Genomic DNA, 115,343 nt, shown 5'->3' on the forward strand with positions numbered 1-115,343 from the left:
GCCCTGAGGCGGGTAGTTGCCGTGGGGCGGGTAGTTGCCGGGCGGGGGAGGGTAGCTGCCCTGAGGCGGGTAGTTGCCGGGCGGTGGGTACTCGCTTCCCGGTGTCTGCGGCGTGTTCGGGTCCGGCTTGTCCGGGTTGGGTCCGCGACCGTATTGCGGTCCGTCGGGCGGGTTTTCACTCACGATTCACCCTTCATGTCTGGCGTGGTACGTCGACGATTCGTCCGCATTTTCGAAGCTGAGCGAACCGTAGACCGCTGAGTTGTGTCAAGGCGTTCGACACGTGGACGGTCGTGCGGGCCCGAATACCGTCGGGCATCGTCGATGGTTCGAATTCTTGCCGAGCGCACCGGGCCGGGGCCCACTAGGGTTGTTGTTTCTACCCATACCGGGACTATCACGAGGGGCTCGCCGTGGGCATCAAGGTTGCACTCGAACATCGCACCAGTTACCGATTCGACCGCACGGTCAAGATCTTTCCGCACGAGATCAGGCTGCGACCGGCACCGCATTCGCGCACTCCCATCGAGGCGTATTCGCTGAAGATCGAGCCGGCCGAGCATTTCGTCAACTGGCAGCAGGACGTCTTCGGCAACTTTCTCGCCCGCGTGGTGTTCCCCGAGCGAACCGACCATCTGTCCATCACGGTCGGACTCGTTGCGGACATGGCGTCGATCAATCCGTTGGATTTTTTCGTCGAGGAATGGGCGGAGCACTTCGGCTTCGCATACGAGGAACACGATCTGCCCGATCTCGAGCCCTATCTTCGCCCGGTGGACGAGGACAAGGCCGGTTCCGGGCCCGGACCGGTCGTGTCCGCGTGGGTGGAAAAGCTGCAGGCCGCCGTCGTCGAGCGGGGAGAATCGTTGCGCACCATCGACTTTCTCGTCATGGCCAATCAGGCCGTGATGGCGGACGTCGGCTACTCCGTGCGGATGGAGCCCGGAGTGCAGACCCCGGACCTGACGTTGACGTCCGCCGTGGGATCGTGCCGCGACTCCGCGTGGTTGCTGGTGTCGGTCCTTCGTCAGATGGGCCTGGCCGCGCGTTTCGTCTCGGGTTACCTCGTCCAATTGTCCTCGGACGTGAAATCGCTGGACGGTCCGTCCGGGCCGGTCGAGGACTTCACCGACCTGCACGCCTGGACCGAGGTGTACCTCCCCGGTGCCGGTTGGGTCGGAATGGACCCCACCTCGGGCCTGTTCGCCGGCGAGGGTCACATTCCACTGTCGGCCACGCCGCATCCGTCGACCGCGGCCGCGATTTCCGGCGCGACGAGCAAATGCACAGCCGAACTGGACTTCTCGAACACGGTGGTGCGTGTTCACGAGGATCCGCGCACAACGTTGCCCTACACGGCCGAGCAGTGGGACGCGATCGAGGCCACGGCCGAGAAGATCGACCGGCGCATGCTCGATCAGGACATTCGATTGACCGTCGGTGGTGAGCCGACGTTCGTCGCCATCGAGAACCAGGAAGCGCCCGAGTGGAACACCACCGCAGACGGTCCGCACAAGCGCAAGCTGGCCAGCGTTCTCGCAGAACGACTTCGAACCATCTACGCGCCCGACGGCATGGTCCAGCGCAGCCAGGGCAAATGGTATCCCGGTGAGCCTCTCCCACGATGGCAGGTGGGTTTGTTCTGGCGCACCGACGGCCAAGCACTGTGGCACGACTCGGACCTCATAGCCGATCCGTGGTCGGCGCACGATCTGCGTCCTGATCCAGTCGACAATTCCGTATCGCAGAAGCTGATCGACCGACTGGTCGACGGATTGGGTCTGCCCGCCTCGCAAGCGCGTCCGGCCTACGAGGATCCGCTCGTCAAGCTGTTGGATCTGGTGCGTCAGCCCTACGGGGATCCTCCGGCCGACGCCGACGATCTCGAACCGGGGACAGATTCCGCAGCTGCGAGAAGGCTTCTCCTCGAACGGCTCGACGCCAGTACCGACGAACCGGCGGCATTCGTGCTGCCGATCTCGCGGACCGAGGACGGCACTGGCTGGCAGAGCGCAGACTGGAAGCTGCGACGTGGGCGAATCGTGTTGTTGGAGGGGGATTCTCCCGCCGGGCTCCGTCTGCCGCTACGAGCGATCTCGTGGGACGGGGGGCCGGTCGAGAACCCGGCCGATCCCACCGCACCGAAACCCGATCTGCCGACCCCGCAGCTGACGCAGCAACCACCCCGGGCCGTCGACCCGGCCGAGTCGCGCTACGCGCAGGCGGTGCGGGAGACGTCCGGAGTGGGTGGAACTGCGGTGACCGCACTGGTCGCCGAGGTACGCGACGGCGTACTGCACGTGTTCATGCCGCCGATGGATCGATTGGACGACTTCGTCGATCTGGTCTCTCGGGTGGAGCGCGCCGCATCCGCGATCGAGACACCGGTCGTCCTCGAGGGTTACGGCCCGCCTTCGGATCCCCGTATCCAAACCCTCACGGTCACTCCGGATCCCGGGGTCATCGAGGTGAACGTTCAGCCGACGTCGTCGTGGGCGGAGCAGAACGAGCTGATGGAGCGCTTGTATCTCGAGGCGCGTAAATCACGGTTGAGTACCGAGGGTTTCGACAACGACGGCACCACTCGCGGCACCGGCGGTGGCAACCACATCACTCTGGGTGGCGTCACACCGTCCGATTCGCCGGTGCTGCGCCGACCGGACCTGCTGGTGTCTCTGTTGACACACTGGCAACGTCACCCGTCGCTGTCGTACCTGTTCTCGGGTCGATTCATCGGTACCACCTCGCAGGCCCCCCGAGCCGACGAAGGTCGTGAGGAGTCGCTCTACGAGCTCGAGGTTGCGTTCAGCGAGATCAAGCGTCTGACCGGTGCTGACCGTTCGGCATCGCCGTGGGTCGTCGATCGGGCGCTGCGGCACCTGCTCACCGACATCACCGGGAACACGCACCGTGCCGAGTTCTGCATCGACAAGCTGTACAGCCCCGACTCCACCCGCGGCAGGCTCGGTCTGCTCGAACTTCGCGGATTCGAGATGCCGCCGCATCATCAGATGGCGATGGTGCAGTCCTTACTCGTGCGCTCGATGGTCTCGCGATTCTGGGATACCCCGCTCGAAGCACCACTGATTCGGCACGGTGCCAACCTGCACGGTCGATACATGTTGCCGCACTTCGTGATCGGTGATATCGGCCGGGTCGCCGAGGACCTCCGCGAGCACGGCATCGAATTCGATACCAGCTGGCTGGACCCGTTCACCGAGTTTCGTTTCCCGCGCATCGGTACCACCGTCGTCGGCGATGCCGAGATCGAACTGCGCGGTGCAATCGAGCCGTGGAACACGCTCGGGGAGGAGTCGACGTCGTCGGGCACGGCGCGCTACGTGGACTCCTCGGTCGAGCGCATCCAGGTTCGCGTTGCCGGTGCCGATGTGGGCCGCTACCTGTTGACCTGCAACGGGGTGCCGGTACCGATGTTGCGCACCGAGCGACAGGACGTCCAGGTCGCCGGAGTTCGCTATCGCGCCTGGCAACCGCCGAGCGCGCTGCACCCCACGATCGAGGTGCAGAGTCCCTTGCGATTCGATCTGGTGGAGATGCAAACCGGACGCGCAGTCGGCGGGTGCTCGTATCACGTGGTGCACCCCGGCGGACGGTCGTACGACGGTCCACCGGTCAACTCGGTGGAGGCGGAAGCGCGACGCAACGGTCGTTTCGAGGAGGGCGGGTTCACGTCCGGCAAGGTGGACATAGCAAGATTGCTCGAGATGCACGCTCGCCAAGCGATCGACGTGACTGCGCCCGGCATGCTGGACCTGCGCCGGACCGGGGTTCACACGTCCTGAGGCGGGCAAGAAAAGAACGAGTCGACCGGTAGCGATTTCGGTCCGACGCGGAACGGGTGGATTCGGCAACGACCACGCCTAATCCGGCGACGGAGTGTGATCGACCGACGGAAGGAACAACGGCTCGATGGTGCCCGTGGATACCGCTCACAGTGAGGCGGGCCGCAGCGAGACGGCGGCCGGTGCGCCCGACCCCGTGTCACCCGACCTCGTGTCACCGTGGCTCGAATATCACGGTCGACGTGAGGCCGTGACGGGTCGCAGAGATCTGTTCGACGAGATGCTCGCTGCCGACGACAAGGTGCGTCCGCACTGGGCGGAGTTGGTCGACGGTATGCGCGACGCCGGCCCGGGTGCCATGCAGACGTTGCAGTCCCGGGTCAGCCGGCTGGTCGACGATCACGGAATCACGTACAACCCGATTCCGACGGGCGGCAACGAGCCCGGGCCCAGTTCCGTGCGGTGGGGATTGGACAGCGTCCCGTACGTCGTTGCAGCGGACGAATGGGATCGGCTCGAAGCGGGGCTGGTTCAACGTTCGCAACTGCTCGACGCCATCCTGACCGACATCTACGGTGCGCAGGAGACAGTCCGGCGCGGTCTGATTCCGCCCGAGCTGATCTTCGGCAACCCCGGCTATCTTCGACCGGCGCACGCCATCACCGTCCCGGGTCCGCATCAGTTGTTCATGCACGCAGCCGACATCGCGCGCGGGTCCGACGGCCGGTTCTCGGTCGTTGCGGATCGCACTCAGGCACCGTCCGGGGTGGGGTATGCGCTGGCCGATCGGCGAGTGATGTCGCGGGCGATGCCGGAGCTGTTCCAGGCGAGCAATCCGAGGCCGCTGTCGACGTTCGCTCGGGCGATGCGCTTGGCGCTGCGTGACGCTGCACCCGCGTCCGCCGAGGATCCTGTCGTGGTGGTGTTGACGCCGGGGTCGCATTCCGAGACGGCGTTCGATCAGGCTTATCTGGCAACGGTTCTGGGCTTCCCGCTCGTCGAGAACGCCGATCTGGTGGTGCGGGACGGCTGTTTGTGGATGCGTTCGCTCGGCACACTGCGACGGGTGGACGTAGTGTTACGACGCGTCGACGCCGAGTTCGTCGACCCGCTCGATCTGCGTCCGGATTCGCATCTGGGTGTGGTCGGTCTGGTCGAGGTCCTGCGGCGCGGCGCGGTGAGCGTGGTCAACACTCTCGGTAGCGGAGTCCTCGAGAATCCCGCACTGACACCGTTGCTGCCGGCTCTGAGCCGGGCTCTGCTGGATGAGGATCTGACTCTCGATTCGGTCCCCACCTATTGGGGTGGTGATCCGATCGCACTCTCGCACATGCGAACTCGCTTCCGATCGCTGGTATTGAGATCCACCGTGTCCCGACGCGCGGTCGTGGGTCACGATCTCACCGAGCAGGCGGCCCGGGCGCTGTGGGACGAGGTCGAGGCAGCTCCGTGGAAATGGACCGGTCAGGAAGTGCCGGAGTTCTCGCTGGCTCCGGTGGGTTCGTCGTGGGGCAGCGGGTCGGGGGAGCAGTTGGCGGTTGCTCCGGCCCAGGTCGGTATGCGCTTGTTCACCGTCGCGCAGCGGGTCGGCTACACCCCGATGCGAGGCGGTCTGGGTCAGGTCATGATCACGGCGCCGGTCACCGAACCACTGATCACCGTCGCCTCCAAGGACGTGTGGGTCAAGTCGGTGGAGAGGGTAACTCCGGCCGATTCTGCTCCGCACACCCCGCCTGCCACGGTGGAGGAGTTGCCGCAGTACGCCGCGTCCAACGTCGAGGTGGTCAGTTCCCCGCGTGTGCTGGGCGATCTCTTCTGGTTCGGTCGGTACAGCGAACGCGCGGAGGACATGACACGTCTGCTCATCGCCGCCCGGGAGCGGGATCAGGACTATCGCTCGATGCCGTGGCTCGACGGCAGCGACAGCCTGCCGCTTCTGCTGGAAGCGGTCACGAAGGTATCGCGCACGGGACCGGGATTCCTGAACGAGACGATCCGCGCCGATGCGATGGCCGAAATGCGTTCGCTGATGCTCTCGGTGGAGCGCCTCGGTTCACTGGCGCAGTCGGTCGATCGGATGCAACAGGCAGCTCGTGCGGTGCGCGATCAACTCTCGAACGACACCTGGGCAGTGCTCGCTCGCATCGACACCGCGCTCGATGAGTTGGGCGAGTCGGCCGTCAACAACGGTGCCCAGCTGGCTGCATCGCAATCGAGCGTGCTGCGCGGTCTGCTCGCGCTGTCCGGACTGGCGTCGGAGTCGATGGTTCGCGACGCCGGTTGGTACCTGATGGACGCGGGCAAGCGAATAGAGCGGGGATTGCAACTGACAGCGTTGCTGTCAGCGACTCTGAGTCACGCCCTGACGCCGTCCACCGAACAGGCGGTCATCGATTCGGTGCTGTCTGCGGCAGAGTCCTCGGTGATCTATCGCCGACGCAACAGTGGTCGTGCACGGCCGGCTGCAGTTGCGCAGCTGCTGCTGTTCGACGCCGGCAACCCTCGCGCACTCGTGTACCAACTCGACCGATTACGTGACGATCTCGGGGCACTACCGGATGCGTCCGGTAGCTCGCGGCCCGAACAACTCGTCGAGCAGATGCGGGTTCGGTTGCGTCGCGTCGACCCGGGTGACTTGGAGTCGGTCGACGCCACCGGGCGGCGGGTGGAACTGATCGAGCTCGTGGACGGTATTCACGATTCGCTCGAAGAACTGTCCCGAGTTGTTCTCGCGACGCACATGTCGCTGCCGGGCGGTACCCAGCCGCTGTGGGGCAGCGTCGGTGCGCGGATCGGAAGCGGGGCACGATGACGAGTCGTCGGTACCGAATCAAGCACATCACCACGTACACCTACTCCGATCGCGTCACGTCGTCCTACGGGCGAGGATTTCTCGCGCCGCGGGACATGGACGGGCAGCACTGCGTCGAGAAGTCGGTCACGGTGGAGCCGCCACCCACCGATCAGTCGTTCGGCGTCGATGTCTACGGCAACGAAGACGTGTACTTCCACGTGACCAACGATCACGAGAAGCTGGTCGTCACGGCGGATTCGCTCGTCGAGGTGTACCCGCGGCCGGTGGACGAGACCACGTCGTGGCCTGCGACTGCCCCGTGGGAATCGGCCCGGATGGCCATGTTCGACCCCACCAGGACCGATGCAGCGGACTCGGCACGTTCATCGGCGGTGGAGTTCGCCCTCGATCTGCCGACGCCGGAGATCACGGACGAGGTGCGAGCGTACGCCGCGCCCAGTTTCACGCCGGGGCGTCCACTCGCGGACGTCATCGTCGATCTGACGCACCGCATCTTCACCGACTTTCGGTATCTGTCCGGGTCCACGACGGTATCGACCACCGTGGTCGACGTCCTCGCCGCACGTTCCGGGGTCTGTCAGGACTTCGCTCGGTTGGCCATCGCCTGTCTGCGGTCGCAGGGGTTGGCGGCACGGTACGTGTCGGGCTATCTCGCCACGGAACCGCCACCGGGCAAGGAACGCATGATCGGTGTCGATGCGACCCACGCGTGGGCCGCGGTGTGGATGCCCGACGACCGCTGGCTGGCCTTCGATCCGACCAATGATCAGCTGGTCGACGAGCGGTACGCGACGGTCGCCTGGGGCCGCGACTATGCCGACGTTCCGCCGTTGCGCGGGGTCATCTACACCGAGGCCGAGAAGAGCACGATCGCGGTGTCGGTCGACGTTGCACCGATGTAATTCGCGCTGCATACTTTGGTGGCTTCGGGGTAACCGGCCAGCTGGTCGGGTCTACGAAAAGGATCTCGAAAGCCGCAAAACGGACAATCGTGTCTCTTTCGTAGCCGGCGACACGGCACAGTACGATGTAGCGAACAGGTAGCTTGGACAACGATGACCGCAACACTTGCAGACCCTGTATCCGAGGTAGTGGCAGCAGCCCAGCGACTACTGACAAAGCGCACCGGGGCACCGGTGACGCTGATCGATCCCGTCGACCTCGGGGGTAGTGGCCAAGCCATCGTGTTGCGAGTGAAGGTGTCCGAGAATCCTTTTCAGCTTCCGCGAACCCTTGTCGTCAAGCAGGTGCGCGATCTTCCCGGAGAATCGGAGCTGCATTCCGAGCTCACCGATGCCGCCGGGTCGAGTGCATTTCTGCGCGAGGCCGCGTCGTACCAGTTCGCGAACGCCCTGGCCACCGACAGCAGGCCGGGGCCGGAGCTGCACGCCTACGATCTCGATGCTCGGCTGTTGATTCTGAGCGACCTCGGTGACGCCAGTGCGATCCCCACGCTGCTGCGCAGTTCCGATGCATCGATGGTCACCAACTCCTTGATGGCCATGGCTCAGGCGCTCGGGCGCATGCATGCGGCAACCGTCGGCCGCGAGGACGATTTCGCAGCATTGCTTCGGCGGGTCGGCCAGCCCGACTCGGCAGACGGGATTTCCGCGCAGATACCCGATGCCCTCGCCGCGGTACCCGGCATGTTGACCGGATTGCTCGGAGTAGGGGCACCACCGGACGTCCTTCTCGAACGGGTCTCGCGCAGCGGACGGCTGTTCGCACACGGAGCGTTCCGTGCCTTCAGCCCGTCGGATCTTTGTCCCGACAACATCATCGTCAACGACGAAGGCGTTCGATTCCTCGACTACGAGTGGGGCGGTTTTCGAGACGCCACTCTCGACATCACGTACGCGTTGGCGTCGTTCCCGGGGTGTCTGTGCAGTTTCGAGCTCTCGCACGATCGCGAGCAGGCCATGATCGACGCGTGGCGTTCGGAGGTCGTCGGCATCTGGCCTGCACTGGCGGACGACCACGTGCTGGCTACCAAGCTGCTCGACGCGAGGTTGATCTGGGTGTGGCTGACCACGTACTGGTTCCTACCCGACGATCACACTCGAATTGCCGCGGCGCGCGCACATCAGCTGTCGGTACCGCGGTCGCAGGCGCTGATTTCGCGTTGGTCGGTGCTCCAGGACAGCGCAGTGCGTTCGGGAGAGCCCGATATCGCCGACTACGCCGAGTCGGTCGTGTCCGCTCTGCGCGCGAAGCGGGACCGCTGAGCGCGAACGCGTTCGCCTTTCGTACCGTCGAATCGGTAGCGTTCGACCGGTGAGCGGCGGTTTCGGAAGTGACATCTCGGACGACGAGTCGGACGGCGACGGATTGTTCGATCCGCCCGCGGCACCGGATCCGATGATCGACGAGCCGCGTCCGACTTCCACGTACACGCGCCCCGACGCACCGCTCGCTGTGCGCATGCGACCGACGACGCTCGACGAGGTCGTCGGACAGTCTCATCTGCTGGCACCCGGCGCACCGTTGCGTCGTCTCGTCGAGGGATCCGGAGCGTCCTCGGTGATGCTGTACGGCCCGCCCGGAACAGGAAAAACCACGCTGGCGTCGTTGATCTCGGGGGCGACCGGTCGCAAGTTCGAGGCGTTGTCCGCCCTCTCGGCCGGGGTCAAGGAAGTGCGCAACGTCATCGAACTCGCGCGCCGCCGGCTGTTGTCCGGTGAGCAGACCGTGTTGTTCATCGACGAGGTTCACCGTTTCTCCAAGACGCAGCAGGACGCACTGCTCGCCGCCGTCGAGAACCGAATCGTGTTGCTCGTGGCCGCCACGACGGAGAATCCGTCCTTCTCGGTGGTGTCACCACTGCTGTCGAGATCGCTGGTGCTGCAATTGCAGCCGCTCGGCTCCGAGGACATCGAACTGTTGCTGACCCGTGCGGCAAACGATCCCCGAGGCCTGGACGGTGCGGTGACCATCGCCGAGGACGCAATGGATCACCTGGTGCGGCTCGCGGCCGGTGACGCCCGCCGAGCGTTGACGGCCCTCGAGGCGGCAGCGGGTGCCGCAACCGACGGAACGCTGGACCTCGCGACGGTCGAGGCCAGTGTCGACAAGGCCGCGGTGCGCTACGACCGTGACGGCGACCAGCACTACGACGTCATCAGCGCGTTCATCAAGTCCATCAGGGGATCCGACGTCGATGCCGCACTTCATTACCTCGCACGCATGATCACCGCGGGGGAGGACGCCCGCTTCATCGCGCGGCGGCTCGTCGTCCATGCGAGCGAGGACATCGGGATGGCCGATCCCACCGCACTGCAGACGGCCACCGCCGCGGCGAGTGCCGTGCAGATGATCGGGATGCCGGAGGCGCGACTGGCGCTGGCGCAGGCAACCATTCACCTGGCGACAGCGCCCAAGTCCGGTGCCGTGATCGGCGCCCTCGGAGCGGCCATGGCGGACGTCGCCGCAGGCAAGTCCGGATCGGTGCCTCCGCATCTGCGCGACGGCCACTACAAGGGTGCCCAGGGGTTGGGCAACGCGGTCGGATACAAATACCCGCACAGCAGTCCGGGTGGCGTGCTGGGGCAACAGTATCCGCCCGACGAACTGGTGGGCGTGAACTACTACGAGCCCACCGAACACGGTGCCGAGCGCGAAATCGCGACCAGGGTGGGGAAACTGCGGCGCATCATCCGAGGCCGATAGGCCCTCGAATCGGCACAGGGTCTGACGACGCTAACCTGTATCAGTGCAGACCCATGAGATCCGCAGGCGTTTCCTCGACCATTTCGTGAAGGCGGGACACACCGAAGTACCCAGTGCGTCGTTGATCCTCGACGATCCCAACCTGCTGTTCGTCAACGCGGGCATGGTTCCCTTCGTGCCGTTCTTCCTCGGGCAGCAGACGCCGCCGTACAAGACGGCGACGAGCGTCCAGAAGTGCGTGCGCACCCTCGACATCGAGAACGTCGGTATCACCACTCGGCACAACACGTTCTTCCAGATGGCCGGAAACTTCTCGTTCGGCGATTACTTCAAGCGCGACGCGATCAAGCATGCCTGGACCCTGCTGACCGACAGCGTCGAAGACGGCGGCTACGGGTTCGATCCCGAGCGGATCTGGGCCACGGCCTACCTCGACGACGACGAGGCGATCGAGCTGTGGAAGGAGATCGCCGGTCTGCCCGACGAACGCATCCAACGTCGTGGAATGGCCGACAACTACTGGTCCATGGGAATCCCCGGACCCTGTGGACCCTGCTCGGAGATCTACTACGACCGAGGCCCCGAGTTCGGTGCCGAAGGCGGCCCCGAAGCCGACGAGGACCGGTACATCGAAATCTGGAACCTCGTCTTCATGCAGAACGAACGCGGCCAAGGCATCAGCAAGGACGATTTCGAGATCCTCGGCCCACTGCCGAAGAAGAACATCGACACCGGCATGGGCGTCGAGCGCGTGGCATTCCTGCTCCAAGGCGTCGACAACGTGTACGAGACCGATCTCGTGCGGCCGGTCATCGCCAAGGCAGAGGAGCTGTCGGGTCGGACCTACGGCAGTAACCACGACGACGACGTCCGTTTCCGCGTCATCGCCGACCACGCGCGCACCGCTGCATTGCTGATCTCCGATGGAGTCAATCCCGGCAACGACGGCCGCGGCTACGTGCTTCGGCGCCTGCTGCGTCGCATCGTCCGATCCGCGCGTCTCCTCGGCGCACCCGACGAGACGATGGCGCAGTTCATCACCGTCGTCCGCGACACCATGGCCGAGTCGTACCCCAACCTGGTCACGGACTTCGATCGCATCCTCACCGTCGCAGTGGGGGAGGAGACCGCCTTCCTCAAGACCCTGACGTCGGGCTCGCGGCTGTTCGAGGGTGCCGCGGAGGCCGTCAAGGCGTCGGGCGCGAAAAAGATCGGCGGAGCCGAAGCCTTCGCGCTGCACGACACCTACGGGTTCCCGATCGACCTGACGCTCGAAATGGCCGCCGAGGCCGGACTGTCCGTGGACGAAGACGGATTCCGCTCGTTGATGGCCGAGCAACGCACTCGCGCCAAAGAGGACGCCCGCGCGCGCAAGCATGCACACGCCGACCTCACCGTCTACAAGGATTTCGTCGACGGTTCGCCGACCGAGTTCACCGGGTTCGACGAACTCGGTTCCGAGGCAACGGTTCTCGCGTTGATCTCCAACGGCGTTCGGGTTCCGACCGCGGTCGCCGGCGAGAGCGTGGAGATCATCCTCGACCGCAGCCCGCTGTACGCGGAATCCGGTGGTCAGATCGCCGACATCGGCACCATCACCGCACCCGGCCTGACCGTCAAGGTCAACGATGTGCAGAAGATCGCCAAGAAGGTGTGGACCCACAAGTCCGTGGTCGATGCCGGCCAGATCACCGAGGGCGACACCGTGCATGTCGACGTCGACCACGCCTGGCGCAAGGGCGCCACCCAAGGACACTCGGGCACGCACATGGTGCACGCCGCACTGCGCCAGGTGCTCGGACCCAATGCGACGCAGGCAGGCTCGCTGAACAAGCCGGGGTACCTGCGCTTCGACTTCTCCTGGCAGGGCGCGTTGTCCGAGGCGCAGCGCGACGACATCGAGAATGTCGCCAACGATGCGGTCGGCTCGGACTACGAGGTCAACACCCTCGTCACCGACCTCGACAGCGCCAAGAAGATGGGGGCCATGGCGCTGTTCGGCGAGAACTACGGCGACGAGGTCCGCGTGGTCGAGATCGGCGGGCCGTTCTCGATGGAACTGTGCGGTGGCACTCACGTCCAACACTCGTCGCAGATCGGTCCGGTCACCATCCTCGGCGAATCCTCGGTCGGCTCGGGAGTACGCCGCGTCGAAGCCTTCGTCGGCCTCGACTCGTACCGCTACCTGGCGAAGGAACGCGCGCTGTTGGCCGGCGTCGCGTCGTCGTTGAAGGTCCCGTCCGAGGAGGTGCCGGCGCGCATCGAGAACCTGGTGGAGCGTCTTCGGGTCGCCGAGAAGGAACTGGAGTCGGTCAAGGCCGCGGCCGTTTTGGCCTCGGCAGGAGAGTACGTCGGTAAGGCCGAACGGTTCGGTGACGTGCGAGCAGTCGTCGCGCAGGCACCCGACGGCGTCGGCGGCAACGACCTGCGGACGCTGGCCTCCGACATCCGCGGCCGACTCGGGACGGATCCAGCCGTCGTCGTGCTGTTCGGCACGGTCGGCGGCAAGGTCCCGTTCGTGGTCTCGGTGAACAAGGCCGCCCAGGAAGCCGGAATTGCGGCAGGCGAGCTGGTCGCGTCGTTCGGTCCGAGCATCGGTGGCCGAGGTGGCGGCAAGCCCGAACTCGCCCAGGGATCGGGCTCGGATGTCGCGGGCATCGCCGCAGGGATCGACGCCGCTCGGGCGCGATTGACCGAACTCACCACCCACTGACGATCGTGCCGAATCAGGGGCGAGGCCCCGATCGACCCGGCGTCGACGATCCGGGCCGCGGCCGACGCATCGGCATCGACGTCGGGAGCGTTCGCATCGGCATCGCGTCGTCCGACCCCGACGGCGTCCTCGCGACGCCCGTCGAAACGGTGCCGCGGTCCAAGGTCAAGGGACCCGATGCGCCGGACGTCGTCCGGGTGGCGGAGATCATTGCCGAGTACGAGGCCGTCGAGGTCGTCATCGGACTGCCTCGGACGTTGCGCGGTGAACGCGGGAGTGCAGTCGACGCGGCGGAGAGATTCGGCCGTTCTCTGCACAGGCGGTTGGGCGGCGTGCCGATTCGCATGGCCGACGAGAGACTGACTACGGTGAGCGCGTCGCGCGCCTTACGGGAGAGTGGTGTGCGCGCGAAGGATCAGCGATCGGTCATCGACCAGGCCGCAGCGGTAGCGATACTGCAGGGTTGGCTCGACGAACGACGGGCCGCGGCGCACCGAGCAACGACGAATTCAGGATCGACGGAGGTCGACGAGTGAGCAACCATGGGTCCGATGATCGGGGTCGACGGCGGGTGGCCCCGGACGAGGCCCACACCGATCCGATCGGGTATCGCGTGGACGAGGGCAGTGAGTTCCACCGGAGTATGAATCGGTCCCGGCCGCCGCAACGCAGTGAACCGCATACGCAGGGCACCCGTCGTGCGGACCGCGAGGCCGGCGGTGGCCCGGCAGTCGACCCGGATGCCGGAGCGATGCCGCAGGCCGTGGGTCGGAGCCGCGCCGCCGGTCGCAGGGAACGCGCTGCGTCCAGCCGGAAGCGTCGTGGCCGAGTCGTCGCCCTGGTTCTCGGGCTGCTGTTGGTCGTCGCCGTGGCAGGAGGGGGGTACTTCGCAGTGAACAAGTTCGGGAATCGAACGACACCGAACGAGGACTTCGCGGCCGGTTCGTCCGGTGACGGAGTCGTGATTCAGGTCCATCCCAACGACACCGCCCAGCAGATCGGTACCGAGGCTGCGGACAAGGGCGTGGTGGCGAGTTCCGGAGCGTTCCTCGAAGCTGCGCTGCAGAACAATGCGATCACGTCGGTCCAGCCGGGCTTCTACCTGCTCACCAGCGGTGTTCCGGCTTCCCGCGCGGTCGAGGAGCTGGTGGATCCTGCCTCGCGGGTGGGAAACATGGTCATCTCGGAGGGGCGTCAACTGCACGACGCGAGAGACGTGAACACCGGTTCGGTCAAGAAGGGGATCTACACCTTGATCTCCGAGGCCAGCTGCGTGGATCGGACCGGCAGCGGCAGTCCGACGTGCATCAGCTACGACGATCTGAACGCAGCAGGAGCGGTCGACGATCCGGCAGCCCTGGGAGTGCCGCAGTGGGCAACCGACCGCGTCGAGGGCGTGCCGGACCGAGACCGGCAGCTCGAAGGTCTGATCGCCGCCGGAACGTGGGACTTCGATCCCAGCGCTGCTCCTGCGGACATCCTGAAGCAATTGGTGTCCGAGAGCGCCACCCGGTACGAGGACACCGGAATCCTCACCGCGGGCAGCAACTCCGGACTGACCCCGTACGACACACTCGTCGCGGCCTCGCTGGTGGAGCGTGAATCCCTGCCGCAGGACTTCAGCAAAGTGGCGCGGGTGATCCTCAACCGTCTCGCGGTGCCGCAGAAGCTCGAATTCGACTCGACGGTGAACTACTCGCTCGACACCACCGAGGTGGCCACCACCGACGCCGATCGCGCCACGGTGACGCCCTGGAACACCTATGCCAGCGAAGGGCTGCCCGCCACTCCGATCTCGTCCCCGAGCATCGGTGCGGTACAGGCCGTCGAGATGCCGGCCGACGGAGACTGGCTGTACTTCGTGACCATCAACCAGGCTGGGGAGACGCTGTTCACCCGCAGTTACGACGAGCACCTGGCCAACATCGGCAAGGTGGAAGCCGGATTCCTCGACAGCGGCCGCTGACATGCGTGCCGCCGTACTCGGCAGCCCGATCGAGCACTCGAAGTCACCGGTGCTCCATCGGGCGGCCTACCGCGCCCTCGGCCTCGACGAGTGGACCTACGACCGTATCGAGTGCACTGCCGAGCAACTTCCCGGACTGGTCGACGGTTTCGGGCCGGATTGGGTCGGCGTGTCGGTGACGATGCCCGGCAAAGTCGCTGCTCTGACGTACGCGTCGGAACGTACCGAACGCGCCGTCCTGGCCGGGTCGGCCAACACTCTGCTGCGGACGGCGTCGGGATGGCGGGCGGACTGCACGGACGTGGACGGCGTCGTCGGCGCACTGCGAGATGCTGGAATCGACGATCTGACCGGTGCCGCCGTGACGGTGGTGGGTGCAGGAGGTACGTCGAGACCCGCGATCGTGGCACTGGCAACACTGGGTGCCGCGTCGGTCACGGTGGTTGCTCGATCGGCCGATCGTGCGACGGCCACTCTCGAGTGCGCGGTGGCCGCCGGGCTCCGCGCCGACTTCGCACAGTTGAGCGATCCCGGGCTCGCCGACGTCGCAGCGGCGTCGGCCGTGCTGGTCAGCACCGTCCCCGCAGCCGGGGTTGCCCCCTTCGCGGCCGCTCTCGGCCGGGCACCCGTCGTACTCGATGCGATCTACGACCCCTGGCCGACCGCACTCGCCGCTGCGGTCGACGACGCCGGCGGAACGGTTATCAGCGGACTGTCGATGCTGCTCAACCAGGCCTACGGGCAGGTAGAGCAATTCACCGGTATGCCGGCACCACGATCGGCCATGCGAGAGGCGCTCGGCGTCGTTCTGTAGCCGCGTCTGTCGTCGCCCGACCGGCAACCTCCATCGGCACCCGTCGATCATCGGCTGTGCACAGGGCATCGGCTGTACACAGGGCGGCGGTTGTCCACAGGTCTTTTCGTGACCTGGACTGTCCGCGCGACTCGGTTCGTCTCGGTGCGACGCTTCGAGCCATGTGGAGTCTGGGTGTTGCTGTCACGGTCGGTGCTGTCGCCGGTGTGGTGCTGCGCGTCGTGTTGCGTCGATGGGAGCCGCGTTTTCTACCGGCGCTGTGTGTCCTCGGATCCGGGTGGGCGTGGTGGAGGTTCGGGGACAGCCCGCATGCCGCGTCGTGGGGGCTGATCACCTGGTGCGTACTGACGTGGTGGTTCGCAGCGCTGATCGCCGTCGACGTGCGGTGTCGCCGGCTGCCGAACGTGTTGACCGTTCCCGGTGCGGTCGTGGTTCCGGCAGTGCTGGTGGCGACGGGTTCGGCTCAGGCTCTGCTGGGCGGCGGGCTGCTGTTCGGCATCTACCTCGTGGTTCATCTCGGTGCGCCGAGGGCGTTCGGCGCGGGTGACGTCAAGCTCGCCTGGTCGGTGGGTTCGATCGCTTGCCTGGGCGGTACAGCCGGGTGGACCGTCGCGGCGTTGGCGGCGCCGGTGGCCACAGCCGTGGTGGGGTCGATCGCGGCGGTCTGCGGATACCCCGGTGCGCGCATCGCGCACGGGCCGTCCATGTGCGCGGCCACCCTGCTGGCAGTTGCGGCGGCCACGACGTGAAAAGATGTTCGAGTGCTGCGCTGGATAACTGCCGGAGAATCCCACGGACCCGCTCTCGTCGCCATCCTCGAAGGAATGGTCGCGGGAGTCGAGGTGACCTCGGACGACATTGCTCGCCAACTCGCTCGCCGCCGCCTCGGTTACGGCCGCGGTGCTCGCATGAAGTTCGAAGCGGACAAGGTGACCCTCACGGGCGGCGTTCGTCACGGCCGGACCATGGGCGGGCCGGTGGCGATCGAGGTCGGTAATACCGAATGGCCGAAGTGGGAACAGGTGATGTCGGCCGACCCCGTCGACGAGGCCGTCCTCGCCGATCTGGCTCGCAACTCTCCACTGACTCGACCACGACCCGGGCATGCCGACTTCTCCGGGATGCTCAAGTACGGTTTCGACGACGCACGTCCGGTGCTCGAGCGTGCCAGTGCGCGTGAGACCGCGGCGCGGGTGGCGATCGGAACGGTCGCGCGGCTGTTCCTGAAGCAGGCGTTCGGCATCGACGTCGTCTCGCACGTGATCTCCATCGGTGCCTCGGATCCCTACGTCGGCCCGCCGCCCGCGGGCGCGGACATCGATGCCATCGACGAGTCTCCGGTGCGGGCCTTCGACAAGGCCGCCGAGGAGTCCATGATCGCCGAGATCGAAGCCGCCAAGAAAGACGGCGACACCCTCGGCGGCATCGTCGAGGTCGTCGTGCACGGACTGCCGGTCGGCCTCGGCTCGTTCGTCTCGGGTGAACGCAAGCTCGACGCCAGACTGGCGGCTGCGCTGATGGGCATCCAGGCGATCAAGGGTGTCGAGGTGGGCGACGGTTTCGAGACCGCGCGCCGACGCGGCAGTGTCGCACACGACGAGATCAAGCCGGGGCCAGACGGAGTTCTCCGCTCGACGAACCGTGCGGGCGGGATCGAAGGCGGAATGACCAACGGTGAGGCTCTGCGGGTGCGTGCCGCGATGAAGCCCATCTCCACGGTTCCCCGCGCCCTGTCGACGGTGGACATGTCGACCGGCGACGAAGCGGTCGCCATCCACCAGCGCTCGGACGTATGCGCTGTTCCGGCCGCCGGGGTCGTGGCAGAGACGATGGTTGCCCTCGTGCTCGCGCAGGCAGCGTTGGAGAAGTTCGGTGGGGATTCGCTGGCGGAGACGACGAGCAACGTCGACCACTACGTGAAGGGCACCGCCGCCCGACCTCCGCGATGAGCCCGTACGCGGTCCTCGTCGGACCGCCGGGTGCAGGAAAGTCGACCATCGGACGGCGACTGGCCCAGGCGTTGAATCTGGATCTGTTCGATACCGACGTGGCCATCGAACGAAAAACCGGGCGAACCATTGCGGATATCTTCTCGCACGACGGTGAGCCTGCATTTCGCGAGATCGAAGAGCGGATCGTCGCCGATGCCCTGGCCTCGCACGACGGCATTCTTTCCCTCGGCGGCGGAGCCGTGTTGTCGGCTGCAACCCGGAAGCTGCTTGCTGCGCACACTGTGGTCTATCTGGAAATCAGTGTGTCGGAGGGGCTTCGGCGAACGGGAGCCAACACGTCTCGGCCACTGCTCGCGGGCCCGGACCCGCGCGCCAAGTACCAGGAATTGATGCGTCACCGCCGCCCCCTCTATCGCTCGGTTGCCACCGTGCGAGTGCGGACGGACAGTCGTAGTCCGGCCCGAGTCGTGAATCAGTTGGTGGCCAAGCTCACTGCTCTCGCACCGGTGCCCGTTCGCGAAGTGAACGACGAAACCCCCAGTAGATGAAGGTGATTCGATGACAGAGCCCGTACGCGTCCAGGTCGAGAGTGCCAACCCGTACCCGGTGATCATCGGCCGAGGCCTGTTGACGGACCTCGTCGACGAGCTCGCCGGAACCGCGACGGTCGCGATCTTCCATCAGCCACCCCTGGCCGAGACGGCCGAAGCAGTGCGAGCAGCATTGGCGGACAAGGGGATCGATGCACACCGCATCGAAATTCCGGACGCCGAGGACGGCAAGGACCTCGCGGTCGCCGGATTCTGCTGGGAGGTGCTGGGACGCATCGGCCTGACCAGAAGTGACGCCATCGTCTCGCTCGGCGGCGGCGCGGCCACCGATCTCGCCGGTTTCGTTGCGGCGACGTGGATGCGCGGCGTTCGAATCGTCCACGTTCCGACGACTCTGCTGGCCATGGTCGATGCCGCCGTCGGTGGAAAGACCGGAATCAACACCGATGCCGGCAAGAACCTGGTCGGCTCGTTCCACGAACCGGCCGCGGTGCTGGTCGACCTCGCGACACTCGAGACAGTGCCGAAGAACGAGATCGTGTCGGGCCTGGCCGAGGTGATCAAGACCGGCTTCATCGCCGACCCGGTGATTCTGGACATCATCGAATCAGACCCCGCTGCGGCGCTCGATCCGACCGGCGACGTACTGCCGGAGCTCATCAGACGGTCCGTGGAAGTCAAGGCCAGGGTTGTGGCCGCCGATCTGCGGGAATCGAATCTACGGGAGATCCTGAACTACGGGCACACCCTCGCCCACGCCATCGAGCGACGCGAGCAGTATCGCTGGCGGCACGGAGCTGCGGTGTCGGTCGGGCTCGTGTTCGCCGCCGAGCTCGGTCGTCTGGCGGGCCGGCTCGACGACGCGACCGCGGACCGCCATCGGGCGATTCTCGAATCGGTCGGGCTGCCGGTGACCTACGACGAGCACGCGTTCGCGGATCTGCTCAAGGGAATGCAGACGGACAAGAAGAACCGCGCAGGTCTGCTTCGATTCGTCGTCCTCGACGGATTGGCCAAGCCCGGTCGACTCGAGGGCCCGGACCCGGCTCTGCTCGTCGCGGCTTTCTCGGCTGTGGGGCGCGAGGCTCCGGCGGCCGGTGGTTCCGCCATCATGTTGTAGATCCAGGTGTTGTACGCCTGCGACACACTTTGAACACACAACGGGCGGTGGTCGATGCATCGGTGCATCGACCACCGCCCGTTGGACGTGTGCCGCGTGGATCAGGAGCCGTCGGCGCTCCCGTGACGGTTGCCGCGCTTGTCCATCCGGGGCTTGCCGTCGGCGTCGACAGCCGAGAACACCTCGGTGTCGGCCTCGCCGTGCTCGGGTGCCCATTGCGGTTCGGCCTGCGACCGTGTGCCCGCCTGGTCCGCCCGCTCGGCCGAGCCCGCGTTCACCAGCTGGCGCTCGTGTGCTCGCTCGGCGTCGGAGGTGGCCAACTTCTTCTTCGCCTCGCGGTTGACGATCTGTCTGCCGACGAACATCGCGATGCTCGCGACGACGAACACCGTCAGGATCGTGAACGCTGCGCCCGAGGTCAGCTCGAAGATCAGTCCGTTCTGGCCCAGGCTGAAGTCGACGAAGAAATCGATGATCCAACTGATCAATCCGGCAAGCAGGCCGCCGACCACAGCAGCCTTCAGCCAGACCATCGTCAGGTCCTCGCCCTTGTCCGGGTCGGGGTTCCTGCGTCGGTCGCGGATCCCGTCGATGCCGGCCCAGACGGCGATGACGAGCACGACGAGGGCATACGCCACCCATCGCAGCGCCGAACCGCTCAGAGGCCACATCGACACCGCTGCCCCCAGCAGCAGTCGAGCGACGACGTTGATCAAAGCCATACCTATGCCACGCACTGCCCACCCAGTCATGCGGCACAGCATATCCGCACGTGGCCGATTGTGTGTCGGGGCCCACAGGTTCGCCGTGGGGGCGGCGCAGCCGAGGCTCCCGATCCGTTGACGGCCGACCAGTAATGTCGGGAACATGTCTGCTGATTTCGGCGCCCGCCGCGGTGCCTTGCGAGAGCTGTTGATCCAGGACGGCCTCGACTCGATTCTGATCACCGACCTGCTCAATGTGCGCTATCTGACCGGCTTCACCGGCTCGAATGCCGCGCTGCTCGTGTCGACCGGAGGTGACGAGCGAACAGTGATCTGCACCGACGGCCGCTACGTCACCCAGGTCGCCGAGCAGGTTCCCGATCTGCGCGCAGAGATCGACCGCGCGTCGGCGCTGCACCTGCTCGGTGCTGGTATTTCCGGTCGCGGCACCCGTGTCGGCTTCGAGAGTCATGTGGTCACGGTCGACGCCCATCGCGCGTGGGCCGAGCTCGACGGCGGCCTCGAACTGGTGCGCGCGCCGGGAGTCGTGGAATCGCTGCGCATGGTCAAGGACGAGTACGAGGTGGGTGTGCTTCGAGACGCGTGCCGCGCCGCCGACGACGCGCTCGCCGAGCTTCTGAGCGGCGGCGGGATTCGCGCGGGCCGGACCGAGCGTGAGGTGGCTCGCGAGCTCGAATCGCTGATGCTCGATCACGGTGCCGACGCCGTCTCGTTCGAGACCATCGTTGCCGCCGGGGCGAACTCCGCGGTGCCGCATCACCGCCCGACCGACGCCGTCCTGGCCGAGGGGGACTTCGTGAAGCTGGACTTCGGCGCGCTGGTGGCCGGGTACCACTCGGACATGACGCGGACCTTCGTCATCGGTGCGCCGGCGCAGTGGCAGCGCGAGCTGTACGACCTGGTGCAGCGGTCGCAGGCTGCAGGCCGAGAGGCGCTGGCACCCGGTATCGAGACCGCTTCGGTCGACGCCGCATCGCGGTCGGTCATCGAGGAGGCAGGGTACGGCGAGTACTTCCTGCACGGGCTCGGTCACGGAGTCGGCCTCGAAATTCACGAAGCGCCGGGAATCGCGAAGTTGAGCACCGGTACACTGCTGAGCGGTGCAGCGGTCACCGTCGAACCGGGTGTCTACTTCTCCGGCCGCGGCGGCGTTCGGATCGAGGACACACTCGTCGTTCGCGACGAGGGTCCGGAACTGCTCACCCTGACAAGCAAGGAACTCACGTCCGTCTAGCGCGCGGGCGGGAGCGAATCCCGCACGTGACCGACGGCGCGTCACGCGCACAAACGATTGAGGAGACGCGAAGCAAGTGGCTTCCACCAGCGATTTCAAGAACGGACTGGTTCTCAACCTGGAGAACCAGCTGTGGTCGATCATCGAATTTCAGCACGTCAAGCCCGGTAAGGGGCCTGCGTTCGTGCGAACCAAGCTCAAGAACGTGCTGTCGGGCAAGGTCGTCGACAAGACGTTCAACGCCGGTGTGAAGGTCGAGACCGCAACGGTCGACCGACGCGACATGACGTACCTCTACCACGACGGTAGCGACTACGTGTTCATGGATGCCGACACCTACGACCAGCTTTCCATCGGTGAGGCGACCGTCGGCGACGGCGCGCGATTCCTGCTCGAGAACCTTCGCGTCCAGGTCGCGATGCACGAGGGCGTCCCGCTGTACGTCGAGCTTCCCGTCACCGTCGAGCTCGAGGTCAAGCACACCGACCCCGGCCTGCAGGGAGACCGCTCGACCGGTGGCACCAAGCCGGCCACGCTCGAGACCGGAGCCGAGATCTCGGTGCCGTTGTTCATCAACACCGGCGACAAGCTCAAGGTCGATTCCCGTGACGGCAACTACCTCGGGCGTGTGAACTCCTAACGTGTCATCGAAGAAGTCGACATCCTCCGGTTCGCAGAACGGCGTCCCCGGCGCGAAGAAGCTGGGTGCGCGCCACAAGGCCCGCAAGCGTGCCGTGGATTTCCTGTTCGAGGCAGAAGCGCGCAACGTCGACCCGGTGAATCTGACCAGCGAACGGATCGAACTCGCGCGCGGCGACGACACGATCGCACCGGTCAGTGAGTACACCTCCACGCTGGTCGAGGGGGTGGCAGAGAACCTGGACCGACTGGACGGCGTGATCGCCGATCATCTCAAGGACTGGACGATCGGTCGCCTGCCCGCAGTCGATCGGGCGATCTTGCGGGTCGCGGTGTGGGAGCTCTTCCACGCCACCGACGTCCCACCGGTCGTTGCTGTCGACGAGGCCGTCGAGCTGGCCAAGCAGCTGTCCACCGACGATTCGCCGGGCTTCGTCAACGGTGTACTCGGCCAGATCGTGCTCGTGGCACCGCAGGTTCGCGCCGCTGCGGCTGCTGTGTCGTCGCGTCCCCAGGCCGCAGGCCCGGACGATGCGACGGTCGACTCCGATCTGTGACACACCCGTCCACGGCAGTGTGACCGAACGCTCTGCGAGCCTGGTGGGTTCGGTTCGCAGAGCGTTGCTAGGCTTTACGCAGTTCTAGTGCCAGACATCCTTTAACGATCCGTCCAGAGAGGCGGAGAAGGAGGTCGTAGTTTGCCTGCGCCCGAAAGTTCATCCGCCGATTCTGCCGTCCGTGAGCTGCTGTCCGCAGCCGATGTAGGTCGGACCATCTCTCGCATGGCTCACCAGATCATCGAGAAGACCGCGCTCGACGCTCCCGACTCGCCGCGTGTCGTGCTACTGGGCATTCCCACTCGCGGTACCACCCTGGCCGAGCGTCTCGCCGAACGTATCGAGGCGTTCTCCGGCGTGCGGCCCCCGCTCGGCTCGCTCGACATCACCCTGTACCGCGACGATCTGCGCAACAAACCGCACCGTCCACTCGAACGCACCTCGGTGCCGACCGGCGGAGTGGACGATGCCCTGGTCGTTCTGGTCGACGACGTGCTGTTCTCAGGCCGTACCGTCCGGTCGGCGCTCGACGCGCTGCGCGATCTCGGACGCCCTCGCGCCGTCCAACTCGCGGTCCTGATCGATCGCGGCCACCGCGAACTTCCCCTCCGGGCGGATTACGTGGGCAAGAACGTGCCCACGGCCCGCTCCGAGGACGTCTCGGTGCTGCTCTCCGAGCACGACGGGCGGGATGGCGTCAGCTTGTCCGAGGGAGGATCGACGCGATGAAACACCTGCTGTCGGTCGCCGACCTCACTGCGGAATCCGCCACCGAACTGCTCGACGAGGCCGAGCGTTTCGAGCAGGCACTGCTCGGTCGCGAGGTCAAGAAGCTGCCGACGTTGCGCGGCCGGACGATCATGACCGTCTTCTTCGAGAACTCCACCCGAACTCGGGTGTCGTTCGAGGTCGCGGGCAAATGGATGAGCGCCGATGTGATCAACGTCAGTGCCAGCAGTTCGTCGGTATCCAAGGGGGAGTCCCTCCGCGACACTGCGATGACCCTGCGCGCGGCCGGTGCCGACGCACTCATCGTTCGCCACCCTGCGTCGGGTGCCGCGCACCAGATCGCCCGGTGGACCGCCGACCAAGGGGCTGGCCTCGATGGTCGTTCCACCGGTGCCGGTCCGGCGGTCATCAATGCGGGCGACGGTACCCACGAACACCCCACACAGGCGTTACTCGATGCCCTGACGGTTCGGCAACGCCTGGGCGATATCTCCGGTCGCCGGATCGCGATCGTCGGCGATGTTCTGCACAGCCGGGTAGCGCGATCGAATGCGATTCTCCTGTCCACCCTCGGAGCCGACGTCGTGCTGGTAGCGCCGCCGACTCTGCTGCCGGTCGGTGTCGAGGGCTGGCCGGTTCGGGTCTCGCACGACATCGACGCCGAGCTACCCGGGTTGGACGCGGTGTTGATGCTTCGGGTGCAGGCCGAGCGGATGAACGGCGGGTTCTTTCCGTCGGCGCGGGAGTACTCGATCACGTACGGACTTTCGCAGCGCCGACTCGACTTGTTGCCCGAGCACGCCGTGGTGCTGCATCCGGGGCCGATGCTGCGCGGTATGGAGATCGCGTCCTCGGTGGCCGACTCACCCAAAACTGCAGTCTTGCAACAGGTTACGAATGGAGTTCACGTGCGGATGGCAGTCCTGTTCCGATTGCTGGTCGGTTCGGACGGGGGAGCATCATGACCGCTCCGGCACCGTCGGTACTGCTGCGTGGAGTCCTGCTGTACGGCGAGGGCCCCGAAACGAACGTCCTGATCACTGGCGAGGAGATCGTCGAGATCGGGCCCGACGTCGACGCCGACGGCGCCGACGTGGTCGAGGCGCGCGGCCAGGTTCTGCTGCCCGGCTTCGTCGACATGCACACCCATCTGCGGGAGCCCGGTCGGGAAGACACCGAGACCATCGAAACCGGCTCCGCCGCAGCCGCTCTGGGTGGGTACACCGCCGTGTTTGCCATGGCCAACACCTCGCCGGTCGCGGATTCGGTCGTCGTGACCGACCATGTGTGGCGCCGCGGACAGGAAGTCGGGCTCGTCGACGTGCACCCCGTCGGGGCCGTCACCGTAGGGCTCGAAGGCAAGCAGTTGGCCGAGATGGCCACGATGGCTGCCGGGGTCGGTCGGGTCAAGATGTTCTCCGACGACGGCCACTGCGTCGACGACCCACTGATCATGCGTCGCGCACTGGAGTACTCGAGTTCGCTCGGAGTGTTGATCGCCCAGCATGCGGAAGAACCGCGATTGACCGTCGGTTCGGTCGCTCACGAGGGTCCCAACGCCGCCCGGCTCGGTCTCACCGGCTGGCCGCGTGCCGCCGAGGAATCGATCGTCGCGCGCGATGCCCTGCTCGCTCGGGACGCGAATGCGCGGGTGCACATCTGCCATGCCTCCACTGCCGGCACCGTCGAGTTGCTGAAATGGGCTCGGGGGCAGGGAATTTCGATCACCGCCGAGGTAACGCCCCATCACCTGCTCCTCGACGACTCGCGTCTGGAGACATACGACGCCGTCAACAAGGTGAACCCGCCGTTGCGCGAGAAGTCCGACGTGGACGCGTTGCGCAAGGGTCTGGCCGACGGCGTGATCGATTGCGTGGCAACCGACCACGCACCGCATGCCGAGCAGGACAAATGCTGTGAGTTCTCCATCGCCCGGCCCGGGATGCTCGGACTGGAGACCGCGCTGTCGATCGTCGTCGACACGATGGTGAACCCGGGTCTGCTGGACTGGCGCGGTGTGGCGAGGGTCATGAGCGAACGTCCGGCCGAGATCGTCGGCCTGGCCGATCAGGGCCGTCCGATCGAGGTGGGCGAAATCGCCAACCTGACGCTGGTCGATCCGAAGGCCGACTGGACGGTGTCGGGCAAGAAGCTCGCCAGCGTCGCACACAACACACCGTTCGAGGACATGAGCTTCTCGTCCAAGGTGACCACCACCGTGTTCCGTGGACGTATCACCGTCCGCGACGGAGTCGTGGCGAACAGGGCAGGGGAGTAGAGCCGTGGACAGAGTTCTCATCGTCATCGGCTTCATCCTGTTCTGGGCGCTGATGATCGCGCTGATCTTCTGGGGTTGGCGCGGGCGTCAGAAGCGTCAGGAAGGACGCATCGGCGAGTTCCCGGCCGTGCCGGACGACCTGGGTGCCAACCGAATCCAGCCGGCCACCGGGCTCTACGTCGGCAGCACCATTGCGCCGAGTTGGCAGGACCGGATCGCCGTGGGCGACATCGGCCACCGCGCCACCGGCGAGCTGTCACGACACGAGAAGGGAATCCTCCTCGATCGGGACGGCGAGTCACCCATCTGGATTCCGAACGAATCGATCCGGGCGATCCGTACCGAGCGCGGACTCGCAGGCAAGGTCATGACCAAGGACGGTCTCCTGGTGATCCGATGGGAGTTGCCGACGGGGACCGAAATAGACACCGGCTTCAGGGCCGACGACAAGCAGATCTACCCGGTGTGGACAGAGGGTTTCACCGGAGAAACCAAGGAGGAAACCGCGTGAGCAGCGCAGTTCTTGTTCTGGAGGACGGCCGGACGTTCCGCGGCACCACGTTCGGGGCCCAGGGGCGCACGCTCGGCGAAGCCGTCTTCTGCACCGGTATGACCGGATACCAGGAGACGCTGACCGATCCGAGCTACCACCGCCAGATCGTGGTGGCCACGGCTCCGCAGATCGGCAACACCGGCTGGAACCAGGAGGACGGCGAGGCGGCCAGTGCCCAGGATCCCAACAAGATCTGGGTCGCCGGTTACGTCGTCCGAGATCCAGCGCGCCGGACGTCGAGCTGGCGCTCGACCGGAACGCTGCAAGACCAGCTCGAGGCGCAGAACGTCGTCGGCATCGCCGGAATCGACACGCGCGCTCTCGTCCGCCACCTGCGTACGCGCGGCTCGATGCGAGCGGGAGTGTTCTCGGGCGACGCACTCGGCACCTCGGACGAGATGCTCGAGCAGGTGACCGGTCAGCAGTCCATGCTCGGCGCGGACCTCGCCGGCGAGGTGACCACCGGTGCCGGGTACACCATCGAACCGACCGGCGACGCTCGATTCACCGTCGTGGCAGTCGATCTCGGCATCAAGACCAACACTCCGCGAATGTTCGCCGAGCGCGGTATCCGCGTGCACGTGGTGCCGTCGAACACCAGCATCGAGCAGGTTCTCGAACTGAACCCGGACGGTGTGTTCCTGTCCAACGGCCCGGGAGACCCGGCCACGGCAGACACGAGTGTCGCGCTGACCAGGCAGGTACTCGAACGAGAGCTGCCGCTGTTCGGCATCTGCTTCGGCAACCAGATCTTCGGGCGGGCACTCGGTCGCGGCACGTACAAGATGAAGTTCGGCCACCGCGGCATGAACATCCCGGTCATCGAGCACACCACCGGTCGCATCGCGATTACCGCGCAGAATCACGGGTTCGCACTCGAAGGTGAAGCAGGCGAGGAATTCGACACCGACTTCGGTCGAGCACGAATCAGCCACACCTGCGCCAACGACGGCACCGTCGAGGGCGTCGAGCTGATCGGCGGCAGCGCCTTCTCGGTGCAGTACCACCCCGAGGCCGCGGCCGGCCCGCACGACGCCGCCTACCTCTTCGACCGTTTCACCAGCGTCCTTCAGGAGAAGAAGTAATGCCACGCCGCACAGACCTGAACCACGTCCTGGTCATCGGATCCGGCCCGATCGTCATCGGCCAGGCCTGCGAGTTCGACTACTCCGGCACCCAGGCGTGTCGAGTGCTTCGTGAGGAAGGACTGCGGGTCAGCCTCGTCAACTCGAACCCGGCCACGATCATGACCGACCCGGAGTTCGCCGACGCGACGTACGTCGAGCCGATCACCGCGGAGTTCATCGAGAAGATCTTCGCTCGCGAGGCCGAGCAGGGCCACCCCATCCAGGCCGTGCTCGCGACCCTGGGCGGACAGACGGCTCTCAATGCAGCTGTCGCTCTGCACGATCAGGGCATTCTCACCAAGTACGGCGTCGAACTGATCGGTGCCGACTTCGACGCGATCCAGCGCGGCGAGGATCGCCAGAAGTTCAAGGACATCGTCGCCAAGGTCGGTGGAGAATCCGCCAAGTCGGCCGTCTGCTACACGATGGACGAGGTACGCGAGACCGTCGCCGAGCTCGGTTTCCCGGTCGTCGTCCGGCCGTCGTTCACGATGGGTGGGCTCGGTTCGGGATTGGCCTACAACGACGAGGATCTGACCCGGATCGCGGGAGGCGGCCTGGCGGCGTCCCCGACGGCCAACGTGCTGATCGAGGAGTCCATCCTCGGCTGGAAGGAATACGAGCTCGAGCTCATGCGTGACGGCCGCGACAACGTGGTCATCGTGTGTTCCATCGAGAACGTGGATCCCGTCGGCGTGCACACCGGCGACTCGGTCACCGTTGCGCCGGCGATGACGCTCACCGACCGCGAGTACCAGAAGATGCGCGACCTCTCCATCGACATCCTGCGTGAGGTGGGCGTCGACACCGGCGGCTGCAACATCCAGTTCGCGATGGATCCGGCCGACGGCCGACTGGTCGTCATCGAGATGAACCCGCGAGTGTCACGCTCGTCGGCTCTGGCGTCCAAGGCCACGGGCTACCCGATCGCCAAGATGGCCGCCAAGCTGGCCATCGGGTACACCCTCGACGAGATCGTCAACGACATCACCAAGGAGACGCCGGCCTGCTTCGAGCCGACGCTGGACTACGTGGTCGTCAAAGCACCGCGATTCGCGTTCGAGAAGTTCCCCGGTGCCGACGGCACACTGACCACGACGATGAAGTCCGTCGGCGAGGCGATGTCCATCGGCCGCAACTTCACCGAGGCCTTCGGCAAGGTGATGCGCTCGCTCGAAACCAAGCGCGCGGGCTACTGGACCGGCCCCGAGGTCGAGGCAGAAAGTCTGGACGCGTTGCTGAAGGACCTGTCCGTACCGCAGGACGGTCGGATGTACGGGATCGAGAAGGCATTCGCTCTCGGTGCCACCCTCGAGCAGCTGTTCGAGGCGACCAAGATCGACCCGTGGTTCCTCGACCAGTTCCAGCAGATCCACGAACTCGGCGTCCAGGTTCGCGAGGCGGCCGAATTCGACGAGGCGCTGCTGCGTCAGGCCAAGTACCACGGTCTGTCCGATCGCCAGATCGCCGCTCTGCGACCCGAACTCGACGGTGAGGACGGAGTGCGGGCGCTGCGCGACGAGCTCGGTGTGCACCCGGTCTACAAGACTGTCGACACCTGTGCGGCGGAGTTCGAGGCCAAGACCCCGTACCACTACGGCACCTACGAGCTCGACCCCGAAGCCGAGACCGAGGTTGCCCCGCAGCCGGACCGGCCCAAGGTCCTGATCCTCGGATCCGGTCCCAACCGCATCGGTCAGGGCATCGAATTCGACTACAGCTGTGTGCATGCGGCGCTGACGCTGTCCGAGGCCGGCTACGAGACGGTCATGGTCAACTGCAACCCCGAGACCGTCTCCACCGACTACGACACCGCCGATCGCCTGTACTTCGAGCCGCTGACGTTCGAGGACGTGCTCGAGGTGTACCGGGCCGAGGCCGCCTCGGGAACGGTGCGCGGGGTCATCGTGCAGCTGGGCGGACAGACCCCGCTCGGTCTGGCGAAGCGACTGAAAGCCGCAGGCGTACCCATCGTCGGAACCTCTCCCGAGGCCATCGACCTCGCCGAGGACCGCGGAGAGTTCGGCAAGGTACTGGACGCGGCAGGACTGCCGGCAGCCAAATACGGCACCGCGACGACGTTCGACGGGGCCCGTGAGATCGCCGCAGGAATCGGTTACCCGGTGCTGGTGCGCCCGTCGTACGTGCTGGGCGGACGCGGTATGGAGATCGTCTACGACGAGGCATCCCTGGCGACCTACATCTCCAATGCGACGGAGATCTCGGACGACCGACCGGTGCTGGTCGACCGGTTCCTGGAAGATGCCGTGGAGATCGACGTCGACGCGCTGTGCGACGGCACCGAGGTGTACATCGGCGGCATCATGGAGCACATCGAGGAGGCCGGCATCCACTCCGGCGACTCCGCATGTGCACTCCCGCCGATCACGCTCGGCAAGACCGACCTGGAGAACGTGCGTCGATCGACCGAAGCCCTCGCGAAGGGAATCGGTGTCCAGGGCCTGCTGAACGTGCAGTACGCCCTCAAGGACGACATTCTGTACGTCCTCGAGGCCAACCCTCGAGCCAGCCGGACGGTGCCGTTCGTGTCCAAGGCGACGGCCGTGCAGCTGGCGAAGGCTTGCGCCCGAGTGATGTTGGGGGAGAGCATCGCCGAACTTCGGACTGCGGGAATCCTGCCGGAGACCGGAGACGGTGGCACCGTCCCGGCGGGTGCGCCCATCGCCGTCAAGGAAGCGGTGTTGCCGTTCAACAGGTTCCGCCGCGCGGACGGAACCGGCGTCGACACACTGCTCAGCCCGGAGATGAAGTCCACCGGTGAGGTGATGGGTATCGACTTCGATTTCGGCACTGCCTTCGCCAAGAGTCAGACCGCCGCGTACGGTTCGCTGCCCGCCGGCGGTGCAGTATTCGTATCGGTGGCGAACAAGGACAAGCGGTCGTTGATCTTCCCGGTGAAACGACTCGCCGATCTCGGGTTCGACATCCTGGCCACCGAAGGAACCGCAGATGTGTTGCGGCGCAACGGAATCAAGTGCGAGCAGGTGTACAAGCAGTCGGGCGAGGATGTCCCGGAGGGTGAGCAGACGATCGTCGACCGAATTCTGGCCGGCGACATCGCGATGGTCATCAATACCCCGTACGGCAACTCCGGTCCCCGCGTCGACGGATACGAGATTCGTAGTGCCGCTGTGGCGCAGAACATTCCGTGCATCACCACGGTGCAGGGTGCGTCGGCCGCAGTGCAGGGCATCGAGGCAGCCATCGCCGGTGGAATCGGTGTTCGTTCCCTGCAGGATCTGCATGCGGGTCTGAAGGAAGGCCTGGTTCTGCCGTGAGTCATCACCACAGTTGGTCGGACCGGCTCCGGGCAGCGGTCGCCGCGCGCGGTCGGCTGTGCGTCGGCATCGATCCGCATCCGGCTCTGCTCCAGGCGTGGGGCCTGCCGCGCTCGGCGGACGGTCTCGAGGTCTTCGCCGAGCTGTGTGTGGAGGCGTTCGTCGGTGAGGTGGCTGTCGTCAAGCCTCAGGTGGCGTTCTTCGAGTCGTACGGTTCGGCCGGCTATGCGGTTCTCGAGCGCACTGTCGGGGTGTTGCGGGACGCAGGCACGTTGGTGATCGCCGATGCCAAGCGCGGCGATATCGGAACGACGATGGATGCGTACGCGCAGGCGTGGCTGGAGCCGGGTTCTCCGTTGTCGTCCGATGCCGTCACGGTGTCGCCGTACCTGGGGTTCGACTCGTTGGGTGCGGCGATCGACCGAGCTGTCGCTCACGACCGCGGTGTGTTCGTCCTTGCCCGGACGTCGAATCCGGAAGGCTCCGCGCTGCAACACGCGTCGATGTCGACGGGTGGGTCCGTTGCGCAGTCGATCGTCGACGCGGCGGCTGCGCGCAACCGTGTCGATGCAGACACGGTCGGCCTGGTGGTCGGGGCCACCCGTGATCACGGCCTCGATCTGTCGGGCTATCGCGGGCCAGTGCTCGCGCCCGGCCTGGGTGCCCAGGGTGCCACGGTGAACGATCTGGCGGAGATCTTCCGTGATTGCCGAGAGCTGCTGTTGCCGAACTCTTCTCGGAGTGTGCTGGCGGCGGGTCCGTCGGTGACGGCGTTGCGTGCGGCGGCGACGCAGTTGCGTGACGAGATCGAAGCGGGTCTCGCATAGTCCATGGTCGCGTCGGCGAGCGTGTGGGGGTGGGTTAGCGGTGAGCGCCCGTCGTCGGTACGGTCGCTAACGCTGCCGACGACAATGCGAATCGACCGGGAATCCCTGCACGGATGGTCCTCGGCAGGCACCTACCGATGAGCGGCGAACCGATCCTGATCGGACCGGTCGCTCGCCCCGAAACGAGAAGACGGAGGAACCGACAGTGGCCCTTCCCCAGTTGACCCCCGAGCAGCGCGCTGCTGCCCTCGAAAAGGCAGCTATCGCCCGCAAGGCTCGCGCCGAGCTCAAGGAGCGCCTCAAGCGCGGCGGCACCGACCTCAAGCAGGTTCTCAAGGACGCCGAGACGGACGAGATTCTCGGCAAGATGAAGGTATCCGCATTGCTCGAGGCGTTGCCGAAGGTGGGCAAGGTCAAGGCCGCGGAGCTGATGACGGAGTTGGAGATCGCGCCCACTCGTCGACTGCGCGGACTCGGGGATCGGCAGCGCAAAGCGCTGTTGACGAAGTTCGATTTCGAGGCCTGACGACGGTGAGTGACACTGCGGCGACGTCCGTGCCGGAGAAGAAGCGGGGCCGGTTGGTGGTGCTGTCCGGCCCTTCCGGCGTCGGCAAGTCCAGTGTCGTTCGGCTCGTGCGCGCGGCGCTACCGGAGCTGGTCTTCAGCGTGTCGGTCACGACGCGATCGCCGCGGCCTGGCGAGGTGGACGGTCAGGACTACCACTTCGTGTCGGCCGAGGAGTTCGACCGGATGATCGCCGACGGCGAGTTGTTGGAGTGGGCGAGTATCCACGGCGGCCTGCAGCGGTCGGGAACTCCTGCTGCCGCAGTGGATGCCGCATTGGAGGCCGGCAGTCCGGTGCTGCTCGAGCTCGACCTGGCCGGGGCACGGGCCGTTCGGGTGTCCAAGCCGGAAGCTCTGCTGGTGTTCATGGCACCGCCGACGTGGGAAGACCTGGTCTCTCGACTGGTCGGTCGAGCGACGGAGGAGAGCGCCGCCACCGAGCGCCGGTTGGAAACGGCAAGGGTGGAATTGGCGGCACAGGACGAGTTCGACACGGTCGTTGTCAATACCGATGTCGACCATTCGTGCGAACAGTTGGTATCCTTGTTGGTCGGTAGGTCGTCGGTCGGTAACAGCTGACCATTTTCACGGCGCACGAGGCCCCGACCAGCTAGTTCGTAGCACCAACGATGCAATTTCAGGAGATCATCAGTGAGCAGCACTTCAGCGGCCGTTTCCGACTTCGACGGACGCAGCGCTCTGCCGGCCTACGACACGCCGCTCGGCATCACCAATCCACCCATCGACGAATTGCTCGCGCGCACCTCGTCGAAGTACGCCCTCGTCATCTACGCGGCAAAGCGTGCACGCCAGATCAACGACTACTACAACCAGCTCGGTGACGGCATCCTCGAATACGTGGGACCGTTGGTCGAGCCCGGTCTGCAGGAAAAGCCGCTGTCCATCGCGCTTCGCGAGATTCACGCAGACCTCCTCGAGCACACCGAAGGCGAATAAGAACCCGACAGGGGACACCTGACGTGCATGTGGTCGTCGGAGTAGGCGGCGGTATCGCCGCCTACAAGAGTTGTGCGCTCATTCGAAAGTTCACCGAGAACGGCCATCAGGTTCGAGTGATTCCGACTGCGTCGGCGCTCGAATTCGTCGGCCGCGCAACATTCGAGGCATTGTCCGGCCAGCCGGTGCACACCGGCGTGTTCGCCGATGTGCCCGAGGTGCCGCACGTTCGGCTGGGGCAGGAAGCGGATCTCGTCGTCGTCGCGCCGGCCACCGCGGACCTGATGGCTCGAATCGCGGGCGGGCGGGCGGACGATCTGCTCACCGCGACGTTGCTGACCGCTCGGTGCCCCGTCGTGTTGGCCCCGGCCATGCACACGGAGATGTGGGAACACCCGGCCACTGTTGCGAACGTCACCACGCTCCGATCGCGCGGTACCCAGGTGATCGAGCCTGCGTCCGGCCGGTTGACGGGACGCGACACCGGTTCGGGCCGACTGCCCGAGCCCGAGGAGATCTTCGCTCTCGCCATGCTGCTGACCGAACGTGCGGACGCGATGCCGCGCGATCTCGAGGGACGGCGAATTCTGATCTCGGCCGGTGGTACGCGGGAACCCCTCGATCCCGTTCGTTTTCTGGGGAATCGGAGTTCCGGCAAGCAGGGGTACGCGTTGGCTCGCGTCGCAGCCCAGCGCGGTGCCCACGTGACCTTGATCGCCGGGTACACCAGCGACCTCGAGGCGCCCGCGGCGGTCGATGTGGTCCACGTGAAGACCGCGTCCGATATGCAGGACGCGGTGCGCTCGCATGCGACCGACGTCGACGCAGTGGTGATGGCGGCTGCGGTCGCCGACTTCAGACCCGAGTCCATCGCGAGCAGCAAGATCAAGAAGGGCTCGAACGAACCGTCGTCGATCCCTCTGGTCCGCAACGACGACATCCTCGCCGGTCTCGTGTCGGCTCGGCACAGCGGAGACGTCCGATCGTCGACGGTGATCGTCGGATTCGCCGCCGAGACGGGCGACGCCGACGGTGACGTGCTCACCTACGCGCGAGCCAAGCTCGAACGCAAAGGCTGCGATCTGCTCGTCGTCAATGCGGTGGGTGACGGCAAGGCCTTCGAGGTCGACCACAACGACGGCTGGTTGTTGGGGTCCGACGGCTCCGAGGCCGCGCTGGGGGAGGGCTCGAAAGCTCTGCTCGCCAGCAGGGTGTTGGATTCGGTCGCCCAGATGCTTCGCTCCCGTGATCCGCGGCCCACTTCGGATACCCGCTGATGTCGAGGGTGCACGATCGATGTCGTAGCAGCTAGCGTTCTGGGTACCAGGGCGACAGCGCCGTAAAGGTTTGCGTGGCTCCCACAGGGGCGATAACACCGAGGGAACATCAATTTTCGTGGAGTGCTCGGCCGGCATCAGCCGTCGGGTCGGGCAAGAACATGCGTCGAGAGGAAGTCCGTGAGCAAGTCCGGTAGTCGGCTTTTCACCAGCGAGTCCGTTACAGAAGGTCATCCAGACAAGATCTGTGACGCCATCAGCGATTCCATCCTCGACGCTCTTCTCACCGAGGATCCGCGAGCCCGAGTGGCGGTGGAGACGCTCGTCACCACGGGCCAGGTCCACGTCGCAGGTGAGGTGAACACCACCGCCTACGCCGACATCCCGAAGATCGTGCGCGAGAAGGTGCTCGAGATCGGGTACGACTCGTCCGCCAAGGGATTCGACGGAAACTCCTGTGGTGTGAACGTCGCCATCGGCGCGCAATCACCCGAGATCGCGCAGGGCGTCGACCATTCGCACGAGGCCCGCGTCGAGGGATTGTCCGACGACGAGATCGACCGTCAGGGTGCCGGCGACCAAGGATTGATGTTCGGCTACGCCAACACCGATACACCCGAGTTCATGCCGCTGCCGATTGCGTTGGCACACAGGCTTTCTCGGAGACTGACCGAGGTTCGCAAGAGCGGTGTGCTGCCGTATCTGCGTCCGGACGGCAAGACTCAGGTCACCATCGAGTACGACGGGGACGACGCCGTTCGACTCGATACCGTCGTGATCTCGACGCAGCATGCAGCAGACATCGACCTCGACAACCTGCTCACTCCCGACATCCGCGAGAAGGTTCTGGGCTCGGTACTCGCAGAGCTGGACGTACCGACTCTCGACACCTCGAACGTCCGGTTGCTGGTCAATCCCACCGGAAAGTTCGTGCTCGGTGGTCCGATGGGAGACGCCGGTCTGACCGGCCGAAAGATCATCGTCGACACGTACGGCGGCATGGCTCGGCACGGCGGCGGAGCATTTTCGGGCAAGGACCCGTCGAAGGTCGACCGCAGCGCCGCATACGCAATGAGGTGGGTCGCCAAGAATGCAGTCGCAGCCGGTCTGGCCGACCGCATCGAGGTGCAGGTGGCCTATGCGATCGGCAAGGCAGCACCGGTCGGTCTGTTCGTCGAGACGTTCGGCACCGAGAAGACCGATCCCGCGCGTATTCAGGCGGCGATCAGCGAGGTCTTCGACCTCCGTCCCGGTGCCATCATCCGCGACCTCGACCTGCTGCGCCCGATCTACGCGCAGACGGCCGCGTACGGTCACTTCGGACGTACCGACATCGATCTTCCGTGGGAATCCACCGATCGCGCCGACAAGCTCCGGGATGCGGCAGGACTGTAGGTCCCTCCACTCCGGCAGCGATGCTGCCGCACGTACCCTGTTCGCACCGGCTCGGTGCTCCCACGGCGAGTGTGGGGTGACGATCGAGAAGGAGGTGCGGTGGCTGGTGTGACGCCGGTAGCGGCAACCGATCTGCCGATCGCGCGCATTCTTCCGATGCTTCCGCTGCCGCACCTCGACCGCGAGTTCGATTACCTCGTTCCCGAGGACGCCAGCGACGATGCCCAGCCCGGTGTGCGGGTGCGCGTTCGTTTTGCCGGCCGGCTCGTCGACGGGTTCGTACTCGCCAGGCTGGCCGAGACCGACCATCCCGGTCGTCTCGGCTGGCTCGACCGGGTCGTGTCCGCCGAGCGCGTACTGACTCCCGAGATCGCCGAGTTGGTGTCGGCGGTTGCCGATCGCTACGCAGGAACGCGAGCGGATGTGCTGCGTCTGGCGGTTCCGGCTCGCCACGCACGGGTCGAGGCAGAGCCCCCTCCGGTCGTCGACGAGGCAGCAGAGCCGGTCGTCGATCGCACGGGCTGGGCGGCGTATACCCATGGCTCCAATTTCCTCGATGCCCTGGGCGAGCACCGTGTTCCGCGTGCGGTGTGGCAGGCCTTACCCGGCGAGGTGTGGCCCGCTCGATTGGCCGAATTGGCTGCCATCACAGTGGGGAGCGGACGGTCCGCAGTGGTCGTGGTGCCCGACCAACGGGATCTCGATCGTCTGGAGGGTGCATGCGCTGCGGCAGTTGGGGCCGACCGTGTGGTGGCGCTGTCGGCCGGTTTGGGACCGGCCAAGCGGTACCGGCAGTGGTTGCGCTGTCTGAGGTCGGGCCCCGTTGTCGTGGTGGGCACACGCAGTTCGGTGTTCGCGCCCGTGTCGAACCTCGGCCTGATCGCAATCTGGGACGACGGCGACGACAGTTTCGCCGAACCACGCTCACCGTATCCGCATGCACGTGAGGTGGCGTTGCTCCGCGCGCACGTGTCGGGAGCCGCGGTCGTCGTCGGCGGACACTCCCGGACGGCCGAGGCCGAGGCCCTCGTCGATTCCGGCTGGGCCCACGACCTGGTCGCCCCACGTGAGCTGGTGCGTGAACGGCAACCTCATGTGGTCGCGCTGGCCGACTCGGACCACGCGCTCGCTCGGGATCCGGCAGCCCGGGTCGCGCGGCTACCGGCGATCGCTTTCGAGGCCGCACGAGCGGCGCTGAAAGCGGATACCCCTGTGCTGGTTCAGGTTCCACGCGCCGGTTATGTTCCGTCGCTGGCGTGTGCGAAGTGCCGCCATCCGGCTCGGTGTCGACGCTGCAACGGTCCGCTGGCCCTGCCCTCGGCTCCGGGCAGCGACGGCGCGGGCAGCCCGACGTGTTCCTGGTGCGGAATCGCTGATGCCGCACACCGCTGCACGGTCTGCGGGTCGCGCAACTTGCGCGCAGTGGTGATCGGAGCTGGACGCACGGCCGAGGAGCTCGGCCGCGCCTTCCCCGGCGTGCCGATACACAATTCCGGTGGGGCCACCGTGCTCGATACCGTGCGCCCCGGTGGCTCGCTCGTGGTGTCGACCGTCGGTGCCGAGCCGACCGTGGACGGCGGATACGGCGCCGCGCTGCTGCTCGACGGTTGGGCGCTGCTGGGCCGGGCGGATCTGCGTGCGGCAGAGGAGACACTGCGCCGCTGGATGACGGCTGCGTCGATGGTTCGGCCCGGGTCGGCTGGGGGACGTGTGGTCGTGGTGGCCGAGTCCGAGATCCCCACCGTCCAGGCCCTGGTGCGCTGGGATCCGCTGTGGCACGCGCGCAGTCAGCTGGACGAACGAGTCGAGGTTCGGTTTCCACCGGCCGTTCACGTGGCGGCGATCGACGGGACCACCGACGCGATAACAGCGTTGGTCGACAGTGCAGATCTACCCGAGACGGTCGAGGTCCTGGGTCCCGTCGATCTCCCGGACGGTCAACGCGCACCGGCGGGTAGCGGCGAGGACGGGTTGTCCGGAGACGTTCAGCGGCTCCTGATCCGGGTTCCGCGAAGCACCGGAGCAGCGCTGGCGCGAGCGCTGTCGACTGCGCAGGCGTCCCGAAGCGCCAAGAAGCTCGGCGCGGGCGTACGGATTCAGATCGATCCCATTCGGATCGGGTGATGGGGGTTTCTCTGTCCTGTCGCGTTCCCGTCGTCCAGATAGAGAGGCAACCTCAAGGCCTTGTCAAAGTTCTATTGCCGATATATCGTCGACTTGTTCAATCGATACGAAGGAGAACGAGATGAACTACGCATTCGAAGGCTTTGCACACGAATTCGGACGCCGCGGAGGTCCCCGGATGGGACTCGCAGGCAATCGGCACGGAGACCCGCGCCGACGTGGCGCGCCGTTCCAGATGTGGGTTGCGCAGGACGACGAGCACGGCCCGGCAGAAGACGGAGAACCAGACGGCGGAGAACGACACGAGAGAGGTCGGGGAAGGAGAGGTCACGGAGAACACGGCAGACGTCGGGGAGGTCCTGTCGGGCGGGGGCGTGACGGTATGTGGCCCGGTGGTGTCGGGGCCGGCGGTTTCGGGCCGAATGCCGACTTCGGTCGTGGTCGGGGCCGAGGCGGTCGGGGCCGACGTGGCGATGTCCGCGCTGCGATCCTCCTGCTGCTCGAGGACCGGCCGATGCACGGTTACGAACTCATCCAGCAGATCGCCGAGAAGAGCAACGGAACCTGGAAGCCGAGTCCGGGATCGATATACCCGGCCCTGTCGCAGCTCGAAGACGAGGGCTTGGTGCTGATCGACAAGGTGGCCGGCCGGAAGACGGCAGCACTGACGGCCGAGGGCAGGCGTCATGTCGACGACCATCGAGCAGATCTCGGCAGTCCTTGGGACGACGTAGCCGATTCCGTCGGCATCGATGCGCGTGATCTTCGGGCACTGATCGGACAATTGATGGGAGCGGCCGGTCAGGTGGCCGGAGTCGGAACCGTGCGTCAGGTCGACCAGGCAGCCGAGGTGCTCATCGAGGCACGCCGATCGCTGTATCGCATCCTCGCGGAGGACGCTTCCGGCAGTTCCGACAGCACCGACGCGACGTGATCGTCGGTGCGGAATCGTCGCACGCTGCCGTGACTCCCTAGGATGGACAACCGACATCGTTTCGTCCATCCCAGGGAGTTGCCTTCAGTGCGCGTCGTCTTCGCCGGAACACCGGAACCTGCGGTCCCGTCACTCGCGCGACTGTTGGAGTCCGAACGGCACGAGGTGATCGCCGTGGTCACCCGGCCCGATGCCGCAGCCGGCCGTGGACGCAAGACCGTGCGCTCGCCCGTCGGAGTGTTGGCGGACGAGCACGGCATCCCGGTGCTCACTCCCGCGAGGCCGTCGGACCCGGAGTTCGTGGCGGCGCTGACCGACCTCGCCCCCGACGTGTGCCCGGTCGTTGCGTACGGCGCGTTGTTGCCGCAACAGGTACTCGACATACCTCGGTACGGCTGGATCAATCTGCACTTCTCACTGTTGCCCGCGTGGCGTGGCGCGGCACCGGTACAGGCCGCGATCGCCGCGGGCGACGACGTCACAGGAGCATCGACGTTCCTTCTCGACGTCGGGATGGACACCGGTCCGGTACTCGGCGTCACCACCGAACGGATTCGGGATTCCGACACCACGGGTGATCTGCTCGGGCGTCTGGCGTCGAGCGGAGCCCACTTGCTCGCCGCGACGTTGGACGCGATCGAGGACGGAACGGCGGCAGCGCTACCGCAATCCGAGGACGGTGTGTCCTACGCAAGCAAAGTGACAGTCGATGCCGCGCGCATCGACTGGACGCGATCCGCGGCATTCGTCGACCGACACATCAGATCCGTCACCCCGGCCCCGGGAGCGTGGACGACCATCGGTGATCTCCGCGTCAAGATCGCTCCTGTTCAACTGTCGCCGGACACGTTGGAGCCGGGAGCAATCGACGTACGCAAGACCGGTGTACACATCGGAACCGGAACCGGCGCAGTCGTTCTCGGTGATATTCAACCTCAGGGCAAGAAGGTCATGAGGGCACTCGACTGGGCGCGCGGCGCTCGGCTGGACGATACGGCGGTGGCACGATGACAGAGCCCGACAGGCCTCGTAAGCGCGAGTCGAGCCAGCCCCGCAAGTACGTCAAGAAGTCACCGGGGGCACGTGGACCCAAAGGGAACCGGCCGCCGCAGGGCACCGGACCCCGTGCGGTCGACGCGATCGATCCGGCACGGCGTGCGGCCAGAGACGTGCTCAAAGCGGTGCGGGAGCGCGATGCTTACGCGAACCTGGTGCTGCCCGGTTTGCTCCGCGAGCGCAAGTTGGACTCTCGCGATGCCGCGCTGGCCACCGAACTCGCCTACGGCGCATCTCGCGCGCGTGGTGTGCTCGACGCCGTGATCGCGCACGCGGCCGGGCGGCCTGCAGCAGAGATCGACGGACCACTGCTCGACATCCTTCGGCTCGGGGCCTATCAGTTGCTGCGCACCCGGGTTGCCCCGCATGCAGCCGTCGCCACGTCGGTGGACCTCGCCCGCTCCGAATTCGGTTCCGGCAAGGCAGGTTTCGTCAATGCTGTGCTGCGACGAGTGTCCGAGCGAACCGCAACGCAGTGGGTCGACGAGCTGGCACCGGCGACGACGGCGGATCCGGTCGGTCACCTGGCATTCGAATACGCCCATCCCAAATGGATTGCGCAGGCCTTCGCCGATGCGCTCGGAGCCGATGCCGGCGAACTCGCCGCGGTCCTCGAGGCGGACGACGCGCGTCCCTCGGTCCACCTCGTCGCGCGACCGGGAGAGATTTCCGCCGAAGAATTGGCGCTGATCACCGGGGGAGAGGAAGGTCCCTATTCGCCGTACGCGGTTCACCTCGACGGCGGCGACCCCGGCAAGCTCGATGCTGTCCGGGACGGACTGGCCGGAGTCCAGGACGAGGGCAGTCAGCTCGTCGGCCGCGCGCTGACGTTGGCACCGTTGCTCGGCGACGACAGTGGCAGATGGTTGGACCTGTGCGCCGGTCCGGGCGGCAAGGCCGCCCTGCTCGGCACCCTGGCGGAGATCGACGGTGCACGGGTCGACGCCGTCGAACCGACCCCGCACCGCGCCGACCTCGTGTCCAAGACCACCAAGGACCTACCGGTGACGGTGCACATCGTCGACGGCCGCGAGTCCGGACTCGACGCGGGTTACGACCGCGTGCTCGTCGACGCGCCGTGCACCGGTCTCGGAGCGCTGCGTCGTCGCCCCGAAGCGCGGTGGCGTCGCCAACCGTCCGACGTGGCGGCATTGGTCACCCTGCAGAAGGAATTGCTGGCGGCAGCGATCGATCTGGTCCGGCCCGGCGGGGTGGTGCTGTACTCGACGTGCTCGCCGCATCTGTCCGAAACAGCGGCCGTCGTTGCAGACGCCGTACGCCGATACGGCGTCGAACAGCTCGACACCCGCGCGCTCGTGCCGGGCGTACCGCAACTGGGCGACGGCCCGTCGGTGCAACTGTGGCCACATCGGCACGGTACCGACGCGATGTTCATGGCGGCGCTGCGCAAGCCGGTCTGATCACCCTCCGGCCAGGAACGCCTCGGCCACGTCTGCCGGTGCGTACACCAGCCACCCGTCGACGAGGAGTTCGCGCAGTTCGTCGTACTCGGCGTTGTCGATGTCGATCAGAACGGCAGAGAACCCGTCGAAGTGCGGGATCGTGAAGCACGACCGCGGATGTGCGGCGAGGATGGCTTCCTTCTCGTGCAAGTCGGCAGTCCTGACGGCCAGGATCGGTCCGGCGGGCGGGGTCTCGTCGCCGAATCGTTTCAGGTCGGCCTTGCTGAACGGTCGTACCCACGCGAACACGTGCTTGCCTATGCCCCAGGCGGGATTCCCGTACCGAACGCTTTCGGTGACTTCGGGCAATTCGGCAAGGACGGCGCCCGCGGAGTCCATGGTGGCCATGTCGGCACGATACCGGCTCGACTAGGCTCACCAGTCGTGGTTTCCCCGATGATCGCTCCCTCGATTCTGTCCGCCGATTTCGCGCGCCTCGCCGCCGAAGCCGATGCCGTCGCGGGGGCCGATTGGCTCCACGTCGACGTCATGGACGCACACTTCGTCCCCAATCTCACCCTCGGACTACCGGTGGTCGAGAGTCTGCTCAAAGCAACGAGCATTCCCCTCGATTGCCACTTGATGATCGAGGATCCGGCGCGCTGGGCCCCGCCGTACGCCGAGGCCGGGGCATACAACGTCACGTTCCACGCCGAAGCAACGGATGACCCCACCGCCGTGGCGCGCGACATCAGGGCCGCCGGTGCGAAAGCCGGCCTGTCGGTGAAGCCGGGTACCCCGATCGAGCCCTACCTCGAGATTCTGCGCGACTTCGACACTCTGCTGGTGATGAGTGTGGAGCCCGGTTTCGGCGGGCAGTCGTTCATGCCCGAAGTACTGTCCAAAGCCAAAGCTGTTCGGGCACTTGTCGATTCCGGAGATCTACGCTTGGTGGTCGAGATCGACGGCGGCATCACCTCCGACACCATCGAGCAGGCCGCCGAGGCCGGGATCGATTGCTTCGTGGCCGGTTCGGCCGTGTACAACACCGCCGATCCCGCCGCCGCAGTGCGTGATCTCCGCGGCCGGGCCGCCCGCGCATCGCACCACCTGTCGTGACCGACGCCCCGGGCTCGGCCGTGTCGGTCGTCGAGGCGATGGCTCTGGCCGTCGACGCGTCCGAGGCCGCTCGGGGCATCAGCAGCCCCAACCCCGCGGTCGGTGCCGTGATCCTCGACGCCCGCGGCGTCGTCGTGGGCACCGGCTCCACCCGTCCACCCGGCGGCCCGCACGCCGAGATCGTCGCACTCACCGAAGCCGGCGACCGTGCGCGCGGCGGCACCGCGGTGGTGACACTCGAGCCGTGCAACCACACGGGCCGCACCGGACCGTGCTCGCAGGCCCTCGTCGCAGCCGGGGTCGCGTCGGTCGTGTTCGCGGTAGCGGATCCGAACCCGCTCGCGTTCGGCGGGGCAGACGCGCTGCGGAACGCCGGGATTCGCGTCGAACAGGGAGTGGGGACGCGCGAGGTACAGCAGGGGCCACTGCGGGCCTGGCTGCACAAACAACGCACCGGACGGCCGCACGTCACCTGGAAATACGCCGCGACGCTCGACGGACGCAGCGCGGCTGCCGACGGAACGAGTCAATGGATCACCGGACCCGAGGCGCGGGCGCACGTGCACGCCGAACGGGCCAAGCTCGACGCCATCGTCGTCGGAACCGGGACCGTGCTGGCCGACGATCCACGGTTGACCGCCCGTCGCGCCGACGGCACCCTGGCACCGCATCAGCCGGTCCGAGTCGTCGTCGGATCGAGGCCGATACCGGCCACCGCCGCGATCCGCGGTCCGGAGGCCACGACGGTGTTTCTCGACACACACGACCCGGCTGCGGTGATCGAGGCACTCGGCGACCACACCGACATCCAGATAGAAGGTGGCCCGACTATGGCCGGCGCGTTCCTCGCCGCCGGTCTCGTGGACCGCGTCGTCGCCTACCTCGCACCCGCGGTGTTGGGCACCGGCCCCGCCGCGGTGGAGAATGCGGGAATCGGAACAATTGCCGACGCAATTCGGTTCCGCACGGAGACAGTCACCATGATCGGCAACGACGTTCTTCTGAGTGTCGTGCCCGAAGGAGCGAAGTAGATGTTCACCGGAATCGTCGAAGAGCTGGGCGAGATCGTGGCCAAGGACGAACTGCCCGACGCCGCTCGCTTCACCGTCCGGGGCCCGGTGGTGACCTCCGATGCCGGCCACGGGGATTCCATCGCGGTGAACGGAGTGTGTCTGACCGTCGTCGAAGTACTTCCCGACGGCGGATTCACCGCCGACGTCATGCAGGAGACGTTGAACCGATCGAGCCTCGGCGCTCTGGATGTCGGCAGTCGCGTCAACCTCGAACGCGCAGCGGCACTCGGTAGCAGGCTCGGCGGGCACCTCGTCCAAGGACACGTCGACGGAACCGGCACGGTAGCCGGACGCAGCCCGTCCGAGAACTGGACCGTCGTGCGCATCACGATGCCCACGTCGGTAGCGCGCTACGTCGTCGAGAAAGGATCCATCACGGTCGACGGTGTCTCGCTCACCGTGTCCGGGCTCGGAGTCGACGACGGCGGGCACTGGTTCGAGATCTCGCTGATCCCCACCACCCTCGACCTGACCACACTCGGCACGGCCGAGGTGGGTTCACCGGTCAACCTCGAAGTCGACGTCATCGCCAAGTACGTGGAGCGGCTGCAGGCGATCGACGCACAGTAAGTACTGTTGAAGTGCACGCAGGTAACGGTGCATCGGAGACATTTCCAGGGCGCTGAGCCAGGCCCGAGACCTATGGAGCGCACTTTCGTGACCAGGTTCGACAGTATCGAGCGCGCAGTTGCGGACATCGCTGCGGGCAAAGCAGTGGTGGTCGTCGACGACGAGGACCGCGAGAACGAAGGCGACCTCATCTTCGCCGCCGAGAAGGCCACCCCCGAACTGGTTGCCTTCATGGTCCGTTACACCTCGGGCTACCTCTGTGTCCCGTTGTCCGGTGAGGATTGCGACCGACTCGGCCTGCCGCCGATGTTCGCCACCAACCAGGACAAGCACGGAACGGCGTACACCGTCACCGTCGACGCGCGAGAAGGTATCGGAACCGGTATCTCCGCCTCCGACCGAGCAGCCACGATGCGCCTGCTCGCGGACCCCGACACCGGTGCGAACGATTTCACCCGCCCCGGCCATGTCGTCCCGTTGCGTGCCAAGGAAGGCGGCGTACTGCGCCGCCCCGGCCACACCGAGGCGGCCGTCGACCTCGCCCGCATGGCCGACCTCCGCCCGGCCGGAGTCATCTGCGAGATCGTCAGCCAGAAGGACGAGGGAGCGATGGCGCAGACCGACGAGCTGCGGGTGTTCGCCGACGAACACGACCTCGCACTGATCTCGATCGCCGATCTGATCGCGTGGCGCCGTAAGCACGAGAAGCACGTCGTCCGCGTCGCCGACGCGCGAATCCCCACCAGCCACGGCACGTTCCGGGCCGTCGGCTACCAGAGCATCTACGACGAGGTCGAACACGTCGCGCTGGTGCGCGGCGACATCTCCGGCCCCGACGCCGACGGCAGCGACGTGCTGGTCCGGGTGCACTCCGAATGCCTCACCGGCGACGTCTTCGGATCGCTGCGCTGCGACTGCGGCCCACAGCTCGACGCCGCCCTCGAAATGGTGGCGGCCGAGGACCGGGGAATCGTGCTGTACATGCGAGGACACGAAGGACGCGGAATCGGCCTGCTGCACAAACTCCAGGCCTACCAACTCCAGGACGCAGGCTCGGACACCGTCGACGCCAACCTGCAGCTCGGTCTGCCCGCAGACTCCCGCGACTACGGAATCGGTGCCCAGATCCTCGTCGACCTCGGGGTCTCGTCCATGCGCCTGCTCACCAACAATCCGGCCAAACGAGTCGGGCTCGACGGCTACGGCCTGCACGTCACCGAGCGGGTGCCGATGCCGTTGCGCGCCAACGCCGAGAACCTGACCTACCTGCGCACCAAACGCGACCGCATGGGCCACGACCTGGTCGGCCTGGACGACTTCGAGCAAAATGACCCCGCACACCCCGCAGGCTCCACTCCTGCACGCGAGAACGGGGTCAACCCATGAGCGGCGACGGCGAACCCACCCTGCAGCTCGCAGGCGCGAGTGATCTGAAGTTGGCTGTCGTGGCCGGTCAGTGGCATCGGACGGTCTCCGAGGCGCTGCTCGCCGGTGCGCTCCGCAAAGCCGAGTCCGCCGGGGTACGCGACGTCACGGTCATACGCGTCGCCGGAGCCATCGAACTACCCGTAGTCGCCCAGGCCCTGGCTCGCACCCACGATGCCGTCGTCGCTCTCGGCGTGGTCATCCGCGGCGGCACACCGCACTTCGAGTACGTCTGCGATGCCGTCACAGCCGGCCTGACACGGGTATCGCTCGACGAGGGCACTCCGGTCACCAACGGGGTGCTGACCACCAACGACGAGCAGCAGGCGCTCGATCGCGCCGGTCTGCCCGACTCGTTCGAGGACAAGGGTGGGCAGGCCACCGCGGCCGCCATCGACACGGCCCTGACCCTCAAGCACCTCCGGCAGCCGTGGACGAATCAGGACTTCCAATGACGCGCGACGAATCCCCGTCCGAATGGGACATGGAAGTGAAGTCCCGTAAGTCGGCCCGGTACGCGATCGCTGCCGCGGTGTTGCTCGTCGTCGCTCACTCGACTGTCGCGGTGCTGCTTCGGGTGTCGCCGACCGGGGTCTACTTCAGGACCGCCGATCAGCTGGCGATGGCGGGAATAGGCGTGTTGCTGGCGGGCCTGGCTCTGCTGCTCACCCGCCCGCGCATTCGCGTCGGTCCGGCAGGTGTGGCGGTCCGAAACGTGTTCTCGGAGCGGATGATCGAGTGGGACCTCGTGCGCGGCCTGTCATTTCCCGACGGGGCGATGTGGGCCAGGGTCGACATCCCCGATGACGAGTTCATCAATGTGATGGCCATCCAGTCCAACGATCGTGAGCACGCCGTCGCGGCCGTTCGAAAGTTCCGTGCGCTCGAGCGCGAGTACGCGCCCGCTCGCGTCGATCAGGACTGACTCTCTGCCGCACGCTCTCGTGCACCGCTGCTGAGCTGGAGATGCGGAGAACGTCGGACCCGACCGCTAACGTGGAAGGCGTGTCCGACCCCGCTACCTATCGTCCGGCCACCGGAACCATCCCGGTGGAACCGGGCGTGTACAAATTCCGCGATCCGCACGGTCGCGTCGTCTACGTAGGCAAGGCCAAGAGCCTGCGCAGTCGCCTCAATTCCTACTTCGCCGACGTGGCCTCGCTGCATCCGAGGACCCGGCAGATGGTCACCACCGCGGCGTCCGTGGAGTGGACGGTGGTCACCACCGAAGTCGAGGCACTGCAGCTCGAGTACAACTGGATCAAGGAATTCGATCCACGGTTCAATGTCCGCTACCGCGACGACAAGAGCTACCCGATGCTCGCGGTGACGATGAACGAGGAATTCCCACGCCTGTTCGTGTACCGCGGACCCCGCCGTAAGGGCGTGCGCTACTTCGGTCCCTACGCTCATGCGTGGGCCATTCGCGAGACGCTCGACCTGCTGCTGCGCGTGTTCCCGGCACGAACGTGCTCGACCGGAGTCTTCAAGCGGCACAACCAGATCGGTCGCCCCTGCCTGCTCGGGTACATCGACAAGTGCTCGGCGCCGTGCGTGGGACGCGTCAGTGCCGAAGAACACCGCAGTACCGTCGAGGACTTCTGCGACTTCCTGGCCGGCAAGACCGACAAACTCGTGCGACAGCTCGAGAAGAAGATGCAGGCGGCCTCGGAGGATCTCGACTTCGAGACCGCGGCACGGTTACGTGACGACGTGGGCGCGCTGCGTCGGGCGTTGGAGAAGCAGGCCGTGGTGCTCGGTGACGGTACCGACGCAGATCTGGTCGCATTCGCCACCGACGCCCTCGAAGCCGCCGTTCAGGTCTTCCACGTCCGCGGTGGCCGCGTACGGGGACAGCGCGGGTGGGTGGTCGAGAAGGCGGGTGAGGTGATCGAACGGCAGGACGAGGCCGACCTCCCCGCCCTCGTCGAACAGTTCCTCACCCAGTTCTACGGCGAACAGGCTGCGTTGTCCGCGCAGACCCCGGGCGGCGATGACGGCGGGTCCAACGCGGTTCCGCGTGAGGTACTGGTGCCGGTGTTACCGGACAACGCCGACGAAGTGCAGGTGTGGCTCAGCGAGTTGCGTGGATCCAATGTCACTTTGCGGGTTCCGCAGCGCGGCGACAAGAAGGCACTGGCCGAGACCGTCGAACGCAACGCCAAAGAGGCTCTGCAGCAGCACAAGCTGAAGCGTGCGGGTGATTTCACATCGAGATCTGCTGCGCTGCAAGGCATTCAGGAGGCGCTCGATCTGGATTCGGCACCGCTGAGAATCGAATGCATCGATATCTCGCACGTGCAGGGCACCGATGTGGTCGCGTCACTGGTCGTGTTCGAGGACGGATTGCCGCGCAAGAGCGACTACCGCCACTACGCGATCAAGGAAGCGGCAGGCGACGGGCATTCCGACGACGTCGCCAGCATCGCCGAGGTGACCCGGCGTCGTTTCCTTCGTCATTCTGCAGACGGAGCCAACGCTGTCGGCAGCGGCGGCGATCTGGCTCCCGAAGCCGCGCTCGATCCCCAAACCGGGAGGCCACGCAGGTTCGCTTATCCGCCCAACCTGTTCGTCGTCGACGGCGGTGCACCACAGGTCGCAGCGGCCGCAGCAGTGCTGGACGAACTCGGTGTCACCGACGTCGCCGTCGTCGGGCTCGCCAAACGACTGGAAGAAGTGTGGGTACCGGGGGAGGAGGATCCGGTGATCCTGCCGCGCACGAGTGAATCTCTGTATCTCCTGCAGCGAGTGCGCGACGAGGCGCACCGATTTGCCATCACCTTCCATCGAAGCAAGCGATCACGCCGTATGACTGCGTCGGCCCTCGACTCGGTGCGCGGGCTCGGCGAGTCGAGGAGAACCGCGCTCGTGGCGCATTTCGGATCGGTGGCAAATCTCAAGAAGGCAACGGTCGAAGAGATCGTCGAGGTCCCCGGAATCGGCGCGACCACCGCCAAGTCGGTGCTGGCCGCATTGGGTTCCGACCCGAGCGGGGCCGATGTAGGCGATGATGGCAGCGCAACGGCAACGACACCGGGCGAGAACACGGCCGACCATGCGATCGAACCGCGTGTGGAATCGGCGGGACAGGCTTCGTAGTGAGCGAACACCAGACACAGGCACACCCACCGTCCGAGCCGCACCCCGGAAACCCCGACGAGCGAGCCGACTCGCCGCACGACGGCATCGAAGTGGCATTGGTCACGGGCGTGTCCGGCGCCGGGTTGCGCACGGCCGCCAAGATTCTCGAAGATCTGGGTTGGTACGTGGCCGACAACCTGCCGCCCGAGCTCATTTCCAAGATGGTCGATCTCGGGCTGGAGTCGCAGCCCCGCATCGAGCGTCTCGCCTTGGTGATGGACGTGCGCAGCCGCCTGTTCACCGGCGATCTGGGCTGGGTGGTCAAGGAACTCGACTCCAAGGGTGTGCGCAATCGCGTGCTGTTCCTGGATGCGTCCGACGCCGTGCTGGTCCAGCGGTTCGAATCGAATCGGCGCAGTCACCCGTTGCAGAACGACGGCCAGGACGGAACTCTGACCGAGGGGATCACCGCCGAGCGTCTACGGCTCGCGCAGGTCAAGGCGGCCGCCGACCTGACTGTCGACACGACCTCGTTGTCGGTGCACCAGCTTCGGCGCAAGATCGAAACGGTCTTCGGGGCCGCCGACACTGTCGGCGTCGGCGTGACGGTCCAGTCCTTCGGCTTCAAGTACGGGCTACCGATGGATGCCGACCTGGTCTGCGACGTGCGTTTTCTGCCCAATCCCCACTGGGTTCCCGAACTGCGCGAACACACCGGTCAGGACGCGGATGTTCGCGACTACGTCCTCGGACAGAACGGGGCGCACGACTACCTGCAGACGTACGCGCACCTGTTGAATCTGACCATCGAGGGATACGTGCGGGAAGGCAAGCGATACATGACGGTGGCCGTGGGCTGCACCGGAGGAAAGCACCGAAGCGTCGCGATGACGGAGGCCCTGGCCGGTATTCTCGCCGAACAGGGGGACGTATCGGTCCGCGTCCTGCACCGTGATCTGGGCCGCGAATGAGCGATACTCCGCACCGTCCGGTATCGGGTTCGGGTCCCAAGATCGTCGCGCTGGGCGGCGGCCATGGTTTGTACGCGACGCTGTCGGCAGCTCGGCTGCTCAGCAGCGATGTCACTGCAGTCGTGACGGTCGCGGACGACGGCGGGTCCTCGGGTCGTCTGCGGGCAGAACTCGGCGTCATCCCGCCCGGCGATCTGCGGATGGCGCTGGCTGCCCTGGCGCGCTCGGACGCCAGGACCCAGCTGTGGACCGACGTCATTCAGCACCGATTCGGGGGCACCGGCGCCTTGGCCGGCCACTCGGTGGGCAATCTGGTTCTCGCCGGGCTCACCGAAGTACTCGGCGACCCGATAGCTGCCCTCGACGAGATGGTGCACATGCTCGGTATCGACGGACGAGTGCTGCCGATGTCACCGATTGCGCTCGACATCGAGGCCGATGTGTCCGGCCTCGAGGACGACCCACGCGTGAGTCGCGTCATTCGTGGTCAGGTCGCCGTCGCCACGACGCCCGGCAAGGTTCGACGCGTGCGGCTGTTGCCACCGGATCCGCCTGCGACGCCGGCGGCGCTGACCGCCATCGCCGCGGCGGACCTGGTCGTGCTCGGGCCAGGATCGTGGTTCTCGAGTGTCATTCCCCACGTTCTGGTGCCCGATCAGCTCGCTGCATTGGCGCGCACGAGTGCGCCCAAGGTGCTCGTACTCAACCTGGCACCGGAGCTGGGGGAGACCACCGGATTCTCCGCCGAGCGCCATGTCCACGTACTCTCCCAACACGCACCTGATTTGGGAATCGACCACGTGTTGGTCGATTCCGCCTCGGTCCCGGAGGGCAGCAACCGCGAGCACGTGGCGCGCGCCGCTGCCCGGCTCGGCGCTGGGGTCGTCTACGTCGACGTGGCCGAAACCGGCACTCACGCACATCATTACGGAAAGCTGGCTGCTGCTCTCGGAGCCATCGTGTCGTCCACCGACGGCTCGGCACCGACAGCGGCGCGCAGAGAGGGGATCACTTCGTGGCCATGACAGCGGAGGTCAAGGACGAGCTGAGCAGGCTCACCGTCAGTCAGGTCAGCTGCCGCAAGGCCGAGGTGTCCGCCCTGCTGCGTTTCGCCGGCGGGTTGCACATCGTCGCGGGTCGAGTGGTGGTGGAGGCCGAGGTGGATCTCGGCTCCATCGCACGGCGGCTGCGACGCGAGATCTTCGAGCTGTACGGCTACTCCTCGGATGTCCACATGCTCAGTGCCGGAGGCCTGCGCAAGACGTCTCGGTACGTGGTGCGCGTGGCCAAGGACGGTGAGGCTCTGGCCCGCCAGACCGGGCTGCTCGACCTCCGTGGACGTCCCGTGCGTGGCCTGCCCGCTCAGGTCGTGGGCGGCACGGTCGGCGACTCCGAGGCCGCGTGGCGCGGCGCGTTTCTCGCCCACGGCTCGCTCACCGAGCCGGGCCGGTCGTCCGCGCTCGAGATCAGCTGCCCCGGGCCCGAAGCAGCGCTCGCCCTCGTCGGTGCCGCTCGGCGCCTCGGCGTGGCAGCCAAGGCACGTGAGGTGCGCGGCACCGATCGAGTCGTCGTACGAGACGGCGAAGCAATCGGAGCGTTGCTCACGCGCATGGGCGCTCAGGACACCCGGTTGGTGTGGGAGGAGCGCCGGATGCGCCGCGAGGTGCGGGCCACCGCCAACCGTCTGGCCAACTTCGACGACGCCAACCTGCGCCGGTCCGCTCGGGCCGCGGTTGCGGCCGCCGCTCGCGTCGAGCGGGCTCTGCACATTCTCGGCGACGACGTACCCGATCATCTCGCTGCGGCAGGTTCGCTGCGGGTCCAGCACCGCCAGGCCTCACTGGAGGAACTCGGTCAGTTGGCCGATCCGCCGATGACCAAGGATGCGGTGGCCGGTCGGATCCGGCGCCTGCTCTCCATGGCCGATCGGAAGGCGAAGGAGACCGGGATACCCGACACCGAGTCGGCGGTCACCGCGGAGCTGCTCGACGAGGCGTAGAGCGCCTCGATCGAGTGATGCGCGCGCTCCGCCGGAGCGCACACTAGGGTAGGAACCGCGTGTGGCACCCCGCATGCAGGCACGACCAGACATCTGTTTTCACAACTTTTAGGAGCGAACAGTGACGATCCGGGTAGGCGTCAACGGCTTCGGCCGCATCGGGCGTAACTTCTTCAGGGCTGTCGACGCGCAGAAGGCGCTCGGTACCACCGACATCGAAATCGTTGCTGTCAACGACCTGACCGACAACGCATCGCTCGCACACCTGCTCAAGTACGACTCGATCCTGGGCCGCTTGCCGCACGACGTCTCGCTCGAAGGCGAAGACACCATCGTCGTCGGCGGCCAGAAGATCAAGGCTCTGTCGCTGCGTGAGGGACCGTCCGCACTTCCGTGGGGTGACCTGGGCGTCGACGTCGTCGTCGAGTCCACCGGCATCTTCACCGACGCTGCGAAGGCTCAGGGTCACATCGACGCCGGTGCCAAGAAGGTCATCATCTCCGCGCCCGCCAAGGGCGAGGACATCACCATCGTCATGGGCGTCAACGACGACAAGTACGACGGCAGCCAGAACATCATCTCCAACGCGTCGTGCACCACCAACTGCCTCGGCCCCATCGCCAAGGTTCTCGACGACGAGTTCGGCATCGTCTCGGGTCTCATGACGACCATTCACGCGTACACGCAGGATCAGAACCTGCAGGACGGCCCGCACAGCGATCTGCGTCGTGCACGTGCCGCAGCGCTGAACGTCGTCCCCACCGGTACCGGTGCAGCCAAGGCCATCGGCCTGGTTCTCCCGCAGCTGCTCGGCAAGCTCGACGGCTACGCACTTCGGGTGCCGATCCCCACCGGCTCGGTCACCGACCTGACGGCTCTGCTGAAGAAGAAGGCCAGCGCTGAGGACATCAACGCCGCGATGAAGGCTGCCGCGGAGGGCCCGCTGAAGGGCATCCTGAAGTACAACACCGATCCCATCGTGTCCTCGGACATCGTGACCGATCCGCACTCGTCGATCTTCGACGCGCCGCTGACCAAGGTCATCGACGACCAGGTGAAGATCGTCTCCTGGTACGACAACGAGTGGGGCTACTCCAACCGCCTCGCCGACCTCATCGGTCTCGTCGGCAAGTCCCTCTGACACCGATGGCTGTCAAGACACTGCAGGATCTGCTCGATGCCGGTGTCGAAGGACGTGGCGTCCTCGTGCGATCGGACTTCAACGTCCCGCTCGAGGACGGCACGATCACCGACCCCGGCCGCATCCAGGCGTCGATTCCGACCCTTCGTGCACTGGTCGAAGCCGGAGCGAAGGTCATCGTCACCGCTCACCTCGGTCGCCCCGACGGCAAGCCCGATGCGAAGTACAGTCTGGCTCCGGTCGCTGCCAAGCTCGGCGAACTGCTCGGCCGGCACGTCCAGCTCGCGGGAGACGTTGTGGGTCAGGACGCCGAGGCACGCGCCGAGGGCCTGACCGACGGCGACGTACTGCTGCTCGAGAACATCCGCTTCGATCCGCGTGAGACCAGCAAGGACGAGTCCGAGCGTGCCGCTCTGGCTCGTGAGCTCGTTGCTCTGGCCGGCGACGATGCGGCATTCGTCTCCGACGGATTCGGCGTCGTGCACCGCAAGCAGGCGTCGGTCTACGACGTGGCGCAGATGCTTCCGCATTACGCGGGCACACTCGTCGCGGCCGAGGTCGAGGTGTTGGCCAAGCTGACCGAGGATGCGGCTCGTCCGTACGCGGTGGTGCTCGGCGGCTCCAAGGTCTCGGACAAGCTCGGCGTCATCGAGGCGTTGGCTCCCAAGGTCGACACCCTCGTCATCGGCGGCGGCATGGCGTTCACTTTCCTTGCCGCACAGGGTTATTCGGTCGGTAACTCGCTGTTGCAGGAGGATCAGATCGGGGTCTGCAAGGACCTGCTCGAGCGCTTCGGCGACGTGATCCATCTTCCGGTCGACATCGTCGTCGGAGACAAGTTCGCGGCGGACGCCGAGTCCAAGACCGTCAAGGCGTCCGAAATTCCGGACGGCTGGATGGGTCTGGACATCGGACCGGACTCGGTCAGTCGTTTCGCCGTCGTGCTGTCCAATGCGAAGACGATCTTCTGGAACGGACCTGCAGGCGTCTTCGAGTTCGACAAGTTCTCGGCCGGTACGAAGGGCATCGCGGAGGCGATCATCGGAGCCACCGAGAAGGGCGCGTTCAGCGTGGTCGGTGGCGGTGATTCCGCGGCTGCGGTACGCACCCTCGGGCTGCCCGACGACGGCTTCTCGCACATCTCCACCGGTGGCGGTGCATCCCTCGAATACCTCGAGGGCAAGCAGCTGCCCGGTCTATCCGTCCTGGAGGCGTAACGCATGGCACGTAAGCCGCTCATCGCGGGCAACTGGAAGATGAACCTCAACCACCTCGAGGCCATCTCGCTGGTGCAGAAGATCGCCTTCTCGCTGCCCGAGAAGTACTTCGACAAGGTGGACGTCACGGTCATTCCGCCGTTCACCGACATCCGCAGCGTCCAGACGCTGATCGAAGGCGACAAGCTCCTGCTCACCTACGGTGCGCAGGACGTCTCCGCCGAGGACAGCGGCGCATTCACGGGCGAGATCAGCGGGTCGATGCTGGCCAAGCTGGGATGCACCTTCGTCGTGGTCGGCCACTCCGAGCGACGCACGTTGCACAGCGAGGACGACGCCGTCGTGCTGGCGAAGACGAAGGCTGCCCTGAAGAACGGGCTCACACCGATCGTGTGCATCGGCGAGGGTCTGAACATTCGTGAGGCCGGTGAGCACGTGGCCTACAATGTGGCTCAGCTCCGCGGTTCGCTCGACGGCCTCTCGGCCGACGACATCGCCAAGGTCGTCATCGCCTACGAGCCGGTATGGGCCATCGGCACGGGACGCGTGGCCTCGGCGTCGGACGCTCAGGAAGTGTGCGGTGCCATTCGGGAGGAATTGAAGGAATTGGCGTCGGCCGAGGTCGCCGCGGGCGTCCGCGTGCTGTACGGCGGTTCGGTCAACGCCAAGAACGTCGGCGAGATCGTCGGTCAGCCCGACGTCGACGGCGCGCTGGTCGGTGGCGCTTCGCTCAAGGCGGACGAGTTCGCCACATTGTCGGCGATCGCCGCAGGCGGACCGTTGCCCTGATCGGCCATCGTCACCGCTGCACAGAACTGGTTTCGGACACCTCGCTTCGGCGGGGTGTCCGAAGTCGTTCGTGGGGCCAGGTAGGCTGCTGAGGGCATCGAATCGAGTTTGAGGTGGACATGGATCTGTTTCTGGATATTCTGCTGGTCATCACCAGCCTGGCGCTGATCTTGCTGATCCTGCTGCATCGCGGCAAGGGTGGCGGTCTGTCCAGCTTGTTCGGTGGCGGCGTGCAGTCCAGCCTGTCCGGCTCCACGGTCGTCGAGAAGAACCTCGACCGCCTCACCGTATTCACCGGCCTCATCTGGCTCATCGCGATCCTCGGGATCGGTCTCGAGATCAAGTACACCTGATCCGTCCCGGCTCCGAGTGCGAGTTGACGGCCGAGCGACGATACTGGGGGGATGAGCGAATCCTCTTACGAGTCAGTCGGTTCCCCGGCATTCGTCACACCGACAGCTCGCGGGCGAGAGTTGACCGAGCCACTGCGGGAGGACATCCGCTATCTCGGCGGCATCCTCGGTGAGATCATTCGCGAACACGAGGGCGACGAGGCCTTCGAGCTCATCGAGTCCGCGCGAGTGGAATCCTTCGCGGTGCGCCGCTCGGAGATCGAACGCGACGACTCTGTCGGCCGGTACACCGATGTCGAAGTGGCTCAAGCTGTTCCGTTGATCCGCGCATTCAGCCACTTCTCGTTGCTGGCGAACCTGGCCGAGGATCTCCACCGTGAGCGTCGACGTGCCATTCATCTGGACAACGGAGACCCGCCGCAGGACAGCAGCCTGGACGCCACGTGGTCGAAGATCGACGCCGCCGCTCCGTCGCGGGAGCAGGTGGCCGCCGCGCTCACCGACGCCTTGGTGGCACCGGTCATCACCGCGCACCCCACCGAAACACGTCGTCGAACGGTGTTCGACGTCCAATCGAAGATCACCGCACTGATGCGTCGTCGCGAGGCCGCGGCGGCTGCCCCGGAGGGCAAGGCCGCCGGAGCCGCCAAGGAATTGGCCGCGATCGACGTGCAGATTCGCCGGCAGGTGCTGACGCTGTGGGAAACCGCCCTGATTCGGCTGTCGCGATTGCGCATCCAAGACGAGATCGAGGTGGGTCTCCGCTACTTCGAGTCCTCGCTGTTCGACGTCATGCCCGCCCTCAATGCCGATGTCCGCGCGGCGCTGCGAGCGCGATGGCCGGAGGACGACCTGCTGCCACGGCCGATACTTCGGCCGGGGTCGTGGATCGGTGGAGACCGCGACGGTAACCCGAACGTCACCGGCGAGGTGGTGCACACGGCCACTCATCAGGCCGGTTACGTGGCGTTCGAGCATTACCTCGACGAGCTGGTTGCGCTGGAGAAAGAGTTGTCGATGTCCGCGCGGCTCGTCGCGGTCACCGAGGAACTGGAAGCTCTGGCCGAGGCGTCCGCGGAACCGGACGATCGCCGGGCCGACGAACCGTACCGTGTTGCCGTTGTCGGTATCCGGGCCCGTCTGACAGCAACGGCACGGGCGGTTCTCGATGCGGTTCCGGTGTCCGGAATCGATCTCGGTGCCAACCAGTATGCGAGCCCGCAGGAAGTCCTCGACGATCTCGACACTCTGGACCGCGCGCTCCGGACCGACGGAGACGGTCTGATCGCCGACGATCGACTGCTTCGACTCCGGCAATCGGTCGAGACGTTCGGATTTCATCTCCAGGCTCTCGACATGCGGCAGAACTCCGAGACCCACGAGGAAGTGGTCGCGGAGCTGTTGGCCTGGGCCGGGGTTCATCAGGACTACCGGTCTCTCGACGAGGACGAGCGCGTGTCGGTGCTCTCGCACGAACTCGCGACTCGGCGTCCCCTGATCGGGCCCACCGCGCAACTCAGCGACCTCGCTGCGAAGGAACTGGGCATCGTCAGGGCGGCCAAGGAGGCCATCGACCACCTGGGCCCGGACACCGTTCAGAACTACATCATCAGCATGTGTCAGTCCGTCAGTGACATGCTCGAGGCGGCCCTGCTGCTCAAGGAAGCGGGGATCTTCGATCCCGGCGTCGACGGTTCGGCACCCACGTCGACGGTGGGTGTCGTGCCGCTCTTCGAGACGATTGAGGACCTGCAGCAGGGTGCCGCGACGCTGCTCGCCACTCTCGACGTTCCGATCTATCGCGCTCTCGTCGCCGGTCGAGGCATGAACCAGGAGGTCATGCTCGGGTACTCGGACTCGAACAAGGACGGTGGCTATCTCGCGGCCAACTGGGCGCTCTACCGAGCCGAACTCGACCTGCTCGAAGCGTCCCGTAAGACAGGAATTCGGTTGCGGCTCTTCCACGGTCGCGGTGGCACCGTCGGGCGCGGCGGCGGCCCCAGTTACGACGCGATTCTGGCGCAACCGCCCGGCGTGGTGCAGGGATCGCTTCGTCTCACCGAGCAGGGCGAGATCATTGCAGCGAAGTACGCCGAACCGTCGATGGCGCGGCGCAACCTCGAATCGTTGGTCGCGGGCACACTCGAATCGACGCTGCTCGACCTCGAAGGATTGGGTGACGGTGCCGAGGCCGCCTACGACGTTCTGGACGATCTCGCCGCCAAGGCTCGGGCGGCGTACGGTCGGCTGGTGCACGAGGAGCCGGGGTTCGTCGAGTACTTCCGCACGTCCACGCCCGTTGCCGAGGTCGGCGAGCTGAACATCGGGTCGCGTCCGGCGTCGCGCAAGCCGACGAATTCCGTGTACGACCTGCGCGCTATCCCGTGGGTGATGTCGTGGAGTCAGTGCCGCGTCATGCTGCCCGGTTGGTACGGCACCGGATCGGCCTTCGAAGAGTGGGTCGGTGACGACGACTCCAAGCTGGAGGTGCTTGCGGATCTGTATCGGAAGTGGCCGTTCTTCCGCACTGTGCTGTCCAACCTGGCGCAGGTCATGGCCAAGTCCGATCTGGGTATCGCCGCTCGGTATGCGGAACTCGTTCCCGACGCAGACCTCCGCGCACGCATCTTCGGCATGATCGAGGCCGAACACGCCACCACCGTGCGGATGTATCTGAAGATCACCGGTCACAGTCGATTGCTGGAGGACAACCCGGCGCTGGAGCGATCGGTACACAACCGGTTCCCGTACCTGGAACCTCTCAACCAAATGCAGGTCGAGATGTTGCGTCGATACCGCAACGGCGACGACGACGAACGGGTCAAACGAGGAATCCTGCTGACGATGAACGGCCTGGCCACGGCACTACGCAACAGCGGCTAGCACCGTACGTCTCGCTGCGCTGCCGCGGAACCGGTGGCCGACAGTCTGCGTCCAACCGGGTATGAGGACGTGCAGAAACACTCTCGACGCGTGGCGGGACGGGACGGCGTATCGGGTGATCGCTCGATCGCGGTATGCGGACTTCCGAGGCGGACTCGGTGACGACGGCGAGTCCATGCGTGGTTCGGACGGCAGTGCTTCGGACGGCGTCGGTTCGAACGACTACGGCGTCGATTCAGGGGAGTGAATCTCCTGAATCGACGCCGCAGTACGTCTGCTGTCAGCTGTGGCTCGAGCCGATCACCGGTCCAGCTGTGAGGCCGCTGCCTCGTCGACGAACCAGACCGTCGATTCCGCGCCGATGGCACCGGCCGACGGCCAGTCGTCGGACGCTGCTCCGCCGACGGCGGCGGCAACGGCCTCGGCCTTCGCTGCACCGGACACCAGCAACCACACGTGCTTCGCCCTCCGGACGGCGGGCAGGGTGAGTGTGATGCGTACTGGTGGCGGCTTGGGGGAGTCCTCGACGGCCACGACGAATCGATGCTGCTCGCGCACCGCGTCGGTGTGCGGGAAGAGCGAGTTGATGTGGCCCTCGCCGCCCATGCCCAACAGGTGGATGTCGAAGTCGGGGCATTGACCGTCGTCGGCCCGTGAGTGCAGCGTCTGTGCGTACGCCGCCGCAGCCGTTTCCGGGTCGGAGCCGTAGGCACCGTCCGACGTCGCCATCGTGAACAGACGATCCGGGTGCACGTCCACGTGCTTCAGCAGCGCGTCCGATGCCTGGACCTCGTTGCGCTCGGGATCGCCCGAGGGGAGAAAGCGCTCGTCACCGAAGTAGATGTCCACCCGTGACCAGTCGATGGCCCCGGAATCCGCGCGCAGTGCCTCGAGGAGGGCGATTCCCGTCCCGCCTCCGGTCAACACCACCGACGCGACACCGCGCTCGGCCTGCGCCGCGACGACGACGTCGACGAAGCGAGTGCGGGCGGCATCGACCAGCCCTTGTGCGTCGAGGTATCGGAGGACCGACTGATTACTCATAGCTCACTTTCGACAGACCGTGGAGGGCGAGTTCGTAGATTTCGTCCGTGTCGAGCCGCCGCAGTTCCTCGGCCAGGCACTCGCGGGTGTTGCGACGTGCCAGAGCAACCTGAGCGTCGGGCTGACCGGTACGCCGCAGTGTGGCGGTTTTTCCGGTCTGCGGACGGGTCAGCGAAATACTGCTGTTCTCCCTGGTCAGCTCGACCTTGAGCTCGCCGGCTCGCCGGTAGACCGGCACGTCGAGCTTCGCCGCCAACCAGCCGGCCAAAATGTCGAGTGCCGGCTCCTCTGCCAGTCCCGACACGGTGGCCGAGGTGACGGCCTCGAACGGTGCCTGATCGAGGGCAGTCGCCAGCAGGCCGCGCCAGTAGGTGATTCGGCTCCATGACAGATCCGTATCACCCTCGGTGTAGCTGCTCAGCCGTCCCTTGATCGCTGCGGTGGTATCCGACGAATTGGTGGCATCGGTGATCCGCCTGATCGCCAACCGGCCCAGTGGATCCTTCGCCGGTACCGTCGGTGCCTCGTCCGGCCACCACGCGACGATCGGCGTATCGGGCAGCAGGAAGGGAATGACGACGCTGTGTTCGTGATCGGCGAGCTCGCCGTTCAGTCGTAGTACGACGACCTCGGACGCGCCGGCGTCTCCGCCGACGCGGATCTGGGCGTCGAGACTCGACTCGGCGGACCGATCACCGTGGATGAGGACGATGACGCGACACGGATGTTCCCGGCTCGCCTCGTTCGCGGCATCGATCGCCCGTTCGGCCTTGCTCGCATCACGGCTCGCGACGATCAAGGTCAGCACGCGGCCGATGGTGACCGCGCCACCTGCTTCACGAACCTCGACGAGCTTCTTGCCGACCTCGGCCGTCGTGGTGGCGGGAATGTCGACAATCACGGCCTTCTCCATTCGCGTCCGGTGCGGTGCATCATCTCGTCACCCGAGGACGGACCCCAGGTGCCGGCCTCGTACGGTTCGGCGGTGCCGCCCGAGGCCCAGTACTCGAGAATCGGGTCGAGTATCTTCCACGACAGTTCCACTTCGGCGTTGACCGGGAACAGTGAGGGCTCACCCAGGAGTACGTCGAGTATCAGTCGCTCGTACGCCTCGGGAGATGACTCGGTGAACGCCTGGCCGTAGCTGAAGTCCATGCTGACGTCGCGCACCTGCATGCTGGACCCGGGAACTTTGGAACCGAAGCGCATCGTGACGCCCTCGTCCGGCTGGACTCGAATGACCAGTGCGTTCTGACCGAGTTCTTCGGTCATGGTGGCGTCGAACGGCAGATGTGGGGCGCGCTTGAACACCATTGCGATCTCGGTGACTCTGCGGCCCAACGCTTTTCCGGTTCGCAGATAGAACGGGACTCCACCCCAGCGCCGAGTGTCGACCTCGAGGGTGATGGCGGCGTAGGTTTCGGTGTTCGACTCGGAGTCGAACCCCTCTTCCTCCTTGAGCCCCTTCACTTTCTGGCTGCCCTGCCACCCGGCGGAGTACTGCCCGCGGGCGGACGTGCGATCGAGCGGCTCGGCGAGCTTGGTCGCCGAGAGCACCTTGATCTTCTCGGACTGCAACTCGGTGGGGTTGAAACTCACCGGCTCCTCCATCGCAGTGATGGCGAGCAACTGGAGGAGATGGTTCTGAATGACGTCGCGCGCTGCCCCGATTCCGTCGTAATAGCCTGCGCGGCCACCCAATCCGATGTCCTCGGCCATCGTGATCTGCACGTGGTCCACATAGTGCGCGTTCCAGATCGGATCGAACAACTGGTTGGCGAAGCGCAGCGCGAGAATGTTCTGCACCGTCTCCTTGCCCAGGTAGTGATCGATCCGAAAGACGGTGTCCTCGGGGAACACTCGGTTCACGATCGCGTTGAGCTCCTTGGCGCTCTGCAAATCGTGACCGAACGGCTTCTCGATGACGACGCGTCGCCAGTTGCCGTCCTGCGCCTGGGCCAGTCCGGAGCGTGAAAGTTGTTGCAGTACAACAGGGAACGCGCCGGGTGGAATCGAGAGGTAGAAGGCATGGTTTCCGCCGGTGCCGCGGGTGGTGTCGAGCTCGGTGAGAGTCCGCGACAACTCGTCGAACGCGGCATCGTCGTCGAACGAACCCTGAACGAACCGGAAGCCCTCGGCAAGGGTGTTCCACACCTCTTCGCTGAACGGAGTTCGAGCATGATCGCGTACCGAGTCGTGCACGATCTTCTCGAAATCCTGGTTCTGCCACTCACGGCGAGCGAAGCCGACCAGGGCGAAGCCGGGGGGTAGGAGCCCCCGGTTCGCCAGGTCGTACACCGCAGGCATGAGCTTCTTACGCGCGAGGTCACCGGTCACCCCGAAGATGACCATGCTGCACGGCCCGGCGATGCGGGGGAGCCGCTTGTCTCGCGCGTCGCGAAGTGGATTACGCCAGTCCGCGGAATTCAGGTTTTCTGTGTCTGCGGTGGGCACAGGTCAGCTCTTCTGACCTGCTTGGCGGAGCTGCTCCTCGGTAGCTTCGAGCAGCTCGTTCCACGCAGCCTCGAACTTCTGGACGCCCTCGTTCTCCAACGTCAGGAAGACGTCGGTGAGGTCGATTCCCAGCGCAGAGATGCGGTCGAAGATCTCCTGCGACTCCGGTCCCTTACCCGAGACGGTGTCGCCGACGATCTCGCCGTGATCTGCGACCGCGTCCATGGTCTTCTCCGGCATCGTGTTCACGGTGTTCGGAGAGACGAGCTCGGTGACGTACATGGTGTCCGGGTAGGCGTCGGACTTGACGCCCGTCGAAGCCCACAGTGGCCGCTGCGGACGTGCACCGTTGCCCGCGAGTTCGCGGAACCGAGGAGCCACCTCGAAGACCTGCTGGTACGCCACGTACGCGAGGCGCGCATTGGCCAGCGCGGCCTTGCCCTTGAGGGCCTCGGCGTCGGGGGTGCCGATGGCGTCCAGGCGTGAGTCGATCTCGCTGTCCACGCGGGACACGAAGAACGACGCCACGGAATGGATCTTGTCGAGGTCGTGACCGGCGGCGCGGGCGGCCTCGAGACCCTCGAGGTACGCGTTCATGACCAGCTCGTAGCGCTCGACGGAGAAGATCAGGGTCACGTTGACGCTGATTCCCTCACCGATCACCTTGGCAATGGCGGGGATGCCTTCTTCGGTTGCCGGAATCTTGATGAGGAGATTCGGACGGTCGACGATCTTCCAGAGTTCGACGGCCTGCTCGTACGTCTTGTCCGCGTCGTGCGCCATGCGGGGGTCGACCTCGATCGACACGCGGCCGTCGACGCCCGCGCTGGCCTCGTACTGCGGTACGAGGATGTCGCACGCCTCACGGACGTCGTCGGTGGTGACGGTGCGAATCGTGGTCTCGACATCGGCACCTTCGCCGGCGAGCTTGGTGACCTGCTCGTCGTAAGCATCGCCCTTGCTCAATGCGGCCTGGAAGATCGACGGGTTGGTCGTCACGCCGACGACGCTCTTGGTGTCGATCAGGTCCTTGAGGTTGCCCGACCGAATGCGGTCGCGGGACAGGTCGTCCAGCCAGACTGAAATTCCGGCGGCGGACAGCTCGGCAAGGTTTTTGTTCTGGGTCATGAGTTATCCCTTCACGTTGGTGATGGAGCGCTGCGCGGCCGCGACGACGGCGTCGGCCGTGAAGCCGAACTCGCGGAAAAGTGTTGCCGCATCGGCAGATTCGCCGTAGTGCTCGAGCGAGATGATCTCGCCGAAACCGCCGACGATCTTCCACCACGGCATCGCGATGCCAGCCTCGATGGACACCCGCGCCTTGACGGTGGGCGGAATGACCTGGTCGCGGTAGTTCTGGTCCTGGCTCTCGAACCACTCGACACACGGCATCGACACCACGCGTGCCGCGACGCCCTGCGCCTCGAGCAGTTTCTGGGCCTCCACTGCGTACTGCAGTTCGGAACCGGTGCCGATCAGGACGACGTCGGGAGCGGCCTTGGAGGACTCGGAGAGGATGTAGCCACCTTTCGAGACGCCCTCGAAGCTGGTGCCTTCCAGGATCGGGATGCCCTGACGCGTCAGCGCCAGGCCGACGGGCCCGCTGCTGCTCGACCTGGCGAGCACCGACTGCCAGGCGTAGGCCGTCTCGTTGGCGTCACCGGGGCGTACGACAGACAGGTTGGGAATCGCACGCAGGGCCGCGAGGTGCTCGACCGGCTGGTGCGTCGGGCCGTCCTCGCCGAGGCCGATGGAGTCGTGGGTCCACACGTAGATGGGATCGATGTCCATCAGCGACGCCAGGCGAACCGACGGCCGCATGTAGTCGCTGAACTGCATGAACGTTCCGCCGTACGCGCGGGTCGGACCGTGCATGACGATGCCCGACAGGATCGCACCCATGGCGTGCTCGCGGATACCGAAGTGCAGCGTGCGGCCGTAGGGCTCGGCGTCCCAGTCGTCGGTGGAGATCGACGTGGGGCCGAAGGACTTCGCACCCTTGATCGTGGTGTTGTTGCTGCCGGCGAGGTCGGCCGAGCCGCCCCACAGTTCCGGAAGAACGGGTCCGACGGCGTTGAGGACCTCGCCCGACGCCGCACGCGTGGCGACGGCCTTGCTGCCGGGCTCCCACGTGGGCAGCACGTCGGTCCAGTTCTCGGGGAGCGTGCCCTGCTGAAGACGGTCGAGCAACTGCTTGCGCTCGGGCTCACGGGCCGCCCAGGCCTCGAACTGCGTCATCCATTCGGTGTGCGCGGCGCGGCCACGTTCCTGGAGCTTGCGAGTGTGGCCGATGACCTCGTCGCTGACCTCGAACGTCTTGGCCGGGTCGAAGTCCAGGGCCTGCTTGACCTTCGCGACCTCTTCGTCGCCCAGAGCGGCACCGTGGACGGCACCGGTGTTCATCATCGTCGGAGCCGGGAACCCGATGATGGTCCGCAGCACGATGATCGACGGCTTGTCGGTGACGGCCTTGGCGGCCTCGATGGCGTCCTCGATCGCGGTGACGTTCTCGCCGCCCTCGACGACCTGTACGTGCCACCCGTAGGCCTCGTACCGCGCGGCGGTGTTCTCGGACAGGGCGATGTCGGTCGAGTGCTCGATCGAGATCTTGTTGTCGTCGTAGAACAGGATCAGGTTGCCGAGCTGCTGGGTGCCTGCGAGCGACGACGCCTCGGACGTGACGCCTTCTTCGATGTCGCCGTCGGAGGCGATCACGTAGATGAAGTGATCGAACGGGCTCTCGCCGAGTGCAGGTTCGGGATCGAACAGTCCGCGTTCACGGCGCGATGCCATTGCCATTCCCACAGCGGATGCCAGTCCCTGGCCGAGTGGGCCGGTGGTGATCTCGACGCCGTCGGTGTGGCGGAACTCGGGGTGCCCCGGGGTCTTGGACTTGTAGGTCCGCAGTGCTTCGATGTCTGCGAGCTCGAGACCGAAACCGCCCAAGTAGAGCTGCAAGTACAGGGTCAGGCTCGAGTGACCGCACGACAGCACGAAACGGTCGCGGCCGATCCAATGGGTGTCGGTGGGGTCGTGGCGCATGGTGCGCTGGAAGAGGGTGTACGCGAGGGGAGCCAAGCTCATCGCGGTTCCGGGGTGGCCGTTGCCGACCTTCTGCACTGCGTCCGCTGCCAGGACACGAACGGTGTCGACCGCCCGGGTGTCCAGGTCCGTCCAGTCGCTGGGGTGGTGCGCCGTGGTGAGGACGTCAATATCGTCTGTGATCGACACGAGCAGAAATCTCCTGACATTCGTTCGAGTTGTGGCTCCGAGGATTCGTCGCTCGGCGGTAACTGCACAGCGCCTGCGTGAGGCGCGAACGTAGTCGATGCCGAAGGACGTCCCCCACCAGCCTAGTTCCGACCGACGCTACTGTCGTGCCTTCCCCCGTCGGAGCACTAACGTGTGTGGCGTCGCCGCATCGTTCTTCGGTTTGGGTGCCCTGCGAATTGGACGTGCAAACCCCGCCGTCTACCATCGTCTGTAGTAGGCGCATGTTCGACGGCTCCCGGGGGCAATTTCCGAACCGGGACCATCCGCGTGCGCGTCGGTGGCCGAGGTCCTCGTGAGGCGGTTCTCCCAGGATCGGTCGGCCGCCAGGAACGAACCCGCGTGCCCGACGGCGCGTGGCAAGTGGCCGAGCGCCAGAGAACGACAGTCGTGCGAGGAGACGCAGTGCGAATTGGGCAGCAGCCGGGCGGACACGGTTTCGCCGGCGGCCCCGGATTCGGAGCAGACGACCAGGGCGACACCGAACACGCCGCGTCGGCGCCGCGCAGAGCGTGGGCTCTCTTCCTGGCCTATGTCGCGCTGACGAAGCCTCGGGTCATCGAACTACTTCTCGTCACGACCATTCCCGCGATGCTGCTGGCAGATCGCGGTCACGTGGACCCGTGGCTGATTCTCACCACACTGTTCGGTGGAATGCTGGCCGCGGCGAGCGCGAACACCTTGAACATGGTGGTCGACGCAGACATCGACAAGGTGATGAAGCGCACCGAGAAGCGGCCGTTGGCCCGCGGCGCGATGCCTGTGTCGCACGCACTGGTGTTCGGTCTCGTCCTCGGGGTGTTCTCGTTCTTCTGGCTCTGGGCGACGACCAACCTCCTCAGCGGCGTGCTGGCCGTCGTCACGATCTGCTTCTACATCTTCGTCTACACCCTGGTGCTCAAGCGCCGAACTTCGCAGAACGTGGTGTGGGGCGGTGCCGCCGGCTGCATGCCGGTCATGATCGGCTGGTCCGCCGTCACCGGCACGATCGGCTGGCAGGCGCTGGTGATGTTCCTCGTCATCTTCCTGTGGACACCGCCGCACACCTGGGCCTTGATGCTTCGCTACAAGGAGGACTACCAGGCGGCCAACGTCCCGATGCTTCCTGCCGTCGCGTCGGAGACCAAGGTGACCAAGCACATCGTGCTCTACGCGTGGGCCACGGTTGCTGCGACGTTGGCACTGGCCCCGGGCTCCGGCGTCGTCTACGCGGTGATCGCGGTGGCATCGGGAGTTTGGTTCCTCGTCGTGGCGCACCGCCTGTACGCAGGCGTGCGGGCGGGAACACCGGTCAAGCCTCTCAAGCTGTTCATCCTGTCCAACGAATACCTGGCGCTGGTGTTCTGCGGCCTCGCCGTCGACTCTGTCCTCGGCTGGCAGACGCTCGCCCAGCTGGTCTCCTGAGCGAGCGCCTCCTCACATCTGCACCCGATCAGGGGACGAGAACGATCGAACCGGTCGTCTTGCGTCCTTCCAGGTCCATGTGTGCCTGCGCGACATCTTCGAGCGCATAGCGAGCGCCGACCTCGACCGTCAGAGCGCCGCTCGACAACGCCTCGAACACATCACCCGCACGCCATTCGAGCTCGGCCCGGTCCCGTATGTGATGCGCCAGCGTGGGTCTGGTCAGAAACACCGATCCGGCCCCGTTGAGCCGTTGTGGGTCGAACGGCGGTACCGGTCCGCTCGCAGCACCGAACAGGGCCAGCGTGCCTCTGATGCGCAGCGACGCCAGACTGGCCTCGAACGTGTCGGCTCCGACACCGTCGTAGACGGCATGGACGCCCTCGCCGCCGGTGAGCTCGCGAACCTGGGCCGCAATGTCGTCGTCGTACCGCAGTACGTGGGCGGCACCGGCCTGGGCCGACCGCTCTGCTTTGGCATCGGTGGACACCGTCGTGATGACCCGTACGCCCTTTCCGACCGCCATCTGGGTCAGCAGTAGTCCGACGCCTCCCGCGCCCGCGTGCACGAGGACCGTGTCGCCGCTGCGCGCCGGGTAGGTGGACTCGATCAGGTAGTGCGCAGTCATGCCCTGGAGCAGCGCCGACGCCGCCTGATCGGCCGGAACGCCGTCGGGAACGGATATGGCGGACGAGGCGTCCACGACGACGAACTCGGCATAGCTACCCGGCGCGGCCGCCCAGGCGATGCGGTCCCCAGGAGCGAACGCGGTGACGTCCGGGCCGGCCTCGTGGACAACTCCGGAACCCTCGTCGCCGGGGATGTAGGGCAGGGACCGTGGATACAGGCCGCGGCGGAAGTAGGTATCGATGTAGTTGATCCCGATGGCGTCGACGCGCACGAGAACCTGCCCCGGTCCGGGCTCGGGAATGGGCACGTCCACGACGACCATGACCTCGGGTCCGCCGGTGTTGTCTACTCGAATGGCACGCATATCCCAGTTCTACACGGGAGCGATGTGAGTTCGAGAACGGACGCACGCTTCCACGACGGGTGCGACAAGTTACCGATCAGTAGCGATTCGGCGGGCCGATGCCGCCACGGTGGACGACCTCGGTATCGTGTCTGCATGGCTACCGAAATCGACAGTGCGGGCAACGAGAAGGACACGTCCAACGAGGTTCCGAAGGGAACTCTCGCGGCTGTGAAGGCTTTTCTCGCCGATCACGGCAACTCGGCAAGTGTGGTGATCCAACCCATCGGTCGGGCCGGAACCCGGCTCACGCTGGTCGGCGCAGACGGAGTGCTCGGAGACCAGGTGGTTCCGTCCACAGCGGTCGCACACGCGATCGTCGCCAGGTTCGACGAACTGACCGAGGCGGAGTGGGACCGCGAGCTGGTCAGTTCGGTCAATCCGGCACCGGGCCATTACGAGAAGATGGCCGGCTGGGTCGCTCGGCAGAAGAAGTTCCCCAAGGCCCGCAACCAGGCCATCGTCGGGTAGGACGAGAGCCGCAAAGTTTTTTCGACTCGACGGGAACCGTCTCGCGGTCCGATGCGTCGAAATCGGTGGAGGGGCAGTCGGCCATCTGAGGGGGAGGTCGGCTGCCCCTCCACTGCGATTCGAAACTGCTGTGCTCGGACACGCGCGTGTCGAGCCGGCTGAGGAGCCGACACCCGAAGACTGCCGGGCCTCAGGACGCTGCGGCAACCCTGTCCACGTCGGCTTCCCGATCGGCAACCGCAGGACCGCGTGTTCTGCACGATGCCCACAGCGCAGCCGTGGCAGCCGTGCAGGCACCGGCACCGGCAACGTGGAACGCGACGAGTACTGCGGGAACGCCCGTGAAGTACTGCACCAGGCCGATCAGGGACTGGGCCAGCACGATCGCCACCAGAACGTGAAGCCGCTGCTTGACGGCAGTCGGCGCTCCGACCGCGTACAGGGCGAAACCGAGCCCGACGAGCAGCGCGAGATACCCGACCAGGAATTGCGAGTGGGCGTGCACCAGCGTGACGATCTCGATGCCCAGGCGCGGTACCGGCTCGTCGATGCTCTTGTCGCCGGCGTGCGGGCCGGCACCGGTCACCATCGTCCCGGCGATCAGTACGCCGGTCAGCGCGACGCCGGACAGGGCAGTGAGCCCGCGTAGCGCGGCGGGGACGGTGGGCAGCGACTTCGGCGCGGCGTCGGTTTCACCCACCTTGACGAACAGCAGGGTAGCCAGCCAGACCATCGCCATCGACACCACGAGGTGAATGGCCACTGTCCACCACAGCAGGCCGGTCAGCACGGTGACGCCACCGATGACGGCCTGCACGACGGTTCCCAGCGGCATGAACCACGCGAAGAGCAACACCTCGCGCCGCCGGGCCGCGCGAGTGACAGCGAGAACGACCGCCGCAGCGGCGATGACCACCACGAAGGTGAGCAGTCGATTGCCGAACTCGACGGCCTGATGCAGCACCGGAACCTCGGATACTCCGACCGGCGTGAAGCTTCCGGGGAAGCACTGTGGCCAGGTGGGGCACCCGAGCCCGGAGCCGGTCACTCGAACCACCGCACCGGTGACGGCTATGCCGCCCTGGGTGAGGATGGCGATGAATGCCAGCACCCGCTGTACCCGCAGCGAGGGCAGGGGCAGATAGGCCACGAGGCGCAGGAACACGCCGTAGAGCTTCCGTAGGAGGTAGGGCACTCCACGATGGTAAACGCCGATCAACTACACAGCGTCGTTGGGTAGAGCGACCGGCGGAAAGCCTCGCTCAGGTGAATTTGAAGGTTCGGACCGCGAGAGTGCCGCAGACCGCAGCCCAGACGAGCAGCACGGCGACCCCGAAGAGGTCGAACGACGAGGCCACACCGCGGTTGAGCGCCTCGCCGAGTGCGCCGGACGGGACTATCCGTGCGACGTTCTGCAGGCCCTGCGGAATCTGGTCGTCGACGAACACCGCGCTGCCGATCCCGAGCATCACGAACCAGGCGACGTTGGCCAATGCCAACACGATCTCCGCCCGCAGGGTGCCGCCGAGCAGCAACCCCATCGAGGCGAACGTCACCGTTCCCAAAGCGATGACGACCGCCCCGAGCAGCAGGCCTGCCGCACTCGGTCGCCAGCCGAGGGCGACGCCGATCGAGCCCAGCAGAACCGACTGCATGATCACCACGATCACGACGGCTACCGACTTGCCGCCGATGATTCCCCACCGTGGGAGTGGCGTGGCACCAAGTCTCTTGAGGGCGCCGTAGCGACGATCGAACCCGACGGCAATCGCCTGTCCGGTGAATGCCGTCGACATGATGGCCACCATCATCACCGCCGGCACGACCCGCGCGACGCGGTCGTCGCCGAGCTCACCGAACGGCAGCAGGGTGAGTCCGATCAACAGCGTGATCGGAATGAACATCGTCAACAGCAGCTGCTCACCGTTGCGCAGCAACAACTTCAGCTCGAGACGCGACTGCGCGAACAGCATCCGAGCGGCCGACGCCGGCTGTGGGCGCGGCGCGAACAGTCCTGTCTCGAAACGGTTGTCGGCGAGCCGGGCTTCTCTGCGCACCGTCACATCCTCAATTCTCTGCCGGTCAGTTCGAGGAAGACGTCCTCGAGCCGCCGCTGATCGACCTGCAACTCCGTCGCCAACACGTTCTGCTGTGCGCACCAGGAGGTGACGACCACCAGGATCTGCGGTTCGATCACTCCGGTGACGACGTACGACCCCGGTGACGTCTCCGACGGTACGTAACCGGAGGGCAGGGCCGCGTCGAGCAGGGACAGATCGAGACCGGGGGGAGCGGAGAAGCGCAACTGTCCCTCGGCTCCCTGCTTGGTGAGCTCGGACGGGGATCCGGAGGCGACGACGCGACCGTTGTCGATGATCGTCAACCGATCCGCCAGCTGCTCGGCCTCGTCCATCAGATGTGTGGTCAGTAGAACGCCGACGCCGTCCCGTCGAAGTGCGTCGATCAATTCCCACACCAGCAGTCGGGCCTGGGCGTCGAGTCCGGCTGTCGGTTCGTCGAGAAACACCAACTCGGGGCGGCCGACGATGGCACAGGCCAACGCCAGTCGCTGCTGCTGGCCACCGGACAACCGTCGATAGGGTGTGCGGACCGCCGAGGTCAGGCCCAGACAGTCGAGCAGCCACGTCGTGTCGAGAGGGTCGGCCGAGTACGAGGCGACGAGCTCGAGCATTTCGCCCGCCTTGGACCCCGGGTAGGCACCGCCGCCCTGCAGCATGACGCCGATGCGGGGTCGGAGCTGGGCGGACTCGGCGATGGGGTCGAGGCCGAGGATTCTGACCGTGCCGCTGTCGGGTACGACGAAGCCTTCGCACATCTCGACGGTGGTGGTCTTTCCGGCACCGTTCGGGCCGAGCAGCGCGAGAACTTCACCCGCACCGATGCTCAGGCTCAGTCCGTCGACGGCGGTGGTGCCGTCGTAGGACTTGCGCACGTCGGTCAACTGCACGACAGGTTGCGCCGCATTCGAAGTCCCGGAGATCACGAGGACTCAGCGTATTCGTCGGTGTGCCGCTCGGGTGCCGGTGGTCCGCTGCGCGTGGGCCACGGCAGCCGGTTCCGTGTCAGCAGATACAACACGACGATGGTCAGGATGGTCATCACTGCGGCCTGCACGATCTGGAACGGCTGGTATTCGCTGCCGTTCGGCATGAGGATCACGCTGACCAAGGACGAGAAGGCAATGGCGGGACGCCGGAAGGACGGAGTGGTGGCCCATGCTGCCAGCGGGATCACCGCCCACAGCAGGTACCAGGGCTGGACTACCGGGAACAGCAGAACCACTGCTCCCAGCGCCACCCCCAGCGCTCCCACCGAGTGCAGTCGGCCCCTCAGGACAGCGACCAGCATGCGGATCACGATGACGCCGGCGACGACGGCTGCGATCGGCCGAGTGAGACTCAACACAGCGGTGGTGTGATCGCCGAGGCCGAGCAGCACGCCGACGAATCCGGTAGCCAGGCCGAGAATCGTGGGAATCGACATCCAGCTGCGCACCACCCCCGCGGTACCCAGAGTGTGGATCCAACCGAATCCGAGTCCGCTACCCAGGCTCACGGCGACTTGGACGGCAACGGCGATCGCGCCGAGCAGCAGCGCAGCGTAGACGACCGATCTCAGAGTGCCGCCCCACCGTCTCGACAGCGCCATGCCGACGAACCCCAGCGCTATCAGCGACGGGATCTTGATCGTCGACGAGAGTGCGATCACACCCGCTCCGCCGATGAGGAACGCGATATCGGTGCTGCGCAACGCACCCGGGCGCTCGATCGCACGCAGCGCCAGTTCGGTACCCGCGAGCATGAGCCCGATCATCAGGGCCTCGTTGTGAATTCCGGCGACCAGGTGGAACAGCAACAGCGGGTTCGCTGCACCGAGCCACAGTGCCGTGACCGACGCGACCCCGCAACGGCGTGCGAGACGCGGCAGCGCCCAGACGATCAGCGCGACTCCCGCCAAGGCGAGCAGTCGGTGCAGGAAGATGCCGGCGACGATGTTCTCGCCGGTCAAGTACGTGATCCCGCGCCCCATCCACAGGAACAGCGGACCGTAGGGTGCCGGAGTCTCTCGCCAGATGTTGGGCACCGTCCGGGTCAGGACGTTATCGGCCCCCAGTGCATCCACGGGGCCGATCTCGTAGGGGTCGAGACCGCGGGCCGTGATCTCGCTCTGGGCCAGGTAGGAGTAGACGTCGCGCGAGAACATAGGCGGTGCGACGCTCAGCGGCAGGATCCACAGCAGCAGAGTTCGGTCCATCTGCGATCGGGACAGGCGGCGGGGAGTCGCGCCCGATCGCGTCCGCCCCAGCGCGAACCTGCCGAGCAGTAGCCACGCGAGGACCACGACGACGGTTCCCGTCATGGTCACCGTCAGAGCCGACGTGGCCATGCGCGACGGCAGGCTCAGTAACCGGACGCCCGCGATCGGGTTCTGCAGTACCGGCTGCGCACCCGCGCCGAGCGCGCCGATCGCCATCAGCAGCGCGCCCGCGGCTCCGAAACGGCGAATGTTGCGTAGTTGAACGGTCTCGGCGGGATCGAGACCGGGTGCCTCCGGCTCGTCGCCGTGCAACGTGGCGACACCGGCACCCGGTGGGGTCGGTTCCAGGCCGAACACGCGCCGAGCAGGGGTGAGAATCATCCTGTGCAGCAGCGTGCCGCGCGCGGATTCGGGGTTCTCGGGATCGGGGGACGAGCTGGCACCGGTCGCGGAAGGCGAGTTCTCGGAACTCTGCTCACTCTCGGTCGATGGCACAGTGGGAGCGTAGCTGTGTGCAATAGCGCGATTCACCCGGTCCTCCGGACTCCGCGGCCTGCGTCGCTCGGCTCGGATTCACCTGAGGGATAGGGCACCCTTGCTGGACCAGGTGAAACAATTCCGTCACACTGGTGTTGTGAAAACAACCGAGAGCTCGCTCGTGCGTCCGGAAAGCGTCGATCCATCGACCGCCGGAGCAGGCGCGTCGTCGGTGCGACCGGCATCGGCCCCCGAGGGGCAGACGCGGGGCGCAGTGGTCACCCTACTGCTCGAAGAGGGCCCCATCACCGCGTCCGATATCGGCACTCGCCTTGGATTGAGCGCGGCCGGTGTCCGGCGCCACCTCGATGCGCTCATCGATGCAGGCGAGGCCAGGATCACCACCCCGGCCGGAGCACGTCAGCGTGGACGCGGGCGACCGGCCAAGCATTTCCAGCTCACCGCAGCCGGCCGCAATCGGCTGGGCCACACCTACGACGATCTGGCCGGAGCCGCCATGCGGCAGCTGCGCAAGATCGGTGGCAACGACGCCATCGAGACGTTCGCGCGGCAACGCGTCAACACCATCGTTGCCGACGTCGAACCCGCGACCGGTTCCGACGCACATGCCGTGGAAACGGCGGCGGGAAGAATTGCCGACGCGTTCAGTGCGGCGGGATTCTCGGCCACCACGCGGCAAGTCGGCAACGGAGTGCAGATCTGCCAACACCATTGCCCGGTGTCGCACGTCGCAGCAGAGTTTCCCGAGCTGTGCGAGGCCGAACAAGCAGCGTTCGCCGAGATCCTCGGCACGCATGTGCAGCGTCTTGCCACCATTGCGAACGGCAACTGCGCTTGCACCACACACGTACCGCTCACCTCGACGCGATCGAGGAGCGGTCGATCCGGTACCGACGTATCGACAGATAGTTCACACAAGATGACGTCCGACACGCAGCCCCGTGTCGGAGAACGCACACGCCTCCGGAAGGAGCCCGCATGACCGTCACACCAGACCAGGTGACACCCGCCGCGCCGCTGACTCAGGACGAGACCATCGCATCGCTCGGCACCTACGGATACGGCTGGGCCGATTCCGACGTGGCTGGCGCGAGCGCCAAGCGCGGCTTGTCCGAGGCTGTCGTCCGTGACATCTCGGCCAAGAAGAGCGAGCCCGAGTGGATGCTCGAAGCCCGTCTGAAGGCTCTCAAGACCTTCGACCGTAAGCCCATGCCCAACTGGGGTTCCGACCTGGACGGCATCGACTTCGACAACATCAAGTACTTCGTGCGGTCCAGCGAGAAGCAGGCCGCCACGTGGGACGACCTGCCCGAGGACATCAAGAACACGTACGACAAGCTCGGCATCCCCGAGGCCGAGAAGCAGCGCCTCGTCTCCGGTGTCGCCGCTCAGTACGAGTCCGAGGTCGTCTACCACTCGATCCGTGAGGACCTCGAGGCGCAGGGTGTGTTGTTCCTCGACACCGACACCGCGCTCAAGGAGCAGCCGGAGCTGTTCCGCGAGTACTTCGGCACCGTCATCCCCGCGGGCGACAACAAGTTCTCCGCCCTGAACACCGCAGTATGGTCCGGTGGATCTTTCATCTACATCCCGCCGGGCGTGCACGTCGACATCCCGCTGCAGGCCTACTTCCGGATCAACACCGAGAACATGGGCCAGTTCGAGCGCACGCTGATCATCGTCGACGAGGGTGCCTACGTGCACTACGTCGAGGGCTGCACCGCGCCGATCTACAAGTCCGATTCGCTGCACTCCGCCGTGGTCGAGATCATCGTCAAGAAGGGTGGTCGTTGCCGGTACACGACCATTCAGAACTGGTCGAACAACGTCTACAACCTGGTCACCAAGCGCGCCAAGGCAGAAGCAGGCGCAACGATGGAGTGGGTCGACGGCAACATCGGCTCCAAGGTCACCATGAAGTACCCGGCTGTGTGGATGACCGGCGAATACGCCAAGGGCGAGGTTCTCTCGGTCGCGTTCGCAGGGCCCGATCAGCACCAGGACACCGGTTCCAAGATGCTGCACCTGGCACCGCACACGTCGTCGAACATCGTCAGCAAGTCCGTCGCCCGTGGCGGTGGACGGACGTCCTACCGCGGTCTGATCCAGATCAACAAGGGCGCGCACGGCTCGCGTTCGACGGTCAAGTGCGACGCCCTGCTGGTCGACACGATCAGTCGGTCCGACACCTACCCGTACGTCGACATCCGTGAGGACGACGTGTCGATGGGTCACGAGGCCACTGTCTCGAAGGTCAGCGACGATCAGTTGTTCTACCTGATGAGCCGTGGCATGACCGAGGACGAAGCGATGGCCATGGTCGTCCGCGGATTCGTCGAGCCCATTGCTCGCGAACTGCCGATGGAGTACGCGCTCGAGCTCAACCGGCTCATCGAGTTGCAGATGGAAGGGTCGGTCGGATAAGTGAACAACCCCCTCACCGGAGTCATGGGTGCCGTGGCATCCGAGAACCCCGATTCCGCCAAGGAAGACAAGTCGAAGCTCGTCGCCAACAAGGGCGCTCAATTCACGTCGTACGACGTGAACGCGTTCGAGGTGCCGTCGGGCCGCGACGAACTGTGGCGCTTCACGCCGCTGCGTCGCCTTCGCGGCCTGCACGACGGTTCGGCAGTCGCCGACGGGACCGCTCAGGTCACCGTCGGGGCTGCGGACCAGGTGGTCGTGGAGACCGTGGGACGCGACGACGATCGACTCGGGAAGGCCGGCGTGCCTGCCGATCGGATTGCTGCACAGGCATATTCGGCCTTCACCGAGGCCACGATCGTCAGCATTCCCAACGAGGTCGAGGTAACGGAGCCGATCGAGATCACGATCGACGGTCCGGGCGTCGACCACGTCGCCTACGGACACGTGCAGATTCGCCTCGGCACGTTTGCTCGCGCCACCGTGGTGATCGATCAGCGCGGCAGCGGCACGTACGCCGAGAACGTCGAGTTCGTGCTGGGTGACAGCTCGCAGTTGCATGTCGTGCTGATCCAGGACTGGCAGTCGGACGCGGTGCACGTGGCCGCCCACCACGCCCTGCTCGGACGTGACTCGGTGTTGCGCCACTACAACGTCAGCCTCGGCGGCGACTTGGTGCGCATCAGCCCGACCGTGCGCTACAGCGCGCCCGGCGGTGACGCGAACATGCTCGGTGTGTACTTCGCCGACGCCGGTCAGCACCTCGAGCAGCGACTGCTCGTCGACCATTCGGCTCCGCATTGCAAGTCGAACGTGATGTACAAGGGCGCGCTCCAGGGCGAGACCGGACCCGGCACCGTCGACGCACACACCGTATGGATCGGCGACGTTCTCATTCGCGCCGAGGCCGAGGGCACCGAGACGTACGAACTGAACCGAAATCTCGTGCTCACCGACGGCGCTCGCGCCGATTCGGTACCGAACCTGGAAATCGAAACCGGCGAGATCGTCGGAGCAGGGCACGCCAGTGCTACCGGCCGATTCGACGACGAGCAGCTGTTCTACCTACGTGCTCGCGGCATCTCGGAGGAGGTGGCCCGCCGACTGGTCGTCCGCGGCTTCTTCCACGAAATCATCGACAAGATTCCGGTCCCCGCCGTACGCGAGCGTCTCGATGCTGCCATCGAGACCGAGCTCGCCGTCGTCGGCGCGTAGGCCCAACCGAACCTTTCTCGACTGCACAAAGGAACTTTGATGTCCACACTCGAAATCCGCGATCTGCACGTCAGCGTCGCCAACACCGACTCGTCCGCCGAGCCGATCGACATCCTCAAAGGTGTCGATCTGACCGTGAAGTCCGGCGAGACGCACGCGATCATGGGACCCAACGGCTCCGGCAAGTCCACCTTGTCGTACGCCATTGCCGGCCACCCGAAGTACACCGTCACCTCCGGCACCATCACCCTCGACGGTGAAGACGTTCTCGAGATGAGCGTCGACGAGCGCGCCCGCGCAGGTCTGTTCCTGGCGATGCAGTACCCGGTGGAGGTGCCCGGAGTGTCGATGTCGAACTTCCTGCGCACCGCCGCCACCGCCGTGCGCGGCGAAGCCCCCAAGCTGCGGCACTGGGTCAAGGAAGCCAAGACCGCCATGAGCGAGCTCGAAATCGAGGCGAACTTCCTCGAGCGCAACGTCAACGAGGGTTTCTCCGGCGGCGAGAAGAAGCGTCACGAGATCCTGCAGCTGGGACTGCTCAAGCCGAAGATCGCCATTCTCGACGAGACCGATTCCGGCCTCGACGTCGACGCTTTGCGCGTGGTGTCCGAGGGCGTGAACAAGTACAAGGAGCGTGAAGACGGGGGAGTGCTGCTGATCACGCACTACACCCGCATTCTTCGCTACATCAAGCCCGACTTCGTGCACGTCTTCGTCAACGGTGAGATCGTCAAGTCCGGCGGCGCCGAGCTGGCCGACGAGCTCGAGGCCAACGGCTACGCCGGCTACACGCAGGCCGCGACCACCGGAGCATGAGTATGGCTGCACCGGCAGCTGTGACGGTAGCGACATCGTTCGATGTCGCTACCGTTCGCCGCGATTTTCCTATCCTCTCGCGCACCGTCCGCGACGGAAAGCCGTTGGTGTATCTGGATTCCGGCGCAACCTCGCAGCGGCCGGTGCAGGTACTCGACGCCGAACGCGAGTTCCTCACCACCTGTAACGCGGCGGTGCACCGCGGGGCGCATCAGCTGGCCGAGGAGGCCACCGACGCGTACGAGGGAGCCAGGGCGGATATCGCCGCGTTCGTCGGTGCAGACGTCGACGAGATCGTCTTCACCAAGAACGCAACCGAGTCGCTCAACCTCGTGACGTACGTGTTGGCCGATCAGCGCTTCGATCGTCATCTCGGACCCGGTGACGAGATCGTCGTCACCGAACTCGAACACCACGCCAATCTCGTTCCGTGGCAAGAGCTTGCGGCCCGTACCGGCGCAACTCTGCGGTGGCACGGGGTGACCGACGACGGTCGAATCGACCTCGACTCGCTGGAATTGTCGTCCGCGGTGAAGGTCGTCGCGTTCACCCACCAGTCGAACGTGACCGGTGCCGTCGCTCCCGTCGAGGAGTTGGTGCGTCGCGCCCGAGCTGTCGGAGCGCTCGTCGTTCTCGACGCGTGCCAATCCGTGCCCCATATGAAGGTCGATTTCCACGACCTCGATGTCGACTACGCAGCGTTCTCCGGCCACAAGATGCTGGGACCCTCAGGTGTCGGAGTGTTGTACGGAAAGGCCGCGCTGCTCGATGCGATGCCGCCGTTCATCACCGGCGGATCGATGATCGAGACGGTCACGATGGAGAAGACGACGTTCGCGCCTCCGCCGCAACGCTTCGAGGCCGGTGTGCCCATGACGTCGCAGGTCATCGGGCTCGGTGCCGCCGTTAGGTACCTCGACAACATCGGTATCGACGCCGTGGCAGCTCACGAAAAGACCTTGGTCGCAGCGACTCTCGCCGAGTTCGCAAAGATCGACGGCGTTCGAGTCATCGGCCCGACGGAGAACGTCGATCGAGGTTCGGCAGTGTCGTTCGTCGTCGACGGTATCCACGCACACGACCTTGGGCAGATTCTCGACGACGAAGGCGTCGCCATTCGCGTCGGTCATCATTGCGCGTGGCCACTGCATCGGCGCTTCGGAGTGGCAGCGACCGCGCGGGCGTCTTTCGCGTTGTACAACACGGTCGAGGAAGTGCAGGTGCTCGCGAACGCGATTCGTCGCGCGCAATCGTTCTTCGGCACCGACCGCAATGGTGAGGAGGGACACGCCTGATGCGAATGGAACAGATGTACCAGGAAGTGATCCTCGATCACTACAAGCATCCGCACGGTCGTGGACTGCGCGAGCCGTTCGGTGCGGAGGTGCACCACGTCAATCCCACCTGCGGCGACGAGGTGACTCTGCGGGTTCACGTCGACAACGGCACCGTTGCGGACGTCTCGTACGACGGCCAGGGTTGCTCGATCAGCCAAGCCGCCACGTCGGTGCTGACCGATCAGGTGGTCGGATTGTCAGTCGAGGACGCCTTGAAGACCGTGGATTCGTTCAGCGAGATGGTCGGCAGCAGAGGTACCGTCGAGGGAGACGAAGACGTCATCGGCGACGGCATTGCGTTCGCCGGTGTGGCCAAGTACCCGGCTCGCGTGAAATGCGCCTTGCTGGGTTGGATGGCTTTCAAGGATGCGGTTGTTCAAGTAGTGGACGCAGAAACGACAGCTACGACGGGCGAGACCGCCCAGTCGGCACTTTCCGGAGGACAGCAATCATGACCGACGCAACAGAGACCACACCGGCTGTGACGACGACGCCGGTGGAACTCACCGCCGACGAGATCAAGGTGCTCGAGGACCTCGAAGAAGCGATGCGCGACGTCGTCGACCCCGAGCTGGGAATCAACGTCGTCGATCTCGGTTTGGTCTACGACATCAAGATCGACGCCGAGGACATCGTCACCGTCGACATGACACTGACATCGGCGGCCTGCCCGTTGACGGACGTCATCGAGGATCAGGCCCGTGGTGCGCTCGTGCGCAGTGGGCTCGCCGCCGACCTCAAGATCAACTGGGTCTGGATGCCGCCGTGGGGACCGGACAAGATCACCGACGACGGACGCGAGCAGCTTCGGGCCCTCGGCTTCACCGTCTGACGGTCTGGTCCGGCTGCCCCGTCACGCACCCTTCGCTTCGTCGGTCGACGGGGCAGCCTTCTTTGCTGCGGCCTTCTTGGCCGGAGCCTTCTTTGCCGGGGTCTTCCGCGCGGTGGTCTTCTTGGCAGCGGTCTTCTTGGCCGGTGTCTTCGACGACGAAGATTTCGAAGATGATGATGTCGACGAATCGGACCCCGACTTCGCGTTCTTTCCCGCGGCCTCGACGCTGCGCTGGAGGGCGGCGACCAGATCCACGACCTCTGCGTCCTCGCCGTCGTCCTGTGACTCGGCCTCGGTGTGGATGACCTTCTCGCCACCGTTCGCCAGTGTCTCGTCGATCAGTTTGCGCAGTTCGATCTGGTAATCGTCGGTGTACTCCGTCGGATCGAATTCCGAGGACATGCTCTCGACGAGCGACGTCGCCATCTTCACTTCTTGCGGGCGCGCCGACGGGGCGTCGTCGAGTGACGGGAATTCTGCTGCTCGTACCTCGTCCGGCCACAGCAGAGTCTGGATGACCAGCACGTTGTCGCGGACCCTCAAGGCGGCCAGCCGCGTCTTCTGTCGCAGCGTGAAATGGACGAGCGCGGTGCGTTCGGTTTCTTCCAGCGTCTCTCGCAGCAGTACGTACGCCTTGGGCGACGACGAGTCGGGCTCCAGGAAGTAACTCTTGTCGTAGAGGATCGGATCGATCTGCTCGGTCGGAACGAATTCGAGAACGGGGATCTCGTGCTTCTCGGCAGCGGGGAGTTTGTCGAAGTCGTCGTCGGTGAGGATCACGCGCTCGCCGTCGGGCGAGTCGTACGCCTTGTCGATGTCGGCGAACTGGACCGATTTTCCGCATTCCTGGCAGATGCGGTCGTACTTGATTCGTCCGCCGTCCTTTGCGTGCACTTGATGAAACCGGATGTCGTGTTGCTCGGTGGCCGAGTAGACCTTCACCGGAACGTTGACGAGTCCGAAGGCGATCGAGCCTTTCCAAATGCTGCGCATGTGTTCATAATCGCCGACCGGGCGCCTGTGTGTCGACCGTTGCCGAGAAACTCAGCCGCGTCTCGGAGCGTGGACGACGGTGCGCGCGATGGCGAGCCTGGCCGAGACCGGAAGCGTAGGGAACATTCTCAGCATTGCGGTCATGGTCCCCATGGCGTCGTCGTGACCGGACAGGTACGAGCGTTGGAGTTCGACCGGCAGCGAGAAGAAGCTGGCGAAGAACTGCGGAACCATCTCCGGCTCGAGGCTCAACGCAGTGCGCAGCCCCAGATTGCGTAGCTTCTGCACCGTCCAGGTGTGGAGTGCACGTCGGCTCCCCGGCTTGCCGGTGCGAAGTCCGTCGACCAGGTGATCGGCAGACGCCAACGACGCGGCGACGCTGTATCCCGTCGCCGGATGCATCAGATTCGACCGCGACCCGAACAGGACGGGCCCGCTTCGTGGGGTGTGCAGCCGCGAGCGCGGCGGAGGTTCGACCGAAAAGCGCACCCGCTCGACGTCCTCGGTCCCGGTCGGCACGAGATCGCGTCGGGCGAGACGATGATGCAGACGAGTCCGGAGTACATCGAGGTGGAGGGCAGGCCTGCCGACCAGGCACGTTTCTTCGAGCAGAACGCGGTGGTCGTCGAGTGCGACGGCATAGAGAAAACTAGGAACTTCACCGGGTCGTACGCCGTTGTCGGTACGCCAATCCATGAACCAGGCGTCGGAGCCTTCCAGAATGGGCTCGGCGCGTTCCCGCTCGACGACGATTCCGTATGCGGTCTGTTGCGCCAGATCACGCGAGTCGAGCGTTCCTCGCGCATCGACGACGTGGCGAGCCGTGACAACCGTCCCGTCGACGGTGGTGACGCGGGTGCCGGTGACGTCGACTGCGGTGCCCGCGTGCACTCGTACGAGGTCGAGGGACAGCGAGGCTTGCAGGGCATGGGTGTCGAGCACGCAGTACGTCCGGTCGATGACGCGATGCCGATCGGTCCACACTGCGGGCCTGCGTGCAGTCGAGGCGATTGCGGACTCCGAGAGCCATGACGGCAATTCGTCCGCCCATGCCGAGTAGGTCGGCGTCCAGGTTCGGGACGGGTGCGGATCGAGCGCGAGAACGTCCATACCCGCGGCCGCGCAGCGGTGGGCGATCGCGCGACCTGCCGGTCCCAGCCCGACCACGGCGACGTCGGCCGACAGGTCGCTCACATTCCGCCGGTGGCGAGCAGGCCACCGTCGACGCGCACCGTCTCGCCGGTGATCCACGAGGACGCGTCCGAGACCAGGAACGCGACGAGCGATGCCACGTCCTCGGGGGTACCGAGTCGCTTCATCGGGTAGCCGGCCGCTGCTGCTTCTTCACCGCCGGCGAACAACGCCTCGGCGAACTTGGTCTTCACCACGCCCGGCGCTACCGCGTTGACGCGGATCTTCGGACCGAGCTGCCATGCCAGCTCCTCGGTGAGCCGAATCAACGCAGCTTTGGATGCGCCGTACGCGGCAATGACTCCGGTGGAGCGGATGCCTGCGACGCTGGCGATGTTGACGACCGCACCGCCGTGTTCTCCCATCCACGCATGGAATGCGTTCTGCACGAAACCGAGTGTGCCGACGACGTTGGTGTCGAAGATCTTGCTGACACCGACGAGGTCGGCATCCATCAGCGAGCCGTAGACGGGGTTGATACCGGTGTTGTTGACCAGGATGTCCAGCGAACCGAAGGTCTCGACGGTGCGGTCCACTGCGGTGCGCCGGTGTTCCGGGTCGCCCGCGTTACCGTCCAGCGCGAGTACGGAGTCGCCGAGTTCCGCCGCGACGGCCAGCAACGGTTCCCGCTTACGCGCAGTGATGGCCACGTTGGCACCGCGCGCGAGCAGTTCTGCGGCGATCGCGCGGCCGATGCCTCGACTACCCCCGGTGACCAGTGCGGTCCGTCCGGTGAGGTCGAGGGGCAGGGCTGGGCGGGCAGTGGCCGTTTCGGTGACGTCGGTCATCGCTCAGACGTTACCGGGGTCACCTGCGTTCCTGGGTGGAGGCACGTGAATGCTGAGCTAAAATGGGGGTTTGCTGTGCCGACCTACGGCGCTTTCATTGCTCGCTCGTCGGTCGACGAGCACTCATCTTGTTCGGCAATCGCTAGGAGCTCACGCGTGATCACCGCCACCGACCTCGAAGTTCGTGCCGGTGTGCGGACCCTTCTGTCCACCGAGGGGCCCGCGCTCCGCGTGCAGGCAGGTGACCGCATCGGGCTGGTCGGCCGCAACGGTGCCGGAAAAACCACCACGCTGCGCATCCTGGCGGGCGAGGGCGAACCGTATGCCGGCGAGGTCGTACGCACCGGAGATCTCGGCTACCTACCGCAGGATCCCAAAGAGGGCGACCTGGACGTGCTGGCCAAGGACCGGGTGCTGTCGGCCCGCGGGCTGGACACCCTCCTGCACAGTATGGAGAAGCAGCAGGCTCTGATGGCCGAGGTTGCCGACGAGACATTGCTCGACAAAGCCGTCCGTAAGTACGGCGAGCTGGAAGAGCGGTTCGCGTCCCTCGGCGGCTACGAAGCCGAAAGCGAAGCGGCTCGCATCTGCAACAGCCTCGGCTTGGCCGACCGCATTCTCGGTCAACCGCTGCGAACCCTGTCCGGTGGTCAACGTCGACGCGTCGAACTCGCTCGCATTCTGTTCGCCGCGTCCGACGGCAGTGGCGGACGCTCGAACACCACATTGCTGCTCGACGAGCCCACCAACCACCTCGACGCCGATTCCATCACCTGGTTACGCAGTTTCCTGCAGAACCACGAGGGCGGACTCATCGTGATCAGTCACGATGTCGAACTGCTCGGTGATGTCGTGAACAGGGTGTGGTTCCTCGATGCAGTGCGCGGTGAGGCCGACATCTACAACATGAACTGGAAGAAGTACCTCGACGCACGCGCCACGGACGAGCAACGGCGCCGTCGCGAACGCGCGAACGCGGAGAAGAAGGCGGGTGCGCTGCGCGTCCAGGCCGCCAAGATGGGTGCCAAGGCAACCAAAGCCGTTGCGGCACAGAACATGGCGAAGCGCGCAGACAAGCTGATGGCCAACCTCGATGCGGAGCGCGTATCCGACAAGGTTGCGCACATTCGCTTCCCTGAGCCTGCTCCCTGCGGCAAGACTCCGTTGATGGCCAAGAACCTGACCAAGATGTACGGGTCGCTGGAGATCTTCGCCGGCGTCGATCTGGCGATCGACAGAGGAAGTCGAGTGGTGGTGCTCGGGCTCAACGGTGCGGGCAAGACGACGCTGCTTCGGATCCTCGCGGGAACCGAGAAGGCCGACACCGGCGAGATCGAACCCGGCCACGGCATGCGCGTGGGTTACTTCGCCCAGGAGCACGACACCCTCGACGACATGGCGTCGGTGTGGGAGAACATCCGGCATGCGGCACCCGACACCGGCGAGCAGGAGCTCAGATCGCTACTCGGCGCCTTCATGTTCACCGGACCCCAGCTCGAACAGCCCGCAGGAACGCTGTCCGGCGGCGAGAAGACGCGTCTGGCGTTGGCCGGACTGGTGTCTTCGGCTGCGAACGTGCTGCTGCTCGACGAACCGACCAACAACCTCGATCCGATCTCACGCGAGCAGGTTCTCGACGCACTGCGCAGTTACAAGGGTGCTGTCGTTCTGGTGACTCACGATCCGGGTGCCGCCGAGGCGCTCTCACCAGAACGTGTCATCCTCCTTCCCGACGGCACCGAGGACCACTGGTCGCAGGACTACCTGGAACTGATTCAGCTGGCCTGACCCGGGTCGCGCCTGCGCACCGATTCTTCGACCAGATCCAGAATGGCCGACAGGTTCGACCCGCCGTTGCCCGACGCGATTCTGGCGACCAGACCGTCGAGAACGAGGTCCAGGTAGTCGGCCAGAACGTCGTTGGGAACGTCGTCCCGTAGTTTCCCTGCCGTCTTCTGGCGCTCGAGTCGGCCGAGCGTCGCATCGGTCAGTTCGGCCGAACGCTCCGCCCAGCTGGTTCGGAAGTCGGCGTCGGTTCGTAGTCGTCGGGTGATCTCGAGCCGCGTTCCGAGCCACTCGAACTGCTCCGGCTGAGCCAGCATGTCTCGCATCACCTGAACCAGACCCTGCGTCGCAGCGACTTCTGCCATGCGCCGGGCGTCCTCCTGCGCCAATGCGAGGAAGAGACCGTCCTTGTCCTTGAAGTGGTGAAAGATGGCTCCGCGGGAGAGGCCCGTCGCCTCCTCGAGGCGTCGCACGGTCGCGCCCTCGTAGCCGAACTCTCCGAAGCATTTACGCGCGCCGTCGAGAATTTCGCTGCGGCGGGCCGCCAGGTGGTCTTCACTGACCTTGGGCACGTGTGAAACTCCTACTTTCCGATGAAGGGGCCCGTACCGATACGGCGATGGGCCCGAAACACGTATCGAGTTCCGGGCCCATCGCTGTGCGTGGCGTTTGTCTACAGTGCCGTGTGACTAGCCTCTGATCATGTTGCGCAGGACGTACTGCAGAATTCCGCCGTTGCGGTAGTAGTCCGCTTCACCGGGGGTATCGATACGGACCACGGCGTCGAACTCGACCTTGGTTCCGTCTTCCTTGGTCGCGGTCACCGCCATCGTCTTCGGGGTGGTGCCCTCGTTCAGCTTCTCGACGCCGATGATGTCGAACGTCTCGGTGCCGTCGAGCTTGAGCGACGCAGCGCTCTCGCCTGCCGGGAACTGCAGCGGAACGACGCCCATGCCGATGAGGTTGGAGCGGTGGATGCGCTCGAACGACTCGGTGATGACCGCCTTGACGCCCAGGAGCGAGGTGCCCTTGGCCGCCCAGTCACGGGAGCTTCCGGAGCCGTACTCCTTGCCGCCCAGCACGACCAGCGGGATGCCGGCCTTCTGGTAGTTCTGCGACGCATCGTAGATGAACGACTGCGGGCCACCGTCCTGGGTGAAGTCGCGGGTGTAGCCACCCGAGACGTCGTCGAGCAGCTGGTTCTTCAGACGGATGTTCGCGAACGTTCCACGAATCATGACCTCGTGGTTGCCACGACGCGATCCGAGCGAGTTGTAATCCTTGCGCTCCACGCCGTGCGAATCGAGGTACTGAGCGGCAGGCGTACCGGCCTTGATGGGTCCTGCCGGGCTGATGTGGTCGGTGGTGACCGAATCGCCGAGCAGGGCCAGCACGCGGGCACCCTTGATGTCCTCGACCGGAGCCGGGTCCATCGTCATGCCGTCGAAGTACGGAGGCTTCCGCACATACGTCGAGTTGGGATCCCACTCGAACGTGTCGCCCTCGGGGGTCGACAGGTTCTGCCAGCGGCTGTCACCGGCGAAGATCGTCTCGTAGGACTTGCTGAACATGTCCCGGCTGATCGAGGACTTGATCGTGTCCTCGATCTCCTGCGACGACGGCCAGATGTCCTTGAGGTACACGGGGTTGCCCTCGTGGTCGTTACCGAGCGCGTCGGTCTCGAAGTCGAAGTCCATCGTGCCCGCGAGGCCGTAAGCGATGACCAGCGGCGGAGAGGCCAGGTAGTTCATCTTGACGTCGGGGGAGATGCGACCCTCGAAGTTGCGGTTGCCCGACAACACGGCGGTCACCGAAAGATCGTTGTCGTTGATCGCCTTCGAGATCGGCTCGAGCAACGGGCCCGTGTTACCGATGCACGTGGTGCAGCCGTAGCCGCCCAGGAAGTAGCCGAGCTTCTCGAGGTACGGCCACAGGCCGGCCTTCTCGTAGTAGTCGGTCACGACCTGCGAACCGGGCGCCATGTTGGTCTTGACCCACGGCTTGGTGGACAGGCCCTTTTCGACGGCGTTGCGAGCGAGCAGTGCTGCGCCCAGCATGACCGACGGGTTGGAGGTGTTGGTGCAGGAGGTGATACCTGCCACCACGACGGCGCCATGGTCGAGAACGAATTCGCCTGCTTCGTCGGTGATGACACGAACCGGCTTGCTCGGGCGACCTTCGGAGCCGTATGCGGCGGACCGCACGTCGACTGCATCGTCTTCTGCGAAGCTCAGCGACGCGGGATCGCTGGCCGGGAACGACTCGTTGAGGGCCTCGTCCAGCTTGCTGTCACCCTCGTGCGCCGGGTGGTTCTCCTCCACGTAGTTGTGGATGTCCTTGCGGAACGCAACCTTGGACTCCGACAACAGGATTCGGTCCTGCGGGCGCTTCGGGCCTGCGATGGACGGGACGACCGTGTTGAGGTCGAGCTCGATGTACTCGGAGTACACGGCTTCGTTCTTCGGGTCGTGCCACATGCCCTGTTCCTTGGCGTACGCCTCGACGAGAGCGAGCTGCTCGTCGCTGCGGCCGGTGAGGCGCAGGTAGTTGATCGTCTCTTCGTCGATCGGGAAAATGGCTGCGGTGGAGCCGAATTCGGGGCTCATGTTGCCGAGGGTGGCGCGGTTGGCGAGGGGAACCTCGGCCACACCTTCGCCGTAGAACTCGACGAACTTTCCGACGACGCCGTGCTTACGCAGCATCTCGGTGGCGGTCAGAACGACGTCGGTGGCCGTGACGCCCGGCTGAATCTCGCCCGAGAGCTTGAAGCCGACTACACGCGGGATCAGCATCGACACGGGCTGGCCGAGCATGGCAGCTTCGGCTTCGATTCCGCCGACGCCCCAGCCGAGCACGCCGAGGCCGTTGACCATCGTCGTGTGCGAGTCGGTTCCGACGCAGGTGTCGGGGTACGCCTGGCCCTTGCGGGTCATGACGGTCGGTGCGAGGTACTCGATGTTGACCTGGTGCACGATGCCCATGCCGGGCGGGACGACCTTGAAGTCGTCGAAGGCTCCCTGGCCCCATCGCAGGAACTGGTAACGCTCGCCGTTGCGCTCGTATTCGAGGTCGACGTTGCGCTCGAGTGCATCGGCGCGGCCGAACACGTCGAGGATGACCGAGTGGTCGATGACCATGTCGGCGGGGGAGAGGGGGTTGACCTTGTTGGGGTCGCCACCGAGGGTGGTCACGGCCTCACGCATGGTGGCAAGGTCCACGACACACGGAACGCCGGTGAAGTCCTGCATGATGACTCGCGCAGGGGTGAACTGGATTTCGATACTCGGGTCGGCCGAGGGATCCCACGACGCGATCGAGCGAATATGGTCGGCGGTGATGTTTGCACCGTCCTCGGTGCGAAGGAGGTTCTCCGCGAGGACCTTCAGTGCATAGGGCAGTTTCTCGGCACCGGGCAAGGCCGACAGCCGAAAGATCTCGTACGAGTTCTCTCCGACTTCGAGGGTGCCCTTTGCACCGAATGAATTGTTACTTGCGGTCACTTCAGCTCCACTCGTCTATGAGGCACACCGCCGACGGGGCTGTGTCGACGGTTGAAGCGAGGCGCTGACCGTGTGTCTCGGCAGGGTATCCGGCGTGCGGACTGCTTGCGGACCCTCGGGCAGTGTCTCGATGAAAGTCTAACAGTACGCTTGTCCTGTGAAAACGTGCGGGTCCGTATCGCGGCGGACACCGAGAGAACGACCCACGTCACAATCCTCACGTAGTGCATCGTGCGACGCAATGAAGGGCGGCCTCAGTTGCCGCGTCGGGCCTGCCTGCCTCCCGAGAATCGACGGCACCGTGACGTAGGGTTCCACGCGACTGGTTCCTACCGACTGGACGAGAGATGACTGAGCCGATCCACGCTGTTTCCCCACTTGCCACCGATATCCCGGCAGGTCTGGACGTCGACAGCATCGTCGCCACGGTCCGCGAGTCAGGAGTCAGCGCTCCTGCGGCAGAGCAGGACGGACTGACTGCCGCCGTGAACCGAGCCGAAGACCACGGAATCGATCTGAGCATCGTGATCGTCCCCGACGAACCGCGCCACGATTCGCAGCTACGCGACCTCGCCACTGCGGTCGGTGCCCGCGAGGGCGGAACTGTATTGGTGCTGAGCCCGGGGCAGGTCGGAACGTTCAGCGACTCGATCAGCCGAGTGACACTCGAAGCCGGGCAGGATCGCACGTACACCGGAAATCACGTCGTCGCCGCCGACAACTTCGTCGACACCCTCGTCGAGGACCAGACTCCGTGGGGCTTGCTGACGGGTGGACTCGTGGTGATCGTCGCCGCGGTGGCCGCGCTGACAGCCGCCGTGAAGGTGCGTCGATATCGCGCACGATCGGCCACTGCCGATGCGCACGAAGCGCAGCCCGTCGAGCGCTGACGTAGCGCGCACATTCGTCATTCGACCGACCGACACCGACGCGCGATCGCGCCACCGGACGGCGGTCCGGAAAAAGTCCGAAAAATTGTTTCGGGCAAACACCGAGTTCAGGGCATTGTGCCTGGTGGAATTACAAATGTGTCATTTGTGACTGGAGTTTCTTTAGTGTGCGAAGTGTCGTACGGTGCCATTGGCACTGCTGGGGAAGGAGTGTCGCAGAAGGCAGGTGTCATCCGTGGGGAACTCGGGAGGCCACTGCTTCGGGTGTGACTGACGTGGTTCGCACCTGTCGTGTCGCTGCGCGCCACTTTCCCGCCCGGCGAACATGTTCACCGTCACCTGCGATCGGGGTGGGAACGGGGAACGCCTCGACGGCACGACGGTCCTCTCGGGACCCGAGTGAATGCCGGACCCGAGGGAGACATTTGTGAGCCGACGTCCAGTTCGCGGCACGCGCCGCAGAGCGCTCGTCCGTACCCGATTCGTACTGGCAGGTGCCGGTCTGGTTCTCGCGCTGACCGCGACCATGCCCGGAGTCGCCGCCGCGGTACCGCCGCCCCCGCCCAACCCGTCCGATACCGACATCGCCGCGGCCGGCAGCGCCGTCGACTCGCGCCTGGGGCAGGTCGGACAGCTGATCGACGCGATCGCATCCGCCAACCAACAACTCGCACAGCTCGACGACGAGGTCGCCGTGAAGCGAGAAGGCGTCAACAAAGCCCTGGTCGACCTGCAGAACGCACGGGACGCCGCCGACGTGGCCGCAGCAGTCGTAGGAGCAGCGCAGCAGGCGCTCGCCGATGCAGGCACACAGATTCAGGCAGCCCAGCGCAAGTTCGACGAGTTCGCCAAATCGAGCTACACCCAGGGCTCGGGCGTCGCCTCGATGGCGTCGTTCCTCGGTTCGAGCGGACCGGACGACGTTCTCGACCGCGCCCAGGTTCTGAAGGTGCTGTCCAACAGTCAGAATGCCGTGCTCGACGGCCTCCAGCGGGCCCGAACCGAGCAGGCGAACCGGGACTCGGCCGCCCGTGAATCCAAGCAGCAGGCGGATGCGGCAGCGTCCGAAGCCGAATCGAAGAAAGCCGAGGCCGAGCAGGCCATCGCTGCAGCGCAGGCAGCGTTGCAAGCCGAGGCCGATCAGAAAGCCGCTATCGAGTCCCAGCGAGACGCCGCTCAGACCGAGCTCGACGCAGCCCGGAGCAACGTGGCCGGCCTCCAGGGTCAACGAGCCGCGTACAGCGACTGGGAAGCGCAGAAGGCGGCCGAGGATGCAACAATAGCCGCGGCTGCGGCTGCCGCTCGTGAGGCCGCGGTTCAGGCGGCGGCCCGGGTGTCGGCCAACCTGGCTGCGCAGCAACGAGCCGCTGCGATCGCGGAGGGCCAGCGCTCGCACGTGGACGTCGACGACGACTCGAGTTCGTCCACCGACTCTGACAGTTCGAGCGGAACCACGACGACTCCGACCCAGCCCACACCCAGCAAGCCCACTCCCAGCAAGCCCAAGCCCTCGACCACACCGTCGGTGACGGGCAGTGCTGCCGTGGAATTGGCGATCGACCGCGGGATGAGCCAGCTCGGTGTTCCGTATTCCTGGGGCGGCGGCGACGAGAACGGGCCGACCAAGGGAATCCGAGACGGCGGAGTCGCAGACAGTTACGGCGACTACAACAAGGTGGGCTTCGACTGCTCCGGCCTCATGATCTACGCATTCGCAGGTCTGGGTATCTCTCTGCCCCACTACACCGGCTACCAGTACACGGCAGGCAAGCAGGTTCCGTCGTCGCAGATGAAGCGTGGCGACATGATCTTCTACGGACCGAACGCCAGTCAGCACGTCGCGCTCTACCTCGGCGACGGGAAGATGCTCGAGGCTCCGCAATCCGGATCGGTGGTCAAGGTCTCCGACGTCAGGTACAGCGGTATGACGCCGTACGCCGTGCGCATGGTGTCCTGAGCTCGCTGTCGCTCCCGATGTCGCTGTTCGGTACTTCTGCGTCGTTCCGCAGGCTCCACTCCGGCGCGCGGGTCAGGGGTGGGTTTCGGCGCGCGCGAGCATCACCTGGAATAGTTGATCTCGGCGGTATGGAACGTGCCCGACGATGATCGACTGAAAGCGGTGAATTCTTGGTGACATCACGTGACGGCCGGATTTCGAACGACGAGGAGCCGACACAGATCGGGTCTTCGAGTCCGAATCCGCAGGGTGGGGAGCCGGAGCGGGTGGACAGTCCCGATCTCGCCGCCGACGTTCGGCTTCTCGAGAAGGCCGTGTACGAGGTCAAAAGGGTGATCGTCGGTCAGGATCGTCTGGTCGAGCGCATTCTGGTCGGCTTGTTGGCCCGTGGGCACGTGCTGCTGGAAGGCGTTCCCGGCGTGGCGAAGACCCTCGCAGTGGAGACGTTCGCCCGCGTTGTCGGTGGCTCGTTCTCCCGCGTCCAGTTCACCCCGGACCTGGTACCCACCGACCTGGTCGGAACCCGCATCTACCGTCAGGGCCGCGAAGAGTTCGACACCGAACTCGGCCCGGTCGTCGCGAACTTCGTCCTTGCCGACGAGATCAACCGAGCACCGGCGAAGGTCCAGTCGGCGCTGCTCGAAGTCATGGCCGAGCGGCACGTGACCATCGGTGGCAAGACGTTCCCCATGCCCGATCCTTTCCTGGTGATGGCGACGCAGAACCCCATCGAGAACGAAGGCGTGTACCCGCTCCCGGAAGCCCAGCGCGACCGCTTCCTGTTCAAGATCGTCGTCGACTATCCGACGGTGGAAGAAGAACGCGAGATCGTCTACCGCATGGGGATCAAGGCCCCCGAGCCCAAGCAGATACTCGACCCTGTCGAGTTGGTCCGTCTGCAGAACCTGGCCAGTTCGGTGTTCGTGCACCACGCGCTCGTCGACTACGTGGTTCGAGTCATCGCCGCCACCCGCACGCCCGAACAGTTCGGGTTGGACGATGTCGGCAGCTGGATCGCATACGGGGCCTCCCCGCGTGCCACCCTCGGCATCATCGCTGCGTCCCGCGCCCTCGCCCTGCTGCGAGGCCGCGACTACGTCGTTCCTCAGGACGTGCTCGAGGTGATTCCCGACGTGCTCCGGCATCGGCTGGTGCTCTCCTACGATGCCCTCGCCGACGAAGTGACGCCCGAGACCGTGATCTCCCGCATTCTGCAGACCGTCGGACTACCGCAGGTGTCGCCGCAGGCGGTTCCGATGTCGCAGGACAACGGCACCGCACCCGGTCAGCCCTTCGGTGGTCAACAGGGCACACCACAGTTCCCGGGAGCGGGGCCGCAGTATCCGGCTCAGGGACCGTATCCGGCCCAGGGGCAGTACCCGGGGCAGGGACCGAATCCGGGGCAGGGACCGAATCCGGGGCAGGGACAGAGCCCGACCCAGGGGCAGTACCCGGGTCAGCCGCAGTTCCCCGGGCAAGGGCCCGGCTCGGCACCCCAGCCCGGACCCGAGCAGCGCCCACCGGGCGGTACGGCCGGCGAACCCGCTCCGTCGCTGCACAAGCCGTCGGGTGATGCATCGTCGACCGGTTCGCCGGGTCAGTGAGCGCAGCCGACAGAGCCGGCCGAGGTGCGGTCTCACGGCCGCCGTCGTTTCGGTCCGGCGAACTGCGTGATCCGAAGTTGGCCGCTGCGCTGCGCACGCTCGAGATAACGGTACGTAGGCGTCTCGACGGCGTTCTGCACGGCGACCACCTCGGCCTGATACCCGGCCCGGGATCCGAACCGGGGGACGCGCGCGAATATCAGCCCGGTGACGACGTTCGGCAGATGGACTGGTCGGTCACTGCCCGGACGACACACCCACACGTGCGGCAGTCGGTGGCCGATCGCGAACTGGAAACGTGGCTTGTCGTCGATCTGTCGGCCAGCCTCGATTTCGGAACCGCGGGGTGCGAGAAGCGCGATCTCGCGGTCGCGGCCTCGGCCGCCATCACCCACCTGACCGGCGGCGGTGGTAATCGCATCGGAGCTGTCGTGGCCACCGGCGCGACGACGACGCGAATCCCAGCGCGCGGGGGGCGGGTACACAGCCAGTCGATGCTGCGGACGATCGCTACGACACCGTCCGCCGCAGACGGCGTCCGCGGAGATCTTCGCGACGCCGTCGAGGCGCTGCGGCGTCCCGAACGCCGGCGCGGTCTGGCCGTGGTGATCAGCGACTTCCTCGGCCCGATCGACTGGGAGCGATCACTGCGGGCGATCTCTGCCAGACACGACGTACTGGCCGTCGAGGTACTCGATCCGCGAGACCTCGAACTTCCGGATGTGGGAGACGTGGTCCTGCACGACCCGGAGTCCGGCCGCACTCGGGAGTTCGCCGCGACGCCCCGGCTCCGCGCCGACTTCGCGCGAGCAGCCGCAGCACACCGCGACGACGTGGAGAAAGCGTTGCGCCGATGCGGGGCACCGCGTTTGACTCTGCGCACCGACGGTGACTGGATCGCCGATGTAGTCCGCTTCGTCACTGCTCGCAGGCACACCATCGGCTCCGGTTTCACCAATACCGCGAGGGCAGGTTCGCGATGAGCCTCACCGATTTCTCTGCGCCGTGGTGGCTTGCGTTTCTCGTCGTCGTCCTCGCCCTGACGGCGGGGTACGTCTGGATTCAACGCCGCAAGCAGAAGCACGTGCTGCGTTTCTCCAACATGGAGTTGCTCGAGTCGGTCGCGCCGAACCGGCCCAATCGTCTGCGTCATCTCCCGACCGCACTGGTACTGGTCGGGCTGATGTTCCTGACCGTCGCGTTGGCCGGCCCCACTGCCGATCAACGTGTTCCACGCAACCGCGCGACGGTCATGCTCGTCATCGATGTGTCGCTGTCCATGGAAGCGACGGACGTCGAACCCACTCGGCTGGCTGCGGCCCAAGAAGCAGCGAAGTCGTTCGCCGATGGCCTCACACCCGGCATCAACCTCGGTCTCGTCGCATTCGCCGGCACTGCATCGGTATTGGTCTCACCCACGGCCAACCGCGACGCCACCAAGTCGGCAATCGACAAACTGCAGCTCAGCGAGCGGACGGCCACCGGTGAAGCAATCTTCACCTCGCTGCAGTCGATCGACACTCTCGGCGCGATCCTCGGGGGTGGCGACGCGGCACCGCCGGCCCGCATCGTGCTGCTCTCCGACGGTAAGCAAACCGTTCCCCAGAACCTCGACGATCCACGAGGCGGCTACACCGCAGCGCGCGCAGCCAAGGACAAGGGAGTGCCGATCTCGACGATCTCGTTCGGCACCAGCTACGGGTCGGTCGAGATCGAAGACGAAGGTGGAGGCGGGGTCGAGCGCGTGCCCGTTCCGGTCGACGACCCGTCGTTGCGCGAGATCGCGACTCTGTCCGGGGGAACTTTCTTCACGGCCTCCTCGCTCGAGGGCCTCCGAGACGTCTACGACACCCTGGAGGAGCAAATCGGCTTCGAGATCACCCGCGGGGACGCTTCGCGACCCTGGTTGATCCTCGGTGTCCTGTGCATCTCGGCCGGGCTCGGTTCGGCGTTGGTGATGCGGCAACGATTGCCGTGATCGCTGTTATTACTCACCAGTAAGTTTCGCTTTGTCATTCCAGGACGAACAGATAGGTTGCTAGGCATGTCCACACCTGACTTCATCGCGCGATCGGTACTCGTCACCGGAGGTAACCGGGGTATCGGTCTGGCCATCGCCCAACGGCTCAGTGCCGACGGACACAAGGTGGCCGTCACCCACCGCGGATCCGGGGCTCCCGACGGATTGCTCGGGGTCGTCTGCGACGTCACCGACTCCGATTCGGTCGACGCGGCCTTCAAGGAGGTCGAGGAGAAGCACGGACCCGTCGAGGTACTCGTCGCCAACGCGGGCATCACCGACGACACCCTGCTGATGCGTATGACCGAGGAGCAGTTCCAGCGGGTCATCGATGCGAACCTGACCGGAGCCTTCCGAGTCGCCAAGCGCGCCAACCGGGCCATGCTGCGCGCGCGCTGGGGTCGGATGATCTTCCTCAGTTCCGTCGTCGCGATGGCCGGCGGGCCGGGGCAGATCAATTACGCGGCGTCCAAGGCCGGAGTCATCGGCATGGCCCGGTCGATCACGAGGGAGCTGGGTTCGCGGTCCATCACGGCGAACGTCGTCTCACCGGGATTCATCGAAACCGACATGACCGCAGAGTTGTCGGACGACTTGCGCGGTAAGGCGAAGGAATACATTCCACTTCAGCGTCTCGGTCAGCCCGAGGACGTTGCAGCAGTCGTGAGTTTCCTTGCGGGACCGGACTCGTCGTACGTGTCCGGTGCTGTCATTCCCGTCGACGGCGGCATGGGCATGGGGCACTGAGAAACCTTCTCGCACAACGATTTCGATAGATACTCACCTCCGAATTAAGGACGCAGCATTATGGGCGGATTGCTCGAAGGCAAGACCATTCTCATCACCGGCATCATCACCGACGCGTCGATCGCGTTCCACGCCGCGGCCATGGCGCAGGAGCAGGGTGCCAAGGTGATCATCACCGGGTTCGATCGGCTGCGGCTCATCGACCGCATCGCGCAGCGGCTGCCCAAGGAGGTGCCCCCGGCGATCGAGCTCGACGCCACCAACGAGGAGCACCTCGCCGCGCTGGCGGACCGAATTCGTGAAGTAGCGCCGGAGGGTATCGACGGAGTTCTGCACTCCATCGCATTCGCACCTCGCACCCTGATGGGCCCGGATGCCAAGCCGTTCCTCGACGGCCCCGGCCCCGACGCGGCGAGGGCATTCGAGATCTCGGCGTGGAGCTACGCATCTCTCGCGCGTGCCGTGCTGCCGGTCATGAACGAGGGTGGCTCGATCGTCGGAATGGACTTCGATCCGCGGACGTCGATGCCGTACTACAACTGGATGGGCGTAGCCAAGGCTGCTCTCGAGTCGGTGAATCGTTACGTGGCACGGGAAGTGGGCGCAGCCAAGCGTATCCGCTCCAATCTCGTTGCAGCAGGACCGATCAGGACTCTTGCCGCCAAGGCGATTGCGGGCACCGCGACCGGCGATGCGGCCAAGATGGACCAGCTGAACGTGTACTGGGACGGCGCCGCTCCCATTGGATGGGACGTCAACGATCCGACCGTCGTCGCCAAGTCGATCGTCGCGTTGCTGTCGGATTGGCTGCCCGGAACCACCGGGTCGATCGTGTACGTCGACGGCGGAGCGAGCCACAACACGTACCTGCCCGAAAACATGTGACACGTCGGTGAGTGGAGTCCGACGTGGGCTCGCTCACCGTAGGTTTCGTCGACCGATTGTGCCCCTGCCGCAGCCCTGCTGCGACAGGGGCACAATGGATTCATGACCACCCCTGGAGATTTCGACGCACTGTTGGTGCTCTCGTTCGGCGGACCGGAAAAGCCCGCCGACGTTCGCCCGTTTCTCGAGAACGTCACTCGCGGACGTGGTGTGCCGCCCGAGCGTCTCGACGCCGTCGTCGAGCACTACATGCACTTCGGTGGCGTGTCACCGATCAACGAACTCAATCGCGACATCATCGCCGCACTGCAGGCCGAGTTCGATTCGGCCGGAATCGAATTGCCGATCTACTTCGGCAATCGCAATTGGCATCCGATGGTCGAGGACACCGTTGCGACGATGAAGGCGGACGGCGTCCGCTCCGCGCTCGTCTTTCCGACTTCCGCGTGGGGCGGGTATTCCGGGTGCAGGCAGTACCACGAGGACATCGCCAGGGCCCGTGCGTCCGTGGGGGACGACGCCCCGCATTTGCTCAAGATCCGTCAGTACTACGACCACCCGTTGATGGTCGAGGCGTTCGCCGAGGCCGTCGATGCCGCGCGCAGGTCGCTGCCAGAGGAGCATCGGGCAGGAGCGCGGCTGGTGTTCACCGCGCATTCCATTCCGTCGGCAGCCGACGCCAATGCAGGCCCACCCGCGGATGGTGGCCACCTGTACAGCCGGCAGGTTGCGGAGGCGTCGCGTCTGGTCGCGGCCGCATCCGGCAGCACCGAATACGATCTGGTGTGGCAGTCTCGTTCCGGACCACCGCAGGTTCCGTGGCTCGACCCCGACATCTGCGATCATCTCGAAGCACTGTCCGAGAAGTCCGTCGACGCGGTGATCGTGTGCCCGATCGGTTTCGTGTCCGACCACCTCGAAGTGGTGTGGGATCTCGACACCGAAGCCGAGGAGAAGGCCCGTGAACTCGGGATGGCTTTCGCTCGCGCGGGTACGCCCGGTTCCGATGCTCGATTCCCGAAGATGATCAGGGAGCTGGTGGACGAGTATCGCGTCGGCGGGACGTGCCGAGGACTCGGCAGCGTTCCCGGCTACGGATCCACCCTCGACGGCAATCGATGTGCCGTCGGATGTTGCGAGCAGCCGACGCGTCCGACACGGCCTGCGACGGCACCTGCCTGACTGGCGGCTCCTGCCTGACGGGTGGCCTCTTGCCTGTCTCGCGGCCCAGCCCCGACAGGACCGCTATGTGTCGGTCCTGTCGGTCATCGGGCCGACTGCATCGAGGCACCGATGCTCGTCGCCACGGCGATGGTCCGGGCCGTGCGCACGGCGGCCCACAGCGGCCGGACGAGTTCTTCTCGGGCGGCCGCTGCGGCGGCAGTCGGTGCCTCCGAGGGAGCCGATCCGGCGGCCACGGTGAGGATGGCCGCGACCCGATCGGCCGATTCGAGCACTCGGAAGGCGCGTTCGGACATCTCGGGGGGATAGCGGTGCCGTGCAGCGTCGGTGATGAGCTCGGCGATGCGAGTGCGCGGGTCGGCCTCGAGAGTGCGGGTGGGGAGCGATTGCATCTGTGCGAGTGCATCCGCCGCGCCGCGCACGGCCTCGCGCATCTCGTACTCGGCCTCACCGAGACCTCGATCTCGGTGGGCGTGAGAGGGAACGTCGATCGAATACACGGTCCAGCGCAGCACGTCGGGGCCCTCGACGACGGGTACCACCCCGATTCCGGCGGAGCCCGGGGTACCGATCATCACCGCCTGCTCGGCACTGATCGCTGCACGAGAGAATTCTGTCCGGGCCGGCAGTTCGGCCACTGCGCCCGCTGCGGGCAGCACCAGACGTATCCGTTCCTCCCCGGCTGCGGGTGAGGGTCCTGCGTTCGCGGCGGTTCGGACCGCGGCGAGCGCCCCGGCGATGCCCTCTGCGTAGCCCGGAAATCGAAGCCCGTACGTCGTTGCTGCTTCGTCGTCACCGGCACCGACCAGATGCATCGGTGCCCACTCGGACATCGCGTCGATGACGTCGTCCGGCGAACCGGCACCGGCCAGCCAGGAACCGGCCCACAGGGCAAGACTTGCACTCGGAGAACACACGACTCACGAGCATAGGTCGGCGTGGCGAACCGTGCTCGGGACGCCGGTATCGCTAGCGTTGGTCGCCGTGAACGACATGTACGGCGGAGACATTCTCAAAGGGCACAGTCGCATGCGGAAGGTTCCGGCACCGGAGGTGCCGGCCGAGCGCGGCATGGTGGTCGAGGACGCAGGTTCGGGTTATTGCGGTGCTGTGGTCGGCTTCGAGCGCACATACGACGGAGATTTCGTCCGACTCGAGGACGGCGCCCGAACGACGCGACTGTTCGCCCTGCGCGAGGCCGCATTTCTGATCGACGGCCGCCGGGTGACGCTGGTCCGCCCGAAGCCCGCGACCGCGGCCAAACCGACCAGATCGGCGTCCGGATCCACCAAGGTCGAGGGCCTGCGAGCCCGGACGGCTCGTGCCAGCCGTATCTGGGTCGAGGGTGTGCACGACGCGGCCCTGGTGGAAAGCGTGTGGGGACACGACCTTCGAGTGGAGGGCGTGGTCGTCGAACATCTCGAGGGCCTGGACAATCTGGGGGAGCGGTTGGCCGATTTCGGCCCCGGCCCGGGCCGTCGCGTCGGGGTCCTGGTCGACCACCTGGTGACCGGGTCCAAGGAATCGAAGATGACCAGATCGTTGGGCGAACACGTTCTCGTCACCGGCCATCCGTTCATCGACGTGTGGGAGGCCGTCAAGCCGTCGGCGGTCGGCATTGCGGCGTGGCCGAAGATTCCGCGCGGTCAGGACTGGAAGACCGGAATCTGTCGAGAGCTGGGCTGGGGAACTCCGCAAGAAGGATGGCGGCGGGTGTACTCGTCGGTGTCGAGCTTCCGAGATCTGGAGGCTCCACTGATCGGTGCCGTCGAACAGTTGGTCGATTTCGTCACCGAGTAGCTGTTACGACCAGCTGATCCGTCGGCGGATGTCCGATTCGTGCCAGGATGGAGCTTGTGGCAGCGATCTTGTGGCTCATAGCGGCGGTTGTGCTTGCCGGTGCCGAAGCACTGACGGGGGACTTCTTCCTACTGATGATCGCCGGCGGTGCGCTCGGTACCGCCGGGGTGTCGGCGTTGACCGACTTCCCGGTATGGGCAGACGCAATCGTTTTCGGCGTGTTGTCGTTGGCGTTGGTTCTGGGTCTGCGTCCGATCTTGTTGCGGCGCTTCGCACATCCGCCGGACACCCCGATGGGGGTTGCGGCTCTCACCGGTAAGAGTGCAGTCGTGCTCGAACAGGTCACTGCGCACGAAGGCCAGATCAAACTCGGTGGCGAGGTGTGGACCGCGCGTCCGTTGGACGAGACAGAGGTCTACGCCCCCGGTACCACCGTGACCGTGATGGAAATCGACGGTGCCACCGCCGTCGTATGGAAGGGACCGTAAAGCCAGTGGAAGCACTCATAGCACTGGCCGTCATCGTTGCGTTCGTCGCCGTGTTGATGGCCAAGTCCATCTCGATCGTCCCGCAAGCCGAGGCAGCAGTGATCGAAAGACTCGGTCGGTACACGCGTACCGTGTCCGGTCAGCTCACGTTCCTCGTCCCGTTCGTCGATCGCATCCGTGCGAAAGTCGATCTGCGAGAACGGGTCGTCTCGTTCCCGCCGCAGCCGGTCATCACCAAGGACAACCTGACGGTGTCGATCGACACCGTCGTCTATTTTCAGGTGACCAATCCGCAGTCGGCCGTGTACGAGATCAACAACTACATCGTCGGTGTCGAGCAGTTGACCACCACCACGCTGCGTAACGTCGTCGGCGGAATGACGTTGGAAGAGACTCTGACGTCCCGTGATTCGATCAACGGTCAGCTCCGAGTGGTGCTGGACGAGGCCACCGGTCGGTGGGGTCTTCGAGTCGCCCGCGTCGAGCTCAAGAGCATCGATCCGCCACCCTCGATTCAGGAATCGATGGAGAAGCAGATGAAGGCCGACCGCGAGAAGCGAGCGACCATTCTCACGGCCGAGGGGCACCGTGAATCGGCGATCAAGACAGCCGAGGGCGACAAGCAGAGCCGAATCCTCGCAGCCGAGGGCGGTAAGCAGGCGGCCATCCTCACTGCCGAGGGTGAGCGTCAGTCCAGAATTCTGCGGGCTCAGGGTGATCGCGCCGCGAAGTACCTCGAGGCGCAGGGTCAGGCGAAGGCCATCGAGAAGGTCTTCGGTGCCATCAAGGCCGGTAAGCCCACTCCAGAACTGTTGGCTTACCAGTACATGCAGACGTTGCCTCAGATGGCGCAGGGCGACGCGAACAAGGTGTGGATGATCCCGAGCGATTTCGGCGACGCTCTCAAGGGATTCGCCAAGACCCTCGGAGCCCCAGGCGAGGACGGGGTGTTCCGATACGAGCCCAACGAGTCCGCGGGCAACGAGCCGAAGCCCGAGGACGACTCGGACGAGGTTGCGGAGTGGTTCGAGACAAAGACCGATCCGGCTGTCGCCGAAGCCGTCAAGGCCGCCGAGGCGGTGGCCCGTAAGCCGGTGGACACGTCGTTGGCCGCATCTCCGGAGCTGTCCAAGGGTATGGATATCGGTGCCCTGTCGGCATCTCCCGAGGCAGAACCGGAAGCGCGCTGATCACGAATTGATCGCGAATCCCACGCCCGCTGCCGCCAGTGCCCACAGAACGCTGGCGAAGGTGCCGATGATGAACTGTTCGGAGGCGTGGGATTCGCGCAGTTCGGGGTAGCGCGCAAGTCCTTTGACCGCCAGTACGATGGCGATTCCCTCGGGCCAGCCGGTGAGAATGGATACCGCAACCGCTACACGTTCGAGAATTCCTATCGTCAACCCTCCACGCAGCGGCTCGACCGGCTCGTCGTCGGTCGAGTCGTTCTGTCGTCTGGCGACGCGAAAGACGCTCGGCACCACGGCGGTGCCGCCGACGGCGGCCACGGCAACGCTCAGGACGACTCCGACTGCATGACCGACGCCGTGTGCCGGCCCGGCGAGCGTGGCAAGCACAGCGGCTGCGGTGAGCAGAGTCGAGGCAGCCGCAGTGGGGACCCACAGCCTGATGCGGTCACCGGCCGGGACGAGGGCGACCCCTGCCGTCAGAGCCAGTAGAACGAGGGCGACGACGATCATGACGTGTGACTTCCTGTCGCGTCAGCCGCGTTCAACAACCTCGCGGCAAGGGTGCGGCCGGCATTTTCGACGTGCCAGCCGGCGACGGAAAGTCGTTGCGACATAGCCTGTTTGCTGATGTCGAGCCTTTCGGCCGCGTCGGTCTGCGACATTCCCTCTGCCATGAGCGCAACCGCTTCTCGGCCCTGGTCCGAGCGACGAGCGACGAGTAAGGCCACCAAGGTCGATGCGGTTTCGGCGTCCTCGGCCGCTTCCGGCTCGGGTCCGGTGACGGCGAGCGCAGCAGGCGCGTTCTTCGCTCTGGTGACGGCGTCTCGGGCAGCCTCGAATGCCTGGCCGCGGCCGGCGCGCGTCGTGTCGGGTAACGGAAGCTCGACCGAACCGACGCCGATTCCCACGCTCCAATGTGGCGTCGCCACCAGGTCGAGGGCGATCGCGACGACGGTCGCAGCGTCCTCACAGACGGCCTGGACCTCGTCGCCTGCGGTGCGTTCGAACGGGCGGATCAGATCGAAATCGCGATACCGGTCCAGTAGATCGGGCACGCGATCGATGTCGCGTCTGCTGCGACGCTGGTCGACGGTCATGACGAACATTCGACAAGGCTAGAGCGTTGATTTGATCAAGTCAAGCTTCCAGGCTTGATTGTCCCGAATCAAGGTTCTCACCCTGACGCCTGTTCTCCGGTGCCGACGCGGCCTCACGAGTCCGCGACAACCGCCAGTCGACGAACAACCCGCTCACGCCGATCGCAATGCAGATCCCGGACAGCACCAGCAGTACCGGATGGGTCTGCCCGCCGATTGCTCCACCGATCACCACGATCCCGAGGGTGCCGGGCAGCATGCCGGCGGCAGTGGCCAGAGCGAAGGGGACAAGCCGAACCGCCGACACACCGCAGGCGTAGTTCACCAGAGAGAAAGGCACCGGGGCGATCAATCGCAGAGAGCCGACCGCGAGCCACCCTCGTCGGCGCAGGCTCTCGTCGACAGAGTCGAGAGCCGAATGCGATATTCGCGCCGCCACGGCTTCTCGCCCGATCGCCCGAACCAACAGCAGGGCGAGGACCGCGCTGACCGTAGAGGCACCGATCGTCACCGCCAGACCGGTGAATGGCCCGAACAGCACTCCGGCGCTCAATGTGAACAGGGTTCTGGGAATGGGTGCAATGGTCACCAGTGCATGGACGGCGAAGAACACGAGCGGAAACGCAGGACCGACCGAGGTGCCCCACTGGCGCATCTGCTCGACGCTCGGATGCGGGGCGAACACCGCAACGACAGCCAGGACGACGATCACCGCCAGTAGCGCGATCAGACGAAGGTCGCGCAGGTGCCGGGTCACGAGAGGCAAGAGTACCGGCGTGAGATGACAGAACGGTTCGGGAGCGAAGCCTGCGGAGTGACCAGACGGTTCGGGAGCGGAGCCTGCGGCGTGGGTCACCGAACGTGAGGTGATCCTCACGATAGCCTGCACGTAGGTGGGGTTAGCATCACTTCAAGTCGGGTGTAGGACTGCCCGCCGAACCGAGGGAGCAGCACACGTGTCCATCGCGTCGCACGAAGATGCCGCACGCAGTGCCCACGCGGCCTGGCAGCAGGCGGTGGCCGGGGTCCTGGCCAAGTCTCGCCGGGTCGATGTGGCCGATCTGCCTGCCGATCCCGAACATCTTCTCGATTCCACGACGTACGACGGAATCACGGTGTCTCCGCTGTACACCGCGTTCGACGAGCGCCCCGAGGGTCCGTTGCCGGGGCAGTTTCCGTACCTGCGGGGGCGTGATCCACATCGGGACGTCAACGCGGGCTGGAAGGTGTGCACGCGTCACGGTTCCGACGTTCGTGACGGTGTGCCCGCGCTGAACGGTCAGATCCTCGATTCGCTCGCCAACGGCACCAGTGCGCTCTGGTTGACGGTGGGGTCGCGTGGGTTGGATCCGTCGGATCTGTCGGAGGCTCTCCATGGTGTGCTGCTCGAGCTGGCCCCGTTGACGATCGATGCCCGCAGGGATGTTCGCGCGGCAGCGACGGCACTGTTCGACGTTCTCGATGCGGCAGAGATCGACGATCGCGCCGCCGTCGACGTCAGACTCGGAGTGGACACTCTCACTGCTGCAGTGGCAGGCACGGAATCCATAGAGATGGCCGAGGCGCTCGACCTGGCCCGCGCGTGCATCGACCGCGCCGAGTCGATGCGTGCCATCACCGTCGACGGCACCGTGTTCCATAATCTCGGTGCGTCGGATGCGCAGGAACTGGGTGCGTCGATCGCGGCCGGGCTCGAGTACGTCCGATCGATGACCGAGAACGGTGTGGCCGTCTCGGATGCTTTGCGCCAGATCGAGTTTCGATTCGCAGCAACCGACGACCAGTTCCAGACCATCGCCAAGTTTCGCGCTGCTCGCATTCTGTGGGCACGGATTGCGCAGGTGTGCGGTGCGCCCGACGCCGGTGATGCTCCTCAGCATGCGGTGACGTCGGAAGCGATGATGTCGCAGCGCGATCCGTGGGTGAACATGCTGCGTACCACTCTTGCGTCGTTCGGTGCCGGAGTGGGTGGTGCGGATTCGGTGACGGTGCTGCCGTTCGACGCGGCACTGAACGGTGGCGCCGCCGGAGTGTCCAAGACGTTCGCTGCCCGTATCGCGAGAAACACTCAGTTGCTCCTGCTGGAGGAAGCCCATCTGGGTCGGGTTCTGGATCCGGGTTCGGGCTCGTGGTACATCGAGGAACTCACGGCTGCGGTTGCCGCGACGGCGTGGGACTTCTTCCAGACCATCGAAGCGTCGGGCGGATTCGCTGCAGCAACCGCGGACGGTTCGCTGGTCGCCGACATCGAGAAGACCCGTGCAGAGCGCGAGTCCGACATCGCGCATCGCATCACTCCGCTGACCGGTGTCAACGAGTTTCCCAATCTGGCCGAGGCCCCCCTGACTCCCGAGCAGACGCAGCCTGCCGGCTCGGCACCCGTGTATCGGTACGGCCGGGCATTCGAGTCGCTCCGAGATCGATCCGATTCTTATCTGGCCCAGCATGATTCGCGACCCCAGGTGCTACTGGTCCCGTTGGGGACCGTCGCCGAGCACAACGTCCGGACGACCTTCGCGTCCAATCTGTTGGCGTCGGGCGGAATCGAAGCTGTCAACCCCGGCCCCCTGGGCGTCGACGCTGTCGCCGGTGCTGTCGAAGCGTCGGGAGCCTCGATCGCCGTGGTATGCGGAACCGACAAGCGCTACGGCGACGAAGCCGCTACTGCCGTGGATGCTCTGCGTGCAGCAGGGGTCTCGCGGGTCTTGCTCGCCGGCCCGGAAAAGATCTTCGCCGGCGTCGACGGCCCGTCTCGTCCTGATGGATTCCTGACCGCAAAGGTCGACGCCGTCGCCGTGCTGACCGAACTTCTCGACACGCTGGGAGCCTCGAAGTGAGTACCGACGAGAACCGAATCTCGCACACCATCGGCAGTTTCGCCGACGTACCGCTGGTCGATCCCGACGAGCCGACGCCGTCGCCGCCGTCCGCGGAGGACGTGGCCACACACGTGAAGAACGGTGCCAAGGCCAACTTCTACACCCCTGAGCAGGTGGTGTGGTCCACTCCCGAGGGCATCGACGTCAAGCCGGTGTACACCGAGGCAGACCGGGATGCCGCCGAGGCCGAGGGCTACCCGTTGCACAGCTATCCGGGTGCCCCGCCGTTCCTCCGCGGGCCGTATCCCACGATGTACGTCAACCAACCGTGGACCATTCGCCAGTACGCCGGATTCTCCACCGCAGCCGAGTCCAACGCCTTCTACCGCCGCAACCTCGCGGCCGGGCAGAAAGGCCTGTCGGTGGCGTTCGATCTGGCCACGCACCGGGGCTACGACTCCGATCACCCGCGAGTGCAGGGTGACGTCGGAATGGCCGGTGTGGCAATCGATTCCATCTACGACATGCGACAGCTGTTCGACGGTATCGACCTCGGTAGCGTCTCGGTGTCGATGACGATGAACGGAGCGGTGCTGCCAATTCTGGCGCTGTACGTCGCCGCCGCGGAGGAGCAGGGCGTCGGGCCGGAGAAACTCGCCGGCACCATCCAGAACGACATCCTCAAAGAGTTCATGGTGCGCAACACCTACATCTATCCGCCGAAGCCGTCGATGCGCATCATCTCGGACATCTTTGCGTACACCAGCGAGAAAATGCCGAAGTACAACTCGATCTCCATCTCCGGCTACCACATCCAAGAAGCCGGTGCCACAGCCGATCTCGAACTCGCCTACACCCTCGCGGACGGTGTCGAGTACATCCGAGCCGGCCTGGACGCCGGCATGGACATCGACACGTTCGCGCCGCGACTGTCGTTCTTCTGGGCCATCGGAATGAACTTCTTCATGGAGGTTGCCAAGCTCCGCGCCGGGCGGCTGCTGTGGGCCGAGCTCGTCCAACAATTCGAGCCCAAGAGTGCCAAATCCCGTTCCCTGCGCACTCATTCGCAGACGTCGGGTTGGTCGCTGACCGCACAGGACGTGTTCAACAACGTCGCCCGCACCTGTGTCGAAGCCATGGCCGCGACCCAGGGCCATACGCAGTCCCTGCACACCAACGCGCTCGACGAGGCACTGGCGTTGCCGACCGACTTCTCGGCCCGTATCGCCCGCAACACTCAGCTACTCATCGCGCAGGAATCCAACACCGTTCGGCCGATCGATCCGTGGGGCGGGTCGCACTACGTCGAGTGGCTCACCCATCAGCTGGCGAATCGGGCTCGCGCACACATTGCGGAGGTCGAGGAAGCGGGCGGCATGGCGCAGGCCATCGGCGAAGGCATTCCGAAGTTGCGCATCGAGGAGGCGGCGGCTCGTACCCAGGCGCGCATCGACTCCGGCCGACAGCCGCTGGTGGGCGTCAACAAGTACGTGCCCGACGAGCCCGACACCATCGAGGTACTCAAGGTCGAGAACTCGAAGGTGCGAAAAGAGCAGATCGAGAAGCTCGAGCGTCTTCGTGCCGAGCGGGACACTGCCGAGGTCGAGGCGGCACTGGCGAACCTGACTCGGGCCGCAGCGTCGGACCAGCCGGGCATGGAGAACAATCTGCTGGCTCTCGCCATCGATGCCGCCCGCAAGATGGCCACCGTCGGTGAGATTTCCGACGCCTTGGAGAAGGTCTACGGGCGCCATCAGGCGGAAATCCGGACAATCAGTGGTGTGTACCGCGACGAGGCAGGTAAATCCGAGAACATCACCCGCGCCACCGCGCTGGTCGAACAGTTCGCCGAGGACGAGGGCCGTCGTCCTCGTGTTCTGGTGTGCAAGATGGGGCAGGACGGACACGACCGAGGCCAGAAGGTCATTGCCACGGCGTTCGCCGACATCGGCTTCGACGTCGACGTCGGTCCGTTGTTCCAGACGCCCGAGGAGGTTGCCCGGCAGGCAGCGGACAACGACGTCCATGTCGTCGGAGTGTCGTCACTGGCGGCGGGCCATCTGACGCTGGTGCCCGCCTTGCGACAGGCCTTGGCCGACGTCGGGCGCGAGGACATCATGATCGTCGTCGGTGGCGTCATCCCGCCCGGCGATTTCGACGAGCTCTACGCAGCGGGTGCCGCGGCGATCTTCCCTCCGGGCACCGTCATCGCCGACGCGGCGATCGGTCTGGTGGAGAAGCTGTCCGTTGCGCTCGGGCATGCACCACGCGAGGCCAACGCCTGAATATGAACTCTCCGAACAAGGGCCGCGTCATCGACATCGATGCGGTGGCCGAGTCGGTCCGAGCGAACGAACGATCCGGGCTCGCCCGGGCGATCACGTTGGTCGAATCGACCCGCTCGGATCATCGTGACTTGGCACAGCGGTTGCTGCTTCGGGTGTTGCCCGACGCCGGCGGATCGCACCGGGTGGGCATCACCGGGGTTCCGGGGGTCGGGAAGTCGACGTTCATCGATGCGCTCGGAATGCGGTTGATCGAACAGGGACATCGGGTCGCGGTGCTTGCGGTCGATCCGTCGTCGACGCGGACCGGTGGTTCCATCCTGGGAGACAAAACCCGGATGTCGCGTCTCGCGGTGCAGGAGAACGCGTACATCAGGCCGTCGCCGACCTCGGGAACGTTGGGCGGAGTCGCACGCGCGACGAGAGAGACCATCGTGTTGCTCGAAGCCGCAGGGTTCGACGTGATCCTGGTCGAGACCGTGGGCGTGGGCCAGTCCGAGGTGACGGTCGCGAACATGGTCGACTGCTTCACGTTCCTCACGCTTGCGCGTACCGGGGATCAGTTGCAGGGCATCAAGAAGGGCGTTCTCGAACTCGCAGATCTGGTGGCCGTCAACAAGGCCGACGGCAAGCACGCGACCGACGCGAAGAACGCGGCGCGAGAGTTGGCGGGTGCACTGCGGCTGATTTATCCGCACGATGCGATCTGGAAGCCCCCGGTGTTGACGATGAGTGCCATCGAAGGCACCGGCCTCGACGAGTACTGGAACACGGTGCTCCGCCACCAGCAGGTGCTCCGTGACGCAGGCGAGTTCGCCGAGAAGCGGCGCAAGCAGCAGGTGGACTGGACGTGGACGATGGTCAACGATCAGCTACTGCGTCGGTTGGCTCAGAGCCCGTCGGTGAAGGCAATTCGAGACGACGTGGAATCTCGCGTGCGCGACGGGTCGCTCACGGCGGCGTTGGCCGCTCAGGAGCTACTCGACGCCTTCGATTCCTGACGCCTGCTGTCCCTGCTGGGTGGGGTACAGAGTCGCCGCCAGCTCGCCGACGCGTTCGACGAGCTGATCGAAGAACGCCTGAGGATCGGCGTGGGTGGCGATGGCTGCGTTCGGAGGCCTGCCCCACATTCCGCGCCAATCCGCCACCGTCGTTCCGCGAGTGAGGGTTCCGACCAGTTCCACGTCCACGGTCGCGTGCCGGTAGGTGGCGATATCCGGTTGCACCGCCACTGCTGCGGCGAACGGATCGTGCATGTGGGCCAGAAAGCCCTGCTCGTGATCGCGATGGAATTCGAAGTAGAAGCGGACCGCGTCCGAGAAATGGCGCACGATCGGGTTCGAGGCCGTCGATCGCGTCCCCGGCGCATCGGTCGACGAGATCAGCTCGGCCGGAACGCTTCCGGCGCGTTCACCGAGAAGGCGAATGTGCTCGGGTGTCATCTCGATGGTCTCGGTGATGTCGAGTGCGCACACGATCGGACGTCGGTCCTCGGGTAGTCCGGAGAAAGCGGCGAAGACCTCCGCTGCAGCCTCGGGGTCCACCGCGATGTTCCACTCGCTCGTCGGCGTCGTGTTGCCCTGATGCTGAAAAGCACCACCCATCAACACCAATCGCTTCAACAGCCGAGGCAACTCGGGGTCTCGGCGAACCGCCAGCGCGAGATTGGTCAGCGGACCGGTGACGAGACCGGTGATCTCACCCGGTCGCGAGCGAACCAACTCGATCCACATCGTGGTGGCATCGCGTGCGGACAGGTCCCGACTCGACACCGGCAGCTCCGCATATCCGATGCCTTGCGGTCCGTGAGTGTCCTCGGTAGTCATCAAAGGTGCCACCAACGGCACCTGCGCACCGAGCGACACTTCGATATCGGCCGCGCGGCACAGGTCGAGCCAGGCCAGGTTGTTCGCGGCGACCTGGTTCACCGGCACGTTACCGGCGGTGGACGCTATGCCGAGGATCTCGGCCTCGTCGGTGGCCAACAGGTAGAGCAGTGCGAGCGAGTCGTCGATCCCGGTGTCGACGTCGACGATCATCGGTACGGTCATGCGGTCACCCGAGTCGTCGGGTTGTGGCGGACCGGGAAGTTGACCGATCGGGCGATGAAGCACTTGGCTGCGGCCTCGGCGTGCAGTTCCTCCGCACGGGTCACCATCGAGGACTCGGCGACCGTGACTACCGGAGCCAGGGTCGCCTCGACGAACTGCCCCGAGCCGTCGGATTGCTCGGTCATGACCCCGGTGGGGGAGTCGACGTAGTCGGTGACGGTCACGTGCGACGCGGCGGCCAACCCGAGGTACCAGAGCATGTGGCAGCTCGACAGTGATGCCACGAGTAGCTCCTCTGGATTCCACCGCTCGGGATTGCCTCGAAAGCTCGGATCGGAACTGGCCGAGAGATCGGGTTTTCCGGGTGCCGTGACGAGATGATCGCGGTCGTATGCGGCTGCATTCGCCGTCCCGTGTCCGCGATTGCCGGTCCAGCTCACGGCCAGGGCGTAGTCATGGGTGGGCATGGCTCCATCGTGCCAGGCCGCCGTCCACCGTCGTCACGCACGCCGAGGAGACCTGTCCGTATTGCGATCAATGCGCCAATTGTCAAGGTAGTGGCCAAGATTCGATCGACCGTCCTCTACCTGGGGGAATGTACGCTCGTGCGTGCCGATGTCCGTTTCGGCGTTTGTCTGCTGGTCATTGCGCTCGCTAACGTTGCTGCAATGACGGTTGCGCAAGGTCCAGAATCGCCCGAGTCGTCACCCCAGATCCCGAAATGGGGCCAGCGCCACGTACAGCGTCTGCGGCGTGACGCATTCTTCAAACGTATGCGTCGCAAGCCGGCGATGTCGGAAGAGAGCATCACGGTCGTGGACCAGCCCATGCTCAAGCGGGCCGTGTCTGCAGCGGCACTGGGCAACACGATGGAATGGTTCGACTTCGGTGTGTACGGCTATCTTGCCGCGACACTGGGCAAGGTGTTCTACCCGGACGCGTCACCCGCAGTCCAGTTGCTGTCGACCTTCGCCACGTTCGCGGCCGCGTTCGTAGTACGGCCACTCGGTGGACTCTTCTTCGGCCCTCTCGGCGACCGCATCGGACGCCAGAAGGTCCTGGCCGCCACCATGATCATGATGTCGATCGGTACGTTGGCCGTCGGCCTTATTCCCAGCTACGACTCCATCGGAATCTGGGCTCCCATCCTGCTGCTCGTCGCCCGCTTGGTTCAGGGATTCTCCACCGGTGGTGAATACGGCGGTGCCACGACCTTCATCGCCGAATATTCACCCGACAAAAGACGAGGTTTCCTCGGCAGTTGGCTCGACTTCGGCACTTTCGTCGGATACGCGATGGGGTCCGGATTGGTGACGATTCTCAATGCGGTACTGGGCGACGCCACCATGATCGAATGGGGTTGGCGCATACCGTTCTTCATTGCTGGGCCGATGGGCATCATCGGTTTGTACCTGCGCCTCAAGCTCGAGGACACCCCCGCGTTCCGCAAGCAACTCGACGAGCACGACTCCAAGGTCAAGGCGCAGGAGACCGGACGCAGCTCGATCGGAAAGATCTTCACGGTCCATTGGAAAGCACTGCTCATCTGCATGGGAATCGTGTTGCTGTACAACGTCACCAACTACATGGTGACCTCGTACCTGCCCACGTACTTCACCGAGGTCGTCGGTCGCAGCCAGCTCAGCGCCGATCTGTTGGTCCTGTCCGCGATGGTCGTGGTCGTGTCCATCATCGTGGCCGTCGGTCGGCTGACCGACCGAATCGGCCGCAAGCCGGTGTTCGTGTTCGGTGCCATCGGACAGATAGTCCTGGCCATCCCGTGCTTTCTGCTGATCCAACGCAGCGGGTGGATCGGGCCTCTGATTGCGTGCCTGCTGCTGGGAGTGGTGTTGGCGTGCTTCGCCGCACCCAGCGCCTCCACCTTGCCTGCACTGTTCCCGACGCGCGTGCGCTACGCCGCACTGTCGATCGGATTCAACCTGTCGGTGTCGATCTTCGGCGGCACCACACCGCTGGTCACCTCGGCCCTGGTCAGTTCCACCGGCAGCACCATGATCCCGGCCTACTACCTGATCATCAGCGGCGTCATCGGTCTGATCGCCGTCGGTTTCCTCCGCGAGTCGGCTACTCAGCCGCTCGATGGTTCTCCGCCCCAGGTGGATTCGACCGAGGAGGCCAAGGATCTGTACACCGAGGCTTCTGCGCTGACCGGGAGTAGCTCCGCAGACCGGTCAGCGCGGTAACCAACCGGCCTCGTCGCTACCCCAGACGTGAGCCGGGTACGCGTAGTCGGAGTAGCAGTCGAACACCGGTCGCGCTGCCGTCACCGAGCCGTGCGTGACCACGCACTCGGGTGGCGGTAGCGCGGCGGGGCCGTGTTCGGGGTCGCGCCCGGGAAGACCGGTCAGCCACGCTGCCGTTGCTGCGAGCGCTACGTCGACCGGTGCCGCAGTGCCCGACCCTTCTACGCGCGCCGCCAGTTCCGAGACGATTCCGGCAGCCAGCAGATAACCGCTCGCATGATCGAGCGCCTGAGCCGGAAGCCGACCGGGCCGACCGTCACGGCCTTCCAGAACAGAGATACCGCTCGCAGCCTGAACGAGGCTGTCGAAGCCCCGCCGCCGCGACCAGGGACCCTCTGTGCCCCATGCGCTGATGCGCCCGTGGACGAGGTCCGCCCGGTGTTCGAGGCCGAAACGATCGAGGGCCCCCGGCCGATACCCGGTGACGAGCACGTCGGCCGAGTCGAGGAGCCCGAGCATCCGATCGAGTCCCTCCGCCGTGTCCAGGTCCAGCAGGGCCGACCGCTTGCCCTGGCCGTTCTCCAGATGCTGCCAGGGCAGTTCCGGGTGCCGGGGCGAATCGACACGGAGCACATCGGCACCGAGAAGTGCGAGAGCGCGCGTAGCGACAGGACCGGCAATCACCCGCGTCAGATCGAGCACCCGGATACCCGCCAACGGGTATTCGGCACCCCCCGGCCGAAGCGACGGAAGCGGCCGGAACGACGGAATGCGCACTCGGGCAGCCGGATCGGCCGCACCTCGTGTAACGACCGGACCGGAGTTCGCGGCAATACCAGCGGGGTGAGCGGACCATTGTTCTTCCGTGCGGACCCGCACGGCCAGAGCGCCCGACGCCGCGCACAGCTCTTCGAGCTCGAACCCGGACATTCCGCGCGGAGTCGATCGCCGAACACGCCGATCGACTCCGCCGAGCCGGCGCCACCGAGGCCCACTACACCGAGCAATGCCTCTCGGTGGTGTGGGTAGTTGGCGTGGGTTCTCACCCAACCGTCGGACACCGGGAAGAAGCCGGACAGATCGGCGAAACCCTGCACCGGCTCGCCGTCGATCCGCAACACGGTGTCGCCCATGAACGACGCGGCGATACGCGCCATGGACGCTGTCGGCGTCACCGTCTCGGAATCCGTCGTCACCGATCCCAGCGCGCTTTGCAACTGGGCGACGGCGGTGCCGAGGGCACCGACCGACTCGGCGGCGAGCGCCGCGACCGGAAGTGTCGATGCGAGATGTCCAGTCGTGCCCGACGTTCCCTGCACCGCAATCAGTTCCGCTTGGCCCAGATCTCCATGCCGGCCGCATTCAGACGGTCCACCAGAACGTCGCCCATGGCGGTTGCGGGAGTGAGAACTCCGCTGGCTTTCGGCAGTGCGTCTTTACCGAGAACCAGCGCGAGTGCGGACTCGGCGAGCATGACCGCCGTCGCCTTGTAGCCGGGGTCGCCGGACGCCTTGACCCGGGCCCGGTATCGCGCCCCGGACGTCGTCAGGGTGTACAGATCGACCGTGAAATGGCCCTTCTCTCGGGCCTTTTCACTGGGGCCGCTACCGGGCTTGGGCAGGATGCGATCGAGCACTTTGCCCGGCAGTACCGTCATGGCCGACACTCCGACGAACAGTCCCGCCGACAATGCGCCGGCGAGCACCGGGCTGACGACGGACGAGCCGACGCTCATCACCTCGCTGTACCGGAACTGCTTTCCGTAGGCCCAGTCTCGAAGTGCATTGGTACGCCGCACGACTCGTGTGTTGTACGAGGCCATCACGAACGGAGCCTTCCACCCGCGCAGGCTCGGATCGATCTTCTTTCCGTCGATGAGTACGGTATCGAGTTGGCGGCCGAGCTGGGGCTCGAGGCTTCGATCGGGGCTCAGCGAATACGGACGGGCCGCGATGCGTCTGGCCCGCTTGTCCTTCTTCATGGCCTCGATCTGACCACGGAGCGAGTCGACGGTACCGCCACTGACCCCGCCCGACATCGAGGTGACCACGAGCGTGGTGTCGGTGAGTTCGCCCGCATTGTCGGCCGTGACGGCCTCGTACAGAGCGTGGACACCGATGTCGGACGGAACCGAGTCGAACCCGCACGAGTGGACGATCCTGGCACCGGTACGTTGTGCGATCTCGTGGTTGGTGTCGATACTCTCGCGAGCGAAGAGCACCTCGCCGGTGAGGTCGACGTAGTCGGTTCCGGCCTCGGCGCACGCAGTTGCCAGTGGCATGCCGTACTTGGCATACGGGCCGACCGTCGTGATGACGACTCGGGTCGATTCGGCCATGGATCGCAGCGCGGCGGTGTCGGCGGCGTCGGCTTCGATGACGGGCCAGTTCTGGGCGTTGGGTCCCAGTTCCTTTCGCGCTGCCTCGATGCGTCCGGTGGACCTGCCTGCCAGCGCGATACGGGTGTCGGCAGGCGCGTGTTCGGCGAGGTACTTCGCCGTCAGCTTTCCTACGAATCCGGTGACGCCGTAGACGACGATGTCGTGGGTGCGGTCGGGGCCTGAGGTGAAATCCGAGTCGGACGTAGTCATGGTTACGACACTAACGCGGACGCCGCCGGCAGCGTCGGCTAGTGGGTCCAGGTGTGCACGGGTTCTCCCGTGTCCATCCTGTCCACGTAATCTCCCAACATCCCCGCGAGAGCCTGCTCCCGAGTATCGCCGGCCCGTTCGCGCGCGACGACGGCGGCTCGCTGCCACCCCGAACCCGACTGCTTGGCCAGGCACCGCGCTTCGATAATGCCGAGATAGCGGTCACGTACGGCAGAGTCGACGCCGTACGCGGCGAGACCGGCCTCGGCCATCGGAAGCAATCGGCGCAGTACCAGCTCCTGCGGACTCACCCAGCCGACCTCGGGCCAGTAGAGCATCGAATCGAACCCGCCGCGCGCCGCGGAGTGCACGTTCTCCTCGGCGGCATCGAACGACATCTGCGACCACAGGGGCCGATCGGCATCCGCGAGAGCCCGTACGGTGCCGTAGTAGAACGCGGCATCGGCGAGGGTGTCGACGACTGTCGGTCCGGCAGGCAGAACGCGGTTCTCGAGCCGGATGTGGTGCCCGTCGCCGGACCGATCGTAAATCGGCCGGTTCCACCGGTACACGGTTCCGTTGTGCATCCGCAGTTCCGACAGCGACGGTGTATCACCTCGGGCCAGAGCGGCTTTGGGGTCCTCTTCGCTGCACACCGGGAGCAGGGCGGGGAAGTAGCGCGAGTTCTCCTCGAACAGGTCGAAGATCGAGGTGATCCATCTCTCCCCGAACCACACTCGCGGGCGAACTCCCTGGTTCTTGAGTTCCTGCGGCCTCGTATCGGTGGCCTGCTCGAACAACGGTATGCGGGTCTCGTGCCACAGTGCACGCCCGGCGAGGAACGGCGAGTTCGCGGCGAGCGCAACCTGAACACCCGACAACGCCTGTGCGGCATTCCAATACGACGCGAACTCGTCAGGGGCGACTTGCAGATGCAGTTGGACGGACGTGCAGGCCGCCTCGGGCAGAATCGTGTCGGTCACGATATCGAGGTTCTCGGCGGCCGCAGACCCGGGCAGACGCACGCCCGCGATCTTCAGTTCGATGTCCTCACCACGGGCGGCAAAGATCTGCTGGTTCAGTAGGTCGTATCGCGGATTCGCCGACAGCCAGCGGTGTTCGAAGTGTTCCTTCGTCAGAGTCGGGAGCATGCCGATCATGGCAAGTCGACTACCCGAGCCACGGGCCCGCTCGTCGGCAGCATTCAGCGATCGCCGCAGATCCGTCTCCAACTCGGCGATCGACGAGCCCCGCAGCGGTCGAGGATCGACGTTGATCTCGATGTTGAACTGGCCCAGCTCGGTCTGATAATCGGGATCGGCGATGGCGTCGAGTACCTCGGCATTGGCCATCGACGGTGCCATGTCCTCGTCTACGAGGTTGAGCTCGATCTCCATGCCGATCTGGGGTTCGCCGACCTGGAACGTCTCGTCGGCCAACATGATGGCCAACGCGTCGAGACAGTCCTGAACCTTCTGCCGAAACTGGTGTCGGTCCTGTCTGGTGAACTTTCGGCGTTCGACATCCTCGCCCATGGTGACCGCCTCACGCTGTGTCTCGGTGCCGTTCGCTCACGCGAGACGGCGTCGTTTCCGAGTATCGCAGCCCGGGGTTGCTCCGGGGCATCCACGTGCAGAATCGCCCGGAGGAACGACCCCGGGGCCGATCGTCACCAGGGCGAGGGCTGGTAATCCTTGAGGAACGAGCCGTACAGATCGACTCCGAGTTCGCCCTGCACGATGGGGTCGTACACCCGCGCAGCACCGTCGACCAGATCCAGCGGCGCGTGGAAGCCCTCGTCGGCCAGCCGCATCTTGGTGGGGTGCGGGCGCTCGTCGGTGATCCATCCGGTGTCGACGGCGGTCATCAGGATGCCGCTCTCCACCATCTCCTTGGCACTGGTGCGGGTCAGCATGTTCAATGCCGCCTTGGCCATGTTGGTGTGCGGATGCCCCGGGCCCTTGTATGCCCGACCGAACTGACCCTCCATGGCAGAAACGTTGACCACATACTTGCGTCGAGCCTGTGACGCCTCCATCGACGCGCGCAGGCGTGAGACGAGGATGAACGGTGCCACGGAATTGCACAGCTGCACTTCGAGCAACTCGACCGGATCGACCTGCTCGACGGTGTGAATCCAGCTGTTGGTCTCGGCGAGGTCGGGCACCAGGCCGCCCGCGTCGATCGCCAGTCCGTTCTCGATGCGCTCCGCTGTCACCGAACCCGCCACCATCGCCAGAGACGCGACGTCGTCTGCGCTCAAAGTCGCCGAGACCTGCTGACCGCCGATCGCCGTGGCCGGCAACGAGCTGGCCAACGACGCAGGGTGGGCGTCGCTGGTCTTGCCGAACGTGATCCGTTGCGGCCCGGCACCGTCGGTCAGTGCCGCGGGCAACGGTTCCGCTTCGGCGTCGGCCAGCGCGCTGTACGAGCCGGGGGAGCGCTTGACCGTCTGCGCAGCATTGTTGATCAGGATGTCGAGCGGTCCCTCGGCGGCGACCG

102 protein-coding genes and 1 pseudogene (1 of these 103 running past the window's edge) are annotated in these 115,343 nt (G+C 65.6%); 73 read left to right on the forward strand and 30 right to left on the reverse strand.

Features of this window, described 5'->3' with window-relative positions:
• Positions 1–183: pseudogene (locus CH278_RS13220) on the reverse strand (hypothetical protein); the annotation flags it as partial.
• Positions 184–413: 230 nt separating this feature from the next.
• On the opposite strand from CH278_RS13220, the gene CH278_RS13225 reads away from it, so the two are divergent.
• The 13 genes from CH278_RS13225 to aroB all read left to right on the forward strand — a co-directional run bounded on the left by CH278_RS13225 (position 414) and on the right by aroB (position 19,400).
• Positions 414–3,803, forward strand: coding sequence for a transglutaminase family protein (locus CH278_RS13225; RefSeq protein WP_032387320.1), 3,390 nt, complete (start codon positions 414–416; stop codon positions 3,801–3,803).
• A 127-nt stretch (positions 3,804–3,930) separates the two neighbouring features.
• The gene (locus tag CH278_RS13230) at positions 3,931–6,615 is read left to right on the forward strand and encodes a circularly permuted type 2 ATP-grasp protein (RefSeq protein ID WP_094622118.1); all 2,685 of its coding nucleotides are present in this window, start codon (positions 3,931–3,933) and stop codon (positions 6,613–6,615) included.
• A complete protein-coding gene (locus CH278_RS13235) occupies positions 6,612–7,520 on the forward strand; it encodes a transglutaminase family protein (protein ID WP_027496965.1) in 909 nt (302 codons plus the stop codon). The genes CH278_RS13230 and CH278_RS13235 overlap by 4 nt, the downstream gene beginning before the upstream one ends.
• 153 nt (positions 7,521–7,673) lie before the next feature.
• A complete protein-coding gene (locus CH278_RS13240; RefSeq protein ID WP_094622119.1) occupies positions 7,674–8,843 on the forward strand; it encodes a kinase in 1,170 nt (389 codons plus the stop codon).
• A gap of 133 nt (positions 8,844–8,976) precedes the next feature.
• Positions 8,977–10,284 carry a replication-associated recombination protein A gene (locus tag CH278_RS13245; protein WP_239536259.1) on the forward strand — a complete coding sequence of 436 codons (1,308 nt, stop codon included), beginning with the start codon at positions 8,977–8,979 and terminating at the stop codon, positions 10,282–10,284.
• A 43-nt stretch (positions 10,285–10,327) separates the two neighbouring features.
• Positions 10,328–12,997 carry an alanine--tRNA ligase gene (alaS, locus tag CH278_RS13250; protein WP_094622120.1) on the forward strand — a complete coding sequence of 890 codons (2,670 nt, stop codon included), beginning with the start codon at positions 10,328–10,330 and terminating at the stop codon, positions 12,995–12,997.
• Positions 12,998–13,002: 5 nt separating this feature from the next.
• Positions 13,003–13,533: a Holliday junction resolvase RuvX gene (gene ruvX / locus CH278_RS13255; protein ID WP_094622121.1), complete on the forward strand. Its 531-nt coding sequence runs from the start codon at positions 13,003–13,005 to the stop codon at positions 13,531–13,533.
• A complete protein-coding gene (locus tag CH278_RS13260; protein ID WP_080730204.1) occupies positions 13,530–14,963 on the forward strand; it encodes an endolytic transglycosylase MltG in 1,434 nt (477 codons plus the stop codon). The genes ruvX and CH278_RS13260 overlap by 4 nt, the downstream gene beginning before the upstream one ends.
• Position 14,964: 1 nt before the next feature.
• Complete coding sequence (locus tag CH278_RS13265; protein WP_094622122.1) at positions 14,965–15,777, forward strand: shikimate dehydrogenase; 813 nt, start codon at positions 14,965–14,967, stop codon at positions 15,775–15,777.
• 161 nt (positions 15,778–15,938) lie between these two features.
• Complete coding sequence (locus CH278_RS13270) at positions 15,939–16,526, forward strand: prepilin peptidase (RefSeq protein ID WP_081371325.1); 588 nt, start codon at positions 15,939–15,941, stop codon at positions 16,524–16,526.
• Positions 16,527–16,538: 12 nt separating this feature from the next.
• Positions 16,539–17,726: a chorismate synthase gene (gene aroC / locus CH278_RS13275; RefSeq protein WP_027496973.1), complete on the forward strand. Its 1,188-nt coding sequence runs from the start codon at positions 16,539–16,541 to the stop codon at positions 17,724–17,726.
• Complete coding sequence (locus CH278_RS13280; RefSeq protein WP_027496974.1) at positions 17,723–18,277, forward strand: shikimate kinase; 555 nt, start codon at positions 17,723–17,725, stop codon at positions 18,275–18,277. The genes aroC and CH278_RS13280 overlap by 4 nt, the downstream gene beginning before the upstream one ends.
• Positions 18,278–18,287: 10 nt before the next feature.
• Positions 18,288–19,400 carry a 3-dehydroquinate synthase gene (gene aroB, locus CH278_RS13285; RefSeq protein ID WP_032365738.1) on the forward strand — a complete coding sequence of 371 codons (1,113 nt, stop codon included), beginning with the start codon at positions 18,288–18,290 and terminating at the stop codon, positions 19,398–19,400.
• A 101-nt stretch (positions 19,401–19,501) separates the two neighbouring features.
• Here the strand turns inward: aroB and CH278_RS13290 are convergent, their stop codons facing one another.
• Positions 19,502–20,152, reverse strand: coding sequence for a B-4DMT family transporter (locus CH278_RS13290; protein ID WP_027496976.1), 651 nt, complete (start codon positions 20,150–20,152; stop codon positions 19,502–19,504).
• Positions 20,153–20,267: 115 nt separating this feature from the next.
• Here CH278_RS13290 and CH278_RS13295 point away from each other — a divergent pair, with 115 nt between their 5' ends.
• From CH278_RS13295 to CH278_RS13370, 16 genes are all read left to right on the forward strand, one after another.
• Positions 20,268–21,359: a M24 family metallopeptidase gene (locus CH278_RS13295; RefSeq protein WP_094622123.1), complete on the forward strand. Its 1,092-nt coding sequence runs from the start codon at positions 20,268–20,270 to the stop codon at positions 21,357–21,359.
• 76 nt (positions 21,360–21,435) lie between these two features.
• The gene (efp, locus tag CH278_RS13300; protein WP_027496978.1) at positions 21,436–21,999 is read left to right on the forward strand and encodes an elongation factor P; all 564 of its coding nucleotides are present in this window, start codon (positions 21,436–21,438) and stop codon (positions 21,997–21,999) included.
• Between the two features lies 1 nt (position 22,000).
• Positions 22,001–22,555: a transcription antitermination factor NusB gene (nusB, locus tag CH278_RS13305; RefSeq protein ID WP_032365740.1), complete on the forward strand. Its 555-nt coding sequence runs from the start codon at positions 22,001–22,003 to the stop codon at positions 22,553–22,555.
• Between the two features lie 141 nt (positions 22,556–22,696).
• Positions 22,697–23,284, forward strand: a complete 588-nt coding sequence (gene pyrR, locus CH278_RS13310) for a bifunctional pyr operon transcriptional regulator/uracil phosphoribosyltransferase PyrR (RefSeq protein WP_027496980.1) — start codon at positions 22,697–22,699, stop codon at positions 23,282–23,284.
• A complete protein-coding gene (locus CH278_RS13315) occupies positions 23,281–24,249 on the forward strand; it encodes an aspartate carbamoyltransferase catalytic subunit (protein ID WP_032408284.1) in 969 nt (322 codons plus the stop codon). The genes pyrR and CH278_RS13315 overlap by 4 nt, the downstream gene beginning before the upstream one ends.
• Complete coding sequence (locus CH278_RS13320) at positions 24,246–25,562, forward strand: dihydroorotase (RefSeq protein WP_032408283.1); 1,317 nt, start codon at positions 24,246–24,248, stop codon at positions 25,560–25,562. Before CH278_RS13315 ends, CH278_RS13320 begins: the two co-directional genes overlap by 4 nt.
• 4 nt (positions 25,563–25,566) lie before the next feature.
• Positions 25,567–26,073 (forward strand): PH-like domain-containing protein, encoded by a 507-nt coding sequence (locus CH278_RS13325; protein ID WP_027496983.1) that lies wholly within the window; start codon positions 25,567–25,569, stop codon positions 26,071–26,073.
• Complete coding sequence (carA, locus tag CH278_RS13330) at positions 25,959–27,200, forward strand: glutamine-hydrolyzing carbamoyl-phosphate synthase small subunit (protein ID WP_371829098.1); 1,242 nt, start codon at positions 25,959–25,961, stop codon at positions 27,198–27,200. Before CH278_RS13325 ends, carA begins: the two co-directional genes overlap by 115 nt.
• The gene (gene carB / locus CH278_RS13335; RefSeq protein ID WP_032365742.1) at positions 27,200–30,541 is read left to right on the forward strand and encodes a carbamoyl-phosphate synthase large subunit; all 3,342 of its coding nucleotides are present in this window, start codon (positions 27,200–27,202) and stop codon (positions 30,539–30,541) included. The genes carA and carB overlap by 1 nt, the downstream gene beginning before the upstream one ends.
• Positions 30,538–31,368: an orotidine-5'-phosphate decarboxylase gene (gene pyrF, locus CH278_RS13340; protein ID WP_032408281.1), complete on the forward strand. Its 831-nt coding sequence runs from the start codon at positions 30,538–30,540 to the stop codon at positions 31,366–31,368. The genes carB and pyrF overlap by 4 nt, the downstream gene beginning before the upstream one ends.
• A 205-nt stretch (positions 31,369–31,573) precedes the next feature.
• Positions 31,574–31,894, forward strand: a complete 321-nt coding sequence (gene mihF, locus CH278_RS13345; protein ID WP_027496987.1) for an integration host factor, actinobacterial type — start codon at positions 31,574–31,576, stop codon at positions 31,892–31,894.
• A gap of 5 nt (positions 31,895–31,899) precedes the next feature.
• Positions 31,900–32,511: a guanylate kinase gene (gene gmk / locus CH278_RS13350; RefSeq protein WP_032365744.1), complete on the forward strand. Its 612-nt coding sequence runs from the start codon at positions 31,900–31,902 to the stop codon at positions 32,509–32,511.
• Between the two features lie 72 nt (positions 32,512–32,583).
• Positions 32,584–32,889, forward strand: a complete 306-nt coding sequence (gene rpoZ, locus CH278_RS13355) for a DNA-directed RNA polymerase subunit omega (protein WP_008716576.1) — start codon at positions 32,584–32,586, stop codon at positions 32,887–32,889.
• Between the two features lie 23 nt (positions 32,890–32,912).
• The gene (coaBC, locus tag CH278_RS13360; RefSeq protein ID WP_032391445.1) at positions 32,913–34,166 is read left to right on the forward strand and encodes a bifunctional phosphopantothenoylcysteine decarboxylase/phosphopantothenate--cysteine ligase CoaBC; all 1,254 of its coding nucleotides are present in this window, start codon (positions 32,913–32,915) and stop codon (positions 34,164–34,166) included.
• A gap of 180 nt (positions 34,167–34,346) precedes the next feature.
• On the forward strand, positions 34,347–35,561 hold the full coding sequence (metK, locus tag CH278_RS13365) for a methionine adenosyltransferase (RefSeq protein ID WP_032365746.1): 1,215 nt from the start codon (positions 34,347–34,349) through the stop codon (positions 35,559–35,561).
• A 156-nt stretch (positions 35,562–35,717) separates the two neighbouring features.
• Positions 35,718–37,685 carry a primosomal protein N' gene (locus tag CH278_RS13370; protein ID WP_179274573.1) on the forward strand — a complete coding sequence of 656 codons (1,968 nt, stop codon included), beginning with the start codon at positions 35,718–35,720 and terminating at the stop codon, positions 37,683–37,685.
• 97 nt (positions 37,686–37,782) lie between these two features.
• On the opposite strand, the gene CH278_RS28235 is transcribed toward CH278_RS13370, so the two are convergent.
• Complete coding sequence (locus tag CH278_RS28235) at positions 37,783–38,205, reverse strand: hypothetical protein (RefSeq protein WP_032388418.1); 423 nt, start codon at positions 38,203–38,205, stop codon at positions 37,783–37,785.
• On the opposite strand from CH278_RS28235, the gene CH278_RS28240 reads away from it, so the two are divergent.
• The 3 genes from CH278_RS28240 (at position 38,200) to CH278_RS13385 (ending at position 41,096) form a co-directional block, all read left to right on the forward strand.
• Positions 38,200–38,619 (forward strand): PadR family transcriptional regulator, encoded by a 420-nt coding sequence (locus CH278_RS28240; RefSeq protein ID WP_373557326.1) that lies wholly within the window; start codon positions 38,200–38,202, stop codon positions 38,617–38,619. The two genes, CH278_RS28235 and CH278_RS28240, sit on opposite strands and share 6 nt — an antisense overlap.
• An 87-nt stretch (positions 38,620–38,706) precedes the next feature.
• Entirely contained in the window at positions 38,707–39,630 is a 924-nt protein-coding gene (fmt, locus tag CH278_RS13380; protein WP_094622124.1) for a methionyl-tRNA formyltransferase, read from the forward strand.
• Positions 39,627–41,096, forward strand: a complete 1,470-nt coding sequence (locus tag CH278_RS13385; RefSeq protein WP_094622125.1) for an RsmB/NOP family class I SAM-dependent RNA methyltransferase — start codon at positions 39,627–39,629, stop codon at positions 41,094–41,096. Before fmt ends, CH278_RS13385 begins: the two co-directional genes overlap by 4 nt.
• Here CH278_RS13385 and CH278_RS13390 read toward each other — a convergent pair whose 3' ends face one another.
• A complete protein-coding gene (locus tag CH278_RS13390; RefSeq protein WP_094622126.1) occupies positions 41,097–41,486 on the reverse strand; it encodes an MmcQ/YjbR family DNA-binding protein in 390 nt (129 codons plus the stop codon).
• 36 nt (positions 41,487–41,522) lie between these two features.
• Between CH278_RS13390 and rpe the strand changes: the two genes are divergently transcribed.
• The 16 genes from rpe (at position 41,523) to CH278_RS27590 (ending at position 57,946) form a co-directional block, all read left to right on the forward strand.
• Positions 41,523–42,197: a ribulose-phosphate 3-epimerase gene (gene rpe / locus CH278_RS13395; RefSeq protein WP_094622127.1), complete on the forward strand. Its 675-nt coding sequence runs from the start codon at positions 41,523–41,525 to the stop codon at positions 42,195–42,197.
• 38 nt (positions 42,198–42,235) lie between these two features.
• A complete protein-coding gene (gene ribD, locus CH278_RS13400; RefSeq protein ID WP_094622218.1) occupies positions 42,236–43,228 on the forward strand; it encodes a bifunctional diaminohydroxyphosphoribosylaminopyrimidine deaminase/5-amino-6-(5-phosphoribosylamino)uracil reductase RibD in 993 nt (330 codons plus the stop codon).
• The gene (locus CH278_RS13405) at positions 43,229–43,840 is read left to right on the forward strand and encodes a riboflavin synthase (protein WP_027496999.1); all 612 of its coding nucleotides are present in this window, start codon (positions 43,229–43,231) and stop codon (positions 43,838–43,840) included.
• An 87-nt stretch (positions 43,841–43,927) separates the two neighbouring features.
• Complete coding sequence (locus CH278_RS13410; protein WP_052054728.1) at positions 43,928–45,226, forward strand: bifunctional 3,4-dihydroxy-2-butanone-4-phosphate synthase/GTP cyclohydrolase II; 1,299 nt, start codon at positions 43,928–43,930, stop codon at positions 45,224–45,226.
• Positions 45,223–45,720 carry a 6,7-dimethyl-8-ribityllumazine synthase gene (gene ribH / locus CH278_RS13415; protein ID WP_027497000.1) on the forward strand — a complete coding sequence of 166 codons (498 nt, stop codon included), beginning with the start codon at positions 45,223–45,225 and terminating at the stop codon, positions 45,718–45,720. Before CH278_RS13410 ends, ribH begins: the two co-directional genes overlap by 4 nt.
• Positions 45,717–46,190 (forward strand): PH domain-containing protein, encoded by a 474-nt coding sequence (locus CH278_RS13420; protein ID WP_027497001.1) that lies wholly within the window; start codon positions 45,717–45,719, stop codon positions 46,188–46,190. The genes ribH and CH278_RS13420 overlap by 4 nt, the downstream gene beginning before the upstream one ends.
• 80 nt (positions 46,191–46,270) lie before the next feature.
• A complete protein-coding gene (gene uvrC / locus CH278_RS13425) occupies positions 46,271–48,364 on the forward strand; it encodes an excinuclease ABC subunit UvrC (protein ID WP_048318514.1) in 2,094 nt (697 codons plus the stop codon).
• Positions 48,365–48,450: 86 nt separating this feature from the next.
• Positions 48,451–49,317 (forward strand): RNase adapter RapZ, encoded by an 867-nt coding sequence (gene rapZ / locus CH278_RS13430; protein WP_094622219.1) that lies wholly within the window; start codon positions 48,451–48,453, stop codon positions 49,315–49,317.
• On the forward strand, positions 49,314–50,342 hold the full coding sequence (locus CH278_RS13435; protein WP_094622128.1) for a gluconeogenesis factor YvcK family protein: 1,029 nt from the start codon (positions 49,314–49,316) through the stop codon (positions 50,340–50,342). The genes rapZ and CH278_RS13435 overlap by 4 nt, the downstream gene beginning before the upstream one ends.
• On the forward strand, positions 50,333–51,316 hold the full coding sequence (gene whiA / locus CH278_RS13440) for a DNA-binding protein WhiA (protein ID WP_027497005.1): 984 nt from the start codon (positions 50,333–50,335) through the stop codon (positions 51,314–51,316). Before CH278_RS13435 ends, whiA begins: the two co-directional genes overlap by 10 nt.
• A 121-nt stretch (positions 51,317–51,437) precedes the next feature.
• On the forward strand, positions 51,438–52,457 hold the full coding sequence (gene gap / locus CH278_RS13445; protein ID WP_008716538.1) for a type I glyceraldehyde-3-phosphate dehydrogenase: 1,020 nt from the start codon (positions 51,438–51,440) through the stop codon (positions 52,455–52,457).
• Positions 52,458–52,462: 5 nt separating this feature from the next.
• Positions 52,463–53,674: a phosphoglycerate kinase gene (locus tag CH278_RS13450; protein ID WP_094622129.1), complete on the forward strand. Its 1,212-nt coding sequence runs from the start codon at positions 52,463–52,465 to the stop codon at positions 53,672–53,674.
• Positions 53,675–53,677: 3 nt separating this feature from the next.
• Positions 53,678–54,463, forward strand: a complete 786-nt coding sequence (tpiA, locus tag CH278_RS13455; protein WP_027497007.1) for a triose-phosphate isomerase — start codon at positions 53,678–53,680, stop codon at positions 54,461–54,463.
• A gap of 119 nt (positions 54,464–54,582) precedes the next feature.
• Positions 54,583–54,816 (forward strand): preprotein translocase subunit SecG, encoded by a 234-nt coding sequence (gene secG, locus CH278_RS13460; RefSeq protein ID WP_027497008.1) that lies wholly within the window; start codon positions 54,583–54,585, stop codon positions 54,814–54,816.
• Positions 54,817–54,867: 51 nt separating this feature from the next.
• Positions 54,868–57,699 (forward strand): phosphoenolpyruvate carboxylase, encoded by a 2,832-nt coding sequence (ppc, locus tag CH278_RS13465; protein WP_094622130.1) that lies wholly within the window; start codon positions 54,868–54,870, stop codon positions 57,697–57,699.
• 61 nt (positions 57,700–57,760) lie between these two features.
• Positions 57,761–57,946: a hypothetical protein gene (locus CH278_RS27590; protein WP_139278435.1), complete on the forward strand. Its 186-nt coding sequence runs from the start codon at positions 57,761–57,763 to the stop codon at positions 57,944–57,946.
• A gap of 53 nt (positions 57,947–57,999) precedes the next feature.
• Here the strand turns inward: CH278_RS27590 and pgl are convergent, their stop codons facing one another.
• Genes pgl through tkt form a run of 5 tightly spaced genes read right to left on the reverse strand, consistent with a single transcriptional unit; the run spans position 58,000 to position 64,428 of the window.
• Positions 58,000–58,743 (reverse strand): 6-phosphogluconolactonase, encoded by a 744-nt coding sequence (gene pgl / locus CH278_RS13470; protein ID WP_032382069.1) that lies wholly within the window; start codon positions 58,741–58,743, stop codon positions 58,000–58,002.
• Positions 58,736–59,644, reverse strand: coding sequence for a glucose-6-phosphate dehydrogenase assembly protein OpcA (gene opcA / locus CH278_RS13475; RefSeq protein WP_027497011.1), 909 nt, complete (start codon positions 59,642–59,644; stop codon positions 58,736–58,738). Before opcA ends, pgl begins: the two co-directional genes overlap by 8 nt.
• Positions 59,641–61,197: a glucose-6-phosphate dehydrogenase gene (zwf, locus tag CH278_RS13480; protein ID WP_027497012.1), complete on the reverse strand. Its 1,557-nt coding sequence runs from the start codon at positions 61,195–61,197 to the stop codon at positions 59,641–59,643. The genes opcA and zwf overlap by 4 nt, the downstream gene beginning before the upstream one ends.
• Positions 61,198–61,200: 3 nt before the next feature.
• Positions 61,201–62,325 carry a transaldolase gene (gene tal / locus CH278_RS13485; protein ID WP_027497013.1) on the reverse strand — a complete coding sequence of 375 codons (1,125 nt, stop codon included), beginning with the start codon at positions 62,323–62,325 and terminating at the stop codon, positions 61,201–61,203.
• Positions 62,326–62,328: 3 nt separating this feature from the next.
• Positions 62,329–64,428 carry a transketolase gene (gene tkt, locus CH278_RS13490; RefSeq protein ID WP_094622131.1) on the reverse strand — a complete coding sequence of 700 codons (2,100 nt, stop codon included), beginning with the start codon at positions 64,426–64,428 and terminating at the stop codon, positions 62,329–62,331.
• A gap of 444 nt (positions 64,429–64,872) precedes the next feature.
• On the opposite strand from tkt, the gene CH278_RS13495 reads away from it, so the two are divergent.
• Positions 64,873–65,871 carry a heme o synthase gene (locus tag CH278_RS13495; RefSeq protein WP_094622220.1) on the forward strand — a complete coding sequence of 333 codons (999 nt, stop codon included), beginning with the start codon at positions 64,873–64,875 and terminating at the stop codon, positions 65,869–65,871.
• 28 nt (positions 65,872–65,899) lie between these two features.
• On the opposite strand, the gene CH278_RS13500 is transcribed toward CH278_RS13495, so the two are convergent.
• Positions 65,900–66,865 (reverse strand): quinone oxidoreductase family protein, encoded by a 966-nt coding sequence (locus CH278_RS13500; RefSeq protein ID WP_032372461.1) that lies wholly within the window; start codon positions 66,863–66,865, stop codon positions 65,900–65,902.
• Between the two features lie 135 nt (positions 66,866–67,000).
• On the opposite strand from CH278_RS13500, the gene CH278_RS13505 reads away from it, so the two are divergent.
• Positions 67,001–67,375, forward strand: a complete 375-nt coding sequence (locus CH278_RS13505) for a hypothetical protein (RefSeq protein WP_027497017.1) — start codon at positions 67,001–67,003, stop codon at positions 67,373–67,375.
• Between the two features lie 190 nt (positions 67,376–67,565).
• Here CH278_RS13505 and CH278_RS13510 read toward each other — a convergent pair whose 3' ends face one another.
• From CH278_RS13510 to mptB, 4 genes are all read right to left on the reverse strand, one after another.
• A complete protein-coding gene (locus CH278_RS13510) occupies positions 67,566–68,570 on the reverse strand; it encodes a COX15/CtaA family protein (protein WP_094622132.1) in 1,005 nt (334 codons plus the stop codon).
• A 67-nt stretch (positions 68,571–68,637) separates the two neighbouring features.
• Complete coding sequence (locus CH278_RS13515; RefSeq protein ID WP_371828113.1) at positions 68,638–69,432, reverse strand: ABC transporter permease; 795 nt, start codon at positions 69,430–69,432, stop codon at positions 68,638–68,640.
• A 2-nt stretch (positions 69,433–69,434) separates the two neighbouring features.
• Entirely contained in the window at positions 69,435–70,379 is a 945-nt protein-coding gene (locus tag CH278_RS13520; RefSeq protein ID WP_032365765.1) for an ABC transporter ATP-binding protein, read from the reverse strand.
• Positions 70,376–72,034, reverse strand: a complete 1,659-nt coding sequence (mptB, locus tag CH278_RS13525) for a polyprenol phosphomannose-dependent alpha 1,6 mannosyltransferase MptB (protein ID WP_230593504.1) — start codon at positions 72,032–72,034, stop codon at positions 70,376–70,378. Before mptB ends, CH278_RS13520 begins: the two co-directional genes overlap by 4 nt.
• Before the next feature lie 172 nt (positions 72,035–72,206).
• On the opposite strand from mptB, the gene CH278_RS13530 reads away from it, so the two are divergent.
• Genes CH278_RS13530 through CH278_RS13560 form a run of 7 tightly spaced genes read left to right on the forward strand, consistent with a single transcriptional unit; the run spans position 72,207 to position 78,775 of the window.
• Complete coding sequence (locus CH278_RS13530; RefSeq protein ID WP_371828537.1) at positions 72,207–73,133, forward strand: helix-turn-helix transcriptional regulator; 927 nt, start codon at positions 72,207–72,209, stop codon at positions 73,131–73,133.
• Entirely contained in the window at positions 73,130–74,575 is a 1,446-nt protein-coding gene (gene sufB, locus CH278_RS13535) for a Fe-S cluster assembly protein SufB (protein ID WP_027497021.1), read from the forward strand. Before CH278_RS13530 ends, sufB begins: the two co-directional genes overlap by 4 nt.
• Positions 74,576–74,599: 24 nt before the next feature.
• A complete protein-coding gene (gene sufD / locus CH278_RS13540) occupies positions 74,600–75,790 on the forward strand; it encodes a Fe-S cluster assembly protein SufD (RefSeq protein WP_094622221.1) in 1,191 nt (396 codons plus the stop codon).
• 39 nt (positions 75,791–75,829) lie between these two features.
• The gene (gene sufC / locus CH278_RS13545; protein ID WP_027497023.1) at positions 75,830–76,606 is read left to right on the forward strand and encodes a Fe-S cluster assembly ATPase SufC; all 777 of its coding nucleotides are present in this window, start codon (positions 75,830–75,832) and stop codon (positions 76,604–76,606) included.
• Between the two features lie 2 nt (positions 76,607–76,608).
• Complete coding sequence (locus CH278_RS13550; RefSeq protein WP_094622134.1) at positions 76,609–77,901, forward strand: cysteine desulfurase; 1,293 nt, start codon at positions 76,609–76,611, stop codon at positions 77,899–77,901.
• A complete protein-coding gene (gene sufU, locus CH278_RS13555; RefSeq protein WP_032365767.1) occupies positions 77,901–78,398 on the forward strand; it encodes a Fe-S cluster assembly sulfur transfer protein SufU in 498 nt (165 codons plus the stop codon). The genes CH278_RS13550 and sufU overlap by 1 nt, the downstream gene beginning before the upstream one ends.
• A complete protein-coding gene (locus CH278_RS13560; RefSeq protein WP_027497026.1) occupies positions 78,395–78,775 on the forward strand; it encodes a metal-sulfur cluster assembly factor in 381 nt (126 codons plus the stop codon). Before sufU ends, CH278_RS13560 begins: the two co-directional genes overlap by 4 nt.
• 21 nt (positions 78,776–78,796) lie before the next feature.
• Here the strand turns inward: CH278_RS13560 and ku are convergent, their stop codons facing one another.
• The 3 genes from ku to CH278_RS13575 are packed head-to-tail and all read right to left on the reverse strand — an operon-like array spanning position 78,797 to position 81,747.
• Positions 78,797–79,768, reverse strand: coding sequence for a non-homologous end joining protein Ku (gene ku / locus CH278_RS13565; RefSeq protein WP_032365768.1), 972 nt, complete (start codon positions 79,766–79,768; stop codon positions 78,797–78,799).
• Positions 79,769–79,819: 51 nt separating this feature from the next.
• On the reverse strand, positions 79,820–80,962 hold the full coding sequence (locus CH278_RS13570) for a lycopene cyclase family protein (protein ID WP_032391434.1): 1,143 nt from the start codon (positions 80,960–80,962) through the stop codon (positions 79,820–79,822).
• On the reverse strand, positions 80,959–81,747 hold the full coding sequence (locus CH278_RS13575; protein ID WP_045841762.1) for an SDR family oxidoreductase: 789 nt from the start codon (positions 81,745–81,747) through the stop codon (positions 80,959–80,961). Before CH278_RS13575 ends, CH278_RS13570 begins: the two co-directional genes overlap by 4 nt.
• A 156-nt stretch (positions 81,748–81,903) precedes the next feature.
• Here CH278_RS13575 and CH278_RS13580 point away from each other — a divergent pair, with 156 nt between their 5' ends.
• Positions 81,904–83,535 (forward strand): ABC-F family ATP-binding cassette domain-containing protein, encoded by a 1,632-nt coding sequence (locus tag CH278_RS13580; RefSeq protein ID WP_027497030.1) that lies wholly within the window; start codon positions 81,904–81,906, stop codon positions 83,533–83,535.
• Here CH278_RS13580 and CH278_RS13585 read toward each other — a convergent pair.
• Positions 83,523–84,104 (reverse strand): TetR/AcrR family transcriptional regulator, encoded by a 582-nt coding sequence (locus CH278_RS13585; RefSeq protein ID WP_027497031.1) that lies wholly within the window; start codon positions 84,102–84,104, stop codon positions 83,523–83,525. The genes CH278_RS13580 and CH278_RS13585 overlap by 13 nt on opposite strands.
• A 117-nt stretch (positions 84,105–84,221) precedes the next feature.
• On the reverse strand, positions 84,222–87,032 hold the full coding sequence (locus CH278_RS13590) for an aconitate hydratase (protein WP_027497032.1): 2,811 nt from the start codon (positions 87,030–87,032) through the stop codon (positions 84,222–84,224).
• 347 nt (positions 87,033–87,379) lie between these two features.
• Here CH278_RS13590 and CH278_RS13595 point away from each other — a divergent pair, with 347 nt between their 5' ends.
• From CH278_RS13595 to CH278_RS13630, 8 genes are all read left to right on the forward strand, one after another.
• Complete coding sequence (locus CH278_RS13595; protein ID WP_094622135.1) at positions 87,380–87,922, forward strand: Rv1476 family membrane protein; 543 nt, start codon at positions 87,380–87,382, stop codon at positions 87,920–87,922.
• A 403-nt stretch (positions 87,923–88,325) separates the two neighbouring features.
• Positions 88,326–89,879 carry an NlpC/P60 family protein gene (locus CH278_RS13600; RefSeq protein ID WP_373557327.1) on the forward strand — a complete coding sequence of 518 codons (1,554 nt, stop codon included), beginning with the start codon at positions 88,326–88,328 and terminating at the stop codon, positions 89,877–89,879.
• Positions 89,880–90,100: 221 nt separating this feature from the next.
• Positions 90,101–91,483, forward strand: a complete 1,383-nt coding sequence (locus CH278_RS13605) for an AAA family ATPase (RefSeq protein ID WP_373557329.1) — start codon at positions 90,101–90,103, stop codon at positions 91,481–91,483.
• On the forward strand, positions 91,480–92,466 hold the full coding sequence (locus tag CH278_RS13610; protein WP_032365771.1) for a DUF58 domain-containing protein: 987 nt from the start codon (positions 91,480–91,482) through the stop codon (positions 92,464–92,466). The genes CH278_RS13605 and CH278_RS13610 overlap by 4 nt, the downstream gene beginning before the upstream one ends.
• Positions 92,463–93,461 (forward strand): VWA domain-containing protein, encoded by a 999-nt coding sequence (locus tag CH278_RS13615; protein ID WP_094622137.1) that lies wholly within the window; start codon positions 92,463–92,465, stop codon positions 93,459–93,461. The genes CH278_RS13610 and CH278_RS13615 overlap by 4 nt, the downstream gene beginning before the upstream one ends.
• A gap of 66 nt (positions 93,462–93,527) precedes the next feature.
• Positions 93,528–94,250: a 3-oxoacyl-ACP reductase FabG1 gene (gene fabG1, locus CH278_RS13620; protein WP_032365773.1), complete on the forward strand. Its 723-nt coding sequence runs from the start codon at positions 93,528–93,530 to the stop codon at positions 94,248–94,250.
• 60 nt (positions 94,251–94,310) lie between these two features.
• Entirely contained in the window at positions 94,311–95,135 is an 825-nt protein-coding gene (gene inhA, locus CH278_RS13625) for an NADH-dependent enoyl-ACP reductase InhA (protein ID WP_027497037.1), read from the forward strand.
• 102 nt (positions 95,136–95,237) lie between these two features.
• Positions 95,238–96,317, forward strand: a complete 1,080-nt coding sequence (locus CH278_RS13630; RefSeq protein WP_094622138.1) for a ferrochelatase — start codon at positions 95,238–95,240, stop codon at positions 96,315–96,317.
• 83 nt (positions 96,318–96,400) lie between these two features.
• Here the strand turns inward: CH278_RS13630 and CH278_RS13635 are convergent, their stop codons facing one another.
• Entirely contained in the window at positions 96,401–97,234 is an 834-nt protein-coding gene (locus tag CH278_RS13635) for a hypothetical protein (RefSeq protein WP_167327967.1), read from the reverse strand.
• Positions 97,235–97,310: 76 nt separating this feature from the next.
• Between CH278_RS13635 and CH278_RS13640 the strand changes: the two genes are divergently transcribed.
• Genes CH278_RS13640 through CH278_RS13650 form a run of 3 tightly spaced genes read left to right on the forward strand, consistent with a single transcriptional unit; the run spans position 97,311 to position 99,795 of the window.
• A complete protein-coding gene (locus CH278_RS13640; RefSeq protein WP_032365846.1) occupies positions 97,311–98,117 on the forward strand; it encodes a DUF3097 domain-containing protein in 807 nt (268 codons plus the stop codon).
• A 56-nt stretch (positions 98,118–98,173) separates the two neighbouring features.
• Positions 98,174–98,605 (forward strand): NfeD family protein, encoded by a 432-nt coding sequence (locus CH278_RS13645; RefSeq protein WP_027497041.1) that lies wholly within the window; start codon positions 98,174–98,176, stop codon positions 98,603–98,605.
• Between the two features lie 5 nt (positions 98,606–98,610).
• Positions 98,611–99,795, forward strand: coding sequence for an SPFH domain-containing protein (locus CH278_RS13650; RefSeq protein WP_027497042.1), 1,185 nt, complete (start codon positions 98,611–98,613; stop codon positions 99,793–99,795).
• Here CH278_RS13650 and CH278_RS13655 read toward each other — a convergent pair whose 3' ends face one another.
• The 3 genes from CH278_RS13655 to CH278_RS13665 are packed head-to-tail and all read right to left on the reverse strand — an operon-like array spanning position 99,796 to position 101,649.
• Positions 99,796–100,305, reverse strand: a complete 510-nt coding sequence (locus CH278_RS13655; RefSeq protein ID WP_094622139.1) for a hypothetical protein — start codon at positions 100,303–100,305, stop codon at positions 99,796–99,798.
• Complete coding sequence (locus CH278_RS13660) at positions 100,302–100,901, reverse strand: hypothetical protein (protein ID WP_094622140.1); 600 nt, start codon at positions 100,899–100,901, stop codon at positions 100,302–100,304. Before CH278_RS13660 ends, CH278_RS13655 begins: the two co-directional genes overlap by 4 nt.
• 31 nt (positions 100,902–100,932) lie before the next feature.
• Entirely contained in the window at positions 100,933–101,649 is a 717-nt protein-coding gene (locus tag CH278_RS13665; RefSeq protein WP_032391607.1) for a TVP38/TMEM64 family protein, read from the reverse strand.
• A gap of 199 nt (positions 101,650–101,848) precedes the next feature.
• Between CH278_RS13665 and mutA the strand changes: the two genes are divergently transcribed.
• Genes mutA through meaB form a run of 3 tightly spaced genes read left to right on the forward strand, consistent with a single transcriptional unit; the run spans position 101,849 to position 106,997 of the window.
• Positions 101,849–103,729, forward strand: a complete 1,881-nt coding sequence (mutA, locus tag CH278_RS13670; RefSeq protein ID WP_094622141.1) for a methylmalonyl-CoA mutase small subunit — start codon at positions 101,849–101,851, stop codon at positions 103,727–103,729.
• Positions 103,726–105,996: a methylmalonyl-CoA mutase gene (scpA, locus tag CH278_RS13675; protein ID WP_032365779.1), complete on the forward strand. Its 2,271-nt coding sequence runs from the start codon at positions 103,726–103,728 to the stop codon at positions 105,994–105,996. The genes mutA and scpA overlap by 4 nt, the downstream gene beginning before the upstream one ends.
• Positions 105,997–105,998: 2 nt before the next feature.
• A complete protein-coding gene (meaB, locus tag CH278_RS13680; protein WP_032370517.1) occupies positions 105,999–106,997 on the forward strand; it encodes a methylmalonyl Co-A mutase-associated GTPase MeaB in 999 nt (332 codons plus the stop codon).
• Here meaB and CH278_RS13685 read toward each other — a convergent pair.
• Both CH278_RS13685 and CH278_RS13690 read right to left on the reverse strand, forming a co-directional pair.
• Positions 106,974–108,047: a nucleoside hydrolase gene (locus CH278_RS13685; protein WP_094622142.1), complete on the reverse strand. Its 1,074-nt coding sequence runs from the start codon at positions 108,045–108,047 to the stop codon at positions 106,974–106,976. The genes meaB and CH278_RS13685 overlap by 24 nt on opposite strands.
• Positions 108,044–108,514: an OsmC family protein gene (locus CH278_RS13690; protein WP_094622143.1), complete on the reverse strand. Its 471-nt coding sequence runs from the start codon at positions 108,512–108,514 to the stop codon at positions 108,044–108,046. The genes CH278_RS13685 and CH278_RS13690 overlap by 4 nt, the downstream gene beginning before the upstream one ends.
• Before the next feature lie 306 nt (positions 108,515–108,820).
• Between CH278_RS13690 and proP the strand changes: the two genes are divergently transcribed.
• The gene (proP, locus tag CH278_RS13695) at positions 108,821–110,251 is read left to right on the forward strand and encodes a glycine betaine/L-proline transporter ProP (RefSeq protein ID WP_370878783.1); all 1,431 of its coding nucleotides are present in this window, start codon (positions 108,821–108,823) and stop codon (positions 110,249–110,251) included.
• On the opposite strand, the gene CH278_RS28010 is transcribed toward proP, so the two are convergent.
• From CH278_RS28010 to CH278_RS13715, 5 genes are all read right to left on the reverse strand, one after another.
• Complete coding sequence (locus tag CH278_RS28010; RefSeq protein ID WP_256993735.1) at positions 110,240–110,953, reverse strand: CoA transferase; 714 nt, start codon at positions 110,951–110,953, stop codon at positions 110,240–110,242. The two genes, proP and CH278_RS28010, sit on opposite strands and share 12 nt — an antisense overlap.
• The gene (locus CH278_RS28015) at positions 110,941–111,570 is read right to left on the reverse strand and encodes a hypothetical protein (RefSeq protein WP_256991955.1); all 630 of its coding nucleotides are present in this window, start codon (positions 111,568–111,570) and stop codon (positions 110,941–110,943) included. The genes CH278_RS28010 and CH278_RS28015 overlap by 13 nt, the downstream gene beginning before the upstream one ends.
• Positions 111,571–111,575: 5 nt before the next feature.
• Entirely contained in the window at positions 111,576–112,841 is a 1,266-nt protein-coding gene (locus CH278_RS13705) for a saccharopine dehydrogenase family protein (protein WP_094622144.1), read from the reverse strand.
• Positions 112,842–112,879: 38 nt separating this feature from the next.
• Positions 112,880–114,376: a glutamate-cysteine ligase family protein gene (locus CH278_RS13710; protein WP_032370522.1), complete on the reverse strand. Its 1,497-nt coding sequence runs from the start codon at positions 114,374–114,376 to the stop codon at positions 112,880–112,882.
• Positions 114,377–114,510: 134 nt separating this feature from the next.
• Positions 114,511–115,343, reverse strand: partial view of an SDR family NAD(P)-dependent oxidoreductase gene (locus CH278_RS13715; protein WP_032382054.1) — the 3' portion only. Its footprint extends 631 nt past the window's final position; only the last 833 of its 1,464 coding nucleotides appear in the window; its start codon lies off the right edge, out of view; its stop codon occupies positions 114,511–114,513.

It is taken from the genome of Rhodococcus sp. 05-2254-5 (assembly GCF_002258575.1).
Classification (GTDB): Bacteria; Actinomycetota; Actinomycetes; order Mycobacteriales; family Mycobacteriaceae; genus Rhodococcoides; species Rhodococcoides fascians.

What these genes read in the sequence shown, in the direction of transcription:
- CH278_RS13230 (WP_094622118.1), top strand. Translation starts at nt 3,931, where the DNA reads ATGGTGCCCGTGGATACCGCTCACAGTGAGGCGGGCCGCAGCGAGACG.
- CH278_RS13235 (WP_027496965.1), top strand. Translation starts at nt 6,612, where the DNA reads ATGACGAGTCGTCGGTACCGAATCAAGCACATCACCACGTACACCTAC.
- CH278_RS13240 (WP_094622119.1), top strand. Translation starts at nt 7,674, where the DNA reads ATGACCGCAACACTTGCAGACCCTGTATCCGAGGTAGTGGCAGCAGCC.
- CH278_RS13245 (WP_239536259.1), top strand. Translation starts at nt 8,977, where the DNA reads ATGATCGACGAGCCGCGTCCGACTTCCACGTACACGCGCCCCGACGCA.
- CH278_RS13265 (WP_094622122.1), top strand. Translation starts at nt 14,965, where the DNA reads ATGCGTGCCGCCGTACTCGGCAGCCCGATCGAGCACTCGAAGTCACCG.
- CH278_RS13270 (WP_081371325.1), top strand. Translation starts at nt 15,939, where the DNA reads ATGTGGAGTCTGGGTGTTGCTGTCACGGTCGGTGCTGTCGCCGGTGTG.
- CH278_RS13280 (WP_027496974.1), top strand. Translation starts at nt 17,723, where the DNA reads ATGAGCCCGTACGCGGTCCTCGTCGGACCGCCGGGTGCAGGAAAGTCG.
- aroB (WP_032365738.1), top strand. Translation starts at nt 18,288, where the DNA reads ATGACAGAGCCCGTACGCGTCCAGGTCGAGAGTGCCAACCCGTACCCG.
- CH278_RS13290 (WP_027496976.1), bottom strand. Translation starts at nt 20,152, where the DNA reads ATGACTGGGTGGGCAGTGCGTGGCATAGGTATGGCTTTGATCAACGTC.
- CH278_RS13295 (WP_094622123.1), top strand. Translation starts at nt 20,268, where the DNA reads ATGTCTGCTGATTTCGGCGCCCGCCGCGGTGCCTTGCGAGAGCTGTTG.
- CH278_RS13315 (WP_032408284.1), top strand. Translation starts at nt 23,281, where the DNA reads ATGAAACACCTGCTGTCGGTCGCCGACCTCACTGCGGAATCCGCCACC.
- CH278_RS13320 (WP_032408283.1), top strand. Translation starts at nt 24,246, where the DNA reads ATGACCGCTCCGGCACCGTCGGTACTGCTGCGTGGAGTCCTGCTGTAC.
- carA (WP_371829098.1), top strand. Translation starts at nt 25,959, where the DNA reads ATGGGAGTTGCCGACGGGGACCGAAATAGACACCGGCTTCAGGGCCGA.
- carB (WP_032365742.1), top strand. Translation starts at nt 27,200, where the DNA reads ATGCCACGCCGCACAGACCTGAACCACGTCCTGGTCATCGGATCCGGC.
- CH278_RS13370 (WP_179274573.1), top strand. Translation starts at nt 35,718, where the DNA reads ATGCTTCCGCTGCCGCACCTCGACCGCGAGTTCGATTACCTCGTTCCC.
- CH278_RS28240 (WP_373557326.1), top strand. Translation starts at nt 38,200, where the DNA reads ATGCACGGTTACGAACTCATCCAGCAGATCGCCGAGAAGAGCAACGGA.
- CH278_RS13385 (WP_094622125.1), top strand. Translation starts at nt 39,627, where the DNA reads ATGACAGAGCCCGACAGGCCTCGTAAGCGCGAGTCGAGCCAGCCCCGC.
- CH278_RS13390 (WP_094622126.1), bottom strand. Translation starts at nt 41,486, where the DNA reads ATGGCCACCATGGACTCCGCGGGCGCCGTCCTTGCCGAATTGCCCGAA.
- ribD (WP_094622218.1), top strand. Translation starts at nt 42,236, where the DNA reads ATGGCTCTGGCCGTCGACGCGTCCGAGGCCGCTCGGGGCATCAGCAGC.
- CH278_RS13405 (WP_027496999.1), top strand. Translation starts at nt 43,229, where the DNA reads ATGTTCACCGGAATCGTCGAAGAGCTGGGCGAGATCGTGGCCAAGGAC.
- ribH (WP_027497000.1), top strand. Translation starts at nt 45,223, where the DNA reads ATGAGCGGCGACGGCGAACCCACCCTGCAGCTCGCAGGCGCGAGTGAT.
- CH278_RS13420 (WP_027497001.1), top strand. Translation starts at nt 45,717, where the DNA reads ATGACGCGCGACGAATCCCCGTCCGAATGGGACATGGAAGTGAAGTCC.
- CH278_RS13435 (WP_094622128.1), top strand. Translation starts at nt 49,314, where the DNA reads ATGAGCGATACTCCGCACCGTCCGGTATCGGGTTCGGGTCCCAAGATC.
- CH278_RS13450 (WP_094622129.1), top strand. Translation starts at nt 52,463, where the DNA reads ATGGCTGTCAAGACACTGCAGGATCTGCTCGATGCCGGTGTCGAAGGA.
- tpiA (WP_027497007.1), top strand. Translation starts at nt 53,678, where the DNA reads ATGGCACGTAAGCCGCTCATCGCGGGCAACTGGAAGATGAACCTCAAC.
- secG (WP_027497008.1), top strand. Translation starts at nt 54,583, where the DNA reads ATGGATCTGTTTCTGGATATTCTGCTGGTCATCACCAGCCTGGCGCTG.
- ppc (WP_094622130.1), top strand. Translation starts at nt 54,868, where the DNA reads ATGAGCGAATCCTCTTACGAGTCAGTCGGTTCCCCGGCATTCGTCACA.
- CH278_RS27590 (WP_139278435.1), top strand. Translation starts at nt 57,761, where the DNA reads ATGAGGACGTGCAGAAACACTCTCGACGCGTGGCGGGACGGGACGGCG.
- pgl (WP_032382069.1), bottom strand. Translation starts at nt 58,743, where the DNA reads ATGAGTAATCAGTCGGTCCTCCGATACCTCGACGCACAAGGGCTGGTC.
- tal (WP_027497013.1), bottom strand. Translation starts at nt 62,325, where the DNA reads ATGACCCAGAACAAAAACCTTGCCGAGCTGTCCGCCGCCGGAATTTCA.
- CH278_RS13500 (WP_032372461.1), bottom strand. Translation starts at nt 66,865, where the DNA reads ATGCGTGCCATTCGAGTAGACAACACCGGCGGACCCGAGGTCATGGTC.
- CH278_RS13505 (WP_027497017.1), top strand. Translation starts at nt 67,001, where the DNA reads ATGGCTACCGAAATCGACAGTGCGGGCAACGAGAAGGACACGTCCAAC.
- mptB (WP_230593504.1), bottom strand. Translation starts at nt 72,034, where the DNA reads ATGATTCTCACCCCTGCTCGGCGCGTGTTCGGCCTGGAACCGACCCCA.
- sufB (WP_027497021.1), top strand. Translation starts at nt 73,130, where the DNA reads ATGACCGTCACACCAGACCAGGTGACACCCGCCGCGCCGCTGACTCAG.
- sufD (WP_094622221.1), top strand. Translation starts at nt 74,600, where the DNA reads ATGGGTGCCGTGGCATCCGAGAACCCCGATTCCGCCAAGGAAGACAAG.
- sufC (WP_027497023.1), top strand. Translation starts at nt 75,830, where the DNA reads ATGTCCACACTCGAAATCCGCGATCTGCACGTCAGCGTCGCCAACACC.
- CH278_RS13550 (WP_094622134.1), top strand. Translation starts at nt 76,609, where the DNA reads ATGGCTGCACCGGCAGCTGTGACGGTAGCGACATCGTTCGATGTCGCT.
- sufU (WP_032365767.1), top strand. Translation starts at nt 77,901, where the DNA reads ATGCGAATGGAACAGATGTACCAGGAAGTGATCCTCGATCACTACAAG.
- CH278_RS13560 (WP_027497026.1), top strand. Translation starts at nt 78,395, where the DNA reads ATGACCGACGCAACAGAGACCACACCGGCTGTGACGACGACGCCGGTG.
- ku (WP_032365768.1), bottom strand. Translation starts at nt 79,768, where the DNA reads ATGCGCAGCATTTGGAAAGGCTCGATCGCCTTCGGACTCGTCAACGTT.
- CH278_RS13575 (WP_045841762.1), bottom strand. Translation starts at nt 81,747, where the DNA reads ATGACCGACGTCACCGAAACGGCCACTGCCCGCCCAGCCCTGCCCCTC.
- CH278_RS13595 (WP_094622135.1), top strand. Translation starts at nt 87,380, where the DNA reads ATGACTGAGCCGATCCACGCTGTTTCCCCACTTGCCACCGATATCCCG.
- CH278_RS13600 (WP_373557327.1), top strand. Translation starts at nt 88,326, where the DNA reads ATGCCGGACCCGAGGGAGACATTTGTGAGCCGACGTCCAGTTCGCGGC.
- CH278_RS13615 (WP_094622137.1), top strand. Translation starts at nt 92,463, where the DNA reads ATGAGCCTCACCGATTTCTCTGCGCCGTGGTGGCTTGCGTTTCTCGTC.
- fabG1 (WP_032365773.1), top strand. Translation starts at nt 93,528, where the DNA reads ATGTCCACACCTGACTTCATCGCGCGATCGGTACTCGTCACCGGAGGT.
- inhA (WP_027497037.1), top strand. Translation starts at nt 94,311, where the DNA reads ATGGGCGGATTGCTCGAAGGCAAGACCATTCTCATCACCGGCATCATC.
- CH278_RS13630 (WP_094622138.1), top strand. Translation starts at nt 95,238, where the DNA reads ATGACCACCCCTGGAGATTTCGACGCACTGTTGGTGCTCTCGTTCGGC.
- CH278_RS13640 (WP_032365846.1), top strand. Translation starts at nt 97,311, where the DNA reads ATGTACGGCGGAGACATTCTCAAAGGGCACAGTCGCATGCGGAAGGTT.
- CH278_RS13655 (WP_094622139.1), bottom strand. Translation starts at nt 100,305, where the DNA reads ATGATCGTCGTCGCCCTCGTTCTACTGGCTCTGACGGCAGGGGTCGCC.
- CH278_RS13660 (WP_094622140.1), bottom strand. Translation starts at nt 100,901, where the DNA reads ATGTTCGTCATGACCGTCGACCAGCGTCGCAGCAGACGCGACATCGAT.
- meaB (WP_032370517.1), top strand. Translation starts at nt 105,999, where the DNA reads ATGAACTCTCCGAACAAGGGCCGCGTCATCGACATCGATGCGGTGGCC.
- CH278_RS13685 (WP_094622142.1), bottom strand. Translation starts at nt 108,047, where the DNA reads ATGACCGTACCGATGATCGTCGACGTCGACACCGGGATCGACGACTCG.
- CH278_RS13690 (WP_094622143.1), bottom strand. Translation starts at nt 108,514, where the DNA reads ATGCCCACCCATGACTACGCCCTGGCCGTGAGCTGGACCGGCAATCGC.
- proP (WP_370878783.1), top strand. Translation starts at nt 108,821, where the DNA reads ATGCGTCGCAAGCCGGCGATGTCGGAAGAGAGCATCACGGTCGTGGAC.
- CH278_RS13705 (WP_094622144.1), bottom strand. Translation starts at nt 112,841, where the DNA reads ATGACTACGTCCGACTCGGATTTCACCTCAGGCCCCGACCGCACCCAC.
- CH278_RS13710 (WP_032370522.1), bottom strand. Translation starts at nt 114,376, where the DNA reads ATGGGCGAGGATGTCGAACGCCGAAAGTTCACCAGACAGGACCGACAC.